Consider the following 115343-nt stretch of genomic DNA (forward strand, 5'->3'; position numbering starts at 1 on the left):
GCATCGGGGCGCCGGGGCTCGGCTGGGCGGCGGCGGCTTTTGCGGTGCTCACCGCCTATGTCCGCGAACTCGGCCGCGCCACCGGCCAGCCGAGCGATTTCTCCGGCCCCATGGCCAAACAGCACCGCATGGCAACGATAACGGGCGCCGCAATCCTCTCGGTGTTTCAGCCGCTCTGGGGCGGCACGAACGAAGTGCTGATTGCCGCGCTATGGCTGATCGCGGTCGGCGCCGCATTCACCGCTTTTCGTCGCGGCCGCCGGCTTGTCGCAAGCTTAAAAAGTGGCGGCAGCCGGTCCTGACATTCATTCCGCGCCATTTCGCCGCGCGTACCAAAATCCGTCAAACTGCGCTTGTGGAAAGCTAGGGCGACAATAAAACAGCTCCGTCGCTTCTGTTTTCCCCGAAGCGGCCTTGAACTAGCCTCGCTTCGGCGAGGCATTTTTCTCTTCTATCACTCGCCGCCCGCAAAGCCGGCTATCGATAGGCTCGTTCTGAAAACACGCGCATGCCGCTGCGCACCAGAAGCTGGTGCACGAGACGTCGGCGCATCGGATTTTCAAGCCGCGCTGCCTTGGAGCCGAGGAACTGGGTTTCGACATGTTCGAAAGCCGCGAGATCGGGAGAGGCAGCGATCGCCCTGGAATACTCCGCGTGAAACGCCCGGCGGCAGACATAGGTCTTGTATTTGGTAATACAGAAGACCGCGAACTCGCCCTGCTGCTCGCGCAGGAAGTCGGCGACGCCAACCGTCACCTCCGGCCATGTCGGGTTGAACGTGTCGTCAAAGGCGATGATGCCATGATCGGTCAGCGTGTCCGCTGCCAGATGCGTGTCGGACATCACGTGATGCAGCATGTGCCCGCCATCGATGCTGAAGAACCGGACAGATCCCACCTTCGCGAAGATATCAGCAGGCTTCAGAAGCGTGCTATCGCCCCTGATCACCAACTCCTCCATCACGGGAAGGCCAAGACGGCGGCCGTTTTCGACAAATTGCAGATATTGCGCGCTGCCCTTCGTTGCACTGTCGAGATCGAAAAGATCGATGGCAACGATTCGCTGCTCGTCACCGCAAATGCGCCGAAAGAGGAAATACGATCGCCCGTAATAGACGCCGATCTCCGCAATCGCCCCTTCAAAACCGGCGAGAGCCTGATGCTGGAGGATCGCCAGGAACACCAGCGCATCCGGGGGATCGATGTAACCCTCGATCGTTTGAAGATCATGAAAGATGAACTTACGAATAGCTGCATCCATGCGCGATGTTTTTCCAGATATCTTTGAAGTCTAGTGAAACAGACATAACAAGATACAAAGCATAGACCATGCATGAAAGCTAAAATAAGGCAGTATCATAGGTAGAAAGATTTTCTATCACTACCAGTAATTCCAATGATATTGTCGGGCGGGCACGCCTTGATCATGCATCGCAGGCGAATAATCCTCATTCGACCGGTCCTCGATCTCGGCTAACGAAAATCGGTAATCGCGTTGGCCATAAGATGCAGCTCAAGCGACACGTAGCGCACTTCGTTCTTTTTATCGCCATGTCGTTGGCCTAACTCTAGTGTTGTCCGATTCCAAATCACAGAAGGTGGTGCATGGCAGGTGAAACAGTTCTGGTCGTTGGTGGTGCAGGCTATATCGGCTCCCACACATGTCTCGATCTCGCCAACAAGGGCTTCAAGCCCGTCGTTTACGACAACTTCTCCAACGGGCACCGTGAGTTCGTCAAATGGGGTCCGGCCGAAGAAGGCGATATAAGGGATCGCGCGCGCCTTGACGAGGTTCTGGCCAAGCACAAGCCCGCAGCCATCCTGCACTTCGCGGCCCTGATCGAGGTCGGTGAATCCGTCAAGGATCCTGCCGCCTTCTACGAAAACAACGTCATCGGCACGCTGACCTTGCTGGCAGCGGCTCAGGCAGCGGGCATCAAGGCCTTCGTTTTCTCCTCCACCTGCGCGACCTACGGTCTGCCGCAGAGCGTGCCGCTGGATGAAACCCACCGCCAGGTGCCGATCAACCCCTACGGCCAGACGAAATACATCGTCGAGCAGGCGCTTGCCGACTACGACAAGTACACCGGCTTCCGCTCGGTCGTGCTGCGTTACTTCAACGCCGCCGGCGCCGATTTCGAAGGCCGGATCGGCGAGTGGCATCAGCCGGAAACCCACGCCATCCCGCTCGCGATCGATGCCGCACTCGGAAGGCGCGACGGTTTCAAGGTGTTCGGCAGCGATTACGAGACCCGCGACGGCACCTGCGTACGTGACTATATCCACGTGCTAGATCTTGCCGATGCGCATGTCCGTGCTGTCGAGCATCTGCTGCGCGGCGGTGAATCGGTCGCGCTTAATCTCGGCACCGGCACCGGCACGACGGTCAAGGAACTGCTCGGCGCGATCGAAGACGTCTCCGCCAAGCCATTCCCCGTCGAATATGTCGGCCGCCGCGAAGGCGATTCGCATACGCTGGTCGCCAACAACGACAAGGCACGCGAAGTGCTCGGCTGGGTGCCGCAGCATGATCTATCACAGATCATCCGCTCGGCCTGGAACTGGCATTCGAAATCCAACCATCACTGATTGGCCAGATCGATGACGGGCAAACCGAACATTCTGCTGATCACCGCGGACCAGTGGCGCGGTGATTGCCTCTCGGCACGCAATCATGCCTGCGTCAGGACGCCGAATGTCGATGCGCTGGCGGCCGAAGGCACGCTGTTTGCCCGTCATTTCGCTGGTGCCGCGCCATGTTCGCCTGCGCGCGCCACGCTCTATACCGGCCTCTACCAGATGAACCACCGGGTTTGCCGCAACGGCTCGCCCCTCGATGGCAGGTTCGATAATCTGGCGCTGGCAGCCCGGCGTGCCGGCTACGAGCCGACCTTGTTCGGATACACGGATACGGCGCCCGACCCGCGCGGCGTCGATGCCAACGACCCGCATCTGACGACGTATGAAGGCCTGCTACCCGGCTTTACCGCGCGGCAACTGCTGCCGGAACATGAGAGACAGTGGCTATCCTGGCTTCGTTCGCGCGGGCATACGGAGGCGACGAGCCGCGACATTCATATCCCCTTGGGCGCCCGCCCCGGCGAAATCTCCAACGCGCCGACTGCCTATTCCAAAGACGAGACGCAGACGGCCTTCCTAACCGGTGAGTTCATTCGCTGGCTGGGCGAACAGGATGGTCCGTGGTTCGCGCACATCTCCTTCCTGCGCCCGCATCCGCCCTTTTCCGCGCCGGCGCCCTACAACGACATGTTCTCACCTGAGAATGGGTCGGCCTTTTCCCGCGCGGCCGATCGGCAGAGCGAGGAAGCGTCCCATCCCTATCTCGCCTACGCGATGCCGCGAAACGACAAAGGCAGCTTCATCCACGGCGCGACCGGCCCGGTCGATGACTGGAATGCCGGGGACATCGCAGCCATTCGCGCCATCTATTATGGAATGATCGCCGAGGTGGACGCGCAGCTGGGCCGGATCTGGGCCGCGCTCAAGGATGCCGGCGCCTGGGAAAACACGGTCATCGTCTTCACGTCAGATCATGCGGAGATGGCCGGCGATCACTGGACCTTCGGCAAGGGCGGCTTCTTTGACGGGAGCTATCACATCCCGTTGGTCATCCGCGATCCGCGATCGGGCACTCGCGGCGAAACGGTCGAGAACTTCACCAGTGCCGCCGATATTTTTCCGACGCTTTGCGAGCGCCTGGACGTCGAGCCGGAAAACGGCCTGGACGGGCAGTCGTTGCTACCCTTCACAGAGGGAAAGGGTATCGCGAACTGGCGAGATGCGGCCTTCTGGGAGTTCGATTTCCGCGACATCGCCCATCAGCATGCCGAGCGGAATTTCGGCCTGCGATCGAACGCATGCAATCTCGCCGTTATCAGGGACGAGAATTTCAAATACGTGCACTTCGCTGGCCTGGCACCGTTGCTCTTCGATCTCAGAAACGACCCGATGGAGCTGCGAAATATCGCGGCCGACCCGGCGCACTCCTCGACACGGCTCGCCTACGCGGAAAAACTGCTGTCGCTGCGCGCCCGCCACCTCGAACAGACCCTGGCCTACACCGAGCTGACAGAGAAAGGGCCGGTTCGACACCGGCCCTGAATATCAGTCAGGAAAAACGTCCGAGATAATCGAGCTTGCCGACCTGCGCACCCTTGTTGCGCAGGATCGCGTGCACCATCGAGATGTGGAAATAGAAGTTCGGCAGCGCGAAGCTCAAGACGTAGTCGTCGCTGCGGAAAACCGTTCTGTGGCCGCCGGGGGAAATGACCACCTCACGGGTTTCGGCACCATCGAGCGTATCCGGCGAAACGGTCGCAAGATAGGCTTCCGTTTTCGCGACACGCGCCCTGAGCTCGGCGATCGTCGTCTCGTTGTCCTCGAATTTCGGCGCGTCCGTACCCGTTAGCCGTGCAATGGCAAGCTTGGCGCTATCGGTTGCCCGCTGGTACTGGCCGGAAAACGGCAGCATATCCGGCGCCAGCCTCGTCGCGACGAGTTCCACGGGATCGATGCCCTTCTCGCTGGCGAAGGCCTCCGCCTTGTCGAGATAGTTGGCCAACGTTGTCAGGCCGCGCTGAAATACAGGCACTGTCAGGCGATAGATTGAAATAGACATTGCGCTCTCCACCGGGGCCGACGACCGGCCACCGTTTCCGCGATATCATATAGTCGGGCCACATATCATTTTCATCGGCCCGCGCTGCATTCTCGATGTTTTTAAGGCGTCGCGGCCAAGCCGTCGTAGCGCGCCTAACCGTGGGTTGTTGCACCAAAATAATCCCAAAAAAGAGGTGGCTTATTTTACCAGCTTTTCTATTCTGCGCGCTTCGCATCGCTCGCCCTGGTTCACGGGATCAGGGCTTACAGGAACTGACATGCAATTCGTATTCGACGGCCACAACGACGTTCTTCTCCGCCTTTGGACGCATGAGCGGGAGGGTGGCGACCCCGTCGCCGAGTTTGCGAACGGAACGGACACCGGCCATATCGACGCGCCGCGCGCCAAGGCAGGCGGACTGGCCGGCGGTCTTTGCGCCATCTATGTCCCGTCCGGCGATCTGGTCTTCGCCGATCCCGACAAGGACGGCCACTACGTCACCCCGCTCGCAGCGCCTCTCGATCCGTTGCCATCGCTGCGGATCGCCAATGAAATGGCCGCGATTGCCCTCCGCCTCGATCGCGCCGGCGCCTGGCGCCTGTGCCGCACCGTCAAGGACATCCGCAAATCCATCGAAGACGGCGTCTTCGCCGCTGTCATGCATATGGAAGGCTGCGAAGCGATCGGGTCGGATCTGTCCGCGCTGGAAGTCTTCTACGCCGCGGGCCTGCGCTCGCTCGGCCCGGTCTGGAGCCGGCACAACATCTTCGGCCACGGCGTTCCGTTTGCCTTCCCGATGTCGCCGGATACCGGCCTTGGCCTGACCGATGCCGGCTTCGAATTGGTTCGCGAGTGCAACCGCCTGGGCATCATGATCGATCTCGCCCACATCACCGAAAAGGGCTTCTGGGATGTGGCGAAGACGACGGATCAGCCGCTCGTCGCCAGCCACTCGAACGTCCATTCGCTGACGCCCGTCGCGCGCAACCTGACGGACAGGCAGCTCGACGCGATCAAGGAAAGCCGCGGCCTCGTTGGCCTCAACTATGCAACCGCCATGCTGCGCGAAGACGCCCGCTCGGACGGCGACACGCCGCTCAGCGACATGGTTCGCCATATCGACTACCTCGTCGAGCGCATCGGCATCGACTGCGTGGCGCTCGGATCGGACTTCGACGGCGCAACCATACCGGATGAAATCGGCGATGCCTCGGGCAACCAGAAGCTGATTGATGCGCTTCAGCGTGCTGGATATGGTGGCGAGGATTTGAAGAAAATGGCCAGCGAAAACTGGCTTCGGATTCTGTCTTCGGCATGGGGAGAAGAGGCTGCCTGAGACTGCTGACGTGCTTTGATTGAATTCAAGAATGAACAGGGGACGAAAATTATGATGATGACCAGATTGAACCGCAGCTTCCGTGCGCTTTCCGCCGGCGCCGCTCTTTCCATCCTGATGATGGCCGCGCCCGCCGCCTTCGCCGAGACCCCGAAGGATACCCTCGTCGAGGGCTTCGCTATCGACGACATCATCACCATGGATCCGGGCGAAGCCTTCGAGCTCTCGACCGCCGAGATGACCAGCAACACCTACAGTCTGCTCGTGCGCCTCGACATGGCAGACACGTCCAAGGTCAAGGGCGATCTCGCCGAGAGCTGGACCGTTTCGGATGACGGCCTGACCTATACGTTCAAGCTGAAGCCCGGCATGAAGTTCGCCTCCGGCAACCCGATCACCGCCGAAGACGTTGCATGGTCCTTCGAGCGCGCCGTCAAGCTCGACAAGAGCCCCGCCTTCATCATCACCCAATTCGGCATTACCGGTGACAACGTCACCGAAAAAGCCAAGGCGACCGACGAGAACACCTTCACCTTCACGGTCGACAAGCCCTACGCGCCGAGCTTCGTCCTGAACTGCCTCACGGCAACAGTTGCTTCCGTCGTCGACAAGAAGCTGGTTCTCGATCACGTTAAGTCGGTCACCCCGTCGGCCGACTATAAGTACGACAACGACTTCGGCAATGAGTGGCTGAAGACCGGCTATGCCGGCTCCGGCGCCTTCAAGCTGCGCGAATGGCGCGCCAACGAAGTGGTCGTGCTCGAGCGCAACGACAACTACTACGGCGAGAAGGCCAAGCTCGCCCGCGTCATCTATCGCTTCATGAAGGAAAGCTCTGCGCAGCGCCTGGCGCTTGAGGCTGGTGACATCGACATCGCCCGCAACCTGGAGCCCGGCGACCTCGACGCCGTCGCCAAGAACGCAGACCTCGCCAGCGAAAGCGCGCCGAAGGGCACCGTCTACTTCATCAGCCTCAACTCCAAGAACGAGAACCTGAAGAAGCCGGAAGTCCAGGAAGCCTTCAAGTACCTGGTCGATTACGACGCGATTGGCGCCACCCTGATCAAGGGCATCGGCGAAATCCACCAGACCTTCCTGCCGAAAGGCCAGCTCGGCGCGCTTGACGAGAACCCCTACAAGTTCGACGTCGCCAAGGCCAAGGAACTGCTCGCCAAGGCAGGCCTGAAGGACGGCTTCTCGGTCACCATCGACGTGCGCAACACGCAGCCGGTAACGGGTATTGCCGAATCCATCCAGCAGTCGGTCGCCCAGGCTGGCATCAAGATGGAAATCATCCCGGGTGACGGCAAGCAGACGCTGACCAAGTTCCGCGCCCGCACGCACGACATCTACATCGGCCAGTGGGGCTCCGACTACTTCGACCCGAACTCCAACGCCGACACCTTCACCAGCAACCCGGATAACTCCGACGCCGGTACCGTGAAGACGCTCGCTTGGCGAAACACGTTTGAAGCGCCTGAGCTGGACAAGGAAGCCAAGGCTGCCCTGCTCGAACGCGATAACGACAAGCGCGCGGCGATGTATCAGGACATTCAGAAGAAGTATCTGGCCAACAGCCCGTTCGTCTTCATCTTCCAGCAGACCGAAGTCGCGGGCTACCGCAAGGGCGTAACGAACTTCAAACTCGGCCCGAGCTTCGACACCAACTATGTCGGCATGATCGGCAAGGAATGATCCGGCAGGATTGATAGATTGAGCATCGTCGAAACAAAGACGGAAGCACGGCCGAAACCCGGCCGTGCTCTTCCTTTTGCGAAGGCTGTGGGCCGTTTTCTGGTCGCCGCCGTCACCACCTATCTCGGCCTTCTGGCCGTGACTTTCTTCATCGGCCGCGTCGTGCCCATCGATCCGGTGCTCGCCATTCTCGGCGACCGCGCGCCCGCCCACGTGGTTGAACGCGTGCGGCGCGAAATGGGCTTCGACCTGCCGCTCTACCAGCAGTTCTATATCTACCTCAAAGGGATCCTGGCCGGCGATTTCGGCACCTCGGTGCTGACGACCAATCCCGTCATGGTCGATATCAAGCGCGTTTTCCCGGCAACGATCGAACTCGCCACGCTCGGCACCATCATCGGCTCGGTGATCGGCGTGCCGCTCGGCGTGCTCGCCGCCGTCAAGCGCGGCAGCTTCGCCGACCAGATCGTGCGCGTCATCGGCCTGATCGGCTATTCCGTGCCGATCTTCTGGCTGTCGCTGATCTCGCTGGTGATCTTCTACGCCAAGCTGCGCTGGGTCGCCTTCCCCGGCCGCATCGACATCGTTTTCGAATACAGTTTCACGCCGGTCACCGGCTTCTATCTGCTCGACAGCGCCATGCAGGGGCAGTGGGATGTCTTCTACGACGTCTTCCGCCACATCATCCTGCCCGCGTCGCTCCTCGGCTATTTCTCGCTCGCCTATATCAGCCGTATGACCCGAAGCTTCATGCTGAACGAACTCAGCCAGGAATATGTGGTTGCCGCGCGCGCCAAGGGCCTGTCGGAAACCCGGGTGATCTGGGGCCACGCGTTGCGCAATGCCGCGGTGCCGCTGGTCACCGTCATCGCGCTGTCCTATGCCGGACTGCTGGAAGGTTCGGTCCTGACCGAGACGGTCTTCTCCTGGCCCGGCATCGGCCTCTACATCACCAATTCGCTGCAGAATGCCGACATGAACGCCGTGCTTGGCGGCACGATCGTCATCGGCACCGTCTTCATCGGCATCAACCTCTTGTCTGATCTTCTTTATCGGACCCTCGATCCCAGGACCCGAACCCGATGAGCATGCAAGCAAACAACACCGCAACCAACGCCAGACCGATGACCCGCCGCGAGTGGCTGCTCTCCGACCGTCCGCAGTCGCGCACCCAGGCCCGCCTCGGCCGCGCCTACGTCACCTGGCGGCAGTTTACCGCCAACCGCCTGGCGGTCGTGGGTCTCTTCATCATCATCGCGCTACTCGTGATGGCCGCCTTTGCCGATGTGCTGGCCACGCACTCGCCCGTCGTCGGCGATCTCCGCAACGCCCGCCTTCTGCCGCCGGGCGCCGAGGGCTATCTTCTCGGCACCGACGATCAGGGGCGCGATATCTATTCGCGCCTGATCTACGGTTCCCGCCTGACGCTGATGGTCGTCGTTCTCGTCGCCATCATCTCCGCGCCGATCGGCCTTCTGGTCGGCACCGTGTCCGGCTATGCCGGCGGCTGGGTCGATGCCATCCTGATGCGCATCACCGATATCTTCCTCGCCTTCCCGAAGCTCGTCCTGGCGCTGGCCTTCGTCGCAGCACTCGGCCCGGGCATCCAGAACGCCATCATCGCCATCGCCATCACCTCCTGGCCGCCATACGCCCGTATCGCGCGCGCCGAGACCCTGACGGTACGGCGCTCCGATTACATCTCGGCCGTCCGCCTCATGGGCGCATCGCCGCTGCGCATCGTCGTGCGCCATGTCATGCCGCTCTGCATCTCCTCGCTGATCGTGCGCGTCACGCTCGACATGGCGGGCATCATCCTGACGGCGGCCGGCCTTGGCTTCCTCGGCCTCGGCGCCCAGCCGCCGCTGCCGGAGTGGGGCGCGATGATCGCCTCGGGCCGCCGCTTCATCCTCGACCAGTGGTGGGTTGCCGCCATGCCGGGGATCGCCATCCTCGTCGTGAGCCTCGGCTTCAACCTGCTTGGAGACGGCCTGCGCGATGCGCTGGACCCGAAGGAGAGCGGCCAATGAGTACGCTGCTCACCGTCAAGAACCTAAAGGTCAGCTACCCCACGCGCACCGGCGTCATCGAGGCCGTGCGCGGCGTTTCCTTCACGCTCGGCAAGGAACGCCTGGGCATCGTCGGCGAATCCGGCTCCGGCAAGTCGCAGACCGGCCGGGCCATCATGGGCCTGACGCCGCCTCATGGCATCGTCACGGCCGATACGCTCGACTTCAACGGCATCGACCTTCTCTCGGCTTCGGCCAAGGAGCGCCGGCAACTACGCGGCAAGCGCATCGCCATGGTACTGCAGGATCCGAAATATTCGCTCGATCCGGTCATGACGATAGGCAAGCAGATCTGCGAGACGCTGAGAACGCACGAGAAGATCGGCAAGGGCGAAGCACGCGACCGCGCGATCGCCATGCTGGAAGCCGTGCAGATTCGCGAGCCGCAGCGCGTCTTCAATCTCTATCCGCATGAAGTATCGGGTGGCATGGGCCAGCGCGCCATGATCGCCATGATGCTGATCGCCGACCCCGAACTGCTGATTGCCGACGAGCCGACCTCGGCGCTCGACGTGACCGTGCAGCTCGACGTGCTCAGGATCATGGACCGTCTGGTGTCCGAGCGCGGCATGGGCCTGATCTTCGTATCCCACGACCTGCGCCTCGTCTCTTCTTTCTGCGACCGCGTCATCGTCATGTATGCCGGCAAGGTCGTCGAGGAGCTCAAGGCCTCCGAGCTCAAGAACGCTCAGCATCCCTATACGCAAGGACTTTTGAACTGCATGCCCCAGATCGGCGAAAACAGGCATCCTTTGCCGGTGCTGGACCGCAAGCCGGAGTGGGCCGCATGACAGCAGCCCTTTCCGTCGACAATGTTACCGTCATCTACGACCATTTCCACGCGCTGAAGGATGTCAGCGTCGAGATCGCCGAAGGCCAGTCCTTCGGTCTCGTCGGTGAATCCGGCTCGGGAAAATCCACGCTGCTACGCGCCGTCGCGGGCCTTGCTCCTGTCAAGAACGGCACGATCAAGATCCACGGCGAGCAGCTCTCGGGTTCCAAGCGCAGCAAGGCCTTCTACCGCAAGGTCCAGATGGTGTTCCAGGACCCCTACGGTTCGCTCCATCCGCGCCAGACGATCGACAGGCTGCTCCTTGAGCCGCTAGCGATCCATGGCATCTCGGACAGCGACACACGCATCGCCCGCGCGCTCGATGAAGTCGGCCTCGGCAACGGCTTCCGTTTCCGTTATCCGCATCAGCTCTCCGGCGGTCAACGCCAGCGCGTGGCCATTGCCCGCGCCCTGATCGTCGAGCCATCTATCCTGCTTCTCGACGAGCCGACGTCGGCGCTGGACGCCTCCGTGCAGGCCGAGGTGCTGAACCTCCTGGAGCAGGTCAGGCGCGATCGGAAATTGACCTTCGTCATGGTCAGCCACGATCTCGGCGTCATCACCCACATGTGCGAAAACCTCGCCGTGATGCGCGGTGGCACCGTGGTCGAACGTCTGACGGCCGATCAGCTCGCTAAGGCCGAGGTTCACGAGGACTACACGAAAAGTTTGATGGTCGCGAGCAAGGGCTTCGTGAAAGTCTGAAGCCCAATCTTTTCAAGTAATTGAAATTTTTAACAATCGGCGGACCGTTAAGAATAACGGTCCGTTAAAACACGACCAATCGACTAGACTATTGACAGCTGCCTTTCTTCTGTCATGATTGCGTTAACGGCTGTTAGCTTTCGTGATCATGGAGATAAAGATGTTCTTTCTCGGCGGCATGACCATGGGTTACTTCGCACCTCCAGCCAAGGCTGCCAAGCGGACAGCTCCGCTGTTCAAGACGGCAAAGCGGGATCGAAAGATCGTTGCGAAGAAGAAGAGCTCCTACAAGGATACAGCGGTAGAGCGCTCCCTGATCTGGGCCTGGCACACCATCTGTTAGACCGTCCCTTTTAGACCGTCCAAGGCAAGACGGATTTTCTCAGCAAGCGACATCTGGTGGAATTTTATCTCTACCATTCAGATAGACTATATAAGAAACTGAGCTCTCAATAAGAGCTGAAAACAGGCGGAGGCAACACATGGCAAACTTGGGTATGTCGCATACTCACGCGGACCACTATCGTTCCGCACGCTCCAAGAAGCCTGCAACGACGCGTGGTCGTTTGCATCTGGCAGCCAATGCGGCGCTGGTCGTGGCCGCGTTCACCTTTCTCGCAGCTGTAGTCTGCGGCGTTATCGGTTAGAGCACCGAAAACAAACCCTTTTTCACTACGCACGGAACCAAAAAGGCACACCATCGTTATCTGGTCAGCAACGACTAAATGGAGATGGCAATGCTTTACTACGCACTCGTATTTCTTGTTGTGGCCCTGATCGCCGGCGTTCTGGGGTTCGGCGGCATCGCAGGCGCGTCAGCATCGATTGCCCAGGTACTGTTCTTCATATTCCTGGTGCTGTTTGTTGTATCGCTTGTCGCGCGGCTCATGCGCCGCGTCTAAATCCAGCATAATCAACGAAATCCGGCGTCCAAAAGGCGCCGGATTTTTCGTGCGTTTGCCACTTGCCGAAACCTCTTGACTTGAATTGTCGCAATAGTGTCCAACTTTCCCGATTGGCTTGGCGGGGAGGCGTCGTTCAATCTCACCCACCTCTTTGCCCGGCTGGTCGCAAGATCAAATCTAAATCGATTCGCATTGCCGTTCGATTGCCACTGCCAATGTTTTCAGTGTGGCCGCAAAAGACCGGTATTGTTCATGCGGCAGTCATATTTGGCAGTGCACAAGGCAAACCCTACCGACCATAACTTTGTTTGGATCCAGAACCGAACCCATGTCTATTTCCCCCACGTCTCCGAGCCCGTCCCGCGAGTCCGAAACCAAGCAGATCGATCACAACGACTCGATCCGCGCGACCTATATGTCGATCGAAGACATCAGGGCGATGGGTGCATCCGCAGCCACCTCAGGTGTCAATTCGCTGGTCGCTTTCGCACCCTTCGACTTCTTCGCCCGGCATAAGGAGAACGAGAAGGAAATCCTGCGCGTCTACCGCACGACGGCAGCGGATGTGGAGGCCGGCGAGACGATTACCCCGGCCGCCGAGTGGCTTCTGGACAACCACTACATCGTCGAGGAAGCGATCCAGGAAGTCCGCCGCGACTTCCCCAAACGCTTCTACCGCGAACTGCCGACGATCGATGTGAACGGCACCAAGATCCCGCGCACGTTGGCGCTGGCCTGGCTCTATGTCGCCCACACGCACAGCACCATTTCGCAGGAAAGCCTGACGGCACTGGTCGATGGCTTCCAGGAACATGAGACACTGCGGATCGGCGAGCTCTGGGCGCTGCCTTCGCTGGTGCGCTACGTTCTGGTCGAAAACCTGCGCCGCATCTCGATCCGCGTCGAGCGCAGCCGCCGCATGCGCCGCCGCGCCAACGAGGCAGCCGACGAGTTGGTGCGCCTGACTGATCCCGCGAAGGCAGCCGAATATCTGAAGACGCTTGAGCCGCTTGCCGAGGACAATACCTTCTCGACGCAGTTCCTCTACCGCATGCGCGACGGCTCGCAGACCTCGAGCCTTGCCATCACTTGGCTGGATGAGCGCCTCGAGGCGCTCGGCCGTGACACCGAAGCGACGACGATGGCCGAGCACAGCCGCCTCTCCTCCGGCAACGTCACCATGGGCAACATCATTCGCAGCTTGCGCGAGATCGACGACACCGAATGGTCCGTCTGGGTCGAGCAGGTCAGCCACGTCGACAAGCTGCTCTGGGACAACTCCGACTACGGTCTTCTCGATTCCGGCTCGCGCAACAAGTACCGCAAGCAGATCGAAAAGCTCGCCAAGCGCTCCACCATGACCGAAATGGAGATCGCGCAGCTCGCGCTCGACATGACGGATGAAGCCAAGGCGTCCGCCGACGAGCAACCCCATGAGCCGAACGTTGGCGCATTTCTGGCCGGCGCCCAGCGCCCGAAGCTCGAAGCGAGAGCGACCTACAGCCCGACGCTGGTGCAGCATTTCGTTCGCGCAGTGCGCCGCTTCAACTGGCTGTCGATCGCGGTTCCGGTGCTGCTCCTGACCATTCTCGCGATGGTTATCGTCGGCCATTTCATGGCGAGCGCCGGTATGGCGCCGATCGCCATCATCCTGCTCTTGATCATGTTCTCGCTGCCGGCATCGGAAGGCGCGACGGGTCTCTTCAACACCGTGCTCTCCTTCTTCGTCACGCCGGCGCGCCTCGTCGGCTACGAATTTAAGGAAGGGATTCCGGAAGACGCACGCACGCTTCTGGTCGTCCCCTGCCTGATCTCGAACCGCGACAGCGTCGATGAACTCGTCCGCAACATTGAGGTTCATTATCTCGCCAACCCGCGCGGCGAAATCTACTTCGCGCTGCTGAGCGACTGGCCGGACAGCCAGGTTGAGGAGACGGCCGCCGATCTCGAAGTTCTCGACTACGCTCGCCGCGAAGTCGCCAACCTCTCGGCGCGTTATGCCTATGACGGCAAGACCCGCTTCTATCTCCTGCACCGCCGCCGCCTCTACAATCCCTCTGAAGGCGCGTGGATGGGCTGGGAGCGCAAGCGCGGCAAGCTGCACGAGCTGAACCTGCTCCTGCGCGGCGACCGCGACACGACCTATCTGCCGGGCGCCAATGTCGTGCCTGAAAACGTGCAGTACGTGATGACGCTCGATGCCGATACGCGCCTGATGCGCGACGCCGTCAACAAGCTCGTCGGCAAGCTCTATCACCCGACCAACCGCCCCGTGATCAACCCGGAAACCGGCCGCGTCGAAAGCGGCTATGGCGTCTTGCAGCCGCGCGTAACGCCGTCGCTGACAACCGGCAAGGACGCATCGGTCTTCCAGCGCGTCTTCTCCATCAATCGCGGTCTGGACCCCTATGTCTTCACCGTCTCCGACGTCTATCAGGACCTCGCGGGCGAGGGCACCTTCACCGGCAAGGGCCTCTATCACGTCGACGCCTTCGAAGCGGCCCTGAAGGGACGCATTGAGGAAAACTCGGTGCTCAGCCACGACCTGCTCGAAGGCTCGATGGCGCGTTGCGCGCTTGTGACCGACCTCGAACTCGTCGAGGACTTCCCGACCCGCTACGAAGTCGAGACGTCGCGCCAGCATCGCTGGGCGCGTGGCGACTGGCAGCTGCTGCCTTACATGTTCAGCACCAAGCACGGCGTGACCGCGCTCGGCCGCTGGAAGATGTTTGACAACCTGCGCCGCTCGCTGACCCCGATCGCCTGGTTCTTCGCTTCCGTGCTCGGCTGGTACTTCATGGACCCGCTCGGCGCCCTGATCTGGCAGATCGTCCTGATCTTCTGCCTGTTCGTCGCTCCGACGCTGTCGCTGATCAACGGCATCATTCCGCGCACCAGCGATATCGTCGCCCGCGCCCACCTCTATACCGTCTGGTCCGATATCCGCGCCGCCAACGCGCAGGTGGCCCTCCGCATCGTCTTCATCGCCGACGGCGCCTGCATGATGGCTGACGCCATCGGCCGCTCGCTCTACCGCCTCTTTGTCAGCCACAAGCTGATGCTGCAGTGGAAAACCGCAGCCAGCGTCCAGGCTGGTAAGCAGGGCACGATCTGGTCCTATTACAAGGCCATGTGGCACGCACCGGTGCTTGCACTGCTCGGCCTCGCCTTCGCGGTCGTTTCCGGCGACAAGGCCTACCTGGTCGGCATCCCCTTCGTTGCACTCTGGATCCTCTCCCCTCTGGTCGCCTACTACGTCAGCCAGTCGGCGGAAACCGAAGATCGCCTCGAAGTCGCAGAATCTGTCTCCAACGATCTGCGCAAGATCGCGCGTCGCACCTGGCGCTATTTCGACACCTTCACCACGGCCGAACAGAACTACCTGCCGCCGGATAACGTCCAGGAAACGCCGCACGTCATCGTCGCGACCCGCACATCTCCGACCAACATCGGCGTCTACCTGCTCTCGGTAGTCTCCGGCCGCCAGTTCGGCTGGTTCTCCTTCGAGGAAACGATCGAACGCCTGGAGCAGACGATCGCCACCATCGACAGGATGGAGAAATTCCGCGGCCACCTGTTCAACTGGTATCACACCGATACGCTTGAAACGCTTGGACCGCGTTATGTCTCAGCCGTCGACAGCGGCAACCTCGCCGGTCACCTGATCGCGATCTCGTCCGCCTGCCGCAACTGGGCCGAAGCCCCGTCCGCACACATGCAGGGTAGCCTCGATGGCGTCGGCGACACCGCAGGCATTCTGGCCGAAGTGCTGGCCGACCTGCCGGATGACCGCAAGACCGTCCGTCCGCTGCGCCGCCGCCTGGAAGAACGCATCATCGGCTTCCAGAACGCGCTCGCCGCCGTCAAGCGCGAGCACGAATTCGCGTCGATCCGCATCATCAACCTCTCGGTCCTTGCCCGCGACATCCAGAAGCTTGCCGCCAACCTCGATCACGAGGTGAAGTCGGCACTCAGCGCCGAGGTCACCCAGTGGGCCGAGGCGCTGGTCAAGGTCTGCGAAGCGCATATCTCCGACAGCACCTTCGACCTCGCCAACATCGACGCGCTCCGCCCGCGCCTGATCGCACTGCGCGACAAGTCCCGCGATCTCGCCTTCTCGATGGACTTCGGCTTCCTTTTCCGGCCGGAGCGTCGTCTTCTGTCGATCGGCTACCGCGTCGAAAGCGGCGAACTCGATCAGGCCTGCTACGACCTTCTCGCCTCCGAATGCCGCCTCACCAGCCTCTTCGGCATCGCCAAGGGCGACCTGCCGACCGAGCACTGGTATCGCCTCGGCCGCCAGGTCGTGCCGGTTGGCTCGCGCGGTGCGCTGGTCTCCTGGTCCGGCTCGATGTTCGAATATCTGATGCCGCCTCTCGTCATGCAGGAGCGTGGCGGTGGTATCCTCAACCAGACCAACAATCTGGTCGTGGTCGAGCAGATGAACTACGCCCGCAAGCTGGGCATTCCGTGGGGCATCTCGGAAGCGGCCTTCAACGCCCGCGACCATAACCTCAACTACCAGTACACGAACTTCGGTGTACCGACGCTCGGCCTGAAGCGCGGTCTCGGCCACAACGCCGTCATCGCCCCTTACGCCTCGATCCTCGCCAGCCAGTACAATCCGCCGGCGGCTATCGAGAACCTCGAACGCCTGCGCAAACTCGGCGCGCTCGGCAAATATGGCTTCCACGATGCAGTGGACTTCACGCCGACCCGCGTGCCCGAAGGCAAGACCTGCGCGGTCGTCTACAACTACTATGCCCACCACCATGGCATGTCGATCGCGGCCGTCGCCAACGTCGCCTTCAACGGTCACCTGCGCGAACTCTTCCACTCCGATCCTGTTATCGAAGCGGCTGAGCTGATGCTGCAGGAAAAGGCGCCGCGCGACATTCCTGTCATGAGCGGCAAGCACGAATCCGACACCCCGGCCAGCATCCAGGACGACCTGTTGCGCCCGGAGATCCGCAAGATCTACGATCCGGCCGCACGCGACCGCGAACTCGTCTTCCTCTCCAACGGCCACTACTCGATGATGCTGACCGCCACCGGCGCCGGCTACTCGCGCTGGAACGGCCAATCCGTTTCCCGTTGGAAGCCCGATCCGACAGAAGATCGCTGGGGCACCTTCATCTTCCTGCGCGACACCGCCACCAACGAATGGTGGTCGGCAACCGCGGAACCGAAGAGCATCGAGGGCGAGCAGGTCAAGGTTCTCTTCGCCGATGAAAAGGCGGAGTTCACCAAGACCGTTGGCGAGCTCACCAGTGAAGTCGAGGTCATCGTCGCCACCGAGCACGACGCCGAAGGCCGTCGCCTGACGCTGCTCAACACCGGCACGGAAGACCGCTTCATCGAAGTGACCTCCTATCTCGAACCGGTGCTCACCAATGACGACACCGACAACGCGCATCCGGCTTTCGCCCGCATGTTCGTGAAGACGGAGATCGGCAAGCGCGGCGACGTCATTCGCGTCGAGCGCAACAAGCGCGACGGAAACGAGCCGAATATCGCGGTCGCGCATCTGATCGTCGATAACGCCGGCGCGACGCGCCACACCGAGTTCGAAACCGACCGCCGCAAGTTCCTCGGACGCGGCCGCAGCCTTGCAAACGCTGCCGCCTTCGATCAGGGCGCCACGCTTTCGGGCACCGACGGTTTCACGCTCGATCCGGTGCTGTCGCTGCGCCGCACCGTCCGCGTTCCTGCCGGCAAGAAGGTCAGCGTCATTTTCTGGACCATCGCGGCGCCATCACGCAACGAAGTGGACCAGGCAGTCGATCGCTACCGCCACGCCGATGCCTTTAACCACGAGCTCGTCCAGGCCTGGACTCGCACGCAGGTACAGATGCGCCACGTGGGTGTCACCTCGCAGCAGGCATCCGCTTTCCAGCATCTCGGCCGCCACCTCGTCTACCCCGACATGTATCTGCGTGCGGATACGGCGGCGGTTCAGGCGGGCATGCAGTCGCAGTCCTCGCTTTGGCCGCTGGCGATTTCGGGCGATTTCCCGATCTTCACCCTGCGCATCAACGACGACATGGATCTGGATATCGCAAGGGAAGCGCTGCTGGCACAGGAATACCTGCGCTCGCGCGGCGTCACCGCCGATCTCGTGATCATGAACGAGCGTGCCTCTTCGTACGCACAGGACATGCAGCACGCCGTCGACCAGATGGCCGAAAACGTCCGTCGTCTCGGTCAGGCAGATGGCCTGCGCCAGCACATCTTCACGGTCCGCAAGGATCTGATGGAGGAATCGACCTACCACGCGCTGATCTCGGCATCCCGCGTCACCTTCCACGCCAAGAACGGCAAGATCATCGATCAGATCAATCGTGCCGTGGCGCTGTTTGCGCCGACCAAGGAAGAACAGCAGGAACTCGAAAAGGTCAACGCCACGAAGTCGCGTGCCAAGCGCACGGCACCGGTCGCCAAGGCACAGGTCCCGGCACTTGTTGTCGAAGAGCATGGCGATCTGAACTTTTGGAACGGCATCGGCGGCTTCTCCGGCGACGGACGCGAATATGTCGTCCGTATCCCTGGTGGCCATGCCACTCCGCAGCCGTGGATCAACGTGATCTCGAACGAGAAGTTCGGTTTCCACGTCGCGGCCGAAGGCGCCGGTTTCACGTGGAGCACCAACTCGCGTGACTACCAGCTGAGCCCTTGGACCAACGACGCGGTCATCAACCGGCCAGGCGAAGCGATCTATGTGATGGATCGCGACAGCGGAACCGTGATGACGCCGTTTGCTGCCCTGTCCGACCGCCAGGACGTCCAGTTCGAAGCCCGCCACGGTCTCGGCTACTCCGTCTTCTCCAGCGTCCAGAACGACGTTTCTCTGGAACTGACGCAGACGGTCGATCGCGAACGGCCGGTGAAGCTGCAGCGGTTGCGCCTGCGCAACAACGGCAGCAGCCAGCGCAAGCTGCGTCTCTACGGCTATGTCGAGTGGGTGCTCGGCAACAATCCGCAGAAGACGGCGCCGTTCATTCTCTCCGAGCACGACGCCGAAACCGGAGCCCTGTTCGCCAGCAACAACTACAGCATCGACTACTCCTCGCGCGTGGCCTTCTTCGCAGCCAGCGAGACACTGTCGGGCTACACGGCAAGTCGCCGCGAGTTCATCGGCAAGGCGGGCACCATCAAGGCTCCAGCAGCCTTGAATCCGGCTACAGTTCTGTCAAGCAACATCGATCTGGATGGTGATCCGGCAGCGGCTCTCGCAATCGACATCGACCTCGCCGCCGGCGAGGAGCGGGATGTCATCCTTTATCTCGGCGATACCGCGACGAAGGAAGAGGCCCGCTCGCTGATCGCCGATATCCGCAAGGCGTCCTTCGACGGCGCGGTGCAGGCAAACCGGGACTTCTGGCACGCCTTCACAGGCAAGCTGCAGATCTCGACGCCCGATCAGGGCATGAATACCCTGATCAACACCTGGCTCCCGTACCAGAGCCTCGGCTGCCGCATCATGGCACGCACGGCCTTCTATCAGGCCAGCGGCGCCTTCGGCTTCCGCGACCAGCTGCAGGATACGTTGGCTTTCGTGCTGCACGAGCCGTCGATTGCCCGCAAGCAGATCGTCAACGCCGCCTCGCGCCAGTTCCGCGAGGGTGATGTCCAGCATTGGTGGTTGCCTGGAACGGGTGCCGGCGTGCGCACGCTGATCTCCGACGACGTGGTTTGGCTGGCCTATGCCATCCACCATTATTGCACGGTGACCGGCGACAAGAGCGTTCTCGACGATGAGCTAGCCTTCATCGAGGGCCCGGCGCTTCTGCAGGGACAGCACGATTCGTTCTACCGCCCGGAAAAATCCGAGGACAAGGTGAGCGTATACGAGCATGCCGCCATCGCGCTCGATCTTGCCATTGCCCGCAAGGGAGCCAACGGCCTGCCGCTCTTCCTCGGCGGCGACTGGAACGACGGCATGAACCGCGTCGGCATCGGTGGCAAGGGCACGAGCGTCTGGCTCGGCTGGTTCCTCGCCGGCGCGCTGCGCTCCTTCAGCGCCTTTGCCGCCGAACGTGGCGACACCGCCCGCGTCGAACGCTGGGGCAAGCACCTGACCGAACTCAAGGCAGCGCTTGAAACCGCCGCCTGGGATGGTGCCCACTACCGCCGCGGCACCTTCGATGACGGCAGCCTGCTCGGTTCGAAGGAAAGCCTGGAATGCCAGATCGATTCGATCGCGCAGTCCTGGAGCGTTCTGTCAGGGGAGGGCGATCCGGCCCATGCCGCAAAGGCCATGGATTCGGTGCTCTCCAAGCTCGTCGACATGGACGCGCGCATCATCCGCCTGTTCACGCCGCCCTTCGCCAACTCGGCCAAGGATCCCGGCTACATCAAGGCCTATCCGCCCGGCGTTCGCGAAAACGGCGGCCAGTACACCCATGCGGCCACCTGGGTTGTCATGGCGCTGGCCGAGCTCAATCGTGGCGACGACGCACTGCGTTGCTTCGACCTCCTGAACCCGATCAGCCACGCCAAGGACCCAGCCTCCGCCGAGCACTACCGCGTGGAACCCTATGTCATCGCCGCCGACGTCTATGGCGACGGTGCATTGACCGGTCGTGGTGGCTGGACCTGGTACACGGGCTCCGCAGGCTGGCTCTATCGTGCGGCCGTTGAAGGCATCCTTGGAATCCGGCTCAAGAACGGCCGTATCCATGTGAAGCCGTCGCTGCCGACAACGTGGGAAGGCTTCTCCGCGGAAATCGAACACGCAGGAGCTAAATACCTCATTTCGGTCTCAAAATCGTCCCATCCAAGGGGCTACGATTTGACCATCAACGGACGTCAAGTCACCGATCCCGAAGAGGGATATCCGGTCGGATAACCGCACTTTTCATGCAAACCATCCGGCGATTCGTTGAGGCCAAAAGGGAAACCTTTTGGCCTCAACCGCGTTTGCAAAATGGAAGCATGGAGAGGTCAATGGTATCGACGCCCGAAAACACGTTCGGTGCAGAACGCAGAATTGCGACTGCGGCGCCATCGAAACGAGACACGCGGCTGGACGTTCTGCGCGGTCTCGCGCTGATCACGATCTTTATTAACCACGTGCCCGGCCAGATCTTCGAGCATCTGACCACCAAGAATTACGGCTTCTCTGATGCCGCCGAGGCCTTCGTGCTGATCTCGGGCATCGCCGTGGGCATTGCCTACGGCTCGCGCTTCAAGGTCGCCGCTTGGTTCGAAACGGCGAAGAAGTCGACGAAGCGCGCCTTCACGCTTTACCTCGCCCACATGATCACGACATTCATGACGCTTGCGCTTTTCATCGCGGGTGCATGGCTGTTCCACCGCGCCGGCCTTCTTTGCGAAATCAATATTCTTGCGGTTCTCACCAACCCGCAGGCCGGGATTCCGGCGCTCATGCTGCTCGGCCACCAGATCGGCTACAACAACATCCTGCCGATGTATGGCGCGCTGATGCTGATGGTCCCAATCATCCTTCTGCTTGAAGCGAAAAGCCCGCTGCTGGCATTGGTCGTCTCCGGCTCGGTCTGGCTGCTGTCGGGCATATATGAGATCGCCCCGCACAATACCCTGATCGAGGGCTACTGGTTCCTCAATCCGCTCTCCTGGCAGTTCCTGTTCACGATTGGCATCGTCGGCATGATGCATGTGCGCCGTGGCGGTAAGCTGCCCAGCCATCCGCTGCTGATGGCACTGGCGGCCGGTTACGTCGCCTTGTCTTTCGTGTGGGTCGTCGGCCAGCTCTGGGGCATCGGCAATGCGCTGGCCTCGCTCGGCCTGCCGCCGGTCATCACCGGCTTCGACAAGACCTTCCTGTCGCTGCCGCGCCTTCTGCACGTGCTGGCCCTCACCTACCTGGTGCTGAACATCGGCGCGCTCTCGAACCTGCTGCGCCGCCCCGAGGACAATCCGCTGGTGATCTTCGGCCGCCATTCGCTGAACATCTTCGTCGCCGGCACGATCCTGGCGATGGTCGGTCAGGTGCTGCTCTACATCAACAATGGCGACCGGATCGTCGGCCCGATCTTCGTGGTTCTCGGTATCGTGATCCAGTTCGTCTACGCCTATCACCTTGAGCGCAAGAGAAAGCTGGGTCGCGCGGCTTCCGCCAAGCTGAATGCACCGCAGGGCCGGGCACTCCAGACAGTCTCCGTACGCGCCGATAACGGCCGTGGCATCAATCGGAAGTGACACAGCAAGGGCCGCGCCAGCGCTATCAGCACAGCGCGACCCCTAGCAAAAACCTTGACTCCTGTGGAAAACCTTTTAAGAGCAGCGGTGGAAAAGGAATATCCATGGTTCGCCAAGAACACGCCATTGCTGCACGCAGTGACCGGGCACGAGTTGCCGGGATGGTTATGATTTTTCCGGTTTCTTCCAAAACCAAGGCCAAAACGACGACGAAAACCGTCTGACGTCTCTGGCCTGCCGCTCTCTCCCCGGCTCGGCTGGGGACAGAAAGCCGCAATCGTTGCGCGCTTTCCCCCTCACCGAACAAGAGGAGAGATGAGAAAGAGAGCTTGAAAATGGGTTTTAAAGTTGCAGTTGCGGGAGCCACCGGAAATGTCGGCCGGGAGATGCTCAATATCCTTTCCGAACGCGGTTTTCCCGCTGACGAAGTCGTAGCGCTCGCTTCCGCGCGCTCGCAGGGTCTTGAAGTGTCCTACGGCGACAAGACGCTGAAGGTCATGAACCTCGAAAACTACGATTTCTCCGACACCGATATCTGCCTGATGTCTGCCGGCGGCGACGTATCGAAGAAGTGGTCGCCGAAGATCGGCGCGCAGGGTTGCGTCGTCATCGACAACTCCTCCGCATGGCGCTACGACCAGGACGTTCCGCTGATCGTGCCGGAAGTGAACCCTGACGCCATCGAGCAGTTCACCAAGCGCAACATCATCGCCAACCCGAATTGCTCGACCGCCCAGCTCGTCGTGGCCCTGAAGCCGCTTCACGAAGCCGCCACCATCAAGCGCGTCGTCGTTTCGACCTACCAGTCCGTTTCCGGCGCCGGCAAGGACGGCATGGACGAACTCTTCAATCAGACGCGCGCGGTCTTCGTCGCCGATCCGATCGAGAACAAGAAGTTCACCAAGCGCATCGCCTTCAACGTCATTCCGCACATCGATAGCTTCATGGAAGACGGCTACACGAAGGAAGAGTGGAAGGTTCTGGCCGAGACCAAGAAGATGCTCGATCCGAAGATCAAGGTAACCTGCACGGCGGTGCGCGTTCCGGTCTTCATCGGCCACTCGGAATCGGTCAACATCGAGTTCGAGAAGGAAATCACCGCCGATCAGGCTCGCGATATCCTGCGCGACGCACCGGGTTGCCAGGTGATCGACAAGCACGAGAACGGGGGCTACATCACGCCTTACGAATCCGCCGGCGAAGATGCGACCTTCATCTCGCGCATCCGCGAGGACGCAACCGTCGAGAACGGCCTCAACATGTGGGTGGTTTCCGACAACCTGCGCAAGGGCGCGGCATTGAACGCGATCCAGATCGCCGAACTGCTCGTCAATCGCGGACTTGTGAAGCCACGCAAGCAGGCTGCTTGAATATTTTCTTAACCATGTCTTGTTAAGCCCGTTACTTAAGTTAAGGCTTATTCAGGAGCGCGGGATGTCAAACGGCATCTCGCGCTCATCAAATGAATGGTCGTGACAACGTTGCCGATAGCGGGCTCCAGTCCGGCTGAAGGCTAGGCTGATCGAGATCGGGGTATTCGATGCGCAAGACAAGATTTTTGCTGGCAGCGGCGGCAGTGTTCGCCATGTTCCAGGCACTTCCGGCAACGGCTGAAGCGGCACCACAGTGCAGCAACACCAGCGCGGGCTTCGACCAGTGGGTGGTTGCCTTCAAGCAGGAAGCAGCGGCAAACGGCGTCAGCCGTTCCGTTCTCGACAAGGCCTTCGCCAACGTCGTCTACAACAGACCGACAATCTCCGCCGACCGCGGCCAGAAGAGCTTCAAGCTCTCCTTCGACGCCTTCATGCAGAAGCGCGGCGGCCAGGCCATCATCTCTCGCGGCAAGGGCATGAAGCGCGCCAACGCAGCGCTCTTTGCCAACATCGAACGCAAGTACGGCGTTCCGGCCGGTCCCCTGATCGCGATCTGGGGCATGGAAACCGGTTTCGGCAGCTACATGGGTACCCAGCACACCATGTCGGCAGTCTCCACGCTTGCCTTCGATTGCCGCCGTACCGCCTATTTCACTGACCAGCTCTACGCAGCGCTCCAGCTCGTCGGCGAAGGCTTCCTCAGCCCGCAGGCGCGCGGCGCCGCCCACGGCGAAATCGGTCAGACACAGTTTCTCCCGCGCAACGTCGTGCTCTACGGTGCGGACGGCGATGGTGACGGCCGGGTCGACATGGTCGGCTCACGCGCCGACGCGCTGGCCTCGACTGCGAACTTCCTGAAGGGCCACGGATGGCGTCCGGGCGCCGGCTATCAGCCGGGCGAGCCGAACTTCGCAGCCATCTCCGGCTGGAACGCGGCAACGGTCTACCAGCAGGCAATCGCCTATATCGGCCAGCAGATCGACGCGAACTAATTCAGACTTGATGATGAAATGAGAAAGGCGCCGCGGGAAACCGCAGCGCCTTTTTGCTTGTCTCGGATTTTGGTGTCAGACGTCAGGGCGAATGAAGTCGCGCGTTTCTGCGTCCATGACCCACAATTCGCCGGTCGAAATATCGAACCAGGCGCCATGCAGCTGAATGTCACCAGCCTCTTCGCGCGCCTTGATCTCCGGAAAGGTTCTGAGATTGTCGATCGAGTTGCGGATCGACACGCGCTCCAGCGCCGTCTGGCGTTCGCCAGGGGTCATCACGTCATTGCTCTGGATCTGCTCGGCAGCCGGCCGCACCAGCGACATCCAGCGTCCGATGAAATCGCCAGGCGACAACGGCTCGGCATCGGGATCGAGCGCCGCGCGGATACCGCCGCAGCGACCATGTCCCATGACGACGATATCTGTGACCTTCAGGGCCAGAACCGCGAACTCAAGTGCCGCCGAGGTCGCATGGAAATTGCTGTCCGGCTCGTAGGGCGGCACCATGTTGGCGACGTTGCGGACGACGAAGAGCTCGCCGGGCCCGGAATCGAAGATGAGTTCCGGCGCCGCGCGTGAGTCCGAACAGGCAATGACCAGCGTGCTCGGGCTCTGCCCGTGCTCCGCCAACGTCCTGTATCGGTCACGAGCGTCGGCATAACGCCCGCTCATGAAGTTGCGATAGCCGTCGAGAAGTGTATCTGGAAAACGCTGCATGATCTTCGATTACAGCGTGAGCGATGCAAGATCAATATCGCAGCGCCAAATGCGTTAACGGCCCCCGGCCGCTAGCTCTTTCGCCGCTGCGCCGGGTGCATCAGATGCCGCATCTGCACCATCGCCATCGGCGTCGACAGGCTGGAGGCGTCGTTTGCGAGTGTCAACTCGTCGCTACCGCGCTTCACCGCCCGAGCCAGCACCTCGTAGACGCTGGCCGTCGCCAGCTGCAACGCCTTCTCGTCTTCCATGCCGGACTGCAGCCGCGACAGGAAGAGAGCGGCGAGAAGATCACCCAGGCCGTTTGGCGGATTGTCGATCAGCCGGTGCTCAGCAAGCAGCGCGTGGCGCCCGGAGAGATAGAGGTTGCCCGTTCCACCAGCCATCATCGGCACCGCCGAGGTCACCAGCATCCGCGCGGGACCAAGCGCGAGCGCCGCCTCCATGATCTCGGTGTTGCTCTCCAGCGGCGCGCCGGATAGCCATGCAAGTTCGTAGCGATTGGGGGTCGCAAGCGACGCCAGCGGGATCAGATGGTCCCGGATTGCCTCAGCGGTCGCCTCGGGAACATAAAGCCCGCCGAGATCACCCATCACGGGATCGCAAACGTAAAACAGATCGGGATTGCGCTCGCGGAGCGCGGTGATCAACCGCCCGACGGAGCGGGCCTGCGCGGCATTGCCGAAATAGCCCGAAAGCACCGCCTTGACCTCGCCGATCCAGGGCGCGCGAATGAGATCGTCGATCGCCGCGTCGAAATCGGCTTCCGCGAAGGTTAGCCGCGTCGAACGACCGTGGCCCGGATGCCAGGGCAGAACGATGGTCGGCAGCGCCCATACCTGGTGGCCGAGCGTCTCGAGCGCGAACACCGCCGCCCGATTGCCGACCGACCCACGAACGACGTGGCTCGATATGACGATGACCGTGCCTGCTGCATTCTGCGACATGTTTATCCGATCCGGGTTCCGATCTTCAGTTGATCGTCTTTTTGCTGCGCGACTGTCAACAACTCTTCATTCGGGCGTGATCAAAGTTCTGGCGAAGAAAATCATATTCGGATCATTTTTTACAGAATTGACGACATGCCGGCTAAATTCGCACGAAAACTGCGATCGACGTCCCTATTTTAGCAATTTTTCTGTCAAACCTTCTGCTAACCTGCGCGCAATCGAGAAAATGGGGGACACAGTCAATGGCTGCTCGAAACAATCCGAAACGGGAAAAGCAGATCGAGAGCGCGAACAAGATCGCGACGGCGATGGGCGAGCACTATCTCGCGCCGGACATCCTCTTCGGACGCGCCAGCGGCGACGACCTTGAATCCTACACGCCTGAAATGCTGGCGATTTCCGCCGTCCACTGCGCGGCCGAACTCGCCGCCTGGACCGGCAGTGCCCCGCGCGTCACCGTCACCTCGCTCGACAATGTCGAGCCGGATGGCGTGGCGGTATCGGTCCTGTCGGTGACCGATCACAACATGCCGTTCCTCTATGAGTCGGTCATGGGCGAGGTAACGAGCAGCTACCGCGATCTCTTCATGGCGGTTCATCCCATTCTCGTCATGCAGCCAGGTCATCCGCCGGAACTCTATTCGCCGGATATGCCCGGCGAGCCGGCAAACCGTGTCAGCCACATCCAGCTTCACCTCGCGCCGCTCACCCCGGCGCAATCCGCAGACCTGATCGAGCGGATCGAAATCGTCCTCGAACAGGTGCGCCTGTCGGTTTCCGACTGGAAGCCCATGCTGGACAAGCTTGGCACCGCCATCGACGAGCTGTCGTCGCGCAATGTCGGCCGCCGCAAGGCGGATCGCGACGAAGCGGTCGCTTTCCTGACATGGCTGCGCGACGCCAATTTCACCCTTCTGGGCATGCGCGAATATGTCTATTCCGGCAAGGGCGCGGACGCGAAGGTCGAGCGCGACAAGGGCACAGGGCTGGGCATCCTCTCCAATCCCGATGTCCTGGTGCTCCGGACCGGCCGCGATGCGGTAACCACGACGCCCGAAATTCTGGCCTTCCTTGATGGCCCCGACTTCCTGATCGTCACGAAGGCCAACGTCAAATCCGTCGTCCACCGCCGCGCCTATATGGACTATGTCGGCGTGAAGCGCTTCGACGAGAATGGCAATGTCACCGGCGAACTACGCATCGTCGGCCTCTTCACCTCGACCGCCTACACCTCGCTCGCAACTGATATCCCGCTGCTGCGCTCGAAGGTGGAGAAGGTGAAAGAGCATTTCGGCTTCGATCCGATGAGCCATTCCGGCCGCATGCTCGACAACACGCTTGAATCCTACCCGCGCGACGACCTCTTCCAGATCGATACCGCCCTGCTCGCCACCTTCGCCGAACAGATTAACGATCTGACCGACAGGCCGCGTGTGCGGGTGCTGCCGCGCATCGATCACTTCGATCGTTTCGTCTCCGTTATCGTCTACGTGCCGCGCGAGGAATATGATTCGATCGTTCGCGAGAAGATCGGCACCTATCTCAAGACGATCTATGACGGCCGCGTCTCGGCCTACTATCCGGCTTTCCCCGAAGGCGGCGTCGCCCGCGTCCATTTCATCATCGGTCGCTCCGGCGGAAAGACCCCGCGTATCCCCCAGGCAAAGCTCGAAGAAGCAATCCGTGCCATCACGGCCCGCTGGGACGACCGCTTCGAAATGCTCGCCGGTCCGAAGGCGCCGAAGATCAAGGTGAGCAACGCCTACCAGGATCTCTTCCCGCCGGAGGAAACCTTCGCCGACTTCGCCGACATCGTCGCCTGCGCCACGGGCGAGCAGATCCGCATCGAATTCTACACGCGCATCAAGGACGGCGTGTCGCTGCTCTGCCTGAAGATCTTCCACTTCAATGGCCAGCTTGCGCTCTCCCGCCGCGTACCGCTGCTTGAGAATCTCGGCTTCAGCGTCATCAGCGAAGGCACCTTCGACATCAACGTGACACTGGCCGACGGCAGCGAGAAGCTGGTCGTGCTGCATGACATGGAACTCGAAGCCCAAAGCGGCGCCGAGATCGATCTGCAGCAGCATGGAGCTGCACTGGAAGAAGCCTTCCTGTTTGCCTTTGCAGGTGTCATCGACAACGACAACTTCAACCGCCTGATCATCTCGGCAGGCCTGTCGGCGCGCGAGACAAGCGTGTTGCGTGCCTACTCGCGCTATCTGCGCCAGGCCGGCATCGCCTATTCGCAGGATTACATCGCGACGACGCTGGATAAATACCCGGCTATCTCCTCGCTCATCTTCCGCCTGTTCCACGATGGCCTCGACCCGAAGCTGGCCGAGAAGAACAGGATCAAGAAGGCGACCGATCTTCACGCCAGGATCGAGACGGCGCTGTCGGACGTTCCAAGCCTTGATGACGACCGTATCCTGCGCCGTTACGTCAACGTGGTCGACTCGACGCTGCGCACCAACTACTTCCAGCGCAATCCTGATGGTTCCGCAAAAGCCATGCTGGCCTTCAAGCTCGATCCGCATTTGATCGACGGCCTGCCGGCGCCGAAGCCGTTCCGCGAGATGTTCGTCTATGGGGTCGAGGTCGAGGGCGTACACCTGCGTTTCGGCCGGGTGGCGCGCGGCGGCCTTCGCTGGTCGGATCGCGCCGAGGACTATCGCACCGAAGTGCTGGGCCTCGTAAAGGCGCAGCAGGTCAAGAACGCCGTAATCGTGCCCGTCGGCGCCAAGGGTGGCTTCTATCCGAAGAAGCTACCTGTGGGCGGCAATCGCGACGAGATCTTCAATGCGGGGCGGGAAGCCTACAAGACCTACATCCGCACGCTGCTGTCGATCACCGACAACATTTCCGGCACCGAAATCATCCCGCCTGAAAACACGGTGCGGCTTGATGGCGACGACCCCTATTTCGTCGTCGCCGCCGACAAGGGCACGGCAACCTTCTCCGACACCGCGAATGCGCTGGCGCAGGAAGCCGGCTTCTGGCTCGACGATGCCTTCGCATCGGGCGGCTCCGCCGGTTACGACCACAAGAAGATGGGCATCACCGCGCGCGGCGCCTGGGAGACCGTGAAGCGCCATTTTCGCGAGATGGACATCGACATCCAGACGACGCCCTTCACGGTCGCCGGCGTTGGCGACATGTCGGGCGACGTCTTCGGCAATGGCATGCTCTTGTCGCCGAAGATCCGGCTTCTGGCCGCCTTCGACCACCGCGACATCTTCATCGATCCCGATCCTGATATGGCCAAGACCTTGGCGGAGCGTCAGCGGCTGTTCAATCTGCCGCGCTCGAGCTGGCAGGATTTCGACAAGAACCTGCTTTCGAAGGGCGGCATGATCATCTCCCGTTCGGCGAAATCGGTAACGCTCACCGCGCAGGCCGCCGCGGCGATCGGCATGGACAAGACGGTCGCGACGCCGTTCGAAGTCATGACCTCGATCCTGAAAAGCCCTGTCGACCTTCTCTGGTTCGGCGGCATCGGCACCTATGTGAAGGCGACGTCCGAAACCGATACCGACGTCGGCGATCGCGCCAACGATCCCATCCGCATCAGCGCCGACGAGGTACGCGCCACGGTCATCGGCGAGGGCGCAAACCTCGGCGTCACCCAGCGCGGCCGCATCGCCTACGGGCTGAAGGGCGGTCGCTGCAATTCCGATGCGATCGACAACTCGGCCGGCGTGAACACCTCGGACGTCGAAGTAAACATCAAGATCGCGCTCGCCGCCGCCATGCACGACGACCGGTTGACGCGGCAAAAGCGCGACCAGCTGCTCTCCTCGATGACCGATGAAGTCAGCAAGCTGGTGCTCCGCAACAACTACCTGCAGTCGCTCGCCATCTCGCTGACCGAGCGCAAGGGCACCGGGAACGGCCTCGAGCTCACCCGGTTCATGGGTGTGCTGGAGACCGCCAAGCAGCTCAACCGCAAGGTCGAAACGCTCCCCGACGACACTGCCATGGCCGAACGCTACGCCGCCAACAGACCGCTGACACGGCCGGAGATCGGCGTTCTGCTGTCCTACGCCAAGATCGTTCTGTTCGATGCGCTCGCGGCAAGTGATCTGCCGGATGATCCCTATTTCGAGGCGACGCTCTCGCAATACTTCCCGGCCAAGATGCGCAAGTCCAACGCGTCGGATATCGCCAACCACCGCCTGAAGCGCGAGATCGTGGCGACCGTGCTGGCCAACGAAGCCATCAACCGCGGCGGCCCGAGCTTTGCCGTCAGCATGATGGACGCGACAGCCGCATCGGCGCCCGAGGTGGTGCGCGCCGCCATCATCGCTCGCGATGGCTTCGATCTGAGCCGGCTCTGGAGCGAGACCGATGCGCTTGACGGCAGGATTTCCGGCCAGATGCAGAACCGGATTTACGAGGAGATCAGCCATATCTTCACCGTCTTGACGCGTCTGCTGTTGAAGATGCAGATGGCCAAGGGTGACATCGCCGAAACCATCGAAAGGCTTCGGGCGGCTTTCAAGAAGCTGCAGCCAGTCTTCGCCAACCAGGTCGTTCCCGAACTCGAGGCGCGTCAGGCCGAGTATCAGGCCGCCGGCGTGCCGGACAAGCTTTCCGCCGAGATCGCGCATCTGATCGGCTTCGCGCTCGTGCCCGAGATCATGCAGATCGCAGAACGCACGGGTGAACCGCTGATCCGCGCCGCCGAGAGCTATTTCGCGGTCAGCCAGACCTTCCGCATCGGCCGGCTATTGGCAGCCGGCAGCCGCATCACCACTTCGGATCACTACGAGAACCTGGCGCTGGCGCGAAGCCTCGATCAGATCGCGACCGCGCGCCGCGATATCGTCAGCTCGGCGCTCTCAAACAACGGCAAGGAAAAACTGCCGGTGCAGGCATGGCATGCGAGCGACCGCATCAGGATCAACCGCATCGCCGAGGAACTGGCGGGTCTCAGCGAGGGCGGCGATCCGAATCTCGCCCGCATCACCGTCGCCGCCGGCCTGCTGACCGATCTTGCCAGAGACGGGGCGAGGTGAGACAGTCCGCTCCCAAATCAGGAGCAGGCCGGTGAATCGCATTGACTGGACGGGAACACAGCCCCAGCGCGCCACGCGCAGGGGCATCTGGGGTTGGATGTTCTTCGACTGGGCGGCGCAGCCATTCTTCACCGTCGTCACCACCTTCATCTTCGGCCCCTATTTCGTGGCCAGGCTGACGGCCGATCCAGTCTCCGCGCAGACGCTCTGGAGCAACATGGCGACGATCTCCTCGGTGATCATCGCCATTCTCTCGCCCATTCTCGGCTCGATCGCCGATCAGTCCGGCGGGCGAAAGCCGTGGATCGGCTTCTTCGCCGTTATCAAGATCGCCAGCCTCTGCTGCCTCTGGTTCGCGGCACCCGGCTCACCGGTCATCTACCCCGTGATCTTCATGATCCTGGCGTCGATCGCCGCGGAATTCTCGATCGTCTTCAACGATTCCATGATGCCGCGCCTTGTCGGAAAGGACGAAGTCGGACGGCTGTCCAACACCGCCTGGGGCCTCGGCTATCTTGGCGGCATGATCGTGCTGATCGCGGTTGTGGCGCTGCTTGCCGGAAGTCCCGAGACCGGCAAGACCATCCTCGGCCTCGACCCGCTCTTCGGCCTTGATCCGCACACCGGCGAGGATGCGCGCATCACCGGCCCGATCTCGGCCGTCTGGTATCTGATTTTTGTCCTGCCGATGTTTCTTTTCACGCCGGATGTAAAAGGCGGCCTTCCCTTCGGCGCCGCCGTCCGCTCCGGGCTGCGTGAAGTCAGGCATACGCTTGCGGAACTCAAGGAGCGCCGCCCGCTGCTGCGCTTTCTCGTCGCCCGCATGATCTACCAGGACGGCGTCAACGGCCTGCTGATCCTCGGTGGCGCCTTCGCGGCCGGCATGTTCGGCTGGGCAACCATCGAGATCGGCATCTACGGCATCATTCTCAATGTGGTGGCGATTTTCGGCTGCATCATCGCCGGGCGGATCGATGCGCGCATCGGCTCGAAGGCGACGATTGTCATCAGCCTGACCATGCTGCTCTTGGCGACCTTCGGTATCGTATCGACCGAACCTGGCTATACGCTCTTCGGGCTCGTGCCGCTTCCGACGGCGGATTCGGGCGGTCTGTTCGGGACCGCGGCGGAGAAAGCCTATATCGGCTACGGCCTGCTGATCGGCCTGGCATTCGGCCCGGTACAGGCCTCGTCGCGCTCCTATCTGGCGCGCAGCGTCAGCCTTGATGAGGCAGGTCGCTATTTCGGTATCTACGCGCTCTCAGGCCGGGCAACCAGCTTCATGGCGACGCTTCTGTTTTCGATCGTGACTTATGCGACAGGCTCGTCGCATCTCGGCATGGCCACGCTCGTCCTGTTTCTGGCCGGCGGGCTGGTCTTGTTGATCCGGACGCCCTATCCGGCGGATAGGGCGTAACCGTTTTCGTCTATGTTTAGTGGCGGAAGTGGCGCATGCCGGTGAAGACCATCGCCACATTGTGCTCATTCGCCGCGTCGATCACTTCCTGGTCGCGCATCGAGCCGCCTGGCTGCACGACGGCCGTGGCACCGGCGGCAATCGCCGACAGAAGGCCGTCCGCGAACGGGAAGAAGGCTTCCGACGCAACGGCGGAGCCCTTGGTCATCGGCTCGGCCCAGCCCATCGCCTTTGCAGCATCCTCGGCCTTCAGCGCGGCGATCCGGGCGGAGTCGATGCGGCTCATCTGGCCGGCGCCGATACCTGCGGTCTGGCCGTCCTTGGCGTAGACGATGGCGTTCGACTTGACGTGCTTGGCAACCGTGTAGGCGAATTTCAGGTCCACCAGTTCCTGCGCCGTCGGCTGGCGATTGGTGACGACCTTGAGCTCGATATCGTCGATCATGCCGTTGTCACGGCTCTGTACCAGGAGGCCGCCGGCCACGGTCTTCGCCGTAAGGCCGCGAGAGCGCGGGTCAGGCAGGCCGCCGGTCACGAGCAGGCGCAGGTTCTTCTTGGCTGCGATAACCGCCTTGGCCTCTTCCGTCACCTCAGGCGCGATGATGACTTCGGTAAACAGCTTGACGATCTCTTCCGCCGTCTCGGCATCGAGCAGCTGGTTGAGCGCGATGATGCCGCCGAAAGCGGACGTGCTGTCGCAGGCAAGCGCCCGAAGATAGGCGTCCTTCAGCGTCGGGCCGGTGGCGACGCCGCACGGATTGGCATGCTTGATGATCGCGCAGGCCGGGCCGGTCTTCTCGGGCGAAAACTCGCCGATCAGCTCGAAGGCGCCGTCCGTGTCGTTGATGTTGTTGTAGGAGAGCTGCTTGCCCTGCAGAAGCGTTGCCGTGGCAACACCCGGACGGTTTTCGCCGGTCACATAGAAGCCGGCCGTCTGGTGCGGGTTTTCGCCGTAGCGCATCTCTTCCTTCAGCACGCCGCCGATGACCCGGTGACGTGGCGTGTCGATCGACAGCGCTTCGGCGAACCAGTTGGAGATTATCGCGTCGTAGGCGGCCGTGCGCGCATAGGCCTTGGCGGCGAGACGCTGGCGGAAGGCATAGCTTGTCTGGCCTGCATCCGACGAAAGCTGCTCAAGAAGCTCCGGATAGTCGGCCGGATCGGTCAGGATCGCGACGTATGCATGGTTTTTGGCCGACGCGCGGATCATCGCCGGGCCACCGATGTCGATATTCTCGACGGTGGTCGGATAATCGCCACCCGCCGCGCGCACATCCTCGAAGGGATAGAGGTTGATGACGGCGAGGTCGATGCCATCGATACCATGCGCCTTCATCGCCTCCTGATGCTCGGCGTCGTCGCGGATCGCCAGCAGACCGCCGTGAACCCTCGGATGCAGCGTCTTCACGCGGCCATCCATGATCTCCGGAAAGCCCGTGACGTCGGAAACGTCGGTGACATCAAGGCCGGCAGCTGCGATCGCCTTGTGGGTGCCGCCGGTCGACAGCAGCCGAACGCCCCTTTCGGCAAGCGCGCGCGCGAGGTCTACGATGCCGGTCTTGTCGGACACGGAGAGCAAGGCGGTCTTGACGGCAACCTTGTCGGGGGCGGGGATTTTCTTGGAAACAACGGCCATGTGGCTTCTCCGTTCGATCTTCGGGAGACATCCGGCGAGGTGCGCGGAATATGGCGCCGCGTTAGCACAGCTTTGCGCCGGCGAAAACAGCCGCTAGCTTCTGCGAGACAAAAACCACCGTATTTCCGGCTTTTCCGGATAGGCGAAGCTGATTTCCATCTGATCCGACGCGCAGATACCGGAGGCATCGGCAAAGAACACATCCTCGGCGATCTCGACCGTGTTACCGGGCGAGGAAAACAGCCAACTCTCGCCATCCGGCGCCGTCATCAGGATGGACTCACGGTCCATCTGTTTCAGATTGATCGACGGGTGGGCGTGAAAACGCGCAACGGCCTGCAGTTCTCCTTCGCCTCTGCGCTCTTCCGAAACAGCAAGGCGATCGAGTCCGGTCATGATCGAACCGGTGGCGTTCAAGGTGAGCTCGCGTTCGTGCAGGACGCCGAACTCTTTCAGATAGCCGTCGTGGCTCGCCTTGACGACATCGCGGCCGTCATCGGCAACCACGCGATCGACCTGCACCGTCTTCACCGGATCGGTGATGAGATGCGCCAGGAAATCGGAAGACGCGAACCGGCTGGAGGACGTATCGTTGAGCGTCACGGTCGTATGCGCCGCCGTGGTGCGGGCGACCTGCACATAACGGTTGCCGGCGAATTTCGGCGATCCGGAATTCACGATAAAGCGATGCCGGCCTGATGACATCTCGAAGGACAGGCATCCGGCGTGAACCGTGCGCGAGAGGTTACCAGCAGGCGGAAGGCCGGTATCGGCGATAACGACGGTGCGCCCGGCCGCCAGCCGCTGGTAACGCGAATGCGGCATCGCCTTGAACGGCTCGCCCGCCGTCTCATCGTAGCGCAGCAGCGAAACGATCTCATTCGCCGACGTCGACGTCGCGCCGTTGAACAGAGCGAGATCGCCATCCTGGTGGCGGAAAAAACGCAGCGCCGGATACATGCGATCGATGCCGGATATCAGCTTCTGCGGCAGATCGTGGCCGAGATTGATATAGGTCTGCCGCAACGGCAGCAGATCGAGCAGGAGCTCGAGCGCGACACGCGGATTGCGCGACACGTGCCCGCCATCCGGCAGAATCTGGCTATCGAACTCGACATCGAGGGCTTCGGAGGATTTGCGGATTACGCTGGGACGTACCGGCATCGAGATCGACGCCATGGCAAGGGCAAGGCGCACCCGAAAACGCACCTCGCCGGGCGGCGCATAGCGCGCCATGCGGCGCAGGAAGCGGACCTGAAACGCGAGCGAACGGACGAACCGGCGATAAAAGCCGCGGTCGGCATTCTGCAGCACCACGGGCGAATGCGACAGCCACGCAATGACGCGCGTCGCCGTGACATCGATCTCCCAGGCAATGCCCTCCATCCGGCCGCCATGAATGGAGAGCCAGCTATTGACGATCGCGCGGGCGACGTTGGAATGCAGATCGTTCTTCTTGGAGCGCATGTGGCGCAGCCAGCCGAAGCCATGGAGCTTGATGGCAAAGGCGCGCGACGGGAGGCTAAACGTGAACGGCGACTTTCCGCCCGTCTCCAGCATGCGGCCGGCCAGCGGGAAGCGACCGTTGATGATTTCCTCGGCGACATGCGAATCGACGGGCCTGAGATCCGTCGGCGCCACGATCAGCCGCTCGGGCACATAGACCGTGTGGCGAAACAACTTGAGGCGCAGAAGTGCAGCACGGCAAAGTACCCGCCGCCAAGCCTCCCGCAGGTAAAGACCTGAAAACCGTCCGGACCGCATTTCGATTGTCTATTGACCCATATCGTTAGGATTGGATGGACAAGTCCGGAAACGGCACTGACCGTCGATGATTCTGCAACAATGCTTAACTATGCCAGTTGCTCTTCGATCAGGCAACACGGCGCAACACGGCCGCATAAAAACCGTCAAGACCCGGCGCGAAACCTGATGGTAGCTTCAGCATGTCGGGTGTCGTGCGGAACTCGCCAAGCGGACTGATCGCTTCCTCAAGCCCCGGCCAGCGACTCGGATCAATCGCCACGCGCTCAAGCCCTGCAGTATCCTTGAGCACCCGCGCCACGACCTCTTCACCCTCGCTCGGATCAAGCGAGCAGTTGGAGAATACGATCATGCCTTCAGGCTTCAGCAGCCGCAGCGCATGGCGAAGCAGACGCTCCTGCAGCGCGGCGAGCTTCGCGATATCTTCCGGCCCCTTGGTCCAAAGCACGTCGGGATGGCGCCGCGTCGTGCCGGTAGAAGAGCAGGGCGCGTCAAGCAGGATAGCGTCGAAAAGCTCGTCGGGCGTAAACTTGGTCAGATCCTGCGCCATCGTTTCCGCCGACAACTGGAGACGATCGAGGTTAGAGCGCAGGCGCTTGATGCGGTTTTCGGACTGCTCGACGGCGGTCACCTTGCCGCCCGCCAAGATCAGCTGCGCGGTCTTGCCGCCAGGAGCGGCGCAGAGATCGGCAACACGCTTGCCGGACAGATCGCCGAACAGCTGCGCCGGAATGCTCGCCGCCGCGTCCTGCACCCACCACAGCCCCTCGTCGAAACCTTCGAGAGACGGGATGGAGCCGTCGAATGCGGCAAGCCGGACCCCGCCGGTCGGCAGCACGATACCGTTCAGCTTTTCGGCCCAGGCATGGGCATCGGATTTTACAGTCAGGTCGATGGCAGCGGGCTGCAGCTGGGAATCCGAGATCGCCCGCGCCGCCTCACGGCCATAGGCCTTCTCCAGCCGTTCAAGAAACCAACCGGGCATCGAGGGAATGTCGTCGATCTGGCGAAGGATTTCTTCCTTCTCGCGCCCAAGGCGACGCAGCACAGCATTGACCAGCTTGGCGAAGCGCCGGTTTCTCGGATCAAGATTGGCCTGCTCGACGGCAATGTCGACCGCGGCATGATCGGGAACGTCGAGATAGAGGATCTGCGCGGCCGCGATCGAGAGCACGTGCTGCAGCGAGCGCGCACCCTCCGGCAAGGGCGACTCCAGCAACGATGACACGGCCGCCTCGATGCGGGGCAGGTGACGCAACGTGGTGTTCAAAATTGCCCGAACGAGACCACGGTCGTCGTCGGCCAACGCCTTGTAAGCCGTATTGCCATGTTCATGGTCGAGCGCGCCATCAAGCGAGAGCTTGCGGTCGATGACGGCAGCCAAAATCTTCGAGGCTGCGGCACGCGCCTGCAGGCCTGGCTTGGCGGGAGCTGAAGATTCCGCCGGCGCCGACGATTTCTGTTTGCGAAATGGCTTTTTCTTACCGTCTGAACTCAAGACCAGGGACCCTTTGGCGGTTGCGAGCCACCGCGGCCAAGGCCGGCATCCGGAACTGAGCGCGATTTGCGCACGGGATTAGCAGCACGAGCCGACGGCGTCGAGTTATTCATGCCGCCTCGTGCCATTTCCTGCAGCGCCGCGATACGGTTTTCGGTATTCGGGTGGGTGGAAAACAGGTTGTCCATGCCAGCACCCGTCAACGGATTGATGATGAACATGTGCGCCGTCGCCGGATTGCGCTCCGCGTCGTAGTTCGGAATGTTCGAGGCGCCACGGGCGATCTTGCCCAACGCCGAGGCCAGCCACAGCGGGTTGCCGCAGATCTCGGCGCCGCGCCGGTCGGCGGAATACTCGCGCGTACGGCTGATCGCCATCTGCACCAGCATGGCGGCCATCGGTGCGACGATCATCGCCAGCAGAACACCGACGAAACCGAGCGGATTGTTATTGTTCTCGCGGTTGCCGCCGAAGAAGAACGCGAAATTGCCGAGCATCGAGATGGCGCCGGCAAGCGTTGCCGTTATCGTCATCGTCAGCGTGTCGCGGTTTTGGACGTGCGCGAGCTCATGCGCCATGACGCCTGCAACCTCTTCCGGCGACAGTGCGCTCAATAGACCGGTCGATGCCGCCACCGCGGCATTCTCCGGATTGCGGCCCGTCGCGAAAGCGTTCGGCTGCGGGCTGTCATAGAGATAGACCTTCGGCATCGGCAGGCCCGCATTGTGCGAGAGATCGCGGATGATGTTGAAGAACTCCGGCGCGTTGCGCTCATCGATCTCCTGGGCACGGTAGGCCGAAAGCACCATGCGGTCGGAATTCCAGTAGGAGAAGAAGTTCATGCCGGCCGCAACCAGGAACGCGATCATCATGCCGCTGCGGCCGCCGATCATGAACCCGACGACCATGAACAGTGCCGTCATGAAGGCAAGCAACATGGCAGTACGGACAAGGTTCATCATCATCTCCATTTCAGGCGAGCGTCGTTTGCGCTCAAAGGGTTTCAATCGCCGCGTCGGCGTCCTATAATCTGGTTATTCATCGGCCATTTTCAATATTTTCAAGCGGGCGTGCGTGATGCAGGAAGCGGACAACGACAACATCGAGGCTCTGGCCGAAGAAGGCACCGAGCGTCCGCGCAAGATGCTCTCGCCCGCCGCCAAGCGTGCGCTTGCCGAAGCTGAGGAGCGTCGCCGCAACGAACAGCCGACCGATATGCCGACCGAGATCGGTGGGCGAGGGGGTGCCGATCCGGCCCGCTTCGGCGATTGGGAAATCAACGGTCGCGCCATCGACTTCTAAGTAAATATTCCTATTGACTTCGCATGAATATCGGAATTTATTCCTGATATGTTCACGCGCGCCTTTATATCATTAGCGACCATCGCGGCACTTTCGATGCCGGGCTTCGCGCGCGACGAGATCGCCGGACCCGTCTCGGCTGAAATTCTGCGTGTGATCGATGGAGACACCTTGCTGGTCGCAGCCCGTCCGTGGCCGCAGCAGACCGTGGAAGTCTATGTCCGCATTCGTGGCATCGATACGCCCGAGATGCACTCAAAATGCGCTGCGGTCAGGCGCGCGGGGATCGATGCCCGCCAAGTGTTGGAAGAGCTCACCGACAACTCACCGCAAGTGCAGCTGACCCGAATTTCCGGCGACAAGTATTTCGGCCGAATCCTGGCCGACGTCACGCTATCCGATGGACGGAATCCGGCTCAGTATATGCTGGGCGAGGGGATCGCAGTTGCCTATGACGGTGGCCGGAAGCCGAAGACGCCGTGCTCCGATCACGATTAAGGCCGCTCCGGTTTCCCGAAGCGGCCTCTCATTAGCAGACAGCCAATACTAAGCAGTCGCCTTGTTCTGCCTGTTGGCGATCAGATCATCGACAACAGCTGGATCGGCAAGCGTCGACGTATCGCCCAGTGAACCGAAATCGTCCTCGGCGATCTTGCGCAGGATGCGTCTCATGATCTTGCCCGATCGGGTTTTCGGCAGCCCGGGCGAGAACTGGATCTTGTCGGGTGCTGCGATCGGGCCGATTTCGTTCCGGACATGCTTGATCAGCTGCTGGCGCAGCTCGTCCGAACCTTCGTTGCCGGCCATCAATGTGACATAGCAATAGATGCCCTGACCCTTGATCGCATGCGGATAGCCGACGACCGCAGCCTCCGACACGAGGCTGTGCGACACCAGCGCCGATTCGACCTCGGCCGTGCCGAGACGATGGCCCGACACATTGAGCACGTCGTCGACGCGACCGGTAATCCAGTAATAACCGTCCTCGTCTCGACGGCAGCCGTCGCCGGTGAAGTATTTGCCCTTGTAGGTCGAAAAATAGGTCTGGATGAAGCGCTCGTGATCGCCGTAGACCGTGCGCATCTGCCCCGGCCAGCTATCGGTGATGCAGAGATTACCATCAGCCGCGCCCTCGAGCACGTTGCCTTCATTATCCACCAGCTGCGGCTTCACGCCGAAGAACGGCTTGGTTGCCGATCCCGGCTTCAGGTCGGTCGCGCCTGGCAGCGGCGTGATCATGTGGCCACCCGTCTCCGTCTGCCACCAGGTGTCGATGACAGGGCAACGCTTGTCGCCGACGACATTATAGTACCATTCCCAGGCTTCGGGATTGATGGGCTCGCCCACCGTGCCGAGCAGACGCAGGCTGGACCGCGACGAACGCGTCACGAAATGATCGCCGGCGCCCATCAGCGAGCGGATGGCGGTCGGCGCGGTGTAAAAGATATTGACCTTGTGCTTGTCGATCACCTCCCAGAAGCGGCCCTGATCCGGAAAGTTTGGAACGCCCTCGAACATCAGCGTGGTCGCGCAGTTCGCAAGCGGGCCGTAGACGATATAGGAGTGGCCGGTGACCCAGCCGACGTCGGCCGTGCACCAGTAGATATCGCCGGGGTGATAGTCGAACACGTATTCGTGCGTCATCGCCGCGTAGACGAGATAGCCGCCCGTTGTATGCAGCACACCCTTCGGCTTGCCGGTCGAGCCCGACGTATAGAGAATGAAAAGCGGATCCTCAGCCTTCATCTTGGCGGGCGGGCACTCCGGCTTCACCGTCGCCATTTCCTGATGATACCAGAGGTCGCGACCGGGAGCCCAACCCGTCTTGCCACCGGTGCGGCGAACCACCAGCACCTTCTCGACGATCACATGCTGGCGGGCTGCGATATGGATCGCCGTGTCGGTGTTTTCCTTCAGTGGCACCGGCTTGCCGCCGCGCACTCCCTCATCGCAGGTGATGACGAAGGTTGATTCGCAGTCCACGATCCGCCCCGCCAGGGCTTCCGGCGAAAAGCCGCCGAACACGATGGAATGCACGGCGCCGATACGAGCGCAGGCCAGCATCGCATAGGCCGCCTCGGGGATCATCGGCATGTAGATGGTGACACGATCGCCCTTCTTGACGCCATGCTTCTTCAGGACGTTCGCCATGCGGCACACGTGCTCGTAGAGCTCGTTATAGGTGATCTTCTTGTCGATGTAGGGGTTGTCGCCCTCGAAGATGATCGCGACCTGATTGCCGTTGGTCTTCAGGTGCCTGTCGATACAGTTGTAGGAGACGTTCGTCTGGCCGTCTTCGAACCACTTGATCTTCACATTGCCGGTGAAAGAGGTGTTCTTCACCTTAGTATAAGGCTTGAACCAGTCGATCCGCTTGCCATGCTTGCCCCAGAATTTATCGGGGTTTTCGACACTCTCCTCGTACCATTTCTCGTACTTGGCCTTGTCGATCAGCGCATGGTTCTGAACCGGTTTTTGCACCGGGTAGATCTTCTCCGACATCGATTTCCTCCTCACTCGGACGCCGGCGGCAGAAGCGAGCCGCAGGCGGTTTCGTGCATTCATAACAGGTCAGATCGACCCGGCAATTAGACAAAGGTCATTTCATTCGTGATCAATTGCAATTATGCGTCACTCCGGTTATATAGCGGCATAATTTCCCGGACATAGTGGTGACAACCCACGGACCGCGACACCGGCGCGGACGACAGAAGGACTATATCCATGGCTCAACAACTGCTTATGCCGAAGGCGACCGCTATTTGGCTCGTCGACAACACAGCTCTGTCTTTCGACCAGATCGCTCAGTTCTGCAAATTGCACCCTCTGGAAGTGAAGGCGATCGCCGACGGCGAAGCTGCGCAGGGCATCAAGGGCCTGGATCCGATCTCCACCGGTCAGCTGTCGCGCGACGAAATCGAACGCGCCGAGAAAAACCCGGCCCACAAGCTCAAGCTTTCCGAGCCGAAGGTTCGCGTTCCGGAATCCAAGCGTCGTGGCCCGCGCTACACGCCGGTCTCCAAGCGCCAGGACCGCCCGAACGCCATCCTGTGGCTTGTTCGCAATCACCCGGAACTGAAGGACGCCCAGATTTCGCGCCTCGTCGGCACGACCAAGTCGACCATCGAACAGATCCGCGAGCGCACCCACTGGAACGCCGCCAACCTGACGCCGATGGATCCGGTTACGCTCGGCCTCTGCAGCCAGATCGACCTCGACATGGAAGTCGAAAAGGCCGCCAAGGGTCGTCCGCTGCCGACCGCTGCCGAACTCGGCGAAACGCTACAGTCCGCGCACGAAACCGAACGCCTGGCTCCGAGCTACGAGCGTGAGGAAGAGAAGGAAATCGACGCCGACGCCGTCTTCGCGAAGCTGAAGTCGCTGAAGTCCTCGACGCCGGATGAAGACGAAGACGATCGCTACTAAGCGGTTGGACGGACTGAGATTAGAACCCCGCTTCGGCGGGGTTTTTTATTGTCTGTGGCAATTGCGCTGTAACGCGGATCGCAAATGTTTCCCGTGAAACATTCGCGTCGACTACGAGCAAGCGACGATGATTAGCGCGTGCCGAAAATGGCGGACCCAACCCGGACGCTGGTGGCACCGAAAGCGACGGCCGTCTCGTAATCACCAGACATGCCCATCGAGAGCTTCTCGACGCCGCAGGCCTTCGCCAGTTTCGCCAGCAGGGCGAAATGCGGCCCCGGATTTTCATCCGCCGGCGGAATGCACATCAATCCTTCGATGGAGAGGCCAAGCTCATCGCGGCAGAGCGCCACGAACGCCGCGGTATCGTCAGGCGCAATGCCGGCCTTCTGCGGCTCAAGGCCCGTATTGACCTGCACATAAAGGCGAGGGGCCTTGCCCTGGCGCTTCATTTCATCGGCCAGCGCACGCGCGATTTTCTCGCGATCGACAGTCTCGATGACATCGAAGAGCGCGACCGCTTCGCCGGCCTTGTTCGACTGCAGCGGTCCGATCAGATGCAGCTCGATACCAGCCGTCTTGCTCTTCAGCTCCGGCCACTTGCCCTGACTCTCCTGAACGCGGTTTTCACCAAACACGCGCTGGCCAGCCTCGATGGCTGGGCGGATCTGATCCGCGTCGAATGTCTTGGACACGGCCACGAGCTGCACCGAGCCTTCCGCTCTTGCCGTTTCGCGGGCCGCCGCCGCGATCCGGCCGCGAACCTCTTCCAGTCGCTCTTGAAGTTCCATGTTGCGCCTCGGTCCATCATCGAAAACAATGAAAATGCACTAAACACCCGATCTTGCCTTGCCAAGGTCCGAAGCCCCGAAATTATCGCAGCGTGGCGCCGATTGGCCCCAAACCACGTCGGCAAAACTTGACGCTACGGTGGTTTCATGGTGAAGGTCACCACCAACTTCCCTTGATTTTCCGGAAATACGAATACCATGGCTACCGAACGTTATAATCCGCGCGATGCCGAGCCTCGCTGGCAGAAAAAATGGAACGAAGCGAAGGTCTTCGAGACCGACAACGCTGATCCGCGCGAGAAATACTACGTGCTGGAGATGTTCCCGTATCCGTCCGGCCGCATCCACATGGGCCACGTCCGCAACTATGCGATGGGCGACGTCGTCGCGCGCTACAAGCGTGCCCGCGGCTTCAACGTGCTGCATCCCATGGGTTGGGACGCGTTCGGCATGCCGGCTGAAAACGCCGCCATGGAGCGCAACGTTCATCCGGCCGCCTGGACCTACCAGAACATCGCATCGATGAAGTCGCAGCTGAAGGCCATGGGCCTGTCGCTCGACTGGAGCCGTGAATTCGCGACCTGCGATGTCGAATACTATCAGCATCAGCAGCACATGTTCGTGGACTTCCTCGAAAAGGGTCTCGTCTACCGCAAGCAGTCGAAGGTCAACTGGGACCCGGTCGACAATACCGTTCTCGCCAATGAGCAGGTCATCGACGGTCGCGGCTGGCGCTCCGGCGCGCTTGTCGAACAGCGCGAGCTGACCCAGTGGTTCTTCAAGATCACCGACTTCAGCCAGGATCTGCTGGACGCCCTGGATGGTCTCGATCAGTGGCCTGAAAAGGTCCGCCTGATGCAGAAGAACTGGATCGGCCGTTCCGAAGGCATGACGATCCGCTGGGAGATCGTCGGCGAAACGGCGCCTGCCGGCGAGACTGAGGTAACGGTCTACACCACGCGCCCGGACACGTTGTTTGGCGCCTCCTTCCTCGCCATTTCCGCCGATCACCCGCTCGCCAAGGACGCCGCGGCCAAGAACGCTGAGATCGATGCCTTCTGCGAAGACGTCCGCCGCGCTGGCACGTCGCTGGCAGCGCTCGAGACCGCCGAAAAGCGGGGCATCAAAACGGGCATCCGTGTCCGCCATCCGCTGGACCCTTCATGGGAGCTGCCGGTCTACATCGCCAACTTCGTGCTGATGGACTACGGCACGGGCGCCATCTTCGGCTGCCCGGCAGGCGATCAGCGCGACCTCGATTTCGCCCGCAAATATGGCCTTCCGGTCATACCCGTCGTCATGCCGCGTGACGGCGACGTCGCGACCTTTGCTGTCGGTGATACCGCCTATGATGGCGACGGCGTGATGATCAACTCGCGCTTCCTGGACGGCAAGTCGACCGACGAAGCCTTCAATATCGTGGCCGACCGTCTGTCGTCCGCGTCTCTTGGCAACGCGCCACAGGGCGAACGCAAGGTCAACTTCCGCCTGCGCGACTGGGGCATTTCTCGCCAGCGCTATTGGGGTTGCCCGATCCCGGTCATTCACTGCCAGGATTGCGGTGTCGTGCCGGTGCCGAAGAAGGATCTCCCGGTCAAGCTGCCGGAGGATGTCACCTTCGATCAGCCGGGCAATCCCCTCGACAGGCACCCGACCTGGCGCCACGTCGCCTGCCCGCATTGCGGCAAGGATGCCCGTCGCGAAACCGACACGATGGACACCTTCGTCGATTCCAGCTGGTACTTCACCCGCTTCACGGCGCCTTGGGAGAGCAAGCCGACGGATTTCGCGGCCGCCAACCGCTGGCTGCCCGTCGATCAGTATATCGGCGGTATCGAGCATGCGATCCTGCACCTGCTCTATTCGCGCTTCTTTACCCGCGCCATGCGCGAAACCGGCCATGTCGATGTGACGGAGCCTTTCAAGGGCCTGTTCACGCAGGGCATGGTGGTGCACGAGACCTATAGCCGTGGCTCTGGCATGACCCGCGAATGGGTCGCACCGGCTGACATCAAGATCGAGGAACTGGATGGCAAACGCCGTGCGTTCCTCCTCTCCAGCAACGAAGAGATCGCCATCGGCTCGATCGAGAAGATGTCGAAGTCGAAGAAGAACGTCGTAGATCCTGATGACATCATTGCTTCCTACGGCGCCGACACGGCACGCTTCTTTGTTCTGTCGGATTCGCCGCCCGAGCGCGATGTGATCTGGTCGGAAGCGGGCGTCGAAGGCGCACACCGCTTCACCCAGCGCCTGTGGCGTCTCATCTCGGAAGCTGCCGAAGCTCTCAGCGACGTCGCTGCGACTCCGGCTAAGGATGGCGACGCGCTTGCCATCTCCCAGCTGGCACACAAGACGCTGAAGGCCGTTCAGAACGACTACGACAAGCTGTGGTTCAACAAGGCCGTCGCGCGCATCTATGAGCTCGTGAACGCCATCGCCGGCCCGCTGACAACCGTTGCAGCAGGCAAGGCCGATGCCGCCTATCGTGCCGCCGTGCGCGATGCGGCCGAAATCCTCGTCCAGCTCGTGGCACCGATGACACCGCATCTGGCCGAAGAGTGCTGGTCGGTTCTCGGTCACGACACGCTGCTCTCGCAGACGGCGTGGCCGAAGTACGACGACGCTCTTGTCGTTGAAAACGACGTCGTCCTGCCGGTGCAGATCAACGGCAAGAAGCGCGCCGAATTGACAATCTCTCGCGACGCAGATCAAACTACGGTCAGCGATGCCGCCCTTGCGTTGGAGGATGTCAAGCGCGTGCTCAACGGCCAGGCGCCGAAGAAAATTATCGTGGTTCCGCAAAGGATTGTGAACATTGTCGTTTAATATCGCTTCCAGGCTGGCCAGCCGCGCGGGGATTGCCGCGGTACTGGCAACCACGGTTCTTCTCGCCTCGTGCCAGGTCCGGCCGCTCTATTCCGAAACGTCAGGCGTTGCTGGCAAGTTGTCATCCATCGCCTTCTCAGAGGCGAATTCGCGCGTCGAGCAGGAAGTTCGCAATCGTCTGATCTTCCTCGCTTCTCGCGGCGCCGGCGAACCGGACAAGGCCGATTACAAAGTCGAGATGAACGCCCGATCAAACGTCATCGATACGCTGCTGGTCGCATCCTCGGATGAGTCACGCGCGGGCCGCGCCACCGTCAGCGTCGACTATACGCTGAAGTCGAACAAAGACGGCCATGTGATCCGTGCCGGCCATCAGTCGGCAACAGCACTTGTCGATTTCCCCGCTCAGGAGTTTGCCAAGCAACGCGCTATTCGCGATGCTGAGGACCGCGCAGCACGCCAGGTGGCTGAATTCGTGGCTGCCGATATCGCCGCGGCGCTTGGCCGCTGAGGAGCGGCTAAGTGGCGGAGATAAAGTCGCATGAGTTCGAGGGATTTCTGGAGAAATCCGCCCGCCACTACCAATTATTCGTCATTTATGGCCCGGATCGCGGGCTGGTGTCCGAGCGCGCCAGCCTGCTTGCCGGCAAGACTGGTGTCGATCTAACCGACCCATTTTCCCTGATCAAACTTGATATTGGTGACCTCCAGAAAGACCACGGACGCCTGCTCGACGAGGCAGGCGCGATCGGCCTCTTCGGTGGCCAGAAGCTCATCTGGATCCGCGGCGCGGCAAACGAGAAGTACCTCGTTGACGCCCTGCAGGTGCTTGCGCAAAAGCCTCCCGAAGCGACCTTCGTCATCATCGAGGCTGGCGATCTCAAGAAGGGCTCGCTTCTGCGCAAGACGAGCGAAGGGGCCCGGAGCATCGCGACTATCCCATGCTACGCCGATGATGCGCGCGCGCTCAATAGCCTGATAGATGCAGAGCTCGCTGGCGCGAACCTTCGTATCACCACCGGAGCGCGCCAGGCGCTGCTGGAACTGATCGGGGGCGATCGCATTGCCTCGCGCAACGAGGTGCGAAAGCTCGCGCTTTACTGTCTCAATCTTGAGGTCATCGAGGAGCATCACGTCACGGAAATCATCGGCGACGCCAGCGCCATATCTGTTGATGACGCCGTCGATGCCATCCTGACTGGAAACTCCGGGAACTTCCTGCATGCCATGCAGAAGATCACGGCTTCAAAGACCTCCGTCTTCCTGGTCATACAGGCATGCCTGCGGCAGTTTCAATTGATGGATGCAATGCGGGCCGAGATGGAAGAGAAGCGCACGCCAGCGTCCCAGCTGATGCAGACGCTTGGGCGTCACCTTCATTTCAAGCGAAAGCCAATCATCGAGCAGGCGCTTAGAACATGGTCGGCCGAAGCCCTGGCTCGTGAAACAAGCCGCCTTCAAGCCGCCATCCTGCAGACCAGGCGTCGCGCCTCTCTGGAGGACACGATCGCCATGCAGACACTTCTATCGACCACACTTCAGTCCGGCCGAAAATAAGGTCGGATCAGCGCCGCTCAAGAAGCCGGCAGATTTCTTCCAATTGATCCAATGACTTATAGGAAATCCGGATCTGCCCGCCATTCGCCTTGTGATTGATGACAACATCCAATCCGAGTGTATCGGAGAGCGTCCGCTCAAGCGCGATCGTATCGGAATCCTTCTGATCCCTCGGATTGACTGCTGGCTTCGGCTCCGATTGCGCCTTGATGTCGTTCTGCGCAAGGCGTTCCGCATCGCGCACTGACATGCCCTTGGAGACGATCGTTCGGGCCAGGACGGTTGGGTCCGACGTGGACACCAGAGCGCGCGCATGGCCGGCAGACAGACTGCCAGCGGCGAGCAAGTCACGAACAGGCTCCGGCAATTTCAAAAGTCGCAGCGAATTGGCGACATGGCTACGGCTCTTGCCAATGATCTCACCGAGATCGTTCTGCGTGTAACCATAGTCCGCGATCAACTGCTCGTAGCCGAGCGCTTCTTCCAATGCATTTAGGTCGGATCGCTGAACGTTTTCAACGATCGCGATCTCGAGCGCGGTCTTGTCATCGACATCGCGAACAATGACAGGAATCTCGACCAGGCCTGCCAGCTGCGCTGCGCGCCAACGTCTTTCGCCGGCTATGATTTCATACTGACTGGTCGAAAGTGTGCGTACGACAACCGGCTGCACAATACCATGCTGGCGGATAGAGCTGGCAAGATCATGAAGCTCACCGTCATCGAAGAAACGGCGAGGATTGCGAGGATTGCGCGTGATGAACTCGATTGGCACCAGACGATCGGCACTAACGGCGCGCTGGCTTGCATCGACAGGCGCCGGTTGATCCATTTCACCAATCAGTGCTGCGAGGCCGCGCCCCAGTCTTCTCTTCGAGACATCATCGTTCATGTCGGTACTCACCACTTATTCAAGAGCTTGTTCAGGCAGCCAGACGCTGGCGCTCGCGCTGAATGACTTCGGAAGCCAACTGCAGATAGGCCTGGCTTCCAGCACATTTAAGATCGTAGAGAATGGCAGGCTTGCCGTAAGAAGGCGCCTCAGACACCCGCACGTTGCGCGGAATTAACGTATGGTAAACCTTTTCACCAAGATGGGTGCGCACATCATTCACGACCTGTTGCGCTAGATTGTTTCGCGAATCGAACATCGTCAGCACGATTCCCTGGATATCGAGCTGCGGGTTTACGCTCCTGCGTACCTGGTCGACGGTCTCCAGCAACTGGCTCAACCCCTCAAGCGCGAAAAATTCGCACTGCAGGGGAACCAGCACCGAATGCGCAGCCGCCATCGCATTCATCGTCAGGAGATTGAAGGACGGCGGGCAGTCGACAAGGATATAGGAAAACTGAAACGCATCGCGCTCGGCAAGCGCCTTCTTCAGCTTGAAGACGCGATCGCTCTGCTGTGCGATCTCCATTTCAATCCCGAGCAGATCCATAGTCGAAGGGACGATGAAGAGGTTCGGTACAGCGGTTTCCTGCACAACATCGAGGATCCCATGCTCGCCGACCAGAAGATCGTATGAGGACCGGCTACGGTTCTTGCGATCGATACCCAAGCCTGTGCTTGCATTGCCCTGAGGATCGAGATCAACAATGAGAACCCGCTCGCCGATAGCGGCCAGCGCTGTTGCCAGATTGATAGCCGTCGTCGTCTTGCCGACGCCACCCTTCTGATTTGCGATCGTGATAATCCGATTCCGTCCAGCAACCATTGTCGCAACGCCCGATTTGTTAGACCAAATGCCGTAAATTGGAAATTTCGAGAACGACTGAGTCCATCTCGACGGCACTCTTGTGTTCTACCAGATCAAATGCCCAGCGACCACGAGCATTTGCTACCTCGGATCGGTAATCCCGGCCTTTGTGGAAATACGCGCGGATTTTTTCGTTACGGATCGCAAACGGCTCAACGAATTCCAACAGTTTGTCGAGATCCGCAAGCGCTCTAGCGGAAATGAAATCACAGGCCGGAAGATCGGCAACCGCGTCCTCGATCCGCACCGGATGCACGGATCCCCGAGCACCCGTCTCCCTGAGCGCCGCTCGCAAGAAGGCAGCCTTCTTGTTATTGCTCTCGACTAGATGCACCCAGCCATCATTGAGCTCTGCAAGAAAGATCGCCGTCACAACACCAGGAAAGCCGCCGCCGCTACCGAGATCCGCCCAGTTGCCCGCGTGCGGCTGAAGCTGGAAGATCTGAGCGCTATCAGCAATATGTCTCTCCCACGCGTCCTTAAGAGTGGAGGGCGCGGAGAGGTTTATAGCCTTGCTCCATTTCTGGAATAGGCCCACGAAATGCTCAAGTCGTTCCTGTGTTTCACGTGAAACACGCCGGCCGTTCAATTCCATACAAGGACTCTCAAATAGTGTAGGTTGCAGTCTATGCAGCGACTTCGCCGCGTCGCAAATGCACGAGCAGGAGCGAAATCGCCGCCGGAGTCATCCCATCAATTCGCGAAGCCTGCGCGACGTCATAAGGACGAGCCTTCGCCAACTTCTGCTTAAGCTCGTTGGATAGGCCGGACAAGCGATCAAAGTCAAAATCAGCAGGGATAAAGCGTTCCTCATCCCGTTTGATATGCGCCACATCTGCCTGTTGCCGATCCATATAGACCGCATAGTTCGCCTCGATCTCAAGGGCAGCGCCCGCCTTCGAATCGATCGCGCTCAACTCGGGCCACACCGGCCGAAGCGTCTCAAGATCGAAGTCAGGAAACGCCAGCAACTCATAAGCCGTTCGCCTCTGACCATCGAGGTTAAGCTTAAGGCCAAACCGCCGTGCCTCTGTTGGTGTGATCGAGAGTGACGTCAAAATTGCGCGACCCGCTTCGACCGCCGATGCATATTGCTCGAACCGATCTGCACGCGCGCCGGACGCAATCCCCAATGAGATGGCAAGCGGAGTCAGGCGAACATCGGCATTGTCTGCACGGAGCGACAGACGGTACTCCGCTCTTGATGTAAACATCCGATAGGGTTCGGCGACGCCGCGGGACGTCAAATCGTCGATCATAACGCCAATGTAGGAGTCAGTACGGCTGAAGCGCACCGCGTCTTGCTGCCCAGCCAGCCGAGCCGCATTGAGCCCGGCGACCAAACCCTGAGCCGCCGCCTCTTCATATCCTGTCGTGCCGTTGATCTGCCCCGCCAGGAACAAGCCCGGTTGCTTCTTTACCTCAAGCGAAGGCTTCAACTCTCGCGGATCGACATGGTCGTATTCAATCGCATAGCCCGGCTGGAGAATGGCGACTTGCTCTAGACCCGGTATTGTTCGAATGAAGGCATCTTGGACTTCGGCGGGAAGTGATGTCGATATGCCGTTCGGATAGACCGTGTCGTCGTCGAGACCCTCAGGCTCAAGAAACACCTGGTGGCCATCTCGCTCGCCAAACTTGACAAGCTTATCCTCGATCGACGGGCAATACCGTGGACCAACACCTTCAATCTGACCGGAATACATGGCCGACCGCTTCAAATTGTCGACAATGATCCGATGCGTCGCTTCCGTTGTCCGCGTAACGCCGCAATCGATCTGCGGGTTGGAAATATGGTCGGTCATAAAGGAGAAGGGGACGGCGTCATCATCGGCGCCCTGCCGGCCAACGCCCGCCCAGTCGATGGTCTTCCCATCCAACCGGGCAGGGGTACCAGTCTTCAGTCGACCGAGCTGCAATCCCATTCCCAAAAGTGTCTTGGACAGACCCATCGATGGCTCTTCGCCGACACGGCCGGCCGGGATCTTCTTATCACCAATATGTATAAGGCCGCGCAAGAAAGTGCCGGTCGTCAAGACCACCGCACCAGCATCAAGAATCCGGCTATCTTTCATGATGACGCCCGATACACGCCCATCCTTGATTGACAAGTCAAAAGCATCGCCCTCGACAATAGTCAGATTGGGGATGGAGGAAATCTCTGCATGCATCGCCCGGCGGTAGAGCTTTCGATCTGCCTGGGTGCGCGGCCCGCGTACTGCCGGCCCCTTCTTTCGATTGAGCATCCGGAACTGGATACCGCCGGCATCAGCCACGCGACCCATCAGCCCGTCCAATGCATCGATCTCGCGAACCAGATGACCCTTGCCAAGGCCACCGATTGCTGGATTGCAGGACATCACGCCGATCGTCTCGCGCTTATGCGTCACGAGCGCAGTCTTGGCGCCAGTACGCGCGGCTGCGGAGGCGGCTTCGCATCCAGCGTGCCCGCCACCAATGACGATGACATCGAACCGTGAGGTATTCATAACAATGCTCCTGAGATCGCTCGGTGATGCGGCAAGCCGCCCCGCGAGTCAAGACGTTTCACGTGAAACCACGCTTTTCAGCGCCGCGTCAGTGTTTCACGTGAATCATTTGCCAATGCAGAATTCACCGAAGATGACATCGAGCAGATTCTCGACATCGACCCGACCCGTGATGCGGCCAAGCGCGGCGCCGGCCATGCGCAGATCTTCGGCTCTAATATCAAGGTCGCCATGATCGTTAGCGATGGCTCGTTCGATAGCCGAAATACATTCCGCTAACGAATCGTTGTGCCGCGTGCGAGTAGGTATAGCCAGCGAGTGCGGTGGTACCATCTCGCGCAACCGATCTCCGATGGCCTGTCGCAATTGGTCCAAGCCGGCGCCGGTTTCCACGGAAATCATCACATCGTATGGATTCGATGAGACGCCGGGCAAATCCGCCTTCGTTCCAACGCGCAACGCGGATGACGGGGCAGAGCTGTCCCCTGGATGAACGGACATGTCCTCGATGTAGATGACGAGATCGGCGGATTCCATTGCTGTCCGCGCGCGGCGAATACCTTCGCGTTCAACGATCTCTTCGGTCTCACGCAATCCCGCGGTATCGTAGAGCTTGACGAGAAATCCATCGATATCGAGATCGGTGGAAAGCACATCGCGTGTCGTTCCGGCGATATCGGTGACGATCGCAATATCACGACGAACAAGTGCATTCATCAGGCTTGATTTTCCCGCATTGGGCAAACCGGCAATAACAACCTTGAAACCGTCTCTGATAATCTCGCCTGTCTTCGCCATCCCAAGATGCTGACGAATCTCGTTGGCAAGCTCGGTCATATCCGACCAGACCTGGTCCGACACTGAGCCCGGGACATCGTCCTCGTCGGGAAAATCAAGTTCAGCCTCGATCAGCGCTCGGCCGCGCGTCAATCGCTGTGCCCAAGCTTCATAGACGGCCGAGAGTCCGCCGGAACTCTGTTCAAGAGCGAGGCGACGCTGCATCTCTGTTTCTGCGGAGATCAGATCGGCAAGACCTTCGATCTCGAGCAGGTCAAGCTTCCCATTTTCGAAGGCGCGCCGTGAGAACTCGCCGGCCAGGGCCTGCCGCAACCCGTCAAACGCGCTCAGTTCCCGATAAACAGCGCTTACGACAGCGCGGCCACCGTGCAGATGAAATTCAACGACATCTTCACCAGTGAAGGAGTTTGGCCCTGGAAAGAACAGCACAAGGCCATTGTCCAGGACATCACCGTTACGGGTTCGAATCGTTCGTAAAGATGTTGTGCGGGCAGGGACGGTGCCTGAAACCATGCTGCGAACCACATCTTCGACCTTTGGGCCGCTGATGCGGATCACGGCCAAGCCGGCCGGAACAGCGCCGCTGGAGAGCGCATAGATTGTCTCGGTGAATTCCGCCACGGACACACTCCAATTGGTACGATACCGAATCGATCTGTTCCCACCTCAGAAAAGAGGAGCGACCAGTCAATCAGGCATATAGAAACAGAAAAGCCGGCCAAGATAGCGGCCGGCTTTGGTTGATTGAATCCGGCTAAGGATAAATCAGGTGTTCATAGATTCGAAGAAATCCGAATTGCTCTTCGTCTGCTTCAGCTTGTCGATGAGGAACTCGATCGCATCGGTCGTGCCCATCGGGGCGAGAATACGGCGGAGAACGAAGATCTTCTGCAGATCCTGGCGTGGAACAAGCAGGTCTTCCTTACGCGTACCGGACTTGAGAATATCCATCGACGGGAAGATGCGCTTGTCGGCTACCTTGCGGTCGAGCACGATTTCCGAGTTGCCGGTACCCTTGAATTCTTCGAAGATGACTTCGTCCATACGGCTACCCGTATCGATCAGCGCGGTCGCGATAATGGTCAGCGAACCACCTTCTTCGATGTTACGCGCCGCGCCGAAGAAGCGCTTCGGGCGCTGCAGTGCGTTGGCATCGACACCACCAGTCAGAACCTTACCGGAAGAGGGAACAACCGTGTTGTAGGCGCGGCCGAGGCGCGTGATCGAATCGAGAAGGATTACGACGTCGCGGCCATGCTCGACAAGGCGCTTCGCTTTCTCGATGACCATCTCGGCGACCTGCACGTGGCGGGTTGCCGGCTCGTCGAAGGTCGAGGAAACGACTTCGCCCTTCACCGATCGCTGCATGTCCGTCACTTCTTCCGGACGCTCGTCGATGAGGAGAACGATGAGATAGCATTCCGGGTGATTGGCGGTGATCGAGTGCGCGATGTTCTGCAGGAGAACCGTCTTACCGGTGCGCGGCGGCGCCACGATCAGACCGCGCTGACCCTTACCAAGCGGCGCGACCAGATCGATCACGCGCGACGAGAGATCCTTGTTGGTCGGAATCTCGAGTTCCATCTTGAAGCGCTCGTTCGGATAGAGCGGCGTCAGGTTGTCGAAGTGAACCTTGTGACGAATCTTCTCCGGATCGTCGAAGTTGATCGTGTTGACCTTTAGCAGCGCGAAATAGCGCTCGCCTTCCTTCGGTCCGCGGATTGGGCCTTCGACCGTATCGCCAGTCTTCAGCGAGAAGCGGCGGATCTGGGACGGGGAGATGTAGATGTCGTCGGGGCCGGGGAGATAGTTGGCGTTGGCGGAACGCAGGAAGCCGAAGCCGTCCTGCAGAACTTCGACCACGCCTTCGCCGATAATTTCGACGTCTTGGCTGGCAAGAACCTTGAGTATTGCGAACATCAGCTCCTGCTTGCGCATCGTGCTGGCATTCTCGACCTCGAGCGATTCGGCAAATGCCAGAAGATCGGTCGGGGATTTACTCTTAAGTTCCTGAAGCTTCATTTCAGACATGAAGTGTCCATTACTCTATAATTTTGAGGGGAAAGGCGATGTCGAGACAGTAACCGGTCCTGCGAGGAACCCGCAGACGATCGAACTTTACATACATGCCACAAGGATGAGGTGGACGGAAAATAGCGAGTCAGCTCCGCCGCCGCAAGGGGGCTGCTTAAAATGAAGCAAATTTAACCCGTCAGCCGGCTGCGTCAAAATGGCTTGACGACGACAAGGATGACGATTGCGATCATCAAAACGGTCGGCGCCTCATTCATGAAGCGCCAGTAGCGCGCCGAACGCCGGTTCTCGTCACGCTCGAATGCCTTTGCCGCACGGCTGAAAAACACGTGCACGCCGGTCAAGAGAACGACAAGCCCGATCTTTGCGTGCAGCCATCCGCCCTGGAAACCATAAACCGACCAAGAGAGATACAGCCCGAAGATCCAGGTCAGCATCATCGCCGGGTTCATGATCACCTTCAGCAGACGACGTTCCATCACCTTGAAGGTTTCCGACTGCACGGAGCCGGGCTCGGCATCCGTGTGGTAGATGAACAATCGCGGCATGTAGAACAGCCCCGCCATCCACGAGATCACGGCGATGATGTGAAGCGCCTTGATCCAGAGGTAGAGCGTATCGGGATTCCAGACGAAGAGACCGACCGCCAGCGCCACGAAGAAGGCAATGGCGATAAAGGCGCGACGGCGCGCATAGGAACCGGGTCTCTCGTCGATCTGGCGTTCCATGGTCAAACCCTCGTGCCGCGAACACGTTCGACGAGCAGCCGAACATTGTCAGGATCGGCCTGTGGGGTAATTCCGTGTCCAAGGTTGAAGATCAGCGGACCGTTGCCCAATCGCTGCAGGATATCGTCGATACCCACCTCAAGTGCCGCCCCGCCCGCAACCATCCGCATCGGATCAAGGTTGCCCTGCACTGGGCCATCCTTCTGCAGCTCGGCTGCGAAGTCGAGCGGGACAGACCAATCAAGGCCGATCGCATCAGCCTTCGTCTTCTGGCGATAGGTCTTCAGCAGATAGCCGGCGCCCTTCGCGAAAGCGATGATCTTCGCATTCGGACGCCGCGCTTTGATCGAGGCGATCATCCGCGCCACGGGTTTCACGGCAAATGCTTCGAACTCACGCTCGCCGAGCACGCCGGCCCAGGAATCGAAAATCTGCACGGCATCGGCGCCGGCATCGATCTGCGCGACGAGATAATCTGCCGAAACATCCGCCAACAGCATCAGCAGCTTTTCGAAAGCCTTCGGATGCCGATAGGCAAACAGACGGGCAGGGGCCTGATCGGGCGTGCCATGTCCGGCGATCATATAGGTCGCAACGGTCCAGGGAGCGCCACAGAAGCCGAGCAGAGTGGTTTCCGTTGGTAGATCACTCCGAAGACGTCGAACGGTTTCCAGCACTGGCTCCAGATGCTGCAGCACGCGGCTGCCATCCAGACCATAGATACCATCGACGTCAATCGGATCCATCTCCGGTCCATGTCCTTCGGTGAAACGAACATTGCGCTTCATCGCATCGGGAATGACGAGAATGTCGGAGAAGAGAATGGCAGCATCAAAGCCATAGCGCCGGATCGGCTGCAGTGTGACCTCGACTGCGTGATCCGGGGTGTAACAGAGATCGAGGAAGCTTCCGGCCTTGGCTCGTACCTCTCGATACTCCGGCAGGTATCGGCCTGCCTGCCTCATCAGCCAGATGGGGGGAGGGCTCAATGTTTCCCCGTCCAGAACCCGCATGATCTTCCGGCGCATTTCACTCAAGCGCTTCTTCCCTATAAAAAATCAAAGATATTTATAAGGTTTCTATTTCTTAGAGTCGGTGACTATCAAGGATTAAAATCCATCCACGTCCGATACCAATTGTCACTGTTTCGCGAGCTGCTCGGGAAGAAAATCGCGCAATTCGATGTCAGAAACAGGATTGGTGCGAAATACGATACAATTTCAATGAGATATATGGTTAGATGAAATTCGCCAAGCTGTGGACAAGCTGTGGCTATCTGATGAACAGCGGCAGACTTTCCACAAAACCAACAGGCCATCTTTCTTGGCCTCCAAAGAATCCGAAATGTGGAAAACCAGGCATGTTTTCCCTTGCCTAACCCCCGGCGCGTCTCGTAGCTCTCCGTCATCCAGTGTTTTCAACAGGCAGCGGAAAATAGCGTGGAGAACCGTACGAACTTCTTCCATCTGCATCTCATTTCTGACTCGACGGGCGAAACGCTGATTTCGGCCGGCCGCGCGGCATCGGCGCAATTCAAGTCGGCGCAGCCGATCGAGCATGTCTATCCGCTGATCCGCAATCGCAAGCAGTTGCTGACAGTCCTGCAGGCGATCGATGGTGAACCGGGCATCGTGCTCTACACGATCGTGGATCGCGAACTCGCCGCGTTGATCGACGAGCGTTGTCTCGAAATGGGCGTCGCCTCGGTCAATGTGCTCGAGCCCGTTCTTAATGCGTTTCAGATCTACCTTGGCGCACCGTCACGCCGCCGGGTCGGCGCCCAGCATGTTATGAACGCCGGATACTTCGCGCGCATCGAAGCGCTGAACTTCACGATGGATCACGACGACGGCCAGATGCCGGATGATTATAATGACGCCGACGTCGTCATCATCGGGATCAGCCGCACGTCGAAGACGCCGACCAGCATCTATCTCGCCAATCGTGGCATCAAGACCGCCAACATTCCGATCGTCTATGGCGTTCCCCTGCCGGAAAGCCTCTTCGAAGCGACCAAGCCACTCATCGTCTGCCTGATCGCCACCACCGATCGCATCTCCCAGGTCCGTGAAAATCGCGACCTCGGCGCGACGCCCGGTTTCGATCGCGGCGACTACACGGATCGCGCTGCGATATCGGAAGAGCTTAAATACGCCCGCTCGCTCTGCGCCCGCCACAACTGGCCGCTCATCGACGTGACCCGCCGTTCTATCGAGGAGACGGCGGCAGCAATCGTTGCCCTGCGTCCCAAGCTGCGCTAAGCGCTGCCCCTATCTAAACGCGCCGAGAGCACAGATGATACCGAAACTCATACTCGCTTCCTCCAGTCCCTTCCGTCGCATGCTGATGGAAAACGCCGGCTTGTCCTTTGAGGCTCATCCCGCGAAGGTCGATGAGCGCGCCATCGAAGCGCCGCTCGAACGAGATGGCGCAACGCCCGATGCGATCGCGCTGGTCCTGGCCAAGGCCAAAGCCAGGGAGGTGAGTGATCGCTCACAAGGCGCAATCGTGATCGGTTCCGACCAAACCATGTCGCTGGGGCAGCGCACGTTTCATAAGCCGAAGAGCATAGAAGATGCGGCCGGCCATCTCGCCGCACTGTCCGCACAAACCCACAGGCTGAACAGTGCGGTCGCGCTCGCCTATAATGGCGACATCATCTGGGAGCATGTCTCGCGCGCTGAACTGACGATGCGTCCGCTCACCGATGATTTCATCGAACGGCACCTGAAGCGGGTCGGCGAGCGCGCCTTGAGCAGCGTCGGCGCCTATCAGCTGGAAGGGGAGGGACTGCAGCTCTTCTCGAAAATCGATGGCGACTACTTCACCATCTTGGGGCTGCCGATGCTGCCGCTTCTGGAAAAACTGCGAGAATTGGGTGCGATCGATGGATGATTCACGTGAAACAATCGGCCCGCGCGCCTTCGTCACCGGCTTTCCTGTCAAGCATTCGCGCTCGCCGATCATCCATGGATATTGGCTGAAATCGCTGTCGCTCGACGGAAGCTACCGCACCCATGAAGTCGCGCCGGACGATTTTCCAGCTTTCATCCAATCGTTGAAATCGCGCACCTCGAGTTTTATCGGCGGCAACGTTACGATCCCGCACAAGGAAATGGCATTCAAACTGGCTGACGAGCCGGATGATCTCTCGCGCGAGCTCGGTGCCTCGAACACGCTCTGGCTCGAGGACGGCAAGCTGAAGGCCACGAACACCGACGGCCGCGGCTTCACCGCAAATCTGGATGAACGCCATCCCGGCTGGGACAAGGTGCGGTCGGCGGTCATTCTGGGCGCCGGCGGCGCCAGCCGTGCCGTCATCCAGGCTGTTCGCGATCGCGGGATCAAGGAGATCCACCTCGTCAACCGTACCGTTGCACGCGCGGTCGAGCTCGCGGATCGCTTTGGAGCAGCCGTGCATCCGCATCCGATGATGGCTCTGTCCGAAGTGATGAAAGGCGCTGGCCTCTTTATCAACACCACCTCGCTCGGCATGGAAGGGGAGATCGCGCCCGATATCGATTTCTCTCCGTTGCAGTCCGACGCCGTTGTTACTGACATAGTCTACGTACCGCTGAGGACGCCCATTCTCGCGCAGGCTGAGGAACAGGGTTTCGCGACGGTTGATGGTTTGGGTATGTTGCTGCACCAGGCCGTGCCCGGTTTTGAGAAATGGTTCGGCAAGCGCCCGGTCGTCGATGAGACGCTTCGCGCCTTGATCATCGCGGATATGGAAAAGCATTGATGCTGAAAATCGGACTGACCGGCTCGATCGGGATGGGCAAATCGACCACGGCAAAGCTGTTTGCCGATGCCGGCCTGCCGGTCAATGATGCCGACGCCGTCGTCCATGATCTCTATGCGGGTGCCGCGGCACCGCTCATTGATGCGGCTTTTCCAGGCTCGGTGAAAAACGGCACGGTCGATCGCCAGGAGTTGGGCCGGCAGCTTGCGTTGCGCCCAGAAGGCTTCAAGCAGCTGGAGCAGATCGTCCATCCTCTTGTCCGCGAGCGCGAGGCGATGTTCCTCGACGCGCAGCGCGGGCAGGGCACAATGATGGTGCTTCTCGACATACCGCTGCTTTTCGAGAGCGGCGGCGCCGATCGCGTCGATGTCATCGTCGTCGTCAGCTGTGATCCACAGATTCAGCGCCAGCGGGTACTTGCGCGTCCGAACATGACGGAAGAGAAATTCAATATGATTCTCTTGCGCCAGACCCCGGATGCTGAAAAACGCCGGCGCGCAGATTACGTGGTCGATACCGGTCACGGCATCGATCAGGCGAGGGAGCAGGTCGGTGTCATCATCGCGGACCTGAAACAGCGGATAGCGAACGGAGATTTCCCGAATGCGTGAAATCATTTTCGATACGGAAACCACCGGGCTTGATAACCGCACCGATCGCATCATCGAAATCGGCGGCATCGAACTCTTCAATCACTTTCCGACCGGAAAGACGCTGCACATCTACATCAATCCCGGTGACCAGAAGGTCCATCCGGACGCGCTCGCCGTTCACGGGATCACCGACGAGTTCCTGAAGGACAAGCAGCCTTTCGCGGCAGTAGCGCAGGAGATTCTCGATTTCTTCGGCGAAGGCAAGTGGATCGCCCACAACGCCACCTTCGACATGGGCTTTATCAATGCCGAGTTGGCGCGGCTTTCGCTACCGCCGATCTCTCCCGAAAATGTGATCGATACGTTGTCGATGGCCCGGCGCAAGAATCCGATGGGCCCGAACTCGCTCGATGCGCTCTGCCGTCGCTACGGGATCGATAACTCCCATCGCGCCAAGCACGGCGCCTTGCTCGACTCTGAACTGCTTGCCGAAGTCTATATCGAGATGATCGGTGGCCGCCAGACAGCACTTGGTCTCGGTGTCGCGCAAAACAACGGCGCCTCGGAACGCAACGACAGCGATGATGATATTGTCCTGGTCGCGCTTGAGCGGCCGCGACCGCTGACACCGCGCCTCAGCGAAACCGAAGCCGAGCAGCATGATGCGCTGATTGCCAAGCTCGGCCAGAAGGGCATCTGGGCCAAATACGATCGCCCAAACTAAAATGCCCGGGCACTGGCCCGGGCATCTCGGTGATCATTTGATCAGCAATTAGTTCGCCTGAACCTTTGCGCGGGCCTGCTCTTCGGCAACGCGCTGGGCAAACATCTGCGAGAAATCGATCGGGTCGATCATCAGCGGCGGGAAGCCACCGTTGCGGGTCACGTCGGCAATGATCTGGCGTGCGAACGGGAAGAGCATGCGCGGGCACTCGATGAAGAGAACCGGCAGCATGTGTTCCTGCGGGAAGCCGGCGATCCGGAAAACGCCACCATAGACGAGCTCCGTGTGGAATACCGTCTTGTCGCCTTCCTTGGCTTCGGCGTTCAAAGAGAGAACGACGTCGAAGTCCGTGTCGGAAAGCGGGTTGGCGTTGACGTTGACATTGATGTTGATGGCAGGTGCCTTGTCGCGGGCCTGCAGCGAACGCGGTGCACCAGGATTCTCGAAGGAAAGGTCCTTGGTGTACTGTGCTAGGATGGTAAGGCTCGGGCTCGTTGCGCCGTTATTGCTGTTTTCGCTGTCCATTGGCTTTTCCTCGAGGGCATTGGATTTCGCCGCATCTATCATTTCGACGATGTCGTTACAACCCTAGGCCAGCCGGCGCTTCTGTAGCAAGGGCCTCATTCGCCTAGGCTTTTGCCGGACCAGGGCGACTTGCCGTTCGGGTCACGCTGATAATCGTCTGCATCCAGATCGACGACGGTTGCATTGTTATCCCGATAAGGGGAGTGCGCTGACGTGCGGGGTCCGGATCCACCCACCACCACGAAACGGCGGCTCACATAGTTCCACGCAAGATCACGTACCGCCGGAATGAAGATGAGCAGCGCGACGATATCGCTGATGAAGCCCGGAATGATCAGGAGCAGCGCGGCGATGACGAACATTGCCGGCCGCAACAGCTCGCGGCCGGGCACGGCGCCAGAACGTCCTTCCATCGACATGCGTTGCAGGATGCCGATACCCTGCCGGCGCAACAACATCATGCCGGCCACGAAACTCAGCATGACCAGTCCGAGCGTCGCCCAAAGACCGACCGCCTTGCCGACAATCACGAAGCCCGCGATCTCGGCCAAAGGCATGAGCAGCAGAAAACCAGGCAGCATTGTAAGGCGCATTATTTCTCTCCGGCTCTCACCGGTCTCCATTGAAATCGGCCCAACGTACCGGACCCATTTGAATCATCTGTATATGCAGACTATATGGGTATACAAATTCTAGATGTTAACAGATTGCGGCGGGATATGGGTTCAAACGACTTCATCACTTTGTTTTTTCTCGTGGCGGCGGTGCTGATATTTTTGCAGCTGCGCAACGTCCTTGGTCGGCGCACGGGAAATGAGAAGCCGCCACGCGATCTCTACACGCCGCGCGATGCCGCCGGCCCCGAGACGCCGGATGCCGGAAAGGTCGTAACCCTGCCGCGCCGCGATGCGGCAGGCGAGGAAGAAGACCGCTTTGCGGCAATCGACGCTTTCGCGCCAGCCGGCACGCCGCTCAATGAATCGCTGCGGGAGATGAACAAGGCGGATCCCACCTTCAACCCGAAGGAATTCGTCAACGGCGCCCGCATGGCTTATGAAATGATCGTGATGGCCTTTGCCGATGGCGATCGCAAGACGCTCAAGAATCTGCTGTCCAAGGAAGTCTACGAAGGCTTCGATGCGGCGATCACCGATCGCGAAAGCAAGGGCGAGAAGGTTAAGTCCACTTTTGTCGGTATCGACAAGGCCGAAATCAAGAATGTCGAGGTCAATGGCAGCGAAGCGCAGATCACCTTGCGCATCATCAGCCAGATGATTTCCGCCACCTACGACAAGGCCGATGTCCTCGTTGACGGTGACGCGGAAACCGTTGCCGAGATCAACGATCTCTGGACATTCGCACGCGACACCCGCTCGCGCGATCCGAACTGGAAACTCGTGGCCACCGAATCGGAACATGAGTGATGATGAACGAGGCTTTGCCCTCGAGGCGATAGGCTTTGACGATCTGGAAGGCTGGCGGGATGATGATCCCTCCAGCCTTTTCGAGGCTATGGAAGCCTGTCGTCAACATATCGAACAGACCAAGCCTTACCGCACCGGATCGCTGGGCCTCACCAGCGCCGATCTCCTGGACCTGCTGCAGGCCGCGGGCGATGCCGGACCGACATCGGCGAGCGAGGCGCGCGCCTTCTTCGAAGCACACTGTCGGCCCTTCAGGATCAGGCGAGCCGACGGCCAACCCGGTTTCGTCACTGCCTTCTACGAGCCAGAGATAGCCATCTCAGATATTCCCGACGATGAATACCGCTTCCCATTCTACCGCCGTCCCGACGATCTGATCGACCTCGACGACCACAACCGTCCCGCCTCGATGGATCCGTACTACATGTTCGGCCGCCTGCGTGAGGGAACGATCGAGCCCTATCTCGACCGCGCCGCCATCGACAAAGGCGCGCTGGAAGGGCAGGGGCTGGAGATTTGCTGGGCAAAATCCAAGGTCGACGTCTTCTTCGTGCATGTCCAGGGCGCCGCACGCTTGCGTTATCCCGATGGGCGTACGGGGCGGATCACCTATGCGGCGAAGGCTGGCCATCCGTTTTCGGCGATCGGCAAACTGCTGATCGATCTCGGCGAGATCGACCGGGTGAACATCTCGATGCAATCGATCCGGCATTGGCTGGCGATCAACCCCGACCGTGTCGATGACATCCTCGCGCACAACCGGTCCTACATTTTCTTCCGCGAGGTCGAGATCGACAACGAGCATGCCGGCCCCATCGCGGCCGCCAAGGTGCCGCTCATCGCAGGACGGTCGCTTGCCGTCGATCGCCTGATCCACACCTTCGGCTTTCCCTTCTACATCCAGTCGCAAAGCCTGCTGCACCTGCAGAATGGAAAGCCGTTCCAGCGCCTGATGCTGGCGCTCGACACCGGCTCGGCCATCGTTGGCCCGGCGCGGGGCGATATCTTCACCGGTTCCGGCGACGCGGCTGGCGAGCTCGCAGGCACCGTGCGCCACGACGCCGATTTCGCGATCCTGATCCCGAACAAAGCCGCCGCGAGGTTTGCGTGATGGCGAAGGATCGCAAGCTCAGCTCCGATGAACGCATCCTTTGGGGCAAGGTCGCGCGCAGCACGCGCCCCATGCCCGGCAAAACAGGCGCGATGAACGAGCTCGATGCCTTCCTGGTGGAGGCCGAAAAGGAAGCGGACGCCGCCAACCTTAAAACCGCTGCCGCACCGAAATCGGTCGCCGGCGCCGGCGGGCAGCAGGAACAGGCAGCAGCGCCGAAGCCCGCGGGTGGCATCCATCATCCACTGGAGCGTCCGGTCAAACGCAAGATCGCCAAGGGCCGCCTCGCGCTCGAGGCTCGCATCGATCTTCATGGCCTCGTTCAAAGCGAAGCGCACATCATGCTGCTCGAGTTCCTGATGCGGGCTCACGATCGCGGTATGCGCCATGTTCTCGTGATCACCGGCAAGGGCAGTTCGCTTGGCAGCGATGGGGCGTTGAAGCGTGCCGTGCCGATGTGGTTCTCCAAGCCCGAGTTTCGCTATCTCATCTCGTCTTACGAGGCAGCGGCGCAGCACCATGGCGGCGAAGGCGCGCTCTACATCCGCTTGTCTCGTCGCGCGGGCGATCGGCTATGACGCCGTTCGGGGAAGCGATCCGCAAGCTCAGGGAGCGCAAGGGCGTGTCGCAGAAGCAGATGGCCGAGGCGTTGAACGTCTCTCCCGCCTATCTCTCGGCGCTTGAGCATGGAAAGCGCGGCGTCCCGACGTTCGATCTTCTGCAGCGCATCGCCGGCTACTTCAACATCATCTGGGACGAGGCAGACGATCTCTTCCTGATCGCGCGCTTTTCCGATCCGCGAATTGTCATCGATACCTCGGGTTTGGCGGCCGAATACACCACCTTCGCCAACCGTTTGGCAGGGTCTATTCGCCATCTGGATGAGGCGACCCTGGCAAAACTGTCGGAGGTTCTCGAAAATGCTGAAAACGCCGACGGAAAACGGTCATAATCCCCTGTTTTATGCGCTCTTGGCGGCCGCTGGCATTGGGAACTTCATGCAAAAACCCTATATTCAACGTGATTAAGGCCGGTGATTCGCCCGCGTGTCACCACGGCATCGACAACAGGGAATTCTCGACAATATGACCGATACACCCGCGACGGAAAACGGCGTTAGCACCGAGTATGGCGCAGACTCGATCAAGGTCCTGAAAGGTCTTGACGCCGTGCGCAAGCGCCCCGGCATGTATATCGGTGATACCGATGACGGCTCCGGCCTGCATCACATGGTCTACGAAGTCGTCGACAACGCCATCGACGAAGCCCTGGCCGGTCATGCCGACATCGTCACTGTAACGCTCAATGCCGATGGCTCCGTCACCGTGACCGACAACGGCCGCGGTATCCCGACGGACATTCACAGCGGCGAAGGCATTTCGGCTGCCGAGGTCATCATGACCCAGCTGCATGCCGGCGGTAAGTTCGACCAGAATTCCTACAAGGTCTCCGGCGGTCTGCACGGCGTCGGCGTTTCCGTCGTCAACGCGCTGTCGGTTTGGCTCAAGCTGAAGATTCGCCGCCAGGGCAAGATCCATGAGATGAGCTTCACGCACGGCGTGTCGGATGCCCCGCTCAAGGAAACCGGTGATTCCGGGGGCCTGACCGGCACCGAAGTCAGCTTCATGCCGAGCTCCGAAACCTTCACGATGATCGAGTTCGATTTCAACACGCTCGAACATCGCCTGCGCGAACTTGCCTTCCTCAATTCCGGCGTCCGCATCCTCCTGACCGACAAGCGCCATTCCGACGTGCGCCAGGAAGAGCTGCTTTATGATGGCGGCCTCGAAGCTTTCGTCTCCTACCTCGACCGCGCCAAGAAGCCGCTGGTCGAACGCCCGGTCGCCATTCGCGGTGACAAGGATGGGATCACCGTCGAAGTCGCGATGTGGTGGAACGATAGCTACCATGAGAACGTGCTCTGCTTCACCAACAACATCCCGCAGCGTGACGGCGGCACCCATATGGCCGGCTTCCGCGCCGCGCTGACCCGCCAGATCACCTCTTATGCCGACACCTCGGGCATCACCAAGAAGGAGAAGGTTTCTCTGACGGGTGACGACTGCCGCGAAGGCCTGACGGCTGTTCTCTCGGTCAAGGTGCCGGATCCGAAGTTCTCGTCGCAGACCAAGGACAAGCTCGTTTCATCAGAAGTTCGCCCGGTCGTCGAAAATCTCGTCAGCGAAGCGCTGAGCACCTGGCTGGAAGAACATCCGGCTGACGCCAAGATCCTCGTCGGCAAGGTGGTTGAAGCCGCCGCCGCGCGCGAAGCCGCCCGCAAGGCGCGCGAACTGACGCGCCGCAAGGGTGCGCTCGATATCGCCTCGCTTCCCGGCAAGCTCGCCGATTGCTCCGAGCGCGATCCGTCCAAGTCCGAAGTCTTCCTCGTCGAGGGTGACTCCGCAGGCGGTTCGGCCAAGCAGGGCCGCTCGCGTGAAAACCAGGCCATCCTGCCGCTGCGCGGTAAGATCTTGAACGTCGAGCGCGCGCGCTTCGACAAAATGCTGTCGAGCCAGGAAATCGGCACGCTGATCACCGCGCTTGGCGCCGGTATCGGCAAGGACGAATTCAACGCCGACAAGCTGCGCTACCATAAGATCATCATCATGACGGACGCTGACGTCGACGGCGCCCACATCAGAACGCTGCTGTTGACCTTCTTCTTCCGCCAGATGCCGGAACTGATCGAGCGCGGCCACATCTACATCGCCCAGCCGCCGCTCTATAAGGTGTCGCGCGGCAAGTCGATCCAGTATCTGAAGGACGAAAAGGCGCTCGAGGAATATCTCATCGCCCAGGGTCTCGATGACGCTGCGCTGACGCTCGGCAGCGGCGAAGTCCGCGTCGGACAGGATCTGCGCGAAGTCATCGTCGATGCGCTGCGCCTGCGCGCGCTGCTCGATAATCTGCATTCACGCTACAATCGCGCTGTCGTCGAGCAGGCGGCCATTGCCGGTGCGCTCAACGCCGAAGCGATCAGCGATGGCGCCCGTGCCCAGGAACTGGTGACCGAAGTGGCACGTCGCCTCGACGTCATCGCCGAGGAAACCGAGCGTGGCTGGGAAGGCGGCCTAACGAGCGAAGGTGGCCTGCGTCTCGAGCGCATGGTTCGCGGCGTCAAGGAAGTCGTGGTTCTCGACATGGCGCTCATCGGTTCGCAGGATGCACGCCTGATCGACCAGATGTCGGCTCGCCTGAAGGAAATCTACCAGACGCCGCCGAAGCTGACGCGTCGCGACGGTAATCTCGAACTGTCAGGTGCGCGCGAACTTCTGGAAGCCGTTTTCGCAAGCGGCCGCAAGGGCTTGACCATGCAGCGATACAAGGGTCTTGGCGAAATGAACGCTGAGCAGCTCTGGGAAACAACGCTCGATCCGAACGTCCGCTCGCTGCTGCAGGTGCGCGTCAGCGACGCCACGGATGCGGATGGTCTCTTCGCCCGCCTCATGGGTGATGAGGTAGAGCCGCGTCGCGAATTCATCCAGGAAAACGCGCTCAACGTCGCCAATCTCGACATCTGATCGCTAGCATTTATCAAAATACGGCCCTGCGGCTCACCAGTCGCGGGGCCGTATTTTTATTGCACCATTATCCGGCTACGAATTTACCCTTGAAGGCGACTTCGGCGAGCGGCTTGCGCTGGCTGGGGAATTCACGCTCCTGGTTGCGCTCCGAGAGCACGCTTTTGTCGGCAAGGCGTCCGAACGCAATGCCCGCCTCCACGCGGTAGCCTTCCGGGATGGCGAATGTATCGCGGATCTCATCATGCTTGATGCCGCCCATACCGTGGGCATAGAAGCCGGAAAGCTTGGCCTGCAGCGCCAGATAGCCCCAGGCGGTGCCGGCATCGAAGGAGTGCGTATAGCTCTTGCGTCCCTCGGAAAAGTCGCCGCTGAAACCCTTCGACACGACGAAGATCAGCGCGGACGCATTCTTCGCCCATTCCTGATTGGACTCGACCAGCAGCGATACGAATTTGTCCCAGTCGTCGGAGCCCTTCAGCGTGTAGATGAAGCGCCATGGCTGCTGGTTGGCGGAGGAGGGCGCCCAATGCGCGGCGTCCAGCACGGTCAGCAGGTCGGCTTCATCGATGATCTCACCGGTAAAGGCGCGGGGCGACCAGCGGTCGAGAAAGATCGGCTCGATCGGGTATTGGGATTCGCGGCTGTTGCTCTTTGTCATGGTCTTTCCGACAGTTGGTGGCGCGGTGCCGGGGTTTTGCTTCCTCGGCAAACGCAGTCTGATCACTGTTAGGTATCCGTCAAGATATGTGGGCACCACGCGCCGGAAAGACAGTGGCCCCTTGCCCGGATTTTCGCCGGACTTTTGAACGAGCGTACCGCTCGCACGAAAAGCCGTAATGACACCGGTGAATAATTCGTTCATAGGTGATGGAAACATGGCTCACGCTGAGGAGGATATTCGATGAAGCTCATGCGCGTTGGAGAGATCGGCCAGGAAAAGCCGGCAATGCTGGATGCGGACGGCAAGATCAGGGATCTGTCCGGTCATGTATCCGATATCGCGGGCGCGTCGATCTCGCCTGAGGGCTTGGCCAAGCTGGCGGCGATCGACCCGAAAACCCTCCCCGAGCTTCAGCCTGGTCGCATCGGCGCCTGCGTCGCCGGCACCGGCAAGTTCATCTGCATCGGCCTCAACTTCTCCGACCACGCCGCCGAGACCGGCGCCGCTGTGCCGCCCGAGCCCGTCATCTTCATGAAGGCGACTTCGGCCATCATCGGCCCGAACGACAACGTTCTCATCCCGCGCGGCTCCGAGAAGACCGATTGGGAAGTCGAGCTTGGCGTCGTCATCGGCAAGACCGCGAAATATGTCAGCGAAGCCGACGCGCTCGATTACGTGGCGGGCTACTGCGTCTCGCACGACGTCTCCGAGCGCGCCTTCCAGACGGAGCGCGCCGGACAGTGGACCAAGGGCAAGTCCTGCGACACCTTCGGCCCGATTGGCCCATGGCTGGTGACCAAGGACGAGATCGCCGATCCGCAGAACCTTGGAATGTGGCTGAAGGTCAATGGCGAAACCATGCAGAACGGTTCGTCGAAGACCATGGTCTATGGCGTCGCCTTCGTCGTTTCCTATCTCAGCCAGTTCATGTCGTTGCATCCGGGCGATGTCATTTCCACCGGCACCCCTCCTGGCGTCGGCATGGGCATGAAGCCGCCGCGTTTCCTGCGCGCAGGCGACGTTGTTGAGCTCGGCATCGAAGGTCTCGGTACACAGAAGCAGACATTTCAGGCCGATATCTAGGCGTTTGACGAGTGTTAAGCATTTGAGCGCAGCATTATGCCGGGGAGGGAATCCCCGGCATTTCTTTATTGCGGTGCGGATCGCTCATGTTGCTGTGCAACAAAAACCTGTTACTGTGCGTTGAGATGCCAGCACATCGTTGGAAAGAGTTCGATGCCTTTCAGCAGGCGTCATCTTCCAGATGAAAGAAAGGTGATGCATCTCATGTTTTACCAGCTTTATGAAATGAATCATGCCGCTATGGCGCCTTACCGCGCCGTGGCCGATATCATGCGGCTTGCCTATGCCAACCCGCTCAATCCGCTGTCCCAAACCCCCTGGGGCCGGACGATGGCCGCGGCACTCGAAATGTTCGAGCGCACGACGCGCCGTTACGGCAAACCGTCCTTCGATCTGCCTGAGACTGTTGTCGGCGACAAGAAGGTCGCCGTCAGGGAAGAGGTCGTCTGGGCACGGCCCTTCTGCAATCTGCTGCATTTCTCGCGCAACCTGCCGGCTGCCCACGCTCCCGACCCGCGCATCCTGATCGTCGCCCCCATGTCTGGGCACTACGCGACGCTGCTGCGCGGTACGGTCGAGGCGCTGCTGCCGAGCGCGGATGTCTACATCACCGATTGGATCGACGCCCGCATGGTGCCGATGACCGACGGGACCTTCGATTTCAACGATTATGTCGATTACGTCATCGAGATGCTGCACTTCCTCGGGCCGGACACGCACGTGATCGCGGTCTGTCAGCCCTCCGTGCCGGTGCTCGCTGCCGCAGCCGTCATGGAAGAGGCCAACGATCCGCTGGCGCCGGCGTCGATGACGCTGATGGGTGGCCCGATCGACACCCGCATCAATCCGACCGCCGTCAACCAGCTGGCCAAGGACAAGCCGCTGGAATGGTTCGCCGAAAACGTGATCATGAACGTTCCCTGGCCGCAGCCGGGCTTCATGCGGCCGGTCTATCCCGGCTTCCTGCAGCTCTCCGGCTTCATGTCGATGAACCTCGACCGGCATCTGGTCGCCCACAAGGAGTTCTTCATGCATCTGGTGAAGAACGATGGCGAGCCCGCCGAGAAGCATCGCGACTTCTACGACGAATATCTCGCGGTTATGGATCTGACCGCCGAGTTCTACCTGCAGACCGTCGATCAAGTCTTTATCAAGCACGCGCTTCCGAAGGGTGAACTCGAACATCGCGGCAAGCTGGTCGACCCCGCGGCGATCCGCAACGTGGCGCTTCTGACTGTCGAAGGCGAGAACGACGACATCTCCGGTGTCGGCCAGACCAAGGCCGCGCAGACCATCTGTACCAACATCCCCGACCACATGCGCATGCACTACCTGCAGCCGGATGTCGGTCACTACGGCGTCTTCAACGGCTCGCGCTTCCGCCGCGAGATCGCGCCGCGCATCATCAACTTCGTCCGCGAGCATGGCCGCGCCGGAAAACCGGCAGTCAAGCGCGTGATCAAGGGCGGCAAATCAACCTGATTTAGCATAATCTGAATTAGCGTTGTGCTTTCAAGGCCTTGTCCGATTTGAGCGGAGATCGTCTTGAAGCGGTGTCAAACGGTAACCACATCGATTTCCAGCGTTCGGCATTTCGCCGGGCGCGAAAATGCGAGGATACCGCACGATGAACCAGTCAGCATTGCTTCGCCCGGATTGGACTCCGGCTACCATTGCCCTGATGATCCTCGGCTTCGTGGTTTTCTGGCCTCTGGGTCTCGCCATGCTCGCCTACATCATCTTCGGGGAGCGTTTGCGCGGCTTCAAGCGCGACGCCAATAGTGCCGCCGATGGATTCTTCGCCGGCTGCCGACGCTCGCATGGCCGCTATCGCCCGCACTTCACCACGGGCAATGTCGCCTTCGACGATTGGCGCAAGGCCGAGCTCGACAGGCTCGAGGAAGAACGCCGCAAGCTCGATGAAATGCGCGAGGACTTCGAAACCTATGTGCGTGAGCTCCGCCGCGCCAAGGACCAGGACGAGTTCGACCGCTACATGCGCGATCGCAAGAACACCAGGCGCGATGATAACGGCCCGGTTGCCGAATACCAGGCGCCGTAACCGCGATCGACATCAAAACATCAGCCGGCACCATCAGGTGCCGGTTTTTCTTTGACCGGAATTGCGACGAATCATATAGAAAATGCCGATGTTCCCGCTCTTGTCCAAGCCACGACGCAGTGTCCGCAAACCGGCTCCGCCGGAGACGCGCACGCTCGACGTTGCGGGACGGCTGATGCCGCTGACGATCAAGCAGCACGAGCGCGCAACACGTATTACGCTGCGCATCGAGCCCGGTGGCCGCGCCTTGAAGATGACGATCCCGAGCGGCTTGGCACGACGCGACGTCGACGCCTTCCTCGACCGGCACCAGGGCTGGCTCATGACCAAGCTCGCGAAATTCTCGACCGACACAGGCCTTCACGATGGCGGCACGATCCTGTTTCGCGGCGTGTCCCACCGCATTCAGCATACCGGCAGCCTGCGTGGACTGACCGAAGCGACCGTCATCGATGGCAAGCCGGTTCTGCGCGTGAGCGGCATGCCGGAGCATCTCGGCCGCCGTATCGCGACGTTTCTCAAGAAGGAAGCGCGCGCCGATCTCGAGCGGCTCGCAAAGTTCCATGCACATTTGATCCGGGCGCCGATCAAGTCGATCTCGATGAAGGACACGCGCAGCCGCTGGGGCTCCTGTTCGGCCGAGGGAAACCTCAGCTTTTCCTGGCGCATCATCATGGCGCCACCCGCTGTCGTCGATTATCTCGCCGCCCACGAAGTCGCGCATCTCAAGGAGATGAACCACGGTCCCCATTTCTGGGCGCTGTGCAAGAAGCTCTGCCCCGGCATGGAAGATGCGAAATCCTGGCTGAAGCGGCACGGCAGCCTGCTGCATGCGATCGACTTCGACTGACAAGCCCCCGTCAACAAACCACCGTCCAAAATATCGCAGCACTCGGAATTGGCTCGACTCACGGCCTTTTTCGTGTCACTTCGCTGCCATGAAACCGGATATCAAAATCTGCGGCCTGAAAACGGCCGAAGCGATCGATCGCGCGGTGACGCGCGGCGCGACCCATATCGGCTTCATCTTCTTTGAAAAGAGCCCGCGCTATATCGAGCCCGACGATGCCGCCAAGCTGGCCGACCGGGTGCGTGGCCGCGCCAAGATCGTTGCCGTCGTGGTCAATCCGACCAATGATGATCTCGACGAGATTGTCGTCACCTTGAGGCCGGATATTCTTCAGCTTCACGGCGACGAAAGCCCCGAGCGCGTTTTGACCATAAAGGCCGTGTACGCTCTGCCTGTTATGAAGGCGTTTTCGATCCGCACCGCCGATGACCTGAAGCGCGTCGAGGCCTATATTGGTATCGCCGATCGTTTCCTCTTCGATGCGAAGCCGCCGAAGGGATCGGAATTGCCCGGCGGCAATGGCGTGTCGTTCGACTGGACGCTGCTCAGCTGGCTTGACGGCACCGTGGATTACATGCTTTCCGGTGGCCTGAACAAGGACAACATCGCCGAAGCCCTTGCCATCACCAAGGCGCCGGGGCTCGATGCGTCCTCGGGCCTGGAAAGCGCGCCCGGCGTGAAAAGCGTCGCACTGATTGATGAGTTTTTCGATGCGGTCGAGCAGGCTTGCCGGCCTGAAATGGCCTCAGGGAGTTGATAGTGAACGAGACCCCAAAACCCAATTCATTCCGTTCCGGTCCCGATGAGGATGGCCGCTTCGGCATTTACGGCGGCCGCTTCGTCGCAGAAACGCTGATGCCGCTGATCCTGGAACTGCAGGACGAGTGGGACAAGGCGAAGACCGACCCGGAATTCCAGGCGGAGTTGAAGCATCTCGGCGCGCATTATATCGGCCGCCCGAGCCCGCTCTATTTCGCCGAGCGCCTGACCGCCGAACTCGGCGGCGCCAAGATCTATTTCAAGCGCGAAGAGCTGAACCACACCGGTTCGCACAAGATCAACAACTGCATCGGCCAGATTCTGCTTGCCAAGCGCATGGGCAAGACCCGCATCATCGCCGAAACCGGTGCCGGCCAGCACGGCGTTGCCTCGGCAACCGTTGCCGCCCGTTTCGGTCTTCCCTGCGTTGTCTACATGGGCGCGACCGATGTCGAGCGCCAGGCGCCGAACGTGTTCCGCATGAAGCTCCTGGGCGCCGAAGTGAAGCCGGTTACCGCCGGCCACGGCACGCTCAAGGACGCCATGAACGAGGCGCTGCGTGACTGGGTCACCAATGTCGACGACACCTATTACCTGATCGGCACGGCCGCTGGCCCACATCCCTATCCCGAGATGGTCCGCGATTTCCAGGCCGTGATCGGCGCCGAAGCCAAGGAGCAGATGCTCGAAGCCGAAGGCCGCCTGCCGGATCTCGTCGTCGCGGCCGTCGGTGGCGGCTCGAACGCGATCGGTATCTTTCATTCGTTCCTGGACGACGCCAGCGTCAAGATCGTCGGCGTCGAAGCCGGCGGCAAGGGTCTTGAGGGCGACGAGCACTGCGCCTCGATCACCGCGGGCTCGCCCGGCGTTCTCCATGGCAACCGCACCTATTTGCTGCAGGATGGCGACGGCCAGATCAAGGAAGGCCATTCGATTTCGGCCGGCCTCGATTATCCTGGCATCGGCCCCGAGCACTCGTATCTGAACGATATCGGCCGCGTCGAATACGTGCCGATCATGGACCACGAAGCGCTAGAAGCCTTCCAGACGCTGACGCGCCTTGAAGGCATCATCCCGGCGCTCGAGCCGTCGCATGCGCTGGCTGAAGTCATCAAGCGCGCGCCGAAGATGGGCAAGGACGAGATCATCCTGATGAACCTGTCCGGTCGCGGCGACAAGGACATCTTCACCGTCGGCAAGATTCTGGGAATGGGTGCATAAGTCATGACCGCACGTATGGACAAACGCTTTGCCGCTCTGAAGGCAGAAGGCCGCCCGGCACTGGTCACCTATTTCATGGGCGGTGATCCCGATTACGACACCTCGCTCGGCATCATGAAGGCGCTGCCGGAAGCGGGCTCCGATATCATCGAGCTCGGCATGCCCTTCTCAGATCCGATGGCCGATGGCCCGGCGATCCAGATGGCCGGACAGCGCGCGCTGAAGGCCGGACAGACGCTGAAGAAGACGCTGCAGCTCGCAGCCGACTTCCGCAAGACCGACAACAAGACGCCGATCGTCCTGATGGGATACTACAACCCGATCTACGTCCACGGCGTCGAACAGTTTCTCGACGACGCGCTGGAAGCGGGCATCGATGGCCTGATCGTCGTCGACCTGCCGCCTGAGATGGATGACGAACTCTGCATCCCGGCACTGCGCAAAGGCATCAATTTCATTCGGCTCGCCACCCCGACCACCGATGAAAAGCGCCTGCCGGTCGTTCTGAAGAACACCTCCGGCTTCGTCTATTATGTATCGATGAACGGCATCACCGGCTCGGCGCTGCCGGATCCGACGCTGGTCGCCGGTGCCGTCAAGCGCATCAAGAACCACACCGATCTGCCTGTCTGCGTCGGCTTCGGCGTCAAGACGGCCGACCATGCGAAGGTTATCGGCGCGTCTGCCGATGGTGTCGTCGTCGGCACGGCAATCGTCAATCAGGTAGCCCTCAGCCTGACCAAGGACGGGAAGGCGACAGCCGATACCGTACAGGCTGTCGCAACGCTCGTTCGCGGGCTGTCATCGGGAACACGTTCGGCGCGCCTTGTTGCTGCCGAATAGTTTTCCCACATTGGCAAGAGTTAATCAGGAGTTTTCGACTTGAACTGGATCACCAACTACGTTCGCCCCCGCATCAATTCCATGCTGGGCCGCCGCGAAGTGCCGGAGAACCTCTGGATCAAGTGCCCGGAAACGGGCGAAATGGTCTTCCATAAGGATCTCGAAGACAACAAGTGGGTCATCCCGGCTTCCGGCTATCACATGAAGATGCCGGCCAAGGCTCGGCTCACCGATCTCTTCGACGACGGCGCCTATGAAGCACTGATCCAGCCGAAGGTCGCCCAGGATCCGCTGAAGTTCCGCGATTCCAAGAAGTATACGGACCGCCTGCGCGATAGCCGCATCAAGACCGACCAGGAAGACACGATCGTTGCCGGCGTCGGCAAGGTTCGCGGTCTGAAGCTCGTCGCCGTCGTGCACGAGTTCAACTTCATGGGCGGCTCGCTCGGCATCGCCGCCGGCGAAGCGATCGTCAAGGCATTCGAGCGCGCCATCGCCGAGAAGTGCCCGCTGGTCATGTTCCCGGCATCGGGCGGCGCCCGCATGCAGGAAGGTATCCTGTCGCTGATGCAGCTGCCGCGCACCACCGTTGCCGTCGACATGCTGAAGGAAGCCGGCCAGCCCTACATCGTCGTGCTGACAAACCCGACGACCGGCGGCGTCACCGCCTCCTACGCCATGCTCGGCGATATCCACATGGCTGAGCCCGGCGCTGAAATCTGCTTCGCCGGCAAGCGCGTCATCGAGCAGACCATCCGCGAAAAGCTGCCGGAAGGCTTCCAGACGTCGGAATACCTGCTCGAGCACGGCATGGTCGACATGGTCGTCAAGCGTCATGACATTCCCGATACGCTCGCGCGTGTCCTGAAGATCCTGACGAAGAAGCCGGCTGCCGTTGCCAACGAAAACAACGGCACGCTTGCGATCGCCGCAAGCGCCTGACCGCAAACATCACAGGCGGGTTGAGCGATGATACCCAGAGGTCAGACCGCGGTGAGCGAAGCAGCACAGGAAATCGACAAGCTCATGGGATTGCACCCCAAGGGCTTCGATCTGTCGCTGGATCGCATTACTCGCCTGCTTGCCGTTCTCGGCGATCCGCAAAAGAAGCTGCCGCCGGTCATCCATGTGGCGGGCACCAACGGCAAGGGCTCCGTCACCGCCTTTTGCCGCGCGCTTCTCGAAGCAGGCGGCTATAGCGCCCACGTCCACACCTCGCCGCATCTCGTCAATTGGCATGAGCGCTATCGCATCGGCGTCGAAGGCGGTCGCGGAAAGCTCGTCGATGACGCGGTCTTCGCCGATGCGCTGCGCCGCGTTGCTGCTGCCAATGCCGGCCAGAAGATCACCGTCTTTGAAATCCTGACGGCGGTCACCTTCATCCTGTTCTCTGAGCATCCAGCCGACGCGGCCATCATCGAAGTCGGCCTTGGCGGCCGTTTCGATGCCACCAATGTCATTTCCGATCCGGCCGTATCGGTCATCATGCCGATCTCGCTCGATCATCAGCCCTATCTTGGCGACAGCGTCGAACTGATCGCCGCCGAAAAGGCAGGCATCATGAAGCGCAAGCGGCCTGTCGTCATCGGCAAGCAGGAATATGATGCGGCGCTTGACGTGCTGATCTCCACCGCCGAGCGTCTCGGTTGCCCGACCGCAGCCTTTGGCCAGGATTTCATGGCGCATGAGGAATACGGCCGGCTTGTCTATCAGGACGAATTCGGCCTCGCCGACCTGCCGCTGCCCAGGCTTCCCGGCCGCCACCAATATGCCAATGCCGCCGCCGCCATCCGCGCCGTCAAGGCCGCAGGCTTCACCGTCACCGAAGCGATGATGGAAAAGGCGATGGCCACGGTCGAATGGCCGGGCCGCCTGCAGAAGCTCAGCGATGGCAATCTGATGGCAAGCGCCCCCTCCGGTGCCGAGATCTGGGTCGATGGCGGCCATAATCCCGGTGCCGGCGAAGTCATCGCCGAAGCCATGGCCAATTTCGAGGAAAAGCAGCCGCGTCCGCTGTTTCTGATCATCGGCATGATCAATACCAAGGACCCGATCGGCTATTTCAACGCCTTCAAGGGCCTGGCGGAAAAGGTCTATTGCGTGCCCATTCGCGGCAGCGACGCGATGATCGACCCCGTCATCCTCGCCAATGCCGCCTATGACGCCGGTCTCGTCGCCGAGCCGATGTCCACGGTCGGCGAAGCGCTGGAAGCGATCCGCGACACCGCCTTCGAGCGCGAACAGCCGCCACGCATTCTGATCGGCGGATCGCTCTATCTGGTTGGCGACGTGCTTGCCGACAATGGCACACCCCCCAAATGAAAAAAGCCCGGTATCGACCGGGCTTTTTTCATTCTGTTGTCCTGAAAAATCAGGCTGCGCTGGAGATCCAGCTCGAAAGAGCGGTCTTGGGAGCAGCGCCAACCTTGATGTCGGCAACTTCGCCGGCCTTGAACATGGCAAGCGTCGGGATCGAGCGCACGCCGAACTGGGCGGCCAGCTCGGGATTTTCGTCGATGTTGAGCTTGGCGACCTTCACCTTGCCCTGGAACTCGACGGCGAGTTCTTCGAGGCTCGGAGCGATCATCTTGCACGGGCCGCACCATTCAGCCCAGAAATCGACAACGACGGGTTCTGCGGATTCCAGAACTTCAGCCTGGAAATTATTGATATCGACTTTCACGGTAGCCATAAGGCCGCTCCTTTAAAGGATTCCTGTTGAAGCACATGTGATGGTGCGCCGGCGGGATTTCAATGACCGGTATTTCACTTTGTTTTGAGCTGTGCAAGCGCCAATGCCATGGCCTCAGGCGTCAGCGTGTGCACGGAGCCGTTCTCGGTATAGACGAGCACGCAATCGATCCGCTTGCCGGGATAGAGCGGCGCCATGATCGTCTGGTAGATGGCAAGCTGCGCCCGATGCGCGAAGGGAATGGCCGCAGCCGTCTCCGGCGGCACGCGATTGGTCTTGTAATCGAGAATGACCACCCGGTCGTCGAGCACCGCCAGCCGGTCGACACGGCCCGAAACGGCATAGTCGCGCCCGTCGAGCGTGAGCGTTCCCATGATCGACACTTCGGCCTGGGCGTGGGCGTCGAAAACCGGCTGCAGATCCGGCACGTCCAATAGTTTCAGAACCGAATCGATCAACCTGTCGCGCTCGTCCTGCGGCCAGAAACGGGCGGCGCGCTCGGCATAGCGCCTGGCCGCGTCCGCGCGTTCCGCCAGCGCTATCTCGGGCAAGGTCTGCAGCATTCGGTGCAAAAGCCGGCCCTTCTGCAGCGCCCGGTCGGATTTCGGCTTGTCGGTAAACAGCGGCGAGGCCACGAGAAGATTGTCTGCCTCCTCGTCGATGATCGTTCCGGCTCCGGAAGGGCTGAGGGGGCGAGGGAGCTTCTTCTGCGGCGGCAGCGGGCGACTGAGGTCGAACGGCAAGGCGTCGCGGGCAGCAGTCTGCTCGACGTGGTCGGCACGCTCGAACATCCGCTCCATCGTCGGCACGCGCCATTCGACACCCTGCCAGTCTCCATCCGGCCCGGAGAAGGTGGCGGTTTCGACATGCGGATGGCTGTCGTCCATCGCGGCCGTGATCATCGCATGCCAGGTGTCGGTGTTGAGCCGCACGCCCCTGTAGCCGCAAACGATCAGCTGATCGGCCGCGCGCGTCATCGCCACGTAGAGAAGCCGGCGATATTCTTCTTCCGCCAGCACCTGAATACGCGCGGCATCGGCCTGCGTCAGCGAATTGCTGAGATCGCCGAGCGGCACCCAAACCGGCAGCGGCGGCCGCTCGCCGCTTTGCTCAAGCAGCCGCAGCTTCGGCATGTGCGAAGACGTGAATGCCTTCGAGCCGCCATCGACCAGAAACACGATCGGCGCCTCAAGCCCCTTCGAGGCGTGCACGGTCATGATCCGGACCTCGTTGCGCCCTTTGTCCTGCTCGCGCTTGACGACGGGGGCCTCAAGCTCGAGCGTCGAGATGAAGGACTGCAGGCCGGGCAGGGCGGCGGTCTCATGGTCGAGCGTGAAGGTGAGAAACTCGTCCAGAATATCGCTCGCCTCGGTGCCCAGCCGCGCGAGGAATTGCCGTCTCCCGCCATGAACACCAAGCACCCGGGCGTAAAAGTCGTGAACCGGAAGGCTCTTTGATTCCTCAAGAAACAGCTGGAGCCGAGTAACGACAGCGCCAAGACGCTCATTGCCATCCGCCGCATAGGCCTGCAGATGCGCCCATACGCTTTGACCGTCGCCACGCAGCGCCGCCACCGCGAAGATGTCGTCTTCGTTGAGATCGAAAAGCGGGCTCTTCATCACGGCGGCCAGCGAGAGGTCGTCTTCCGGCAGAAGCAGGAAGCGACCCAGCGCCACCAGGTCCTGGATCGCGATATGGCTGGTGAGCCGCAACCGGTCGGCGCCGGCAACGGGAATATTACCGCGCCGCTTCAAAGCGCGCGTGAGCGCATTGACGAAGGCGTCACGCTTGCGCACGAGGACCAGAATGTCGCCGGCCTCGATCAGCCGCTCCTTGCCCTTTTCGATGATCGTCTTCTTGCCGACCATCATGTCGATCGTATGCGCCATACGCCGCGCCAGAATGGCCGCCGGTGCGCTTTCCGGCGTCGCGTCGAATGGCGCCGTCCAGTCCTCGTCCTTGATCGCGACCTCAGGCGCGATCATCTCCCATAAGTCGACGGCGCCGGGGTGGCCGATACGATTGGAGCGATGCACCACCGGCTCGCCACCGGCGCTCAGTCCGCGCGCATTGTCTGGCGGCGTGAAGATATGGTCGACGGCAGCAAGCACGTCGGAGGTCGATCGGAAGGAAAGTGGCAGTCGAACCGAGGAGAAATCCCGGCCGCTCTGCGAAACGCGCTGCCGTGTGCGCCGGCTTTCTTCCGAGAAACGTTCGGGCCGCGCGCCCTGAAACGAATAGATCGACTGCTTCTCGTCACCCACCGCAAACAGCGTGCGTACCACGTCGCGCGCGCTCTCGCCGGAGAAGAAATCCTCCGCCAGCGATTGGATCACGCTCCACTGGATCGGGCTGGTATCCTGCGCCTCGTCCACGAGAATGTGGTCGATACCCTGATCCAGCTTGTAGTGGATCCATGGCCCAACATCGCTCTTGTTCAGGAGATCGGCGGTGCGGGTGATCAGATCCTCGAAATCGAGCTGGCTTCGCTGCTTCTTCAGGTCGTCGTAGTCCCGATTGAGCCTGTCGGCGAGCACAAGAGCGGCGCGCGTGGCGTCGAACATCCGCACGATTTTCAGCCGGTCCCGGCAGGCGACCACATGCGCGCGCGCCGCGGCAATGGCATCGGCAATCTCCGGCGCCTGAGCGAGCATCGCCTTCACGGTGAATTGCCCGTCCGCTTTGGGCTCGCCCTTGGCGGTGAGAAAGATCTTTTCCAGTGTCGGAATCCGGCGAAGGATATCCGTTTCCCGCACCACGCTCTTAAGCGCGGAAGCCACTTCCTGCGCCTTGGCGCCGCCCTTGCTGTCCGCGAGCTCCAGATAGAGGCTGAGCGTGCCGCCAGTCAAACCGGGTAGCGGCCAGTATTGCCCGGCGATCGCAAGCTCCGTGTCGCCCTCTGATAGGCCGAGCTCCGCCCGCAAGACATTGTCGAGACCACCATTCTGCTCGGCGGCCTGGGTGAATGCCTTGATCGCATTGCGGTTGGCAACGATCTCACCAAGCAGCGTTTCCAGCCCGGATTCGTCGCCGAGGTTCAGAACATAGGAGAATGCATCCGCCAGCGCCTTGTCTTCCTCGGGCGTCGTCGCCGTCAGCAGCGAGCGCCGCGCGTCGGCAAGCAGTGTCGCGGCTGCCCGGTCGTCGAGCACCGAAAAATGCCCGGCCACGTTCGCTTCCAGCGGAAACTGATGCAGCAGCGCTTCGCAGAAGGCGTGGATGGTCTGGATCTTCAACCCGCCCGGCGTCTCAAGCGCCTTGGCGAAAAGCCTGCGCGCCTCCGCAAGCTTAAGGAAGTCAGGCGGCGTCCCCTCGATCTGGGCAATACGCTTGCTGAGTTCCTCATCCGAGAGCACGGCCCACTCGGCCAGCCGATCGAACACACGGTTCGACATTTCGGAGGCAGCCGCCTTCGTATAGGTCAGGCACAGGATCGCCGAGGGTCGGGCGCCTGATAGCAGCAGCCGGATCACCCGTTGTGTCAGGACGTGCGTCTTTCCCGATCCGGCATTGGCCGAAACCCAGGCCGATCGACGCGGATCGGATGCGATCGATTGCTGCACGGTCGTCCAGCTGGTCCAGTCGTGCGGATCGTCGCCCTCGGGCAGTGCCGTTTCGTCACTCATCATTGCTGGCCTCATCGCTTTCGGCCGTCGACCATTCCGAGACGCGGGCAAGGTGATCGTAATCGCCGCCGAACTCGAATTGCTGCGCGGGAATAAGCCGCGAGGTGAAACCCTTCTCGCCGGATTGCAGCAGCGACACGAATTTCACCAGCTGATCGATGGAATCGCCGGCAAGTTCGATCGCCGACTTCGCCTTGTCGCTGCGCGCCGAGAATTCGTTGTTGACGGTATCGACCTGGAACCGGCTCCCCGGCCGCAGCCTGACATAGAGCAGGTCCTGCGGCACCAGCTTGCCAGTATCCATGAATCCACCGGCCTTGAGCACCTCGGCCTCCAGCGCCAGCTGCGGATCGAGCAGCGCACGCGCCTGCGCGGGCGAGGGGTTGTAGCCGGTCTTGTAGTCGATCAGATCGGCGGAGTGTGGCCCGGTGATATCGATCCGGTCGGCAACGCCGCTGAGCCGGATATCGACCTGATCGAGCTGCATGGCGCCGCGCACTTCAGTGAGTGTCCGCTGAAGCCCCGGCCGCCGCTCCGCTTCCCAGGCGAGAAACGAGCGCGCCACCTCGCGAAAACGCGGCCGCCAGACGGCATCGATATGCGCCGGCAGCTGCTCCATGTCGAACAGCTCCGTAAGGATGCGCTCCATGGCCGCCGTTCCATCGGGCGTGCCGGCGATGTTGCCCTCGCGGATGAACCGGTCGATGATCTTGTGATAGAGCGTCCCGCGCTCGGCAGCCCCAGGGTCGCGGTTGAAGGCATCGACGGCGTCGAGCTTCAAAACGCGGCGCGCATAGATCGCATAGGGGTCGCGCCGCAGCCGGCCAACCTCGCTGAACGAGTAGGATTTCGGCTGCACCTCACGCGGGGGTGTCGGGCTTGGTCGCTGCGCTGGCGCTTGCCGCTGCCCTTCATCGAGCAGGCTGGCCCAATGCACGAATTGCTCCCCCCGATCCTTAAGCGCGGCTTCGAAACTCTTCCCGCAAAAGGCCATCAGCCGCTGCAGCCACCGCGAGGCGACGGTGGGTGTCGAGCCCTTGCGCAGTGCGCGCGTATAGACCAGGTGACGCGTCCCGTTGGCCATCTCGAAGTCATGCGCAAGCTGGCCGATACGGCGCTCGGGTGGCTCAAGGCCGATCTCTGTCTTCATCGACCGCGAGATGAAGGGATTGTTGGCCGTCTGGCCGGGCCACGACCCCTCGTTCAAGCCGCCGAGGATCAGCGTATCGACGCTCTGCAGGCGGGCTTCCAGCGTACCGAAGATGAACAGTCTCGGATGGCTGAGCGCTTGCGGCTTCACGGCCTGTCCGGCCGAAAGCGCCGCCATGATATCGATCCACTGTGCGCCATCCGCCTCGATCTGGCCGTCGGTCCCGATCACCTCGCCAAGCAAGGTCGCCAGCGTGTCGCCCGCCTCGCCGGACCAGAGCCCGGAGAGATCGCCCTTCTCGTCGCGTGCGACCGCCTCGATGGCACGGCCGGTGCGATCGGCCCAGTCGGAGAGCGTGAAGCGTGTGGTCAGGCCGCGGCTCGCGGTGTCGTGGCGCACCAGAGCGGAAGCGAGCGGTTCGGTCGCCTCGCCGACCCGGCGGGCGAGATCGCGCGCCAGATCGATTGCGTGGACGGGAAGGGCCTTGCGCCAATGCGGCGCATGCCGGTCGAGCGCCTGCTCCGAAAGCTGGTGTTCGAGAAGCGGCCCAAGCGCGCTGATATCGACCTCCGCCACGCCGCCGCGCAAGGCCAGCAATTCGAGCGCGGCCACAGCCTCGGAAAGCGCGCCGCGCTCAAGTCCGAAGCGCGCCAGAGGGTGCTTGAGAAGGCTGACGATCGCCACCGGATCGCCCGGCCGCAGCGCCGCTTCGAGCAGGAGCTGCAGCAGGGTTCCCTGTGGCATCGCTGCAAGCGGCGTACCGGCGGAATCGTCGGCGACGATGCCGAAGCGTGACAGCTCCGCCATCACGCGGCGGGCGAGGTTGCGGTCCGGCGTAATCAGCGCCGCGCGGCTTTCGCCATCCTTGCCCGGCTGTTCCAACGCTAGCCGAAGCGCGATAGCGATCGCCGTCGCCTCTTCGCGCTCATTGCCGGCTTGTATCAGCGATACATCGGCAAAGGCCGCCGCGATATCGCTCTCCGAAAGCATTTCCTTCCACCGGCTCCAGTCGCTAGTCGCCTCGGATGGAGACAGCGCATGCGAGAGGATTTGCGCGCGCACAGCAAGCGCGTCGGGCGCGCTAGCAAGTGTCGAAACATCCTCGCGCGTCAGGCTCAGGCGCTTCAGCAGCTGCGCCAAGCCATATTGCGAATGGCTGCGGCTCGCGGCATCGGCCATATCGGGGGCGACCATCCGCCAGTGCTCATCCGGCATGCCGACATCGAGGCCGGGCAGCACGATCACGCCCTCGCGCCGCGCTGCTACAGCCGCGATCAGATCCGCCGTTGCCGGCACCGAACCGGTCGAGCCGGCGATGATGATAGAGCCGCTTTCCGGCATCGTCGCGATGCGGTTGGCTTCGGCTCTCAGGATCGCATTGCGGTGCCGCGCCGGCGAGGATTTGCCGAGCTCGTTCAGACGTTCCGGCCAGAAAGCGCTGGCGATCTGCAGGAACTCCGCCGTCAGCTGCCACCACAGCGCATGATCCCTCGCGCTCAGTGTCGCAAGTTCGCTCCAGTCGCGATCCTCGGTCTCGATGGAATCGATCAGCTCGGCCAGGTTTCTGGCAAGCCAGATCGCGTCCGCCGGGCTTGCGGGCGCGACGAGCGGCGAATCGGAGTGGATGCTGCGCACGATCTCAGGCAGCTTGTTGCGCCAGGCGAGAATGAGCCGCGCCAATTCCAGCAGCCGCGCTGTGTTGGAAAGCGGCTGCGCAAGATCGAGCGTCGCCGGCAGCGCTTCGTCGAAATAGCCACTATCGTCGTCCGTCTCGCCAAGCGGCCGGATGATCGGCAGGATCGCGGAGCGCCCGCCGAGCAGGTCGACGAACTCCGAGCGCAGCACGCGCACCGCGCGCCGCGTCGGCAGATAGATGGTCACCTTGGAGAGCGACAATGGATCGGCGGGGTCGTGGCGAAACAGCGGCGTCAGCCGTCCGTCGCAGAGCGTCTCGGCCAGGGTAGCGAGAAAGGGCAGCCCTGCCGGTATTGTCAGAACCCTGGGCTGGTGCCGCTCGCTCATGGCCTATGCCAACGCCCGGTAACGCCGGATCGTCTCTTCCGCATCGCCGATCGCCTCGGGCGTGCCGACGGTCAGCCAGTGACCCTCGAGTATCATGCCGTAGAGCCGACCGCGCGCGATCGCCTTGTCGAAATAAATGTTGAGATTGAAGGCGTCATCAGGCGCGTCGTCGAGAAACGCCGTCTGCATGGCAATCGCCCCGGCATAGACCACCGGGTCGGGACCATCGGCGCGAACGCGGCTCAGCCGGCCGGCTTCATCGCGGTTGAAATCGTTCTTGCCGTTGTGCCCGGTCGTGTCTTCGAGATTGACGCACAGCATCGCCATGTCCATCCGGTTGGCATCGAAGAATCCGGCTAAGCGCCGCAGATTGCTCGGCCGGTCCGGCCGCTCGCCGATCCAGAAGAGATCGGCATTGGTAACGAATACAGGACCGCGATCGAGCAGCTTCAAGCCCTTCGCCAGGCCGCCACCATTGTTCATCAGCCCGGCGCGCTCGTCGGAGATGATGATCTCGAGCGCCTTGTAGCGGCTGAGATGGTCGAGCATCTGGTCGGCGTGATGGTGAACGTTGACCACCGCCTTCTCAACACCAGCTTCGGCGAGCGAATCCAGCGCATAGTCGATCATCGCCTTGCCGTCGATTTTCACCAGCGGCTTGGGGATCGTATCGGTAATCGGGCGCATGCGGGTGCCGAGACCGGCAGCCAGCACCATGGCTTGTTTGATGGTCATATCGTCCGAAACTTATGATTCGCTGGTGACTATTCCAGTCCTTACGCACCACTCGCGCAAGGGGGCAAGCGTTTCATGCTGAAGCGCCACACTCAAGTAGGAGAGCGTGCGCGGCATGTGCTTCATATAGCCTGGTTTTCCGTCGCGCCGCATCAACCGAACCCACAGCCCGGCCAGCTTGCAGTTGCGCTGCGCCGACATGATCGCCCAGCTTTTCAGGAAGCCTGCCTCGTCGAAGCCGCCCTGCGCGCGGCGCAGCGACAGGTAGTGCTCCATCAGTCGATCGAAGAGATCGGGCTCGATGGTCACGCGCGCATCCTGGGCGATCGAGGCGAGATCGTAGGCCGTCGGCCCTATCATCGCATCCTGGAAGTCGATCAGACCGACCCGCTTTACGCCGGTCTCGTCTTCGCGCCAGATGATGTTGGGTGAATGAAAATCGCGCAGCAGCAGGTTCTTCTCGGCCGCATCGAGCTGGTCGATCAGTGCGTCCCAGATCGCCAGGTATTCGTCGCGCTCCGCGTCGGTCACCGGCGCTCCATCGCGTTTCCACGGCAGATGCCAGTCGAGCACCAGACGCACTTCCATCTTCATGGCGGTGCGGTCGAAATCCGGAATGTGGTGGACGTGGCCGTCGGTGACGCGGATATCCTGCGGGATCGCCTGCGCATGCAGGGCCGCGAGGCATGCGACGCTTTCGAGATAGCGCTCGGCAATCGGCTGGCCGTTCTCGTCGAGAACCCCATCGCTGCCGAGATCTTCGATCAGCAGAATGCCCTGCTCGTAATCGACCTCATGGATCAGCGGCGTCGCGAAGCCGCGTTCGCGCAACACGTCGGCGATGGCGACGAAGGGATAGGCGTTCTCGGCAATATGCGCCACTTTCGGGTAGGGCTTGCCATCGAGCACTGGTGGCCCTTCCGGCAGCGGCGGCCAGTCCATCAGGATGCGGCGCACACCATCGTCGGGATAGATCGCCTCATAGGCCCGTAGCGACGCGTCGCCCGTGAGAAACCGGCGCTTGGCAAGCGGGTATCCGGCTGCCGCGAGAAAGGCGCGAATGGCGAGCACGCGATTGATCCGTGCAGCCTGCTTCTCGGGTGCCGCAATCGTCGCGCGACGGCCCGCGCCCTCATGCGTCAGCGTCAGCACGATCCGGTCATCTGGCAGCTCGCTCTCGGCCATCTCCGGCCATTCCACCAGACAGATGCCGCCCTGCAGCGCCTCGTCAAAGCCGAGCTCGGTCAGTTCGGCGGCATCGCCCAGCCGGTAGAGATCGAAATGCGCGACGGGAATGCGCAGATCGTAGGATTGCACGAGCGTGAAGGTCGGGCTCGGCACTTCGAGCTCCACATCGTCGGCAATCGCGCGGATAAGCGCTCGCGACAGCGAGGACTTGCCGGCACCGAGATCACCCGACAGCGCCAGGCAATCGCCCGGCTTCAGCGCCAGCGCCAGATCTTCGCCGAGACGGTCGGTCGCTGCCTCGTCTTCCAGGAAAAGCGAGATGACAGGCGCGCTCGTCGTCATTCGGCGGCGGCGTAGGAGGGGAGGTTGGCCGAAGGAATCCGGCAAATGACCGTAGTTCCCTTGCCCGGCTGGCTGTCGATGACGACCTGGCCGTTGTGAAGGTTGACGAAACTGTCGACGATCGACAGGCCGAGGCCCGCACCGCCGCGCTTGCCGCTTTTCGCACCCGTCGCGAAGCGGTCGAAGACGGTCGAGATCATCTCCTGCGAGATGCCCGGGCCCTGATCTGTCACGCTGAAGACGAAGTCCGTTCCCTCGCGCTGGCAGGCCAGCGATATCGAGGCGCCCTCCGGCGAGAAATTCGCGGCGTTGGAGAGAAGCTTGACCAGGATCTGCTTCAGGCGCTGCGGATCGGCGATGATCGATCCGAGTCGTGCCGGCGCGGTGATCTCCAGCGTCACGCCGCTTTCCTGCAGCCGGTCGGCAATCTGGATCGAGACGTCGTCGAGCAGGTCGCCGAGGTCGATCTCCGAATAGTTCAGCCGCATAATGCCGGCATCGACCGTCGCGAGGTCGAGAATGTCGTTCACCAGCGTCAGCAGCACCGACGAGGACGTGGAGATATGGTCGATATACTCCGCCTGCCGCTCATTCAGATCGCCAAGTCCCGGCGTGCGCAACAGGTCGGTAAAGCCGATGATGTTGGTCAGCGGCGAGCGCAGCTCGTAGGAGACGTGCTGGACGAAATCGTTCTTCAGCTCGTCTGCCTTGCGCAGCGCGTCGTTCTTTTCCGTCAGCGCCCGTTCGGCGCGAACGCTATCCGTCATGTTGACGAAGGTCAGCATCGTCTGCGCGTTCGGCAGCGGGATGACGGCGTAGTCGAGCACGAGGCCGGAGAACAGCTCCAGCGTTCCCTGGCTCGAGCGACGCTCGTCGTCGAAGCTGGTGATCAGCTCGGCGAAGGTCTTCCAACCATCGGGCTTGTCGTAGGATGGGGCGCAGGCATCGCCCAGCGCCCGGATATGCGTACCCGGCTTGGCTTCCGCCTCGGTAATGCCCCAGAGCGCGCGGAATGCGGGGTTCGACAGCTGAATGCGCCCGTCGGGGCCGAACACCGCCACGCCTTCGGACAGGTGGTCGATCGTTTCGCCCTGAACCTTCACCAGCGTGTTGTAGCGCGTCTCAAGATCGACCTGTTCGGTCAGGTTCTCGAACACCCAGGTGGCGCCGCCTTGGGGATGCGCGGTCGCGAAGACGCGCAGCGTCTGGCCGTTCGGCAGGTGCCAGAGGTCGGATTGTGTATCGAGCGCGCGGTAAACCGAAAGCGCGGTCTCTTTCCAGGTCTTCCAGTTCAGCTGGTCCGGCAGCTTCTTGGCGGCGCGCAGGCGCTCCAGAAGCTCGGCATTGTCAGGCTTGCTCTCAAGGAATGCGATATCGAGCTGCCACAACGTCACGAAAGCCTGGTTGTAGAACTGCAGGCGCTGGTCGCCGTCGAAGATAGCGACCGGGGTCGCCAGGTGGTCGAGCGTCTCGGCGTGGCTCTTCAGCGTCCGCTCCAGCTCGGCGCGAACGGTCTCGACGCCAGAGACGTCGACCGCGATGCCGGCCGAACCGCTCGGAACCTTCACATCGACAACGTCGAGGAAGGTGCGGTTGCCGTGAATGACGGTCGAGATTTTGTCGTGGAACGGCGATTCCGGCGTGGCGACGGCGCGGATGCGCTCGCGCGCAATGGTCGTCAGGATTTCACGGCCCTCGGAGATCGCCTCGTCGGGTGATGCGGCGTCGACGGCCGCACCATAGGCGTGGTTCACCCAGGTAAGCCGGCCCTTGGTGTCGCGCTGCCATGCGGGCAGGTCGATGGAATCAAGCAGGCCCTGAAACGCCGAGATGGACGACATTAGCCGGTCGCGCTCGATCTTCAGTTCGGCGAGCTCGGCGCGCAGATTGTTGAGCGCCACGAAGCGAACGAAGGCGCGGCCGCCGGAAACCCGGCCTTGTGCTTCCAGCACTTCTTCGCGGTGGGTCTCGACGACGATGTCGAAGCTCTTGGCCGACTGCCGCAAGCCGTCGATGGCGCGGTCGAGTTCCGATGCCGAGCGTGGCTTCAGCCAGAGGCCGAACGCCAGAAATTCATTGTCCTGCGGTGCGCCGGTCTCGGCCGGCAGCTGTCCCAGCAGCTCGGGGCGTTCATCGCCGTCCCAGATCACGATGCGGCGGTTCTTGTCGGCGATCAGCGCCTGGTATTGCGAAATGCGCTGCTGCGCATCCGATAGCGCGGAGCGGATCTCGCGGCCTTCGCTCTCGAGATTGCCGCGCTGGCGCACGACCCAGAGCGTGGAAAGAAGGGCTGCCGAGATCACGCCGATCACGACGGAGAAGCCGACGACCTGCGTGGAGGTGAAAAGATGCGGAGACGTGGCAGCCTCTGCCGCCGCCTGTGCGAAAACCGGCTGGGCGATCGACGCCATTGCAGTCCCCGCGGCAAAGATCCTTGCCACCTGAGCCAACAAGCCTGATCGCTGTGTCGACGCCTTGCGGACATCGACCGGTTTTCCATTGCCCGGGTGAGCAGTGCAGCAAGACGGGTAAACGCCGTCTTCTGCCTGTTTGACCAGGCGGTGCATCATTTCCGACATGCGCGGTATGTCTCCGTCCTTTTGTGCCGCATTACGACAAGACATCCCATTTTCGAAGCAAACGGACGCGTCCGTCTCCACGAATCGAGTGTTAAAACAATACTTCGGATAGGAATCGTCGGGAAGATGTGTGCCAAAAAATAAGGGTGCGGCATTTGTCAATGCCGCACCCTCTAGATGTTGTGGATATCAGATCCGCTATTAGTATCTGTAGTGGTCAGCCTTGAACGGACCCTGCGGCGTGACGCCGATGTAGGATGCCTGTTCTTCCGAAAGCTGCGTCAGCTTGACGCCGAGCTTGGCGAGATGCAGGCGCGCGACCTTCTCGTCGAGGTGCTTCGGCAGGATGTAGACCTGGTTCTGGTACTGGCCTGGCTTGGTGAAGAGTTCGATCTGCGCCAGCGTCTGGTTCGTGAACGAAGCCGACATGACGAAGGACGGATGGCCCGTTGCGTTGCCGAGGTTCAGCAGGCGGCCTTCCGAGAGCAGGATGATGCGGTTGCCCTTCGGGAATTCGATCAGGTCGACCTGCGGCTTGATGTTGGTCCACTTCAGGTTACGCAGGGCGGCAACTTCGATTTCGTTGTCGAAGTGGCCGATGTTGCCGACGATCGCCATGTCCTTCATCGCGCGCATGTGGTCGATGCGGATGACGTCCTTGTTGCCGGTCGTGGTGATGAAGATGTCGGCGGTGGAGACGACGTCTTCGAGCGTGACGACTTCGAAGCCGTCCATGGCAGCCTGCAGTGCGCAGATCGGGTCGACTTCCGTGACCTTGACGCGTGCGCCGGCGCCGAGCAGCGAAGCGGCCGAGCCCTTGCCGACGTCGCCGTAACCGCAGACGACGGCAACCTTGCCGGCCATCATCACGTCGGTGCCGCGGCGGATGCCGTCAACCAGCGATTCCTTGCAGCCGTACTTGTTGTCGAACTTCGACTTGGTGACGCTATCGTTGACGTTGATCGCAGGGAAGGGCAGCAGGCCCTTCTGGGAGAGCTGGTACAGGCGGTTAACACCCGTGGTGGTTTCTTCGGTGACCCCCTTGATCGCGTCGCGCTGCTTGGTGAACCAGCCAGGCGTTGCGGCGAGGCGCTTCTTGATCTGTGCGAAGAGAATCTCTTCTTCTTCCGAGTGCGGGTTCGACAGCACGTCTTCGCCGGCTTCGGCGCGGGCGCCGAGCAGGATGTACATGGTGGCGTCGCCGCCGTCATCGAGGATCATGTTGGAGAGGCCACCGTCAGCCCACTGGAAGATCTGGTCGGTGTAGACCCAGTAGTCGTGCAGCGACTCGCCCTTGACGGCGAAGACAGGAACACCCGAAGCAGCGATGGCGGCAGCGGCGTGGTCCTGCGTCGAGAAGATGTTGCACGATGCCCAGCGCACTTCGGCGCCGAGAGCGACCAGCGTCTCGATGAGCACGGCCGTCTGGATCGTCATGTGCAGCGAACCGGTGATGCGCGCGCCCTTGAGCGGCTTCGATGCGCCGAACTCTTCGCGGCAGGACATCAGGCCCGGCATTTCGGTTTCAGCGATCGTGATTTCCTTGCGGCCAAAGTCTGCGAGGCCGATATCGGCGACGACGTAATCTTTTTCAGTGCTCATTGGGTTCTCCATGCTGAACGCGTCTCAGATGCGAAGGCGCGAAACGAGGTCGCGCGACGAAAAGCTCCGCGCAGGCGCGGTCATGCCAGCCGTTTAGCAGGCTTCTATGACGAAGGCAATAATGATATAAAGAAGTCTTTATATGTTTATATGGTCCGGCGGACCGTTACATATCTTCGCCGAACTTGTTCTGGATCAGCTGGTCCAGCGCGTCGAGCGCCTGTTCGGCCTGGTTGCCGCTGGCAGAGACCAAGACGCTGGAGCCAGGGCTCGCGGCCAGCATCATCAGTCCCATGATCGAGTTGCCGCCAACGGTCATCCCATCCTTCGACACGGTGATCGAAGCGTCGAAGGTTTCGACCGTCTGCACGAATTTCGCCGAAGCGCGGGCATGCAGGCCACGCTTGTTGATGATGAGAATTTCGCGGGAGAGCTGGACGGTCATCTGGGGCTCGTTACTTGCCGCTCAAGACGCGGCTGGCGACATTGATGTATTTGCGGCCGGCTTCGGATGCTTCGGCGAGCGCCTTTTCCATGTTGTCTTCGCCGCGCACGCCGGCGAGCTTGATCAGCATTGGCAGGTTCATGCCGGCGATCACTTCGGTATGTCCGCTGCTCATCACGGAGATCGCCAGATTGGAAGGGGTACCACCGAACATGTCGGTCAGGATGACCACGCCATGGCCGTCATCGGCGTTTGCAACAGCGCCCAGAATGTCCTGGCGTCGCTGATCCATGTCGTCTTCGGGGCCGATACAGACCGTCTCGATGAATTTCTGAGGACCGACAACATGTTCGACCGCATGACGAAACTCTTCAGCCAGCTTGCCGTGAGTGACAAGCACAAGTCCGATCATGATACTACTGCTCCCAATGGCGTATGCAAACGGTAGGCCCAATATCGCAATGCAGCAATCGCGTCCACCGTGGGGGCACATCTTGGCTATGAAAAGCCGAATGGCAAGACAAAAATGCACGGTTTCGCGCGCCAGCTGCCGGTTTCGTGGGCATTAGCGCCCTATTTCAGGTGCTTTGGCCATCAATACCGCCAGCGGAAGCGGCACATTAGCCAGCAACCGAATGACGGGCAGCGTAATACCCTGCGAAACCACGGTCGTCTCACCCTCCGGCGGCACCCGATCTACTCCCGTAGCGTGCCCGGGAAGAACCGCATAATGCATGGGCGCCTCCTGGATAAAGGGGATGTGGACGATGCCGGTGCCGCGCAGCTCGATCATCCCTTGTATGGCCGGCGGGCAGGTCGCGATCGCCATTTTGTCCCGTGCCGAGATCATCACCTGATCGTCGGCGACCAGCGCCGCATCGATCCCGATCCGATGCGCCTCTGTAAGGCACGCAAAGGCGAGCATCGATTTGCCCCAGCCCGATGGCCCCATGAAGAGAAGCCCGGTCTTGCCGACGACGATCGCCGTCGCGTGAATATTGACCGGGGCCGCGGTCATGCGTTGGGATCTGCTGGAAGCGCAAGCGTGAAGCGGGCGCCGACCACCTCTTCGGTCTCGGCGTCGATGATGTTTTCGGCCCGCAGTGAGCCGCCATGCGCTTCGGCGATCTGCCGGCTGATGGAAAGGCCGAGGCCGGAATTCTGGCCAAAGCCTTCGGACTCCGGCCGGTCGGTATAAAAGCGCTCGAAGATGCGGTCGATATTTTCCGCCTGAATGCCGGGGCCGTTATCCTCGATATAGACGATGCAGCGCGAGCGGGTACGCACCAGACGAACGGTAATTTTTCCGTCTTGGTCGGAGACGAAGGAGCGTGCGTTCTCGATCAGGTTGGTCACGATCTGGCCGATGCGCAGGTCGTGGCCGTTGACCAGGAAGCGCGTCTTCACGCCGGGCTTGCGCTCGATCGCGAACTCGATCTGCACTTCCTTCTTGCGGTTGCGGATCTGCCGCGAGATTTCCACGAGGTCGCGAAGCAGAACTTCCAGATCCACCGATCCCGCATCGACGCGCGCAAGCTCGGCATCGAGGCGCGAGGCATCGGAGATATCGCTGATCAGGCGGTCGAGGCGGCGCACATCGTGCTGGATCACATCCATCAGCCGCTTCTTGGAATCGTCCGATTTCGCCAGCGGCAGCGTCTCGACGGCGCTGCGCAGCGAGGTAAGCGGGTTCTTCAGCTCATGACTGACATCGGCCGCGAAACTCTCGATCGCATCGATCCGGTCGTAGAGCGCTGTCGTCATGTCACGCAGCGCGATGGAGAGGTTGCCGATTTCGTCCTGGCGAACCGAGAAATCTGGGATTTCTTCACGCTCCTTGGAGCCGCGACGCACGCGGATCGCCGCGGCCGAGAGACGGCGCAGCGGATTGGCGATCGTCGACGACAGCACCAGCGACAGCAGCACGTTGACCAGTGTCGCCACGCCGAAGACGCGCATGATGCCGAGACGCTCGGCATGAACGATGTTGTCGATGTCGCCGGCCTGCGTCGATAGCAGCAGCACGCCCAGAACCGCACGAAAACGCTGGATCGGCACCGCGACGGAGACAATCAGCTCGCCCTTCTCCGTGGTGCGGACGACGGCGCCGCGCACACCGGTCAGCGCGTTCATGACTTCAGGATAAATCGAGCCGTCGCCGCCGGGTGCTTCCTTGTAAAGCGGCAGGTTGCCCGGCTGCAGAACCTTGTTGAAGATCGTCGTGAACCACTCGCCCCAGGTCTGCTCTTCGTCGGCGACAGGCGGCAGGTCGAAGCGCAGCACCTGACCGCGCGAGTAGAGATGGCGCGAATCGAGCAGCAGGTTCGCATCGGCATCGAAGATGCGCGCGCGTGTGCGGGTCGGAGAGATTAGGCGGCGCAGAACCGGCGCGACCTTTTCCGGATCGATCGGGAATTCCAGGTCCTCGTCATTCGGAACCGGCGTGATGCTCTGGCCGGCCTGCAGTTCCAAGAGCTTTTCGGGATCGATGGTGATCGAGTTGGTATCGACCGAGGCCGAAGCCGAGACCGCGCCGGCGATGATCTCGCCCTGCGTCAAAAGGCTCTCGACGCGGGCGTCGATCAGCCCCTCGCGAAACTGATTGAGATAGAGAATACCGCCGACGAGAACGACCAGTGCCGCGAGATTGAAGAAGAGAATGCGGCGCGTCAGGCTGGAAAAGACGGCGTTGCCGAAGATACGGCGAATGATCGTGAAGGGATGCGACCAGCGTCGTCCTCTGACGCGTCGGCCTACGCCGTCTGCGTCATCCAGATCCTTCTCCTGCACCAACTGTGCCAACGACAGCCCTTTCGAAGAGCGGGCCGCGTCCGCGGCGCCGGCTCTCATATATTCTTATCCGCCGCGCCCTCAGGCGTCAGGCTGCTTCGCGGAAGCGGTATCCCACTCCGTAGAGCGTTTCAATCATATCAAAGTCGTTGTCGACCATCTTGAATTTCTTGCGCAGCCGCTTGATGTGACTGTCGATGGTGCGGTCGTCGACATAGACCTGCTCGTCATAGGCCGCATCCATCAGCGCGTCACGGCTTTTGACGACGCCGGGGCGCTGCGCCAGCGAGTGCAGGATCAGGAATTCGGTCACGGTCAGCGTCACCGGCTCGCTCTTCCAGGTGCAGGTGTGGCGCTCCTGGTCCATGACAAGCTGGCCGCGCTCGAGCGAACGCGCGAGCTGCGCGGCACCGGGCTTGGGTGCTGCACCCGTCGCGGCAGCTGCCGCGGCTTCGCGGCCGGCGGCGCGGCGCAGCACGGCGCGAACGCGCTCGACCAGCAGTCGCTGCGAGAACGGCTTGGTGATGAAGTCGTCGGCGCCCATCTTCAGGCCGAAGAGTTCGTCGATCTCTTCATCCTTGGAGGTGAGGAAAATCACCGGCATATCGGATTTCTGGCGCAGACGGCGCAGCAGTTCCATTCCGTCCATGCGCGGCATCTTGATATCGAAGATCGCCAGATGCGGCGGGCGGGCGAGAAGACCGTCAAGGGCCGAGGCGCCATCCGTGTAGGTCTCGACCTTGTATCCTTCGGCCTCAAGCGCGATCGACACCGAGGTCAGGATGTTACGGTCGTCATCAACGAGCGCGATTGTCGGCATTGTATTCGTCTCCGTCATCTAATGCGCGTCTCCAGGTTTTTTGAAGGTCCCCAGGCGGCCATATGAACCGGATGCGCTTATGAGGATAAAGGTGGAACAAATTGTGGCAAAGATAAAGGGTGGGGCGATCGGTAATTTTTGAAGACAACCGAAAGTCGTGCACTGAAATCGACTACGCCAAGCCAGTTCAAACGATTTAAAATAAACGTCGGAAATTTAAATCGATTAAATAACTGATATCATTAAATAATATCGATTTATGCCACTTGCGTTTTAAAAATCCTGTCCGTAGGTTCGCGCTCAGTTCTTAACGGCGTGAGCCCCAAGGGAAGGAAATGACCATGGAGCAGTTCGGTACACACAACCCAGCGATAGAGCTGGCGACGGCAGGTTTTGCAGGCGCGAAGAGCGTCCGCTATAACTTCACCGCCGCCTCCCTCTATGAAGAGTCGATTCGCCGGGGAGAAGCCGAACTCACCGCTCACGGCGCCTTGCGGGCACTGACCGGCCAGCACACCGGCCGCTCGCCCAAGGACAAGTTCGTGGTGCGTGACGCGAATACCGATGGCCAGATCTGGTGGGACAACAACAAGCCCATGTCGCCCGAGCATTTCGCGCTGCTGAAGCAGGACATGCTGGCGCACGCCGCCGGCAAGGAGCTCTTCGTGCAGGACCTGATCGGCGGTGCCGATGAGGCGAATGCGCTGCCGACCCGCGTCGTTACCGAGCTCGCCTGGCACTCGCTTTTCATCCGAAACCTGCTGATCCGGCCGGAGCGTTCCACGCTGGAGAGCTTTGCGCCGAAGCTGACGATCATCGACCTGCCGACCTTCAAGGCCGATCCGGAGCGCTACGGCTGCCGCACCGAAACCGTCATCGCCTGCGACCTGACCAACGGCGAAATCCTGATCGCCGGCACCTTCTATGCCGGCGAAATGAAGAAGTCGGTCTTCACGGCGCTGAACTACCTGCTGCCGGCCAAGGGCGTCATGCCCATGCACTGCTCGGCCAATGTCGGCCCGGATGGCGATGCAGCGGTCTTCTTCGGCCTGTCGGGCACCGGCAAGACGACGCTTTCGGCAGATCCGGCCCGCACGCTGATCGGCGACGACGAGCATGGCTGGGGCGAGGACGGCATCTTCAATTTCGAAGGCGGCTGCTACGCCAAGACCATCCGCCTCTCGGCCGAAGCCGAGCCGGAGATCTACGCGACGACGCAGCGTTTCGGCACCGTGCTCGAAAACGTCGTGCTTGATGAAAACCGCGTTCCCGATTTCAACGATGGCTCGCTCACGGAAAACACCCGTTGCGCCTATCCGCTCGATTTCATCCCGAACGCCTCGGAAACCGGCCGCGCCGGCCATCCGAAGACGATCATCATGCTGACGGCCGATGCCTTCGGCGTCATGCCGCCGATCGCCAAGCTGACGCCGGATCAGGCCATGTACCACTTCCTGTCCGGCTACACCGCCAAGGTGGCCGGCACGGAGCGCGGCGTGACCGAGCCGGAAGCAACCTTCTCGACCTGCTTCGGCGCCCCCTTCATGCCGCGGCACCCGTCGGAATACGGCAATCTGCTGAAGGAGCTGATCGGTCGCCACGGCGTCGAATGCTGGCTCGTCAACACCGGCTGGACCGGCGGCGCCTATGGCACCGGCAAGCGCATGCCGATCAAGGCGACGCGCGCGCTGCTGGCAGCCGCCCTTTCGGGCGAGCTGAGCAAGGTCGACTTCCGCGCCGATCCGAACTTCGGCTTTGCCGTCCCGGTTGCGGTCGAAGGTGTCGAAAGCGGCATCCTCGATCCGCGCTCGACCTGGGCCGATGCTGCCGCCTATGACGCACAGGCGAACAAGCTGGTGACCATGTTCATCGACAATTTCGCCAAGTTCGAAGGCCACGTCGACGGCGGAGTGCGCGATGCGGCCCCGGGTTTTCGGGTGGCCGCTGAGTAAATCAGCGACAACTGATTGATGATTCACGTGAAACCCGGCTCGGAAAGGCCGGGTTTTGCGCGTTTTGAAGCGCCTTTCCAAGCGGGAGGCGATGTGAGATAGACATCACATGGCCAGCGACCCGCTCTATATCAACGACAGGATCACCATTTCAGGATGGGAACTGACGGAACAGTTCGTTCTGGCGGGCGGCCCCGGCGGGCAGAACGTCAACAAGGTCTCGACCGCTGTCCAGCTGTTCTTCAACATCCAGAATTCCCCGGCGCTGAACGAGCGCATCAAGATCAACGCCGTGAAACTGGCGGGCCGCCGCATGTCCAAGGAAGGCGTGCTGATGATCGAGGCCAGCCGCTTTCGAAGCCAGGATCGCAACCGCGAGGATGCGCGCGAACGGTTGAAGGAACTGATCCTCGAAGCCGCCAAGCCACCGCCGCCGCCACGCAAGAAGACCAAGCCGACCAAGGGCTCCGTGGAACGCAGACTGAAGGCCAAGTCCGGCCGCTCCGACGTCAAGAAGATGCGCAGCCGCCCGAGCGGCGAGTAGTCAGGGGAGGGCATTGATGCTGCAGCTGCCGAACGGCATTCGCCACAGCCCTGATTATCTGAGCCGCCCCCGCCAGGAAGCCCTGGTCGATATCATCCGCAGCATCGTCACGCAGGCGCCCCTCTACACGCCGGTCATGCCAGGCACCGGCAAGCCCATGTCGGTGCGCATGACCAATTGCGGCGCGCTCGGCTGGGTCACCGATAAGGAACGCGGCTACCGCTACCAGCCGACGCATCCGGCCACGGGAAAACCGTGGCCGGAAATCCCGGCCGAATTGCTCGATATCTGGAATGATGTCTCGGGCTACGAAAAGCCACCCGAGGCCTGCCTCGTGAATTTCTATGCCGACGACGCCAAGATGGGCCTGCATCAGGACAAGGACGAGCAGGACCTCTCGGCGCCCGTCGTGTCGATCTCGCTCGGAAACACCTGCCTGTTTCGCGTCGGCGGCCTCGATCGCACGGACAAGACCATATCCTTCAAGCTCTCAAGCGGCGATGTCGTCATTCTGGGCGGGCAGGGGCGCCTGTGCTTCCACGGCGTTGACCGCATCTATCCTGCAACATCCACGCTTCTGAAGAATGGCGGCCGCATCAACCTGACGCTTCGGCGCGTAACGCCTTAAAGCTTACGCAGCGCCACCTGCTCGATCAGATGATTCTGCCCCTTGCGCAGGATCAGATCCGCGCGCGGACGCGTCGGCAGGATGTTTTCGCGCAGGTTCTTGAGGTTGATGTTCTGCCAGAGCCCCTCGGCGATCGACAGCGCCTCCTCCTCGCTGATCGAGGCGTAGCGGTGGAAGAAGGAGTTCGGATCGCGGAATGCGGTCTCGCGCAGGCCCATGAAGCGGGTCACGTACCAGTCGTGAATCCGGCTTTCATCCGCGTCGATATAGATCGAGAAGTCGAAGAAGTCCGAGACCATCGGCACAATCTTGCCGCCCGCCGGGAGGTCGCGCGATTGCAGCACGTTGATCCCCTCGAAGATCAGGATGTCGGGCCGGTCGATGATCTTGTGTTCGTTCGGCAGCACGTCATAGACGAGGTGCGAATAGGACGGCGCCTTGACGTCCGGCTGCCCGGCCTTGATCGCTGCCAGAAATCGCAGGATGGCGCCGGTGTCGTAGCTCTCGGGGAAACCCTTGCGCTGCATCAGGTTTTCTCGCTGCAGCACGGCGTTCGGATAGAGGAAACCGTCCGTCGTGACGAGGTCCACCTTCGGGCTCGACGGCCAGCGACGCAGAAGCTCCTTCAGGATACGCGCGGTGGTCGATTTGCCGACCGCGACAGAGCCGGCAATGCCGATCACGAACGGCGTCTTCGCCACGTTCGACAGGCTGAGGAACCGGTTGCGCTGCTTGAACAGGAGCAGCGACGATTCCACATGCGCCGAGAGCAGGCGCGACACCGAGAGATAGATGCGCCGGACTTCGTCGAGGTCGATCGGGTCGCCCATCGAGCGCAGCCGCTTGACCTCGTCCGAGGTCAGCGTCATCGGCGTATCCGCCCTGAACTTCGCCCATTCCTCGGATGAAAAGAAGTGATAGGGCGAATAAGCATTCGCCTGGAAATGATCGTGCGCTTCGGGCGCCCCGGTGATCTGTCTTGCGATACCCATCAGCTTTGCCGACTGGCCTTCTCCCTGAGGCCGGATTGAGCGGTACGGCGCTCAAGTTCCGCCATGACATCTTGTAGCGGAATACCGGCGATCTTCAATACGACCAAGAGATGATAGAGCACGTCGGCCGCCTCGTAGGTGAGGTTTTCGCGGTCGTCGGTCACGGCGGCCATCACGGCTTCGATCGCTTCCTCGCCAAGCTTCTTCGCCGCTTTCGGCTGGCCGGCCGCAACGAGCTTCGCCGTCCAGGATTCCTCGGGCGAAGCTTTTGACCGCGCGTCGACGATCTTTTCGAGGTCGCTGAGTGTGAATTCGCTCATCATATCGCTTTCAGTCTCAGTCGAGACGCATGTCGATGCCGCAGGAAGACATATAGCGCTTCGCTTCGCCGACGGAATAGGTGCCGAAGTGGAAGATCGAGGCGGCGAGAACCGCAGTCGCATGGCCTTCCTTGACGCCGGCCACGAGATCGTCGAGATCGCCGACGCCGCCGGACGCAATGACGGGAACGCGCACCGCGTCCGCGATCGCCCGCGTCAGCGCCAGATCGTAGCCGGCTTTCGTTCCGTCACGGTCCATCGAGGTCACCAGCAATTCGCCGGCCCCGCGCTCGACCATTTTGCGCGCAAAATCCACCGCATCGATGCCCGTCGCGTTGCGGCCGCCATGGGTGTAGATTTCCCAGGCGCTGGCCTCGCCGCCAGCAGGCGTCTGCCGCCGCTTGGCGTCGATCGAGACGACAATGCACTGGTCACCGAACTTGTCGGCCGCTTCCGCCACGAAATCAGGATTGCTGACGGCCGCCGAATTGATCGAGACCTTGTCGGCACCGCAGAGCAGCAGCTTGCGAATGTCTGCGATCGTGCGAACGCCGCCGCCGACGGTGACCGGCATGAAGCATTGGTCGGCCGTGCGCGACACCACATCGAAGATCGTCTCGCGGTTGTCGGATGAGGCGGTGATGTCGAGGAAGCAGAGCTCGTCGGCGCCGGCCGCATCATAGGCCTTGGCGGCCTCTACGGGATCGCCGGCATCGACGAGGTTGAGGAAATTGACGCCCTTGACGACACGGCCGTCCTTGACGTCGAGGCAGGGAATGACGCGAGCCTTCAGGGTCATTGCGCGGTCTCCTTCGCGCGCGACGCCGCAATCAGCGCCAGCGCTTCCGTGGGATCGATGCGGCCGTCATAGAGCGCCCGGCCCGAGATTGCGCCCTCAAGCTTTGCCGCATCCGGCTTCAGCATCCGCTTGATGTCGTCGATCGAGGCCAGTCCGCCCGATGCGATGACGGGGATCGAGACGGCGTCCGCCAATTCCAGCGTCGAATCCCAGTTGATCCCGGTCAGGATGCCGTCGCGGTCGATATCGGTATAGATGATCGCCGCGACACCGGCGCCCTCGAACTTTTTGGCCAACTCGATGATGCCGAGCTCGGAGGCTTCCGCCCAACCCTCGACAGCCACCTTGCCGCCCTTGGCATCGATGCCGACGGCCACATGGCCGGGAAACCTCTTGCAAGCCTCCATGACCAGCGCCGGATCGCGCACCGCGATGGTTCCAAGGATCACCCGCGTCAGCCCTCGGCTGAGCCAGCTTTCGATGTGGTCGAGCGTGCGGATGCCGCCGCCGAGCTGCACCGGGTTCTTGGTGGCTTTCAGGATCGCATCGACCGCAGCGCCGTTGACGCTTTCGCCGGCAAACGCGCCGTTGAGGTCGACCACGTGCAGCCATTCGAAGCCCTGGTCCTCGAAGGCCTTGGCCTGCGCGCCGGGGTCCGGATTGTAGACGGTGGCCTGCTCCATGTCGCCAAGCTTGAGGCGAACGCACTGGCCGTCCTTGAGGTCGATGGCGGGAAATAGGATCATTCTGTCAGTCCTTCAAAGGCGCGAGCTCAGGGCTTCCAGCGCAAGAAATTGGCAATCAGGGCGAGACCGAGCTTCTGGCTCTTCTCTGGATGAAACTGCGCGCCGGCCATGTTGTCGCGGCCGACAAAGGCTGTCAGTGGTCCGCCATAACCTGTGGTCGCGATCACATTCTCGGGGTTCTGCGCGGCCAGATGGTAGGAATGCACGAAATAGGCATGCAGCCCGTCGGCACCGGTCGCAATGCCCTCGAACAGCGGGTGCGGGCGCTTCAGGTCCAGCGTATTCCAGCCGATCTGCGGTATCTTCAGATTGGGATCATCAGGGGTCATTTCAACGACGTCACCGGTAATCCAGCCTAGGCCCTCGGTCGTGGTCTTTTCCAGCCCGCGCGAGGACATCAGCTGCATGCCGACGCAGATGCCGAGGAAGGGCCGCGCCTTCTTCTCCACCACGTCGATCAGCGCCTCGGTCATCCCCGGCACGGCGTCCAGTCCACGGCGGCAATCGGCATAGGCGCCGACACCCGGCAGCACGACGCGGTCGGCGGCGGCAACGACCTCGGCCTTGTCGGTGAGATCGATCACCGCGTCCACGCCGGCCTCGCGGGCGGCCCGTTCAAAGGCCTTCGTCGCCGAACGCAGATTGCCGGAACCATAGTCGATAATTGCGACGCGCATCAGCGTCCTCCATCAAAGCCAAAGAGACCGAGAGATGTCGCGGTGCCGCGCTCTGTGCGGCTCCCGCCATCCCATTTGGGCGACGGCAAGGGAGTGCCGTCACCGAGATCGGTCTGAATTTCAGAAAAGTAGATTTCCTCGGCGACATCGAGCCGATCGGCCGAGATCAGCGCATCGTCCTGCCAGCCTTTGGAGGCAAGGTTGCGAACCCGCAGGTTCTGCCCCTCGAGCCCGACAAGCAGGCTGGTGCCGAACGTCACGGCAAAGCCGACCAGCCACAGGCCGGACTGATCCATCAACGCGCCGCCGATGCTCTGCAAGAGAAAGGCGGCGACGGCGTAGAGCCAGAGCCGGTGGACGGCGAGCCAGATCCAGGGAAACAGGAAGCCGAGCACGGTAAAGCCGTCGCGAATGAACCGCGTCTTCTCGTGCTTGATATCGGTGCCGCCGGGGGCGGTCAGAACCAGATAGCTGGAAGTCATGTCGTCAAGCTCCCTGAAGGGGCTTAGACGAGCGTGCCCTTCGTCGAGGGTACACGGCCCGCCTGCCTAGGATCGATCTCTGTCGCCGTGCGCAGCGCGCGGGCGACGGCCTTGAAGCATGTCTCGGCAATATGGTGGTTGTTGGCACCATAATGGTTCAGGATATGCAAGGTGATCCCGGCGTTCTGGGCGAGTGCCTGGAAGAATTCGCGGACGAGTTCGGTGTCGAACGTGCCGATCTTCGGCGCGCTGAACGACACGTTCCAGACGAGGAAGGGGCGGCCGGAGAGATCGACGGCGGCCTTCGTCATCGTCTCGTCCATGGCAAGGTCGATCGAGGCGTAGCGGGTGATGCCGCGACGGTCGCCGAGCGCCTTGGCGATGGCCTGGCCGATGGCGATGCCCGTGTCTTCCACCGCATGGTGGTCGTCGACGTGCAGATCGCCCTTGGTCTCGATCTCCATGTCGATCAGCGAATGTCGTGACAGTTGGTCGAGCATATGGTCGAAGAAGCCGACGCCGGTCGAAATCGTCGATTTTCCGGTGCCGTCGAGATTGACGGAAACGGAAACCGAGGTCTCGTTGGTCTTGCGGGATACGGATCCCGTGCGGCTTGCTGCGGTCTCGGCCATATGGCTACTCCACTTGGAAATACGGGGGTTCCTTATCAGGCGTGCCGGGAAATATCCAGAAGCGCGAGTAGAGAAATCGACGCCGATTGCAATCGCGATTTGCCAACTTACATAGGGCTCAACAGGGCCGATGTGCGGCCCGAGGTAAGAGCCCGCCTGACGGGCAAGGGTATGATAGATGACAACCATTATTACAGTTCGAAAGGGCGGCAAGGTCATCATGGCGGGCGACGGACAGGTCAGCCTCGGCCAGACCGTCATGAAGGGCAATGCCCGCAAGGTGCGCCGCATCGGCAAGGGCGACGTCATTGCCGGTTTCGCCGGCGCCACCGCGGATGCCTTCACGCTCTTGGAGCGGCTTGAAAAGAAACTCGAGCAGTATCCCGGCCAGCTGATGCGTGCCGCCGTCGAGCTCGCCAAGGATTGGCGCACCGACAAATATCTGCGCAACCTCGAAGCCATGATGCTGGTCGCCGACAAGTCGGTCACGCTGGCGATCACCGGCAACGGCGACGTGCTCGAGCCCGAACATGGCGCCATCGCCATCGGCTCCGGTGGCAACTACGCCTTCGCCGCCGCCCGCGCCCTGATGGACAGCGACAAGTCGGCTGAAGAAGTGGCGCGCCGGGCGCTCGATATCGCCGCCGATATCTGCGTCTACACCAACCACAATCTCGTGGTCGAAACGCTCGACGCCGAATAACGGCAATCGTTCACAATGGGTCCTGTGGGCCGGGCCGAGAACGGCCGGCCGGAGCAGGAAAGCCAAGAGGATATCATGACCAATTTTTCTCCCCGGGAAATCGTCTCCGAGCTGGACCGCCACATCATCGGCCAGCATGACGCCAAGCGCGCCGTCGCCATTGCGCTGCGCAACCGCTGGCGCCGCCAGCAGCTCGATGAGAGCCTGCGCGACGAAGTGATGCCCAAGAATATCCTGATGATCGGCCCGACCGGCGTCGGCAAGACGGAAATCTCCCGCCGCCTCGCCAAACTCGCCGGCGCCCCCTTCATCAAGGTCGAAGCCACCAAATTCACCGAAGTCGGCTATGTCGGCCGCGATGTCGAGCAGATCGTCCGCGATCTGGTCGAGGTCGGTATTGGCCTTGCGCGCGAAAAGAAGCGCGCCGAGGTCGAGGCCAAGGCCCATATGAGCGCCGAGGAACGCGTGCTTGATGCGCTGGTCGGATCGACCGCCTCGCCGGCCACGCGTGACAGTTTCCGCAAGAAGCTGCGTGCGGGTGAGCTCGACGACAAGGAAATCGATATCGAAGTGGCCGATACCAGCACCGGCATGGGCGGTTTCGACATCCCCGGCATGCCCGGTGGCGGCAATATCGGCATGATCAACCTGTCGGAAATGTTCGGCAAGGCCATGGGCGGCCGCACCAAGAAGGTGCGTACCACCGTCAAGGCCTCCTACACCGACCTGATCCGCGACGAATCCGACAAGCTGATCGACAATGAGGTCATCCAGCGCGAGGCCGTGCGTTCCGTCGAAAACGACGGCATCGTCTTCCTCGACGAGATCGACAAGATCGCCGCCCGCGATGGCGGCATGGGCGCCGGCGTTTCGCGCGAAGGCGTGCAGCGCGACCTGCTGCCGCTGGTCGAAGGCACGACGGTGTCGACCAAGTACGGGCCGGTAAAGACCGACCACGTCTTGTTCATCGCATCGGGCGCCTTCCACGTCTCCAAGCCGTCGGACCTGCTGCCGGAATTGCAGGGCCGTCTGCCAATCCGCGTCGAGCTGCGCCCGCTGACCAAGGAAGACTTCCGCCGCATCCTGACGGAAACCGAGGCCAGCCTCATCCGCCAGTACAAGGCGCTGATGGAAACCGAAGGCCTGACGCTCGAATTCACCGATGACGGCATCGATGCGCTCGCCGACGTGGCCGTTCACCTGAACGCCTCGGTCGAAAACATCGGCGCTCGCCGCCTGCAGACGGTGATGGAGCGCGTGCTGGACGAAATCTCCTTCAACGCGCCGGATCGCGGCGGCACCGCCGTGACCATCGACGCCGAATATGTGCGCAAACATGTCGGTGATCTCGCCCAGAACACCGACCTCTCGCGCTTCATTTTGTGATGCGCAAACACCGGTCTCAGGCTTTACATGCATGATGCCGCAACTTTGACCGACTGAACTCTCGACAACGGGCCTTTTACTTTTTAGTGAAAGGCCCGTTTTGTTGTTGGCGCCAGCATTATTCGGCCAAGATTTTGGTACAGTCAGCGCGCCAGCCAAGCTGGAAATGCCGACCAATACCGGAAATGCCTCTATTGGAAATGATGGGAAAGCTGATCGTGCGACGCCTTCTGACGAGCCTTGTAATTGCCGCCACGGTCCTGACCGCCGCGCCCGCTTTTTCCATGCAGCTCGTGCCTCCGGGCAATCGCAACGTCGAGCAGCCGAACGTTCCAGGCGCATCGGTCCGCCGCACCAAGGGCACCAAGACCACCTTCGATCGCAAATACGACAAGGTCCACGAGCTCTTGGCCACCGATCACGAGCTGATGGGCAAGATCAAGAAGGTCTCGGCGGCCTATGGCATCGATCCGATCCACGTCGTCGGCGCCATCGTCGGCGAGCACACCTATAATGTCGACGCCTACGACCGCCTGCAGTCCTATTACGTCAAGGCAGCGTCCTACGCCGGCCAGAGCTTCCGCTTCGCCTATGACGGCGAGGACGTGGATGACTTCATCAAGCGCCCGCAGTTTGCGGAGTGCAACGGCAAGACAGATTCCTACACGCTGTGGAGCTGCCGCGAGGATGTCTGGGAGAGCGATTTCCGTGGCAAGACCGTCGGCGGCAAGAGCTTCCCGAACAACCGCTTCAGCGCCGTTTTCTTCCAGCCCTTCTATGCCGGCCAGACCTTCGGCCTCGGCCAGATCAATCCGCTGACCGCCCTGATGCTCTCCGATCTCGTCAGCCGCGTCTCCGGTTACGACAAGCTCAACGAGAAGGATGCCGGCAGCGTCTACAAGGCGATCATGCAGCCGGATATCTCGCTGGCCTTCGTGGCCGCCGCCGTGCGCCGCTCGATCGACGATTACAAGCAGATCGCCGGCATGGATATCTCCAAGAACCCGGGCCTGACGGCAACGCTCTACAATCTCGGCAATTCCCGCCAGCGCGCCGCAGCCCTTGCCGCCAAGAACCGCGCCTCGGGCGAAACGGTCTGGCCGGAAGAGAACTATTACGGATGGTTGATCAACGACAAGCTGGACGATCTGGAGCGCCTGCTCTAACTCTAGCCTTGCCGGGGAGGGCCATAATCTTCCGCGAAAGGCTTGCAGCACATGGACATGCGTCCAGATCCGTTCGTTCCGCCAGCGCCCGTTCCGCGCACCGTGCCGCCGAGCCGGCTTGAGATCATCCGCACCATCCTGCGCAATCCGCTGGAGCTGTGGGGCGAGCCCTCCTACACGCTGCCCTTCATCAAGACGAAGTTCTTCCGCGAACGCACGATCATCGTCAACGATCCTGGCTTGATCAAGCATGTGCTTGTCGATAATGCCGCCAATTACCGCATGTCGGATATCCGCCAGCTGATCCTGCGCCCCATCCTGCGCGATGGCCTGCTGACGGCGGAAGGCGAGGTCTGGAAGCGCTCGCGCAAGGCCGTAGCGCCAGTCTTCACGCCGCGCCACGCCAATGGCTTCGCCGGCCAGATGCTGCGCCAGTCGGAAGAATACATCAGCAAGTACGAAGAGGCGGGCAGCGCGGGAAAGACCTTCGAGATCGCCAGCGACATGGCCGAGCTCACCTTCGCCATCCTCGCCGACACGCTGTTTTCAGGGGAGATCGTCACCTCCTCCGACAGCTTCGCCGACGACGTCAACGCCCTCCTGCATCGCATGGGCCGCGTCGATCCGATGGACTTGCTGCGCGCCCCCTCCTGGGTGCCCCGCGTCACCCGCATCGGTGGCCAGAAGGTGCTGGAGAAATTCCGCACCATCGTCCGCGAGACCATGGATGCCCGCCTCGGCCGCATGGAAGCGGACCGCGACACGACGCCCGAGGATTTCCTGACGCTGTTGCTCGACCAGGCGAAGTCTGGCGGGCTCACCAATGCCGAGATCGAGGACAATATCCTCACCTTCATCGGCGCCGGCCACGAAACCACCGCCCGGGCGCTGGCCTGGACGCTCTATTGCGTCGCCAACACGCCGCATATCCGCGACGCGATGGAGGAAGAGATCGACCGCGTGCTGGTGACAGGTGCCGAGCCGGTGAAGTGGCTCGATCTCATGCCCTATACCCGCGCCGCCTTCGAAGAGGCGCTGCGCCTCTATCCGCCGGCGCCGTCGATCAACCGCGCCGCGATATCGGATGATCGCTGGACCAACGCCAAGGGCGAGACCGTCGAGATCGAGGCCGGCGTCACCGTGCTCATCATGCCCTGGACACTGCACCGCCACGAACTCTATTGGGACAAGCCGCGCGCCTATATGCCCGAGCGCTTCCTGCCTGAAAACCGCGCCAAGATCAGCCGCTTCCAGTTCCTCCCCTTCGGCGCCGGCCCGCGCGTCTGCATCGGCGCCACCTTCGCGCTGCAGGAGGCGGTGATCGCGCTTGCTGTCATGATGCACCGTTTCCGCTTCGACATGACGGATGAAACCAATCCATGGCCGGTGCAGAAACTGACCACTCAGCCGCAGAACGGCCTGCCGATGCGCGTCACACCGCGATTTCTTGCCTGAAAAGGCATAAATCTTTCAAACTATTGCCTGATTGACTATGAATGAAAGCCGGTCAAAGTGGCAGCATGCGAAAAACGCGCCGCCCGAGGAGATAGTCTATGAGCCGCATCGAAAAACACGGTCTTGCGATTGAAGCCGTCCTTCATGATTTCCTGGTCAAGGAGGCGCTTCCCGGTCTTGGGCTCGATGCGGACAAGTTCTTCGCCGACTTCTCGGCGATCGTCCATGATCTGGCGCCGAAAAACCGCGAATTGCTTGCCAAGCGCGACGCCCTGCAGCTGCGCATCGACGATTGGTATCGCCAGCACGGCGCTCCCACCGATATGGACGCCTATCAGGCATTCCTGCGCGAGATCGGCTATCTCCTTCCCGAGGGGTCCGATTTCCAGGTCACCACGACCAATGTCGATCCGGAGATCGCCTCGATCGCCGGCCCGCAGCTGGTCGTTCCGGTCATGAACGCCCGCTACGCTCTGAACGCCGCCAATGCCCGTTGGGGCTCGCTCTACGACGCGCTCTACGGCACCGACGCGATCTCCGAGGCCGACGGCGCGGAGAAGGGGAAGGGCTACAATCCGAAGCGCGGCGAAAAGGTCATCGCCTGGGTTCGCGATTTCCTCGACAACGCCGTCCCGCTCGTCGATTGGAGTTGGAAGGACGTCGCCGGCCTCGTCATCAAGGACGGCGCGCTCGCCATGTCTTCAACCGACGGCGAGCATGTCGCGCTGAAGGATGCCTCGCATTTCGCCGGCTATCGAGGCGATGCGGCGGCTCCGACCAACATCCTCCTGAAGAACAACGGCATCCATATCGACATCGTCATCGATGCAGGAACTGCGATCGGCAAGAGCGACGCCGCCCACATCTCCGATGTCTGGCTCGAATCCGCCATCACCACGATCATGGACTGCGAGGATTCCATCGCCGCCGTCGACGCCGAGGACAAGACCGAGGTCTATCGCAATTGGCTCGGCCTTATGAAGGGCGATCTGCAGGAAGAGGTCGTGAAGGGTGGCAAGAGCTTCATCCGCAAGCTCAATCCCGATCTCGATTACACCGGCCCGGATGGCGCCAGCTTTGAGGTCCATCGCCGCTCGCTGATGCTGATCCGCAATGTCGGTCACCTCATGACGAATCCGGCTATCCTTGATCGCGATGGCAACGAGGTGCCCGAGGGGATCATGGACGCGATGATCACCGCCGCCGTCGCGCTCTACGATATCGGCCCCAACGGCCGCCGCAAGAATTCGCGTACCGGCTCCATGTATGTCGTCAAGCCGAAGATGCACGGCCCCGAGGAAGTCGCCTTCGCCGTCGAAATCTTTGGCCGCGTCGAGGAGGCGCTCGGCATGGCGAAGAATACCATGAAGATGGGCATCATGGACGAGGAGCGCCGCACCACCGTCAATCTAAAGGAATGCATTCGCGCCGCCCGCGAGCGCGTCGTCTTCATCAACACCGGCTTCCTCGATCGCACCGGCGACGAGATGCACACCTCGATGGAAGCCGGCCCGATGATCCGCAAGGGCGACATGAAGCAGGCCGCCTGGATCGCGGCTTACGAAAACTGGAACGTCGACATCGGTCTCGAATGCGGTCTTTCCGGCCACGCGCAGATCGGCAAGGGCATGTGGGCCATGCCGGATCTGATGGCGGCCATGCTGGAGCAGAAGATCGCCCATCCGAAGGCCGGCGCCAACACCGCCTGGGTCCCGTCGCCGACGGCCGCCACGCTGCACGCCACACATTATCACCGCGTCAACGTCGCCAACGTCCAGCGCGGCCTGAAGGATCGCCCGCGCGCCAAGCTGAGCGATATCCTCTCCGTGCCCGTCGCCGTCCGTCCGAACTGGACGCCAGAGGAAATCCAGCGCGAACTCGACAACAACGCGCAAGGGATCCTGGGCTACGTCGTGCGCTGGGTCGATCAGGGCGTCGGCTGCTCGAAGGTTCCCGACATCAACAATGTCGGCCTGATGGAAGACCGCGCGACGCTGCGCATCTCGGCGCAGCATATGGCGAACTGGCTGCACCACAAGGTCGTCACCGAAGATCAGATCGTCGAAACGATGAAGCGCATGGCCGCCGTGGTCGATGGCCAGAACGCCGGCGACGCGGCCTATCATCCGATGGCCGCTGATTTCGACCACTCAATCGCCTTCCAGGCCGCTCTCGAGCTGGTCTTGAAGGGCAGGGCGCAGCCGAACGGCTATACCGAGCCGGTCCTGCAGCGCCGCCGCCTGGAGCTGAAGGCCGCGCAAGCGGCCTGATCCCCACCCAGCAGATACAAAAAGGCCGCCGGAGCGAATGTTCCGGCGGCCTTTTTTATACCGAATTTCAGGTCCAGCTTACTGGATAACGATGACCTTGGAGGTCGTCTTGCCCGGACGGACGCGGCTGTAGAGGTCGATAACGTCCTGGTTGATCAGACGAATGCAGCCCGACGAAGCGGCGGTGCCGATCGAAGCCCATTCCGGCGTGCCGTGCAGGCGGAACAGCGTATCCTTGCCTTCTTCGTTGAAGAGGTACATGGCGCGCGCGCCGAGCGGGTTGGAAAGGCCCGGGCCCATGCCGTCTTCGACGTACTTGGCGATCTCGGGGCGGCGAACGGCCATTTCCTTCGGGGGATGCCAGTTCGGCCATTCCTGCTTCCAGGCGACGTATGCGGTGCCGGCCCATGCGAAGCCCTGCTTGCCGACGCCGATGCCGTAACGCATCGCCTTGCCGCCGGGCATGATATAATAGAGGAAGCGCTCGCGGGTGTTGACGATGATCGTGCCCGGACGCTCCGTGGTTTCATAGGAGACAACCTGCCTGTGGAACTGCGGCTTGACCTTCTGGATCGGGATCGCCGGCAGCGAATACCCGGCATCCGTGGTGACGCCGTAAGCGTCGTCGAAGATCTGCGCGGTCTGGACGGTCGGACCCGGCATGGCAGCCTTGTTTTCGACAGAGGCGCTCTCGGAAGTCGTGGAGCAACCGGCCAGAGCGAGCGTCGCCATCAGGCCGAATACAGGAAGTGCATTGCGGATGCGCATGGATGTCTCTTAAGAATGGGGCAAGGGAGGATCGTTCTTTCGAACCATCTTAGATTATGGTTTATTTTCGATTAACTTCGCCTTGGCAAGCTGTTGCAATGCGGCGGAGCAATTACGCAACGGCAAACTAGAACCGCATGGTTTTTTTGCAACAACGCGCGCGCTGGACCCTAACTTATCCATGACGATTTTGAGTGTTTACAATAACAATCCGTTAATCGATGGCCGACAATCGGACAGGGCCATGCTCGTGCGTCGCGGGACTCAGATTCTACTTCACGAGATGCGTCATGCCGTGCTGCCGGAACTGCCGCTCGCCAGCGGCAGGCGCGCCGATCTGATCACCGTCTCGGACAAGGGCGAGATCTGGATCATCGAGATCAAGACCTCGATCGAAGACTTCAGGGTGGATCGCAAATGGCCGGAATATCGCCTGCATTGCGATCGGCTGTTTTTCGCCACACACAAGGATGTGCCGCTCGATATCTTTCCGGAGGATTGCGGCCTGTTTCTTTCGGATGGCTATGGCGCCCATATGATCCGCGAGGCGCCCGAGCATAGACTGGCGCCCGCCACCCGCAAATCCGTCACACTGAACTTTTCGCGCGCGGCCGCCCAGCGCCTGCTGATGGCCGAATGGGCCACCGGCAAGCCGCTCGGCGTCGACGACGTCTGAGCGCGTCTCTTTTGCTTGCTTACTTCGGCGCCCGCTTGGCGAGAATGCGCTGCAATGTGCGGCGGTGCATGTTGAGCCGGCGCGCCGTTTCCGAAACGTTGCGTTCGCAGATCTCGTAGACACGCTGGATATGCTCCCAGCGAACCCGGTCGGCCGACATCGGGTTCTCAGGCAATTCGGCCTTTTCGCCGCTGCGCTGCGTCAGCGCCGCGTAGACATCGTCGGCATCTGCCGGCTTGGCGAGATAGTCGACGGCGCCGAGCTTCACCGCGGTCACCGCCGTTGCGATATTGCCGTAACCGGTGAGGACGACGATACGGGTATCTTCGCGCTTCTGGCGGATCGCCTCGATTACTTCGAGGCCATTACCATCGCCGAGCCGCAGGTCGACCACCGCGTATTTCGGCGGATTGGCGTGGGACTTGGTAACGCCTTCCGCCACCGATTCCGCGGTCTCCACCTGAAAACCGCGCGTCTCCATGGCGCGCGCCAGCCGGCGCAGAAACGGTCCGTCGTCATCGACGATCAGTAGGCTCGCATCGGGGCCGATATGGTCGTCGCTGGCGGGGGAGGGGTTGGTAATCTGCTCGCTCATCTATTCAATCCTGGTGCGGTCAGCCTGATATAGGCCGATTGCATTGCATTTTCTTTAGCCCCATCGGCTCATTTTGTCGAATGCGTATCGATCAGCACCCGCGGCCATTCGACGCGAACGCGCGCGCCGACATAGTCAGGCCCCCGATTTTCGAAGATCAGCACCGCTCCCGAACGCTCCAGCAGCGTCTTGGCGATGAACAGCCCGAGCCCCAGCCCGCCGGCCCGGTCCTCCTTCTGCCGCTTGGTCACATAGGGCTCGCCGATCCTGAGCAGGATGTCGGGCGAGTAGCCTTCGCCGTCGTCCTCAATGGTGATGCGCACTTTCTCCTGATCATGCTCCACCGTGACAGTCACCTCTTGGCGGGCATAATCGACGGCGTTCTCAACCAGATTGCCAAGCCCGTACATCATCCCGGCGTTGCGCTCCGTCACCGGCTCGCCCTTGCGCGGCGCTTTCTCGACAAGGTTGAGCTTGATGCCGAATTCGCGATGCGGTGCGACGATCTCCTCCATCATCGAGGAGAGCGGCAACCGTCTCAGATGCGCGTCGCCTTCGGCCGAGAGCGTCGTCAACCGGCGCAGGATGTCGCGGCAGCGCTCGCTCTGGCTGCGCAGCAGCTGCACATCCTCGCGGAAGCGATCGTCATCCTTCAGCTCCCGCTCCATCTCCTTTGCAACGACGCTGATGGTGGCGAGCGGCGTTCCCAGCTCGTGTGCTGCCGCCGCGGCCAAGCCATCGAGCTGCGACAGATGTTTCTCGCGCTGCAGCACCAGTTCGGTCGCCGCCAGCGCTTCGGCCAGCTGGCGCCCCTCCATCGAGACTCGATAGGCATAGAAGGCGGCAAACGTCATGGTCGAGGCGATCGAGCACCAGACGCCGAACTGCATCACCTCTGGAACGTTGATCTCCGCCCCGTCGAACCAGGGAAGCGGGAAGGGCGAGAACGACAGGATCGTGATGCAGGCCATCGCCACCACGATCAGCGGCATGCTGTAACGGATCGGCTGTGACGCGAAAGCGATGATGACGGGAACACACACCAGCACCGCGAATGGATTGACAAGCCCGCCTGTGATGAAGAGCAACGCGCAGAGCTGCAGGAGATCGAAGCCGAGCAGCGCCAGCGCCGCCACCGGGTCGATGCGGTGCGTCGCCGGATAGCGGATCATCAGATAGAAGTTGACGATCGCCAGCGCCGTGATCAGCGCGATGCACGCCTGCACCGGCAGCGGAAACTGCAGCCAGAGGGCAACGATCAGCACCGTGGCGGTCTGCCCGCAGACTGCAAGCCAGCGCAGACGCACCAGCGTCTCCAGCCTCAGCCGACGGCTGCTCTGCCGATCTTCCTCGGGCATGCTTTCGACCTTGTCGGCCATCTCTTTATTCTTGATCGGCATGGCGGCTCATGTTCCTCGCGGTTTTGCCCGGGTCGTCGGTGGTGCCTCTTCCGGCCTCTCCGGCCATGGATGCCGGGGATAGCGCCCGCGCATGTCGGCGCGCACATCCTTCCAGCTCCCGGCCCAGAACCCCGGAAGATCGCGCGTCGTCTGGATCGGCCGATGCGCCGGCGATGTCAGCTCAAGCAGCAGCGAAAGCCGTCCGCCTGCAATGGCAGGATGTGTCTTCAGCCCGAACAGCTCCTGAACCCGGATGGTCAGCGTCGGTTCTTCCCCGTCATATTGTATCGGATGCCGCTGCCCGGTCGGTGCCTCGAAATGCGTTGGCGCCAGCCGCGTAAGGTCGCGTTGCAGCTCATGCGGCACCAGCGCCATCAATCCGTTCGAAAGCCCGCCCGCCGAAATGTCTGAAAGCCCCCGCGCATCCGCCTGATAGGGAATGAACCAGTCGTCCATGCGGGAAAGCAGCGCCACCTCACTCATGTCGGGCCATGGCGCGCCAATACTCCTATAAAGAAAGCCGATCCGCTCGCGCAGCTGCATCGCTTCCTTGGAAAACGGCAGCTGATCCAGCCCCATCTCCTTGATCCCCTCGGCAAGCGCCCGCGTGACAGCCTCGCCGGATGGCCGAGGCAGCGGCGTCTCGTCGAAAACGATGGCGCCGAGCCGCGTCGCCCGCCTTGCCCGCACTTGCTTGCTCTGACGATCGAAGAAGGTCTGGTCATCGGTGCGGATCGCGCCGGGCATTTCGGCCTCGACATCCCCGCGCGTCACTTCTGCCGCCGCGAGAATCCGCGCCTGCGCCGCCCGACCCGTGAGGTCGGCGATCACGAGCATCGGGCTGCTCGCCAGCCGTTCGGTCTCGGCGATTTCGGCGCCGCGCCCATTGGCCATCACGAACCTGCCGCGCCCGCCACGCTGCAGCGCGATGCGGTCGGGGAAGGCATGAATGAGCAACCGGCCGGCAAGTCCCGGCTCGTCCGCCACCACTTTGTCGCGCCCCTTCGCCAGCCGTCCCGCCAGCTGCCGCGCCGCCTCGGCCCGCTCGCCGCGCTCGGATTTGAACCGGCGCAACCGGTCCTCGAGATCGATGCTCGTCCCGCCCAGCCCCTGTTCCGTCAGAAGCACGGCCATCATCGCCGCCTCTCTGGCGTGGCCGGTCTCTCCCGAGGAGAGCACCATCGCCGCCAGCCGAGGAGGAAGCGCCATGTCACGCATCTCCCGCCCGCGCGCCGTCAGCCCGCCATCCCGGTCGAGTGCGCCGAGTTCGCGCAGCAGCGCGCGCGCCTCGGCAAGCGTCGTCTCCGGGGGCTGGTCCATGAAGCCGAGCGCCCGCGCGTCCTGCACGCCCCAATGGGCGAGGTCGAGCACGAGGCCGGAAAGATCGGTCGAGAGGATCTGCGGCGGCGTGAAGGCGGGCATCGCCGCCGTCTGCCCCTGGTGCCAGAGCCGGATGGCAATCCCCGGTTCGGTTCGCCCGGCGCGTCCGGCCCGCTGGTCGGCCGAGGCGCGCGACACCCTGACCGTCTCCAGCCGGGTAATTCCTGTCGATGCCTCGAACACCGGCAGGCGCTGCAAGCCGCTGTCGATTACGATCCGGACACCGTCGATGGTGATCGAGGTCTCGGCGATCGAGGTCGCCAGCACGATCTTGCGGGTGCCGGCCGCCGCCGGCCGGATCGCCGCGTCCTGTTCCTTCTGGCTGAGATTGCCATAAAGCGGCGCGATCACCGTTGCCGCGTCGAACCTCTCCCGCAGCCGCTCGGCCGTCCTTGTGATTTCGGCCTGTCCGGGCAGAAAAGCGAGGATCGACCCGCTCTCCGTCCTGTGCGCGTCGATGATCGCCCGCGTCATCGTATCCTCGATCCGCTCGCCAGCCGGCCGGTCCTGGTAGCGAATATCGATCGGGAAGCTGCGTCCCATGCTCTCGATCAAGGGCGGGTTGTCGAGCAACGCCACCACGCCTGTGACATCGAGCGTCGCCGACATGACCAGGATCCTGAGATCCTCGCGTAGCGCCGATTGCACGTCGAGCGCCAGCGCCAGTCCGAGATCGGCGTCGAGCGACCGCTCGTGAAATTCGTCGAAGATCACCGCCGATACGCCCGAGAGCTCAGGATCGTCGAGGATCATCCGCGCGAACACGCCCTCGGTCACCACCTCGATCCGCGTCCGCGCCGAGATTCTGGTATCGAGCCGCATGCGATAGCCGACCGTCTCGCCGACATTCTCATTGAGCAGTGCCGCCATCCGCCCGGCCGCCGCGCGCGCCGCAAGCCGTCGCGGTTCGAGCAGGATGATCCTGCCGTCGCCCCGCCATGACTCATTGAGGAGATAAAGCGGCACCAGCGTCGTCTTGCCCGCCCCCGGCGGTGCGGAAAGCACGGCGCGCCGCGCCGTCGTCAGAGCCGCGCCAATTGCGGGTAGAACATGAGAGACCGGGAGCTCCGGTAATATGGGCACGTCACTCACGCCGTCGCTCGCGCCTTCGTCGCCGTCTCGTAGGCGAGGATCGCGCCCGCGAGATCCTCAAGTGCGGCGCCCACCGACTTGAAGAAGGTGATCTCGTCGTCATCCCGCCGGCCCGGATGCCTGCCGCTCGTCAACTCCGCC

General features: G+C 61.3%; 97 protein-coding genes and 1 pseudogene (1 of these 98 running past the window's edge). 53 read left to right on the top strand and 45 right to left on the bottom strand.

What is annotated here, in order from left to right:
* A pseudogene (locus ACCD05_RS17765) lies at positions 1-302 on the top strand (CDP-alcohol phosphatidyltransferase family protein); the annotation flags it as partial.
* A 175-nt stretch (positions 303-477) separates the two neighbouring features.
* Here ACCD05_RS17765 and ACCD05_RS17770 read toward each other — a convergent pair.
* Positions 478-1260, bottom strand: a complete 783-nt coding sequence (locus ACCD05_RS17770) for a class I SAM-dependent methyltransferase (protein WP_413394303.1) — start codon at positions 1258-1260, stop codon at positions 478-480.
* A 344-nt stretch (positions 1261-1604) separates the two neighbouring features.
* Here ACCD05_RS17770 and galE point away from each other — a divergent pair, with 344 nt between their 5' ends.
* Together galE and ACCD05_RS17780 are read left to right on the top strand one after the other, a co-directional pair.
* Positions 1605-2588 (top strand): UDP-glucose 4-epimerase GalE, encoded by a 984-nt coding sequence (gene galE, locus ACCD05_RS17775; protein ID WP_413394305.1) that lies wholly within the window; start codon positions 1605-1607, stop codon positions 2586-2588.
* A 12-nt stretch (positions 2589-2600) separates the two neighbouring features.
* The gene (locus ACCD05_RS17780) at positions 2601-4121 is read left to right on the top strand and encodes an alkaline phosphatase family protein (RefSeq protein ID WP_413394307.1); all 1521 of its coding nucleotides are present in this window, start codon (positions 2601-2603) and stop codon (positions 4119-4121) included.
* A gap of 7 nt (positions 4122-4128) precedes the next feature.
* Here ACCD05_RS17780 and ACCD05_RS17785 read toward each other — a convergent pair whose 3' ends face one another.
* On the bottom strand, positions 4129-4638 hold the full coding sequence (locus ACCD05_RS17785; RefSeq protein WP_413394309.1) for a DUF1993 domain-containing protein: 510 nt from the start codon (positions 4636-4638) through the stop codon (positions 4129-4131).
* A gap of 259 nt (positions 4639-4897) precedes the next feature.
* Here ACCD05_RS17785 and ACCD05_RS17790 point away from each other — a divergent pair, with 259 nt between their 5' ends.
* The 14 genes from ACCD05_RS17790 (at position 4898) to ACCD05_RS17855 (ending at position 24709) form a co-directional block, all read left to right on the top strand.
* Entirely contained in the window at positions 4898-5956 is a 1059-nt protein-coding gene (locus tag ACCD05_RS17790) for a dipeptidase (protein ID WP_413394311.1), read from the top strand.
* Positions 5957-6007: 51 nt separating this feature from the next.
* Positions 6008-7651, top strand: coding sequence for an ABC transporter substrate-binding protein (locus tag ACCD05_RS17795; protein WP_413394313.1), 1644 nt, complete (start codon positions 6008-6010; stop codon positions 7649-7651).
* Positions 7652-7669: 18 nt separating this feature from the next.
* Positions 7670-8737 (top strand): ABC transporter permease, encoded by a 1068-nt coding sequence (locus ACCD05_RS17800; protein ID WP_018901084.1) that lies wholly within the window; start codon positions 7670-7672, stop codon positions 8735-8737.
* A complete protein-coding gene (locus ACCD05_RS17805) occupies positions 8734-9681 on the top strand; it encodes an ABC transporter permease (protein WP_413394315.1) in 948 nt (315 codons plus the stop codon). The genes ACCD05_RS17800 and ACCD05_RS17805 overlap by 4 nt, the downstream gene beginning before the upstream one ends.
* The gene (locus tag ACCD05_RS17810; RefSeq protein WP_112942644.1) at positions 9678-10511 is read left to right on the top strand and encodes an ABC transporter ATP-binding protein; all 834 of its coding nucleotides are present in this window, start codon (positions 9678-9680) and stop codon (positions 10509-10511) included. The genes ACCD05_RS17805 and ACCD05_RS17810 overlap by 4 nt, the downstream gene beginning before the upstream one ends.
* A complete protein-coding gene (locus ACCD05_RS17815; protein WP_018901087.1) occupies positions 10508-11257 on the top strand; it encodes an ABC transporter ATP-binding protein in 750 nt (249 codons plus the stop codon). The genes ACCD05_RS17810 and ACCD05_RS17815 overlap by 4 nt, the downstream gene beginning before the upstream one ends.
* Before the next feature lie 160 nt (positions 11258-11417).
* Positions 11418-11600, top strand: coding sequence for a hypothetical protein (locus tag ACCD05_RS17820; protein WP_047509080.1), 183 nt, complete (start codon positions 11418-11420; stop codon positions 11598-11600).
* A gap of 139 nt (positions 11601-11739) precedes the next feature.
* The gene (locus ACCD05_RS17825; protein ID WP_181459267.1) at positions 11740-11904 is read left to right on the top strand and encodes a hypothetical protein; all 165 of its coding nucleotides are present in this window, start codon (positions 11740-11742) and stop codon (positions 11902-11904) included.
* A gap of 90 nt (positions 11905-11994) precedes the next feature.
* Positions 11995-12159 carry a DUF1328 domain-containing protein gene (locus tag ACCD05_RS17830; protein WP_018901089.1) on the top strand — a complete coding sequence of 55 codons (165 nt, stop codon included), beginning with the start codon at positions 11995-11997 and terminating at the stop codon, positions 12157-12159.
* A gap of 331 nt (positions 12160-12490) precedes the next feature.
* Positions 12491-21010 carry a GH36-type glycosyl hydrolase domain-containing protein gene (locus tag ACCD05_RS17835; RefSeq protein ID WP_413394319.1) on the top strand — a complete coding sequence of 2840 codons (8520 nt, stop codon included), beginning with the start codon at positions 12491-12493 and terminating at the stop codon, positions 21008-21010.
* Between the two features lie 98 nt (positions 21011-21108).
* A complete protein-coding gene (locus ACCD05_RS17840) occupies positions 21109-22344 on the top strand; it encodes an OpgC family protein (RefSeq protein ID WP_413394321.1) in 1236 nt (411 codons plus the stop codon).
* Positions 22341-22568, top strand: coding sequence for a hypothetical protein (locus tag ACCD05_RS17845; RefSeq protein ID WP_413394322.1), 228 nt, complete (start codon positions 22341-22343; stop codon positions 22566-22568). The genes ACCD05_RS17840 and ACCD05_RS17845 overlap by 4 nt, the downstream gene beginning before the upstream one ends.
* A 111-nt stretch (positions 22569-22679) precedes the next feature.
* Positions 22680-23714, top strand: coding sequence for an aspartate-semialdehyde dehydrogenase (locus ACCD05_RS17850; protein WP_026283462.1), 1035 nt, complete (start codon positions 22680-22682; stop codon positions 23712-23714).
* Positions 23715-23884: 170 nt separating this feature from the next.
* Positions 23885-24709: a lytic transglycosylase domain-containing protein gene (locus ACCD05_RS17855; protein WP_209234530.1), complete on the top strand. Its 825-nt coding sequence runs from the start codon at positions 23885-23887 to the stop codon at positions 24707-24709.
* A gap of 75 nt (positions 24710-24784) precedes the next feature.
* On the opposite strand, the gene ACCD05_RS17860 is transcribed toward ACCD05_RS17855, so the two are convergent.
* Both ACCD05_RS17860 and pdxY read right to left on the bottom strand, forming a co-directional pair.
* Complete coding sequence (locus ACCD05_RS17860) at positions 24785-25426, bottom strand: carbonic anhydrase (protein WP_018901094.1); 642 nt, start codon at positions 25424-25426, stop codon at positions 24785-24787.
* Between the two features lie 71 nt (positions 25427-25497).
* Entirely contained in the window at positions 25498-26373 is an 876-nt protein-coding gene (gene pdxY / locus ACCD05_RS17865; protein ID WP_018901095.1) for a pyridoxal kinase PdxY, read from the bottom strand.
* Positions 26374-26618: 245 nt separating this feature from the next.
* On the opposite strand from pdxY, the gene ACCD05_RS17870 reads away from it, so the two are divergent.
* A complete protein-coding gene (locus ACCD05_RS17870; protein ID WP_413394326.1) occupies positions 26619-31394 on the top strand; it encodes an NAD-glutamate dehydrogenase in 4776 nt (1591 codons plus the stop codon).
* Positions 31395-31425: 31 nt separating this feature from the next.
* The gene (locus ACCD05_RS17875) at positions 31426-32811 is read left to right on the top strand and encodes an MFS transporter (RefSeq protein WP_413394328.1); all 1386 of its coding nucleotides are present in this window, start codon (positions 31426-31428) and stop codon (positions 32809-32811) included.
* 16 nt (positions 32812-32827) lie between these two features.
* Here the strand turns inward: ACCD05_RS17875 and purH are convergent, their stop codons facing one another.
* The 4 genes from purH to htpX form a co-directional block, all read right to left on the bottom strand.
* The gene (gene purH / locus ACCD05_RS17880) at positions 32828-34447 is read right to left on the bottom strand and encodes a bifunctional phosphoribosylaminoimidazolecarboxamide formyltransferase/IMP cyclohydrolase (protein WP_413394330.1); all 1620 of its coding nucleotides are present in this window, start codon (positions 34445-34447) and stop codon (positions 32828-32830) included.
* A 93-nt stretch (positions 34448-34540) separates the two neighbouring features.
* Positions 34541-36211 carry a heparinase II/III family protein gene (locus tag ACCD05_RS17885; protein ID WP_413394332.1) on the bottom strand — a complete coding sequence of 557 codons (1671 nt, stop codon included), beginning with the start codon at positions 36209-36211 and terminating at the stop codon, positions 34541-34543.
* Between the two features lie 109 nt (positions 36212-36320).
* Positions 36321-37709 (bottom strand): RsmB/NOP family class I SAM-dependent RNA methyltransferase, encoded by a 1389-nt coding sequence (locus tag ACCD05_RS17890; protein WP_413394334.1) that lies wholly within the window; start codon positions 37707-37709, stop codon positions 36321-36323.
* Entirely contained in the window at positions 37706-38668 is a 963-nt protein-coding gene (htpX, locus tag ACCD05_RS17895) for a zinc metalloprotease HtpX (protein ID WP_026283465.1), read from the bottom strand. Before htpX ends, ACCD05_RS17890 begins: the two co-directional genes overlap by 4 nt.
* A 118-nt stretch (positions 38669-38786) precedes the next feature.
* Between htpX and ACCD05_RS17900 the strand changes: the two genes are divergently transcribed.
* Together ACCD05_RS17900 and ACCD05_RS17905 are read left to right on the top strand one after the other, a co-directional pair.
* On the top strand, positions 38787-39011 hold the full coding sequence (locus ACCD05_RS17900) for a DUF1674 domain-containing protein (RefSeq protein ID WP_111562722.1): 225 nt from the start codon (positions 38787-38789) through the stop codon (positions 39009-39011).
* A gap of 48 nt (positions 39012-39059) precedes the next feature.
* A complete protein-coding gene (locus ACCD05_RS17905; RefSeq protein WP_413394337.1) occupies positions 39060-39509 on the top strand; it encodes a thermonuclease family protein in 450 nt (149 codons plus the stop codon).
* Positions 39510-39557: 48 nt separating this feature from the next.
* Here the strand turns inward: ACCD05_RS17905 and acs are convergent, their stop codons facing one another.
* Positions 39558-41513, bottom strand: coding sequence for an acetate--CoA ligase (gene acs / locus ACCD05_RS17910; RefSeq protein ID WP_111562724.1), 1956 nt, complete (start codon positions 41511-41513; stop codon positions 39558-39560).
* A gap of 222 nt (positions 41514-41735) precedes the next feature.
* Here acs and ACCD05_RS17915 point away from each other — a divergent pair, with 222 nt between their 5' ends.
* Positions 41736-42437: a DUF1013 domain-containing protein gene (locus tag ACCD05_RS17915; protein WP_026283466.1), complete on the top strand. Its 702-nt coding sequence runs from the start codon at positions 41736-41738 to the stop codon at positions 42435-42437.
* Between the two features lie 131 nt (positions 42438-42568).
* On the opposite strand, the gene ACCD05_RS17920 is transcribed toward ACCD05_RS17915, so the two are convergent.
* Complete coding sequence (locus ACCD05_RS17920) at positions 42569-43228, bottom strand: YggS family pyridoxal phosphate-dependent enzyme (RefSeq protein ID WP_413394340.1); 660 nt, start codon at positions 43226-43228, stop codon at positions 42569-42571.
* Positions 43229-43426: 198 nt separating this feature from the next.
* Here ACCD05_RS17920 and leuS point away from each other — a divergent pair, with 198 nt between their 5' ends.
* The 3 genes from leuS to holA are packed head-to-tail and all read left to right on the top strand — an operon-like array spanning position 43427 to position 47614.
* Positions 43427-46057: a leucine--tRNA ligase gene (gene leuS, locus ACCD05_RS17925; RefSeq protein ID WP_413394342.1), complete on the top strand. Its 2631-nt coding sequence runs from the start codon at positions 43427-43429 to the stop codon at positions 46055-46057.
* Positions 46047-46568, top strand: a complete 522-nt coding sequence (gene lptE, locus ACCD05_RS17930; RefSeq protein ID WP_047509109.1) for an LPS assembly lipoprotein LptE — start codon at positions 46047-46049, stop codon at positions 46566-46568. Before leuS ends, lptE begins: the two co-directional genes overlap by 11 nt.
* Positions 46569-46579: 11 nt before the next feature.
* Complete coding sequence (gene holA / locus ACCD05_RS17935) at positions 46580-47614, top strand: DNA polymerase III subunit delta (RefSeq protein WP_413394344.1); 1035 nt, start codon at positions 46580-46582, stop codon at positions 47612-47614.
* A gap of 7 nt (positions 47615-47621) precedes the next feature.
* Here holA and ACCD05_RS17940 read toward each other — a convergent pair whose 3' ends face one another.
* The 8 genes from ACCD05_RS17940 to hemE form a co-directional block, all read right to left on the bottom strand.
* The gene (locus ACCD05_RS17940; protein ID WP_018901110.1) at positions 47622-48506 is read right to left on the bottom strand and encodes a ParB/RepB/Spo0J family partition protein; all 885 of its coding nucleotides are present in this window, start codon (positions 48504-48506) and stop codon (positions 47622-47624) included.
* 31 nt (positions 48507-48537) lie between these two features.
* Positions 48538-49332, bottom strand: coding sequence for a ParA family protein (locus ACCD05_RS17945; protein ID WP_413394346.1), 795 nt, complete (start codon positions 49330-49332; stop codon positions 48538-48540).
* A 19-nt stretch (positions 49333-49351) separates the two neighbouring features.
* Positions 49352-49969 (bottom strand): 16S rRNA (guanine(527)-N(7))-methyltransferase RsmG, encoded by a 618-nt coding sequence (rsmG, locus tag ACCD05_RS17950; RefSeq protein ID WP_413394348.1) that lies wholly within the window; start codon positions 49967-49969, stop codon positions 49352-49354.
* A gap of 31 nt (positions 49970-50000) precedes the next feature.
* A complete protein-coding gene (gene mnmG / locus ACCD05_RS17955; protein ID WP_413394350.1) occupies positions 50001-51863 on the bottom strand; it encodes a tRNA uridine-5-carboxymethylaminomethyl(34) synthesis enzyme MnmG in 1863 nt (620 codons plus the stop codon).
* 105 nt (positions 51864-51968) lie between these two features.
* On the bottom strand, positions 51969-53282 hold the full coding sequence (gene mnmE / locus ACCD05_RS17960) for a tRNA uridine-5-carboxymethylaminomethyl(34) synthesis GTPase MnmE (protein ID WP_413394352.1): 1314 nt from the start codon (positions 53280-53282) through the stop codon (positions 51969-51971).
* Positions 53283-53426: 144 nt separating this feature from the next.
* Positions 53427-54692, bottom strand: coding sequence for a transcription termination factor Rho (gene rho / locus ACCD05_RS17965; RefSeq protein WP_018901115.1), 1266 nt, complete (start codon positions 54690-54692; stop codon positions 53427-53429).
* Between the two features lie 194 nt (positions 54693-54886).
* On the bottom strand, positions 54887-55423 hold the full coding sequence (gene hemJ / locus ACCD05_RS17970) for a protoporphyrinogen oxidase HemJ (protein WP_018901116.1): 537 nt from the start codon (positions 55421-55423) through the stop codon (positions 54887-54889).
* A 2-nt stretch (positions 55424-55425) separates the two neighbouring features.
* Entirely contained in the window at positions 55426-56460 is a 1035-nt protein-coding gene (gene hemE / locus ACCD05_RS17975) for a uroporphyrinogen decarboxylase (RefSeq protein ID WP_413394354.1), read from the bottom strand.
* Positions 56461-56862: 402 nt separating this feature from the next.
* Here hemE and ACCD05_RS17980 point away from each other — a divergent pair, with 402 nt between their 5' ends.
* The 5 genes from ACCD05_RS17980 to dnaQ are packed head-to-tail and all read left to right on the top strand — an operon-like array spanning position 56863 to position 60485.
* A complete protein-coding gene (locus ACCD05_RS17980; protein ID WP_413394356.1) occupies positions 56863-57684 on the top strand; it encodes a pyruvate, water dikinase regulatory protein in 822 nt (273 codons plus the stop codon).
* Between the two features lie 34 nt (positions 57685-57718).
* Positions 57719-58318: a Maf-like protein gene (locus tag ACCD05_RS17985; RefSeq protein ID WP_413394358.1), complete on the top strand. Its 600-nt coding sequence runs from the start codon at positions 57719-57721 to the stop codon at positions 58316-58318.
* Positions 58311-59168 carry a shikimate dehydrogenase gene (locus ACCD05_RS17990; RefSeq protein WP_413394360.1) on the top strand — a complete coding sequence of 286 codons (858 nt, stop codon included), beginning with the start codon at positions 58311-58313 and terminating at the stop codon, positions 59166-59168. Before ACCD05_RS17985 ends, ACCD05_RS17990 begins: the two co-directional genes overlap by 8 nt.
* Positions 59168-59779 (top strand): dephospho-CoA kinase, encoded by a 612-nt coding sequence (coaE, locus tag ACCD05_RS17995; protein ID WP_413394362.1) that lies wholly within the window; start codon positions 59168-59170, stop codon positions 59777-59779. The genes ACCD05_RS17990 and coaE overlap by 1 nt, the downstream gene beginning before the upstream one ends.
* Positions 59772-60485 carry a DNA polymerase III subunit epsilon gene (gene dnaQ / locus ACCD05_RS18000; RefSeq protein WP_413394364.1) on the top strand — a complete coding sequence of 238 codons (714 nt, stop codon included), beginning with the start codon at positions 59772-59774 and terminating at the stop codon, positions 60483-60485. The genes coaE and dnaQ overlap by 8 nt, the downstream gene beginning before the upstream one ends.
* 48 nt (positions 60486-60533) lie before the next feature.
* Here the strand turns inward: dnaQ and secB are convergent, their stop codons facing one another.
* Positions 60534-61010, bottom strand: a complete 477-nt coding sequence (gene secB, locus ACCD05_RS18005) for a protein-export chaperone SecB (protein WP_018901123.1) — start codon at positions 61008-61010, stop codon at positions 60534-60536.
* Positions 61011-61105: 95 nt separating this feature from the next.
* Complete coding sequence (locus ACCD05_RS18010; RefSeq protein WP_413394425.1) at positions 61106-61603, bottom strand: FxsA family protein; 498 nt, start codon at positions 61601-61603, stop codon at positions 61106-61108.
* 126 nt (positions 61604-61729) lie between these two features.
* Here ACCD05_RS18010 and ACCD05_RS18015 point away from each other — a divergent pair, with 126 nt between their 5' ends.
* From ACCD05_RS18015 to gyrB, 5 genes are all read left to right on the top strand, one after another.
* Positions 61730-62434: a Tim44/TimA family putative adaptor protein gene (locus tag ACCD05_RS18015; protein ID WP_413394367.1), complete on the top strand. Its 705-nt coding sequence runs from the start codon at positions 61730-61732 to the stop codon at positions 62432-62434.
* Positions 62427-63545 (top strand): murein transglycosylase A, encoded by a 1119-nt coding sequence (locus ACCD05_RS18020; protein ID WP_413394369.1) that lies wholly within the window; start codon positions 62427-62429, stop codon positions 63543-63545. Before ACCD05_RS18015 ends, ACCD05_RS18020 begins: the two co-directional genes overlap by 8 nt.
* Complete coding sequence (locus ACCD05_RS18025) at positions 63545-64123, top strand: Smr/MutS family protein (protein ID WP_413394371.1); 579 nt, start codon at positions 63545-63547, stop codon at positions 64121-64123. The genes ACCD05_RS18020 and ACCD05_RS18025 overlap by 1 nt, the downstream gene beginning before the upstream one ends.
* Positions 64120-64497, top strand: a complete 378-nt coding sequence (locus ACCD05_RS18030; RefSeq protein ID WP_018901128.1) for a helix-turn-helix domain-containing protein — start codon at positions 64120-64122, stop codon at positions 64495-64497. Before ACCD05_RS18025 ends, ACCD05_RS18030 begins: the two co-directional genes overlap by 4 nt.
* Positions 64498-64630: 133 nt before the next feature.
* Positions 64631-67066 (top strand): DNA topoisomerase (ATP-hydrolyzing) subunit B, encoded by a 2436-nt coding sequence (gene gyrB, locus ACCD05_RS18035; RefSeq protein WP_413394373.1) that lies wholly within the window; start codon positions 64631-64633, stop codon positions 67064-67066.
* A 67-nt stretch (positions 67067-67133) separates the two neighbouring features.
* Here the strand turns inward: gyrB and ACCD05_RS18040 are convergent, their stop codons facing one another.
* A complete protein-coding gene (locus ACCD05_RS18040) occupies positions 67134-67727 on the bottom strand; it encodes a nitroreductase family protein (protein WP_413394375.1) in 594 nt (197 codons plus the stop codon).
* A gap of 243 nt (positions 67728-67970) precedes the next feature.
* Between ACCD05_RS18040 and ACCD05_RS18045 the strand changes: the two genes are divergently transcribed.
* The 9 genes from ACCD05_RS18045 (at position 67971) to ACCD05_RS18085 (ending at position 76870) form a co-directional block, all read left to right on the top strand.
* Complete coding sequence (locus ACCD05_RS18045; RefSeq protein WP_413394377.1) at positions 67971-68813, top strand: fumarylacetoacetate hydrolase family protein; 843 nt, start codon at positions 67971-67973, stop codon at positions 68811-68813.
* Positions 68814-69017: 204 nt separating this feature from the next.
* Positions 69018-70295: a polyhydroxyalkanoate depolymerase gene (locus ACCD05_RS18050; protein ID WP_413394379.1), complete on the top strand. Its 1278-nt coding sequence runs from the start codon at positions 69018-69020 to the stop codon at positions 70293-70295.
* Positions 70296-70440: 145 nt separating this feature from the next.
* Positions 70441-70875 (top strand): DUF2852 domain-containing protein, encoded by a 435-nt coding sequence (locus ACCD05_RS18055; protein ID WP_112942608.1) that lies wholly within the window; start codon positions 70441-70443, stop codon positions 70873-70875.
* 88 nt (positions 70876-70963) lie between these two features.
* Positions 70964-71725 (top strand): M48 family metallopeptidase, encoded by a 762-nt coding sequence (locus tag ACCD05_RS18060; protein ID WP_413394381.1) that lies wholly within the window; start codon positions 70964-70966, stop codon positions 71723-71725.
* 88 nt (positions 71726-71813) lie between these two features.
* The gene (locus tag ACCD05_RS18065) at positions 71814-72482 is read left to right on the top strand and encodes a phosphoribosylanthranilate isomerase (protein WP_413394383.1); all 669 of its coding nucleotides are present in this window, start codon (positions 71814-71816) and stop codon (positions 72480-72482) included.
* Between the two features lie 2 nt (positions 72483-72484).
* Positions 72485-73705, top strand: a complete 1221-nt coding sequence (gene trpB / locus ACCD05_RS18070; protein ID WP_413394385.1) for a tryptophan synthase subunit beta — start codon at positions 72485-72487, stop codon at positions 73703-73705.
* Between the two features lie 3 nt (positions 73706-73708).
* On the top strand, positions 73709-74548 hold the full coding sequence (gene trpA / locus ACCD05_RS18075; RefSeq protein WP_413394387.1) for a tryptophan synthase subunit alpha: 840 nt from the start codon (positions 73709-73711) through the stop codon (positions 74546-74548).
* 39 nt (positions 74549-74587) lie between these two features.
* Complete coding sequence (accD, locus tag ACCD05_RS18080) at positions 74588-75490, top strand: acetyl-CoA carboxylase, carboxyltransferase subunit beta (RefSeq protein ID WP_112436382.1); 903 nt, start codon at positions 74588-74590, stop codon at positions 75488-75490.
* A gap of 27 nt (positions 75491-75517) precedes the next feature.
* Entirely contained in the window at positions 75518-76870 is a 1353-nt protein-coding gene (locus ACCD05_RS18085; RefSeq protein ID WP_113199365.1) for a bifunctional folylpolyglutamate synthase/dihydrofolate synthase, read from the top strand.
* A 49-nt stretch (positions 76871-76919) separates the two neighbouring features.
* On the opposite strand, the gene trxA is transcribed toward ACCD05_RS18085, so the two are convergent.
* The 12 genes from trxA to ACCD05_RS18145 form a co-directional block, all read right to left on the bottom strand.
* On the bottom strand, positions 76920-77240 hold the full coding sequence (gene trxA, locus ACCD05_RS18090; protein ID WP_018901140.1) for a thioredoxin: 321 nt from the start codon (positions 77238-77240) through the stop codon (positions 76920-76922).
* Between the two features lie 74 nt (positions 77241-77314).
* On the bottom strand, positions 77315-80866 hold the full coding sequence (addA, locus tag ACCD05_RS18095; RefSeq protein WP_413394427.1) for a double-strand break repair helicase AddA: 3552 nt from the start codon (positions 80864-80866) through the stop codon (positions 77315-77317).
* Positions 80859-84038, bottom strand: a complete 3180-nt coding sequence (gene addB, locus ACCD05_RS18100) for a double-strand break repair protein AddB (RefSeq protein WP_413394390.1) — start codon at positions 84036-84038, stop codon at positions 80859-80861. Before addB ends, addA begins: the two co-directional genes overlap by 8 nt.
* A 3-nt stretch (positions 84039-84041) precedes the next feature.
* Positions 84042-84773, bottom strand: a complete 732-nt coding sequence (locus ACCD05_RS18105) for a nucleotidyltransferase family protein (protein WP_413394392.1) — start codon at positions 84771-84773, stop codon at positions 84042-84044.
* Positions 84774-84785: 12 nt separating this feature from the next.
* Positions 84786-86303 carry a tRNA (adenosine(37)-N6)-threonylcarbamoyltransferase complex ATPase subunit type 1 TsaE gene (tsaE, locus tag ACCD05_RS18110; protein WP_413394394.1) on the bottom strand — a complete coding sequence of 506 codons (1518 nt, stop codon included), beginning with the start codon at positions 86301-86303 and terminating at the stop codon, positions 84786-84788.
* On the bottom strand, positions 86300-88714 hold the full coding sequence (locus ACCD05_RS18115; protein WP_413394396.1) for an ATP-binding protein: 2415 nt from the start codon (positions 88712-88714) through the stop codon (positions 86300-86302). The genes tsaE and ACCD05_RS18115 overlap by 4 nt, the downstream gene beginning before the upstream one ends.
* Before the next feature lie 369 nt (positions 88715-89083).
* Positions 89084-90484: an adenosylhomocysteinase gene (gene ahcY / locus ACCD05_RS18120; protein ID WP_018901146.1), complete on the bottom strand. Its 1401-nt coding sequence runs from the start codon at positions 90482-90484 to the stop codon at positions 89084-89086.
* 166 nt (positions 90485-90650) lie between these two features.
* Positions 90651-90929, bottom strand: coding sequence for an HPr family phosphocarrier protein (locus ACCD05_RS18125; RefSeq protein WP_018901147.1), 279 nt, complete (start codon positions 90927-90929; stop codon positions 90651-90653).
* 10 nt (positions 90930-90939) lie between these two features.
* On the bottom strand, positions 90940-91341 hold the full coding sequence (locus tag ACCD05_RS18130; RefSeq protein WP_018901148.1) for a PTS sugar transporter subunit IIA: 402 nt from the start codon (positions 91339-91341) through the stop codon (positions 90940-90942).
* 153 nt (positions 91342-91494) lie between these two features.
* Positions 91495-91947, bottom strand: a complete 453-nt coding sequence (locus ACCD05_RS18135; RefSeq protein WP_413394399.1) for an HPr kinase/phosphorylase — start codon at positions 91945-91947, stop codon at positions 91495-91497.
* A complete protein-coding gene (locus tag ACCD05_RS18140) occupies positions 91944-93731 on the bottom strand; it encodes a sensor histidine kinase (RefSeq protein WP_026283476.1) in 1788 nt (595 codons plus the stop codon). The genes ACCD05_RS18135 and ACCD05_RS18140 overlap by 4 nt, the downstream gene beginning before the upstream one ends.
* Before the next feature lie 76 nt (positions 93732-93807).
* On the bottom strand, positions 93808-94539 hold the full coding sequence (locus ACCD05_RS18145) for a response regulator transcription factor (RefSeq protein WP_196809369.1): 732 nt from the start codon (positions 94537-94539) through the stop codon (positions 93808-93810).
* Positions 94540-94880: 341 nt separating this feature from the next.
* On the opposite strand from ACCD05_RS18145, the gene ACCD05_RS18150 reads away from it, so the two are divergent.
* The 3 genes from ACCD05_RS18150 to ACCD05_RS18160 all read left to right on the top strand — a co-directional run bounded on the left by ACCD05_RS18150 (position 94881) and on the right by ACCD05_RS18160 (position 97663).
* The gene (locus tag ACCD05_RS18150) at positions 94881-96491 is read left to right on the top strand and encodes a phosphoenolpyruvate carboxykinase (RefSeq protein WP_413394401.1); all 1611 of its coding nucleotides are present in this window, start codon (positions 94881-94883) and stop codon (positions 96489-96491) included.
* Between the two features lie 109 nt (positions 96492-96600).
* A complete protein-coding gene (gene arfB / locus ACCD05_RS18155; protein ID WP_413394403.1) occupies positions 96601-97035 on the top strand; it encodes an alternative ribosome rescue aminoacyl-tRNA hydrolase ArfB in 435 nt (144 codons plus the stop codon).
* 16 nt (positions 97036-97051) lie between these two features.
* Positions 97052-97663 carry an alpha-ketoglutarate-dependent dioxygenase AlkB family protein gene (locus tag ACCD05_RS18160; RefSeq protein WP_413394404.1) on the top strand — a complete coding sequence of 204 codons (612 nt, stop codon included), beginning with the start codon at positions 97052-97054 and terminating at the stop codon, positions 97661-97663.
* Here the strand turns inward: ACCD05_RS18160 and coaA are convergent.
* From coaA to hisB, 7 genes are read right to left on the bottom strand one after another with little or no spacing between them, the layout of a single operon-like run.
* A complete protein-coding gene (coaA, locus tag ACCD05_RS18165) occupies positions 97660-98655 on the bottom strand; it encodes a type I pantothenate kinase (RefSeq protein ID WP_112980332.1) in 996 nt (331 codons plus the stop codon). The two genes, ACCD05_RS18160 and coaA, sit on opposite strands and share 4 nt — an antisense overlap.
* Entirely contained in the window at positions 98655-98975 is a 321-nt protein-coding gene (locus ACCD05_RS18170; protein WP_112980349.1) for a phosphoribosyl-ATP diphosphatase, read from the bottom strand. Before ACCD05_RS18170 ends, coaA begins: the two co-directional genes overlap by 1 nt.
* A 16-nt stretch (positions 98976-98991) precedes the next feature.
* The gene (gene hisF, locus ACCD05_RS18175; RefSeq protein ID WP_413394407.1) at positions 98992-99774 is read right to left on the bottom strand and encodes an imidazole glycerol phosphate synthase subunit HisF; all 783 of its coding nucleotides are present in this window, start codon (positions 99772-99774) and stop codon (positions 98992-98994) included.
* The gene (gene hisA, locus ACCD05_RS18180; protein WP_047509169.1) at positions 99771-100520 is read right to left on the bottom strand and encodes a 1-(5-phosphoribosyl)-5-[(5-phosphoribosylamino)methylideneamino]imidazole-4-carboxamide isomerase; all 750 of its coding nucleotides are present in this window, start codon (positions 100518-100520) and stop codon (positions 99771-99773) included. Before hisA ends, hisF begins: the two co-directional genes overlap by 4 nt.
* A gap of 26 nt (positions 100521-100546) precedes the next feature.
* Entirely contained in the window at positions 100547-101197 is a 651-nt protein-coding gene (gene hisH / locus ACCD05_RS18185) for an imidazole glycerol phosphate synthase subunit HisH (protein WP_413394409.1), read from the bottom strand.
* Positions 101197-101679 carry a DUF2628 domain-containing protein gene (locus ACCD05_RS18190; RefSeq protein ID WP_413394411.1) on the bottom strand — a complete coding sequence of 161 codons (483 nt, stop codon included), beginning with the start codon at positions 101677-101679 and terminating at the stop codon, positions 101197-101199. Before ACCD05_RS18190 ends, hisH begins: the two co-directional genes overlap by 1 nt.
* A gap of 23 nt (positions 101680-101702) precedes the next feature.
* Positions 101703-102311, bottom strand: coding sequence for an imidazoleglycerol-phosphate dehydratase HisB (hisB, locus tag ACCD05_RS18195; protein ID WP_018901161.1), 609 nt, complete (start codon positions 102309-102311; stop codon positions 101703-101705).
* A 178-nt stretch (positions 102312-102489) separates the two neighbouring features.
* On the opposite strand from hisB, the gene hslV reads away from it, so the two are divergent.
* From hslV to ACCD05_RS18220, 5 genes are all read left to right on the top strand, one after another.
* Positions 102490-103014: an ATP-dependent protease subunit HslV gene (hslV, locus tag ACCD05_RS18200; RefSeq protein WP_018901162.1), complete on the top strand. Its 525-nt coding sequence runs from the start codon at positions 102490-102492 to the stop codon at positions 103012-103014.
* Between the two features lie 75 nt (positions 103015-103089).
* Positions 103090-104400 (top strand): ATP-dependent protease ATPase subunit HslU, encoded by a 1311-nt coding sequence (gene hslU / locus ACCD05_RS18205; protein WP_047509255.1) that lies wholly within the window; start codon positions 103090-103092, stop codon positions 104398-104400.
* Positions 104401-104618: 218 nt separating this feature from the next.
* On the top strand, positions 104619-105566 hold the full coding sequence (locus ACCD05_RS18210; RefSeq protein ID WP_413394412.1) for a DUF1402 family protein: 948 nt from the start codon (positions 104619-104621) through the stop codon (positions 105564-105566).
* Positions 105567-105617: 51 nt separating this feature from the next.
* Positions 105618-107021 carry a cytochrome P450 gene (locus ACCD05_RS18215; RefSeq protein WP_413394414.1) on the top strand — a complete coding sequence of 468 codons (1404 nt, stop codon included), beginning with the start codon at positions 105618-105620 and terminating at the stop codon, positions 107019-107021.
* Between the two features lie 98 nt (positions 107022-107119).
* The gene (locus ACCD05_RS18220; protein ID WP_413394416.1) at positions 107120-109291 is read left to right on the top strand and encodes a malate synthase G; all 2172 of its coding nucleotides are present in this window, start codon (positions 107120-107122) and stop codon (positions 109289-109291) included.
* A 78-nt stretch (positions 109292-109369) separates the two neighbouring features.
* Here the strand turns inward: ACCD05_RS18220 and ACCD05_RS18225 are convergent, their stop codons facing one another.
* Positions 109370-110059, bottom strand: coding sequence for a L,D-transpeptidase (locus tag ACCD05_RS18225; RefSeq protein ID WP_018901167.1), 690 nt, complete (start codon positions 110057-110059; stop codon positions 109370-109372).
* A gap of 181 nt (positions 110060-110240) precedes the next feature.
* Here ACCD05_RS18225 and ACCD05_RS18230 point away from each other — a divergent pair, with 181 nt between their 5' ends.
* A complete protein-coding gene (locus tag ACCD05_RS18230) occupies positions 110241-110735 on the top strand; it encodes an MmcB family DNA repair protein (RefSeq protein WP_111562762.1) in 495 nt (164 codons plus the stop codon).
* A 19-nt stretch (positions 110736-110754) separates the two neighbouring features.
* Here ACCD05_RS18230 and ACCD05_RS18235 read toward each other — a convergent pair whose 3' ends face one another.
* The 4 genes from ACCD05_RS18235 to ACCD05_RS18250 form a co-directional block, all read right to left on the bottom strand.
* Positions 110755-111330 carry an ActR/PrrA/RegA family redox response regulator transcription factor gene (locus ACCD05_RS18235; protein ID WP_413394418.1) on the bottom strand — a complete coding sequence of 192 codons (576 nt, stop codon included), beginning with the start codon at positions 111328-111330 and terminating at the stop codon, positions 110755-110757.
* A 68-nt stretch (positions 111331-111398) separates the two neighbouring features.
* Complete coding sequence (locus tag ACCD05_RS18240) at positions 111399-112709, bottom strand: ActS/PrrB/RegB family redox-sensitive histidine kinase (RefSeq protein WP_413394429.1); 1311 nt, start codon at positions 112707-112709, stop codon at positions 111399-111401.
* Positions 112710-112736: 27 nt separating this feature from the next.
* Positions 112737-115193: an ATP-dependent helicase HrpB gene (gene hrpB / locus ACCD05_RS18245; RefSeq protein ID WP_413394420.1), complete on the bottom strand. Its 2457-nt coding sequence runs from the start codon at positions 115191-115193 to the stop codon at positions 112737-112739.
* 5 nt (positions 115194-115198) lie between these two features.
* Positions 115199-115343, bottom strand: partial view of an ornithine cyclodeaminase family protein gene (locus ACCD05_RS18250; RefSeq protein WP_413394421.1) — the end only. Its footprint extends 812 nt past the window's final position; the window shows 145 of its 957 coding nt (coding positions 813-957); its start codon lies off the right edge, out of view; its stop codon occupies positions 115199-115201.

Source organism: Rhizobium sp. Rhizsp42 (assembly GCF_047304155.1).
Classification (GTDB): domain Bacteria; phylum Pseudomonadota; class Alphaproteobacteria; order Rhizobiales; family Rhizobiaceae; genus Rhizobium.

Coding starts and splice junctions, on each gene's coding strand:
- ACCD05_RS17770 (WP_413394303.1), bottom strand. CDS start 1,260: ATGGATGCAGCTATTCGTAAGTTCATCTTTCATGATCTTCAAACGATC.
- galE (WP_413394305.1), top strand. CDS start 1,605: ATGGCAGGTGAAACAGTTCTGGTCGTTGGTGGTGCAGGCTATATCGGC.
- ACCD05_RS17780 (WP_413394307.1), top strand. CDS start 2,601: ATGACGGGCAAACCGAACATTCTGCTGATCACCGCGGACCAGTGGCGC.
- ACCD05_RS17785 (WP_413394309.1), bottom strand. CDS start 4,638: ATGTCTATTTCAATCTATCGCCTGACAGTGCCTGTATTTCAGCGCGGC.
- ACCD05_RS17790 (WP_413394311.1), top strand. CDS start 4,898: ATGCAATTCGTATTCGACGGCCACAACGACGTTCTTCTCCGCCTTTGG.
- ACCD05_RS17795 (WP_413394313.1), top strand. CDS start 6,008: ATGATGATGACCAGATTGAACCGCAGCTTCCGTGCGCTTTCCGCCGGC.
- ACCD05_RS17805 (WP_413394315.1), top strand. CDS start 8,734: ATGAGCATGCAAGCAAACAACACCGCAACCAACGCCAGACCGATGACC.
- ACCD05_RS17810 (WP_112942644.1), top strand. CDS start 9,678: ATGAGTACGCTGCTCACCGTCAAGAACCTAAAGGTCAGCTACCCCACG.
- ACCD05_RS17815 (WP_018901087.1), top strand. CDS start 10,508: ATGACAGCAGCCCTTTCCGTCGACAATGTTACCGTCATCTACGACCAT.
- ACCD05_RS17820 (WP_047509080.1), top strand. CDS start 11,418: ATGTTCTTTCTCGGCGGCATGACCATGGGTTACTTCGCACCTCCAGCC.
- ACCD05_RS17825 (WP_181459267.1), top strand. CDS start 11,740: ATGGCAAACTTGGGTATGTCGCATACTCACGCGGACCACTATCGTTCC.
- ACCD05_RS17830 (WP_018901089.1), top strand. CDS start 11,995: ATGCTTTACTACGCACTCGTATTTCTTGTTGTGGCCCTGATCGCCGGC.
- ACCD05_RS17835 (WP_413394319.1), top strand. CDS start 12,491: ATGTCTATTTCCCCCACGTCTCCGAGCCCGTCCCGCGAGTCCGAAACC.
- ACCD05_RS17840 (WP_413394321.1), top strand. CDS start 21,109: ATGGTATCGACGCCCGAAAACACGTTCGGTGCAGAACGCAGAATTGCG.
- ACCD05_RS17850 (WP_026283462.1), top strand. CDS start 22,680: ATGGGTTTTAAAGTTGCAGTTGCGGGAGCCACCGGAAATGTCGGCCGG.
- ACCD05_RS17855 (WP_209234530.1), top strand. CDS start 23,885: ATGCGCAAGACAAGATTTTTGCTGGCAGCGGCGGCAGTGTTCGCCATG.
- ACCD05_RS17860 (WP_018901094.1), bottom strand. CDS start 25,426: ATGCAGCGTTTTCCAGATACACTTCTCGACGGCTATCGCAACTTCATG.
- pdxY (WP_018901095.1), bottom strand. CDS start 26,373: ATGTCGCAGAATGCAGCAGGCACGGTCATCGTCATATCGAGCCACGTC.
- ACCD05_RS17870 (WP_413394326.1), top strand. CDS start 26,619: ATGGCTGCTCGAAACAATCCGAAACGGGAAAAGCAGATCGAGAGCGCG.
- purH (WP_413394330.1), bottom strand. CDS start 34,447: ATGGCCGTTGTTTCCAAGAAAATCCCCGCCCCCGACAAGGTTGCCGTC.
- ACCD05_RS17885 (WP_413394332.1), bottom strand. CDS start 36,211: ATGCGGTCCGGACGGTTTTCAGGTCTTTACCTGCGGGAGGCTTGGCGG.
- htpX (WP_026283465.1), bottom strand. CDS start 38,668: ATGAACCTTGTCCGTACTGCCATGTTGCTTGCCTTCATGACGGCACTG.
- ACCD05_RS17900 (WP_111562722.1), top strand. CDS start 38,787: ATGCAGGAAGCGGACAACGACAACATCGAGGCTCTGGCCGAAGAAGGC.
- ACCD05_RS17905 (WP_413394337.1), top strand. CDS start 39,060: ATGTTCACGCGCGCCTTTATATCATTAGCGACCATCGCGGCACTTTCG.
- acs (WP_111562724.1), bottom strand. CDS start 41,513: ATGTCGGAGAAGATCTACCCGGTGCAAAAACCGGTTCAGAACCATGCG.
- ACCD05_RS17915 (WP_026283466.1), top strand. CDS start 41,736: ATGGCTCAACAACTGCTTATGCCGAAGGCGACCGCTATTTGGCTCGTC.
- ACCD05_RS17920 (WP_413394340.1), bottom strand. CDS start 43,228: ATGGAACTTCAAGAGCGACTGGAAGAGGTTCGCGGCCGGATCGCGGCG.
- leuS (WP_413394342.1), top strand. CDS start 43,427: ATGGCTACCGAACGTTATAATCCGCGCGATGCCGAGCCTCGCTGGCAG.
- ACCD05_RS17940 (WP_018901110.1), bottom strand. CDS start 48,506: ATGAACGATGATGTCTCGAAGAGAAGACTGGGGCGCGGCCTCGCAGCA.
- ACCD05_RS17945 (WP_413394346.1), bottom strand. CDS start 49,332: ATGGTTGCTGGACGGAATCGGATTATCACGATCGCAAATCAGAAGGGT.
- rsmG (WP_413394348.1), bottom strand. CDS start 49,969: ATGGAATTGAACGGCCGGCGTGTTTCACGTGAAACACAGGAACGACTT.
- mnmG (WP_413394350.1), bottom strand. CDS start 51,863: ATGAATACCTCACGGTTCGATGTCATCGTCATTGGTGGCGGGCACGCT.
- rho (WP_018901115.1), bottom strand. CDS start 54,692: ATGTCTGAAATGAAGCTTCAGGAACTTAAGAGTAAATCCCCGACCGAT.
- hemJ (WP_018901116.1), bottom strand. CDS start 55,423: ATGGAACGCCAGATCGACGAGAGACCCGGTTCCTATGCGCGCCGTCGC.
- ACCD05_RS17985 (WP_413394358.1), top strand. CDS start 57,719: ATGATACCGAAACTCATACTCGCTTCCTCCAGTCCCTTCCGTCGCATG.
- ACCD05_RS17990 (WP_413394360.1), top strand. CDS start 58,311: ATGGATGATTCACGTGAAACAATCGGCCCGCGCGCCTTCGTCACCGGC.
- coaE (WP_413394362.1), top strand. CDS start 59,168: ATGCTGAAAATCGGACTGACCGGCTCGATCGGGATGGGCAAATCGACC.
- dnaQ (WP_413394364.1), top strand. CDS start 59,772: ATGCGTGAAATCATTTTCGATACGGAAACCACCGGGCTTGATAACCGC.
- secB (WP_018901123.1), bottom strand. CDS start 61,010: ATGGACAGCGAAAACAGCAATAACGGCGCAACGAGCCCGAGCCTTACC.
- ACCD05_RS18010 (WP_413394425.1), bottom strand. CDS start 61,603: ATGCGCCTTACAATGCTGCCTGGTTTTCTGCTGCTCATGCCTTTGGCC.
- ACCD05_RS18015 (WP_413394367.1), top strand. CDS start 61,730: ATGGGTTCAAACGACTTCATCACTTTGTTTTTTCTCGTGGCGGCGGTG.
- ACCD05_RS18020 (WP_413394369.1), top strand. CDS start 62,427: ATGAGTGATGATGAACGAGGCTTTGCCCTCGAGGCGATAGGCTTTGAC.
- ACCD05_RS18025 (WP_413394371.1), top strand. CDS start 63,545: ATGGCGAAGGATCGCAAGCTCAGCTCCGATGAACGCATCCTTTGGGGC.
- ACCD05_RS18030 (WP_018901128.1), top strand. CDS start 64,120: ATGACGCCGTTCGGGGAAGCGATCCGCAAGCTCAGGGAGCGCAAGGGC.
- gyrB (WP_413394373.1), top strand. CDS start 64,631: ATGACCGATACACCCGCGACGGAAAACGGCGTTAGCACCGAGTATGGC.
- ACCD05_RS18040 (WP_413394375.1), bottom strand. CDS start 67,727: ATGACAAAGAGCAACAGCCGCGAATCCCAATACCCGATCGAGCCGATC.
- ACCD05_RS18045 (WP_413394377.1), top strand. CDS start 67,971: ATGAAGCTCATGCGCGTTGGAGAGATCGGCCAGGAAAAGCCGGCAATG.
- ACCD05_RS18050 (WP_413394379.1), top strand. CDS start 69,018: ATGTTTTACCAGCTTTATGAAATGAATCATGCCGCTATGGCGCCTTAC.
- ACCD05_RS18055 (WP_112942608.1), top strand. CDS start 70,441: ATGAACCAGTCAGCATTGCTTCGCCCGGATTGGACTCCGGCTACCATT.
- ACCD05_RS18060 (WP_413394381.1), top strand. CDS start 70,964: ATGTTCCCGCTCTTGTCCAAGCCACGACGCAGTGTCCGCAAACCGGCT.
- ACCD05_RS18065 (WP_413394383.1), top strand. CDS start 71,814: ATGAAACCGGATATCAAAATCTGCGGCCTGAAAACGGCCGAAGCGATC.
- trpA (WP_413394387.1), top strand. CDS start 73,709: ATGACCGCACGTATGGACAAACGCTTTGCCGCTCTGAAGGCAGAAGGC.
- ACCD05_RS18085 (WP_113199365.1), top strand. CDS start 75,518: ATGATACCCAGAGGTCAGACCGCGGTGAGCGAAGCAGCACAGGAAATC.
- trxA (WP_018901140.1), bottom strand. CDS start 77,240: ATGGCTACCGTGAAAGTCGATATCAATAATTTCCAGGCTGAAGTTCTG.
- addA (WP_413394427.1), bottom strand. CDS start 80,866: ATGAGTGACGAAACGGCACTGCCCGAGGGCGACGATCCGCACGACTGG.
- addB (WP_413394390.1), bottom strand. CDS start 84,038: ATGAGCGAGCGGCACCAGCCCAGGGTTCTGACAATACCGGCAGGGCTG.
- ACCD05_RS18105 (WP_413394392.1), bottom strand. CDS start 84,773: ATGACCATCAAACAAGCCATGGTGCTGGCTGCCGGTCTCGGCACCCGC.
- tsaE (WP_413394394.1), bottom strand. CDS start 86,303: ATGACGACGAGCGCGCCTGTCATCTCGCTTTTCCTGGAAGACGAGGCA.
- ACCD05_RS18115 (WP_413394396.1), bottom strand. CDS start 88,714: ATGGCGTCGATCGCCCAGCCGGTTTTCGCACAGGCGGCGGCAGAGGCT.
- ahcY (WP_018901146.1), bottom strand. CDS start 90,484: ATGAGCACTGAAAAAGATTACGTCGTCGCCGATATCGGCCTCGCAGAC.
- ACCD05_RS18125 (WP_018901147.1), bottom strand. CDS start 90,929: ATGACCGTCCAGCTCTCCCGCGAAATTCTCATCATCAACAAGCGTGGC.
- ACCD05_RS18130 (WP_018901148.1), bottom strand. CDS start 91,341: ATGATCGGACTTGTGCTTGTCACTCACGGCAAGCTGGCTGAAGAGTTT.
- ACCD05_RS18135 (WP_413394399.1), bottom strand. CDS start 91,947: ATGACCGCGGCCCCGGTCAATATTCACGCGACGGCGATCGTCGTCGGC.
- ACCD05_RS18145 (WP_196809369.1), bottom strand. CDS start 94,539: ATGCCGACAATCGCGCTCGTTGATGACGACCGTAACATCCTGACCTCG.
- ACCD05_RS18150 (WP_413394401.1), top strand. CDS start 94,881: ATGGAGCAGTTCGGTACACACAACCCAGCGATAGAGCTGGCGACGGCA.
- arfB (WP_413394403.1), top strand. CDS start 96,601: ATGGCCAGCGACCCGCTCTATATCAACGACAGGATCACCATTTCAGGA.
- ACCD05_RS18160 (WP_413394404.1), top strand. CDS start 97,052: ATGCTGCAGCTGCCGAACGGCATTCGCCACAGCCCTGATTATCTGAGC.
- coaA (WP_112980332.1), bottom strand. CDS start 98,655: ATGGGTATCGCAAGACAGATCACCGGGGCGCCCGAAGCGCACGATCAT.
- ACCD05_RS18170 (WP_112980349.1), bottom strand. CDS start 98,975: ATGAGCGAATTCACACTCAGCGACCTCGAAAAGATCGTCGACGCGCGG.
- hisF (WP_413394407.1), bottom strand. CDS start 99,774: ATGACCCTGAAGGCTCGCGTCATTCCCTGCCTCGACGTCAAGGACGGC.
- hisA (WP_047509169.1), bottom strand. CDS start 100,520: ATGATCCTATTTCCCGCCATCGACCTCAAGGACGGCCAGTGCGTTCGC.
- hisH (WP_413394409.1), bottom strand. CDS start 101,197: ATGCGCGTCGCAATTATCGACTATGGTTCCGGCAATCTGCGTTCGGCG.
- ACCD05_RS18190 (WP_413394411.1), bottom strand. CDS start 101,679: ATGACTTCCAGCTATCTGGTTCTGACCGCCCCCGGCGGCACCGATATC.
- hisB (WP_018901161.1), bottom strand. CDS start 102,311: ATGGCCGAGACCGCAGCAAGCCGCACGGGATCCGTATCCCGCAAGACC.
- hslV (WP_018901162.1), top strand. CDS start 102,490: ATGACAACCATTATTACAGTTCGAAAGGGCGGCAAGGTCATCATGGCG.
- hslU (WP_047509255.1), top strand. CDS start 103,090: ATGACCAATTTTTCTCCCCGGGAAATCGTCTCCGAGCTGGACCGCCAC.
- ACCD05_RS18215 (WP_413394414.1), top strand. CDS start 105,618: ATGGACATGCGTCCAGATCCGTTCGTTCCGCCAGCGCCCGTTCCGCGC.
- ACCD05_RS18220 (WP_413394416.1), top strand. CDS start 107,120: ATGAGCCGCATCGAAAAACACGGTCTTGCGATTGAAGCCGTCCTTCAT.
- ACCD05_RS18225 (WP_018901167.1), bottom strand. CDS start 110,059: ATGCGCATCCGCAATGCACTTCCTGTATTCGGCCTGATGGCGACGCTC.
- ACCD05_RS18230 (WP_111562762.1), top strand. CDS start 110,241: ATGACGATTTTGAGTGTTTACAATAACAATCCGTTAATCGATGGCCGA.
- ACCD05_RS18235 (WP_413394418.1), bottom strand. CDS start 111,330: ATGAGCGAGCAGATTACCAACCCCTCCCCCGCCAGCGACGACCATATC.
- ACCD05_RS18240 (WP_413394429.1), bottom strand. CDS start 112,709: ATGGCCGACAAGGTCGAAAGCATGCCCGAGGAAGATCGGCAGAGCAGC.